Origin of the sequence: Okeania sp. SIO2F5 (genome assembly GCF_010692685.1) — a bacterium.
GTDB classification, from domain to species: domain Bacteria; phylum Cyanobacteriota; class Cyanobacteriia; order Cyanobacteriales; family Microcoleaceae; genus Okeania; species Okeania hirsuta.
Map to the genome: position 1 here is coordinate 1 of NZ_JAAHGU010000002.1, position 105,661 is coordinate 105,661.

General features: G+C 36.2%; 85 protein-coding genes and 3 pseudogenes. 59 read left to right on the plus strand and 29 right to left on the minus strand.

Annotated features, from left to right (window positions below; genetic code table 11):
• Positions 1-102: 102 nt before the first annotated feature.
• From F6K27_RS00590 to F6K27_RS00610, 5 genes are all read right to left on the minus strand, one after another.
• Complete coding sequence (locus F6K27_RS00590; RefSeq protein ID WP_287272783.1) at positions 103-711, minus strand: hypothetical protein; 609 nt, start codon at positions 709-711, stop codon at positions 103-105.
• Between the two features lie 38 nt (positions 712-749).
• Complete coding sequence (locus F6K27_RS00595; RefSeq protein WP_287272784.1) at positions 750-3,260, minus strand: neuraminidase-like domain-containing protein; 2,511 nt, start codon at positions 3,258-3,260, stop codon at positions 750-752.
• A gap of 13 nt (positions 3,261-3,273) precedes the next feature.
• The gene (locus F6K27_RS00600) at positions 3,274-3,732 is read right to left on the minus strand and encodes a hypothetical protein (RefSeq protein ID WP_287272785.1); all 459 of its coding nucleotides are present in this window, start codon (positions 3,730-3,732) and stop codon (positions 3,274-3,276) included.
• A complete protein-coding gene (locus F6K27_RS00605; protein ID WP_287272786.1) occupies positions 3,686-6,160 on the minus strand; it encodes a LamG-like jellyroll fold domain-containing protein in 2,475 nt (824 codons plus the stop codon). The genes F6K27_RS00600 and F6K27_RS00605 overlap by 47 nt, the downstream gene beginning before the upstream one ends.
• 72 nt (positions 6,161-6,232) lie before the next feature.
• Positions 6,233-6,706, minus strand: a complete 474-nt coding sequence (locus tag F6K27_RS00610; RefSeq protein WP_287272787.1) for a hypothetical protein — start codon at positions 6,704-6,706, stop codon at positions 6,233-6,235.
• Positions 6,707-7,002: 296 nt separating this feature from the next.
• Between F6K27_RS00610 and F6K27_RS00615 the strand changes: the two genes are divergently transcribed.
• The 3 genes from F6K27_RS00615 (at position 7,003) to F6K27_RS00625 (ending at position 11,425) form a co-directional block, all read left to right on the plus strand.
• The gene (locus F6K27_RS00615; protein WP_287272788.1) at positions 7,003-7,857 is read left to right on the plus strand and encodes a DUF547 domain-containing protein; all 855 of its coding nucleotides are present in this window, start codon (positions 7,003-7,005) and stop codon (positions 7,855-7,857) included.
• A 354-nt stretch (positions 7,858-8,211) separates the two neighbouring features.
• On the plus strand, positions 8,212-8,964 hold the full coding sequence (locus F6K27_RS00620) for a glycosyltransferase family 2 protein (protein WP_287272789.1): 753 nt from the start codon (positions 8,212-8,214) through the stop codon (positions 8,962-8,964).
• 700 nt (positions 8,965-9,664) lie between these two features.
• Entirely contained in the window at positions 9,665-11,425 is a 1,761-nt protein-coding gene (locus F6K27_RS00625) for a hypothetical protein (protein WP_287272790.1), read from the plus strand.
• Positions 11,426-11,650: 225 nt separating this feature from the next.
• On the opposite strand, the gene F6K27_RS00630 is transcribed toward F6K27_RS00625, so the two are convergent.
• Complete coding sequence (locus F6K27_RS00630) at positions 11,651-12,013, minus strand: phage holin family protein (protein WP_287272791.1); 363 nt, start codon at positions 12,011-12,013, stop codon at positions 11,651-11,653.
• Between the two features lie 95 nt (positions 12,014-12,108).
• On the opposite strand from F6K27_RS00630, the gene F6K27_RS00635 reads away from it, so the two are divergent.
• The 11 genes from F6K27_RS00635 to F6K27_RS33415 all read left to right on the plus strand — a co-directional run bounded on the left by F6K27_RS00635 (position 12,109) and on the right by F6K27_RS33415 (position 28,168).
• A complete protein-coding gene (locus F6K27_RS00635) occupies positions 12,109-12,600 on the plus strand; it encodes a pentapeptide repeat-containing protein (protein WP_287243819.1) in 492 nt (163 codons plus the stop codon).
• Between the two features lie 657 nt (positions 12,601-13,257).
• Positions 13,258-15,096, plus strand: a complete 1,839-nt coding sequence (locus tag F6K27_RS00640; protein ID WP_287272792.1) for an NAD(P)H-quinone oxidoreductase subunit F — start codon at positions 13,258-13,260, stop codon at positions 15,094-15,096.
• Between the two features lie 1,073 nt (positions 15,097-16,169).
• Positions 16,170-17,717, plus strand: a complete 1,548-nt coding sequence (locus F6K27_RS00645) for an NADH-quinone oxidoreductase subunit M (RefSeq protein WP_287272793.1) — start codon at positions 16,170-16,172, stop codon at positions 17,715-17,717.
• Positions 17,718-18,610: 893 nt separating this feature from the next.
• A complete protein-coding gene (locus F6K27_RS00650) occupies positions 18,611-19,894 on the plus strand; it encodes a CO2 hydration protein (protein WP_287272794.1) in 1,284 nt (427 codons plus the stop codon).
• 295 nt (positions 19,895-20,189) lie between these two features.
• Entirely contained in the window at positions 20,190-20,750 is a 561-nt protein-coding gene (locus F6K27_RS00655) for a hypothetical protein (protein WP_287272796.1), read from the plus strand.
• Between the two features lie 506 nt (positions 20,751-21,256).
• On the plus strand, positions 21,257-21,520 hold the full coding sequence (locus F6K27_RS00660; RefSeq protein WP_287272797.1) for a carbonic anhydrase: 264 nt from the start codon (positions 21,257-21,259) through the stop codon (positions 21,518-21,520).
• Positions 21,521-21,543: 23 nt separating this feature from the next.
• The gene (locus tag F6K27_RS00665; RefSeq protein WP_287272799.1) at positions 21,544-21,666 is read left to right on the plus strand and encodes a hypothetical protein; all 123 of its coding nucleotides are present in this window, start codon (positions 21,544-21,546) and stop codon (positions 21,664-21,666) included.
• A 2,301-nt stretch (positions 21,667-23,967) separates the two neighbouring features.
• The gene (locus tag F6K27_RS00670) at positions 23,968-24,171 is read left to right on the plus strand and encodes a hypothetical protein (RefSeq protein WP_124144884.1); all 204 of its coding nucleotides are present in this window, start codon (positions 23,968-23,970) and stop codon (positions 24,169-24,171) included.
• 953 nt (positions 24,172-25,124) lie between these two features.
• Positions 25,125-25,985 carry a Tab2/Atab2 family RNA-binding protein gene (locus F6K27_RS00675; RefSeq protein WP_124144885.1) on the plus strand — a complete coding sequence of 287 codons (861 nt, stop codon included), beginning with the start codon at positions 25,125-25,127 and terminating at the stop codon, positions 25,983-25,985.
• 80 nt (positions 25,986-26,065) lie between these two features.
• Positions 26,066-27,361 (plus strand): TldD/PmbA family protein, encoded by a 1,296-nt coding sequence (locus F6K27_RS00680; RefSeq protein ID WP_287272801.1) that lies wholly within the window; start codon positions 26,066-26,068, stop codon positions 27,359-27,361.
• Between the two features lie 609 nt (positions 27,362-27,970).
• Positions 27,971-28,168 carry a hypothetical protein gene (locus F6K27_RS33415; protein WP_353735908.1) on the plus strand — a complete coding sequence of 66 codons (198 nt, stop codon included), beginning with the start codon at positions 27,971-27,973 and terminating at the stop codon, positions 28,166-28,168.
• 1,197 nt (positions 28,169-29,365) lie between these two features.
• On the opposite strand, the gene F6K27_RS00685 is transcribed toward F6K27_RS33415, so the two are convergent.
• Positions 29,366-30,646 carry a CCA tRNA nucleotidyltransferase gene (locus F6K27_RS00685; RefSeq protein ID WP_287272803.1) on the minus strand — a complete coding sequence of 427 codons (1,281 nt, stop codon included), beginning with the start codon at positions 30,644-30,646 and terminating at the stop codon, positions 29,366-29,368.
• Between the two features lie 873 nt (positions 30,647-31,519).
• On the opposite strand from F6K27_RS00685, the gene F6K27_RS00690 reads away from it, so the two are divergent.
• The 4 genes from F6K27_RS00690 to F6K27_RS00705 all read left to right on the plus strand — a co-directional run bounded on the left by F6K27_RS00690 (position 31,520) and on the right by F6K27_RS00705 (position 35,814).
• A complete protein-coding gene (locus tag F6K27_RS00690) occupies positions 31,520-31,768 on the plus strand; it encodes a Ycf34 family protein (RefSeq protein ID WP_124144887.1) in 249 nt (82 codons plus the stop codon).
• 457 nt (positions 31,769-32,225) lie between these two features.
• Complete coding sequence (locus F6K27_RS00695; protein WP_287272804.1) at positions 32,226-33,974, plus strand: serine/threonine-protein kinase; 1,749 nt, start codon at positions 32,226-32,228, stop codon at positions 33,972-33,974.
• 561 nt (positions 33,975-34,535) lie between these two features.
• Entirely contained in the window at positions 34,536-35,231 is a 696-nt protein-coding gene (tsaB, locus tag F6K27_RS00700) for a tRNA (adenosine(37)-N6)-threonylcarbamoyltransferase complex dimerization subunit type 1 TsaB (RefSeq protein ID WP_287272805.1), read from the plus strand.
• 409 nt (positions 35,232-35,640) lie between these two features.
• The gene (locus F6K27_RS00705) at positions 35,641-35,814 is read left to right on the plus strand and encodes a hypothetical protein (protein WP_287272806.1); all 174 of its coding nucleotides are present in this window, start codon (positions 35,641-35,643) and stop codon (positions 35,812-35,814) included.
• Positions 35,815-36,431: 617 nt separating this feature from the next.
• Here the strand turns inward: F6K27_RS00705 and F6K27_RS00710 are convergent.
• Complete coding sequence (locus F6K27_RS00710) at positions 36,432-36,608, minus strand: hypothetical protein (RefSeq protein WP_287272807.1); 177 nt, start codon at positions 36,606-36,608, stop codon at positions 36,432-36,434.
• 75 nt (positions 36,609-36,683) lie between these two features.
• On the minus strand, positions 36,684-37,097 hold the full coding sequence (locus F6K27_RS00715; protein WP_124144894.1) for an MAPEG family protein: 414 nt from the start codon (positions 37,095-37,097) through the stop codon (positions 36,684-36,686).
• Positions 37,098-37,556: 459 nt separating this feature from the next.
• Between F6K27_RS00715 and F6K27_RS34260 the strand changes: the two genes are divergently transcribed.
• The 10 genes and pseudogenes from F6K27_RS34260 (at position 37,557) to F6K27_RS00760 (ending at position 47,635) form a co-directional block, all read left to right on the plus strand.
• Entirely contained in the window at positions 37,557-37,937 is a 381-nt protein-coding gene (locus F6K27_RS34260; RefSeq protein WP_375339646.1) for a hypothetical protein, read from the plus strand.
• Positions 37,938-38,145: 208 nt separating this feature from the next.
• A pseudogene (locus tag F6K27_RS33420) lies at positions 38,146-38,346 on the plus strand (transposase); the annotation flags it as partial.
• Positions 38,347-38,885: 539 nt separating this feature from the next.
• Positions 38,886-39,590 (plus strand): annotated as a pseudogene (locus F6K27_RS00725) (transposase); the annotation flags it as partial.
• 49 nt (positions 39,591-39,639) lie between these two features.
• Positions 39,640-40,185: a group II intron maturase-specific domain-containing protein gene (locus F6K27_RS00730; RefSeq protein WP_287272809.1), complete on the plus strand. Its 546-nt coding sequence runs from the start codon at positions 39,640-39,642 to the stop codon at positions 40,183-40,185.
• Positions 40,186-40,875: 690 nt separating this feature from the next.
• A complete protein-coding gene (locus F6K27_RS00735) occupies positions 40,876-41,163 on the plus strand; it encodes an HU family DNA-binding protein (RefSeq protein WP_094671573.1) in 288 nt (95 codons plus the stop codon).
• 12 nt (positions 41,164-41,175) lie between these two features.
• A complete protein-coding gene (gene cobD / locus F6K27_RS00740) occupies positions 41,176-42,237 on the plus strand; it encodes a threonine-phosphate decarboxylase CobD (RefSeq protein WP_287272810.1) in 1,062 nt (353 codons plus the stop codon).
• Positions 42,238-42,835: 598 nt separating this feature from the next.
• Positions 42,836-42,994, plus strand: a complete 159-nt coding sequence (locus tag F6K27_RS00745) for a hypothetical protein (RefSeq protein WP_287272812.1) — start codon at positions 42,836-42,838, stop codon at positions 42,992-42,994.
• Positions 42,995-42,996: 2 nt separating this feature from the next.
• Positions 42,997-44,439 carry an NAD(P)/FAD-dependent oxidoreductase gene (locus F6K27_RS00750; RefSeq protein ID WP_287272814.1) on the plus strand — a complete coding sequence of 481 codons (1,443 nt, stop codon included), beginning with the start codon at positions 42,997-42,999 and terminating at the stop codon, positions 44,437-44,439.
• Between the two features lie 976 nt (positions 44,440-45,415).
• Positions 45,416-45,853: a DoxX family protein gene (locus tag F6K27_RS00755; RefSeq protein ID WP_124143926.1), complete on the plus strand. Its 438-nt coding sequence runs from the start codon at positions 45,416-45,418 to the stop codon at positions 45,851-45,853.
• Between the two features lie 951 nt (positions 45,854-46,804).
• Complete coding sequence (locus F6K27_RS00760; RefSeq protein ID WP_287272815.1) at positions 46,805-47,635, plus strand: metallophosphoesterase; 831 nt, start codon at positions 46,805-46,807, stop codon at positions 47,633-47,635.
• A gap of 1,041 nt (positions 47,636-48,676) precedes the next feature.
• Here F6K27_RS00760 and F6K27_RS00765 read toward each other — a convergent pair.
• The 5 genes from F6K27_RS00765 to F6K27_RS00785 form a co-directional block, all read right to left on the minus strand.
• The gene (locus F6K27_RS00765) at positions 48,677-49,267 is read right to left on the minus strand and encodes a hypothetical protein (protein WP_287272816.1); all 591 of its coding nucleotides are present in this window, start codon (positions 49,265-49,267) and stop codon (positions 48,677-48,679) included.
• 144 nt (positions 49,268-49,411) lie between these two features.
• Positions 49,412-49,567 (minus strand): hypothetical protein, encoded by a 156-nt coding sequence (locus F6K27_RS00770; protein ID WP_287272817.1) that lies wholly within the window; start codon positions 49,565-49,567, stop codon positions 49,412-49,414.
• A 447-nt stretch (positions 49,568-50,014) separates the two neighbouring features.
• A complete protein-coding gene (locus tag F6K27_RS00775; protein WP_287272819.1) occupies positions 50,015-50,209 on the minus strand; it encodes a heavy-metal-associated domain-containing protein in 195 nt (64 codons plus the stop codon).
• A gap of 527 nt (positions 50,210-50,736) precedes the next feature.
• Positions 50,737-51,723 (minus strand): protein-methionine-sulfoxide reductase catalytic subunit MsrP, encoded by a 987-nt coding sequence (gene msrP, locus F6K27_RS00780; RefSeq protein WP_287272821.1) that lies wholly within the window; start codon positions 51,721-51,723, stop codon positions 50,737-50,739.
• 1,081 nt (positions 51,724-52,804) lie between these two features.
• Positions 52,805-52,993, minus strand: coding sequence for a hypothetical protein (locus F6K27_RS00785; RefSeq protein WP_287300822.1), 189 nt, complete (start codon positions 52,991-52,993; stop codon positions 52,805-52,807).
• Between the two features lie 239 nt (positions 52,994-53,232).
• On the opposite strand from F6K27_RS00785, the gene F6K27_RS00790 reads away from it, so the two are divergent.
• A complete protein-coding gene (locus F6K27_RS00790; RefSeq protein ID WP_287272823.1) occupies positions 53,233-55,302 on the plus strand; it encodes a serine/threonine-protein kinase in 2,070 nt (689 codons plus the stop codon).
• A gap of 467 nt (positions 55,303-55,769) precedes the next feature.
• Here F6K27_RS00790 and F6K27_RS00795 read toward each other — a convergent pair whose 3' ends face one another.
• From F6K27_RS00795 to F6K27_RS00820, 6 genes are all read right to left on the minus strand, one after another.
• The gene (locus F6K27_RS00795; RefSeq protein ID WP_287272825.1) at positions 55,770-55,976 is read right to left on the minus strand and encodes a hypothetical protein; all 207 of its coding nucleotides are present in this window, start codon (positions 55,974-55,976) and stop codon (positions 55,770-55,772) included.
• A 105-nt stretch (positions 55,977-56,081) separates the two neighbouring features.
• A complete protein-coding gene (locus F6K27_RS00800; protein WP_287272826.1) occupies positions 56,082-57,293 on the minus strand; it encodes a hypothetical protein in 1,212 nt (403 codons plus the stop codon).
• Between the two features lie 14 nt (positions 57,294-57,307).
• Entirely contained in the window at positions 57,308-57,541 is a 234-nt protein-coding gene (locus F6K27_RS00805) for a DUF1963 domain-containing protein (protein WP_353735909.1), read from the minus strand.
• The gene (locus F6K27_RS00810; RefSeq protein ID WP_287272827.1) at positions 57,514-58,137 is read right to left on the minus strand and encodes a DUF1963 domain-containing protein; all 624 of its coding nucleotides are present in this window, start codon (positions 58,135-58,137) and stop codon (positions 57,514-57,516) included. The genes F6K27_RS00805 and F6K27_RS00810 overlap by 28 nt, the downstream gene beginning before the upstream one ends.
• A gap of 48 nt (positions 58,138-58,185) precedes the next feature.
• On the minus strand, positions 58,186-58,944 hold the full coding sequence (locus tag F6K27_RS00815; RefSeq protein ID WP_287272829.1) for a DUF4336 domain-containing protein: 759 nt from the start codon (positions 58,942-58,944) through the stop codon (positions 58,186-58,188).
• Between the two features lie 325 nt (positions 58,945-59,269).
• Positions 59,270-60,070: a phycobilisome protein gene (locus tag F6K27_RS00820; RefSeq protein ID WP_287272831.1), complete on the minus strand. Its 801-nt coding sequence runs from the start codon at positions 60,068-60,070 to the stop codon at positions 59,270-59,272.
• 110 nt (positions 60,071-60,180) lie between these two features.
• Here F6K27_RS00820 and F6K27_RS00825 point away from each other — a divergent pair, with 110 nt between their 5' ends.
• The 4 genes from F6K27_RS00825 to F6K27_RS00840 all read left to right on the plus strand — a co-directional run bounded on the left by F6K27_RS00825 (position 60,181) and on the right by F6K27_RS00840 (position 62,756).
• The gene (locus tag F6K27_RS00825) at positions 60,181-60,840 is read left to right on the plus strand and encodes a HEAT repeat domain-containing protein (RefSeq protein ID WP_287272833.1); all 660 of its coding nucleotides are present in this window, start codon (positions 60,181-60,183) and stop codon (positions 60,838-60,840) included.
• A gap of 354 nt (positions 60,841-61,194) precedes the next feature.
• Positions 61,195-61,836 carry a Uma2 family endonuclease gene (locus F6K27_RS00830; RefSeq protein WP_287272835.1) on the plus strand — a complete coding sequence of 214 codons (642 nt, stop codon included), beginning with the start codon at positions 61,195-61,197 and terminating at the stop codon, positions 61,834-61,836.
• A 142-nt stretch (positions 61,837-61,978) separates the two neighbouring features.
• The gene (locus F6K27_RS00835; RefSeq protein ID WP_205127284.1) at positions 61,979-62,254 is read left to right on the plus strand and encodes a hypothetical protein; all 276 of its coding nucleotides are present in this window, start codon (positions 61,979-61,981) and stop codon (positions 62,252-62,254) included.
• A 196-nt stretch (positions 62,255-62,450) separates the two neighbouring features.
• Positions 62,451-62,756 (plus strand): hypothetical protein, encoded by a 306-nt coding sequence (locus tag F6K27_RS00840; protein ID WP_124143940.1) that lies wholly within the window; start codon positions 62,451-62,453, stop codon positions 62,754-62,756.
• 395 nt (positions 62,757-63,151) lie between these two features.
• Here F6K27_RS00840 and lysS read toward each other — a convergent pair whose 3' ends face one another.
• The 4 genes from lysS to F6K27_RS00860 form a co-directional block, all read right to left on the minus strand.
• The gene (gene lysS / locus F6K27_RS00845) at positions 63,152-64,720 is read right to left on the minus strand and encodes a lysine--tRNA ligase (RefSeq protein ID WP_287272837.1); all 1,569 of its coding nucleotides are present in this window, start codon (positions 64,718-64,720) and stop codon (positions 63,152-63,154) included.
• A gap of 814 nt (positions 64,721-65,534) precedes the next feature.
• Complete coding sequence (locus F6K27_RS00850; RefSeq protein WP_287272839.1) at positions 65,535-66,443, minus strand: ABC transporter permease; 909 nt, start codon at positions 66,441-66,443, stop codon at positions 65,535-65,537.
• A 387-nt stretch (positions 66,444-66,830) separates the two neighbouring features.
• Entirely contained in the window at positions 66,831-68,009 is a 1,179-nt protein-coding gene (locus F6K27_RS00855; protein ID WP_287272841.1) for an ABC transporter permease, read from the minus strand.
• Between the two features lie 152 nt (positions 68,010-68,161).
• Positions 68,162-70,654: a GUN4 domain-containing protein gene (locus F6K27_RS00860; RefSeq protein WP_287272843.1), complete on the minus strand. Its 2,493-nt coding sequence runs from the start codon at positions 70,652-70,654 to the stop codon at positions 68,162-68,164.
• A gap of 177 nt (positions 70,655-70,831) precedes the next feature.
• Between F6K27_RS00860 and F6K27_RS00865 the strand changes: the two genes are divergently transcribed.
• From F6K27_RS00865 to F6K27_RS00880, 4 genes and pseudogenes are all read left to right on the plus strand, one after another.
• Positions 70,832-71,179 (plus strand): nucleotidyltransferase family protein, encoded by a 348-nt coding sequence (locus tag F6K27_RS00865; protein ID WP_287272845.1) that lies wholly within the window; start codon positions 70,832-70,834, stop codon positions 71,177-71,179.
• Positions 71,180-71,204: 25 nt separating this feature from the next.
• Positions 71,205-71,519, plus strand: a pseudogene (locus tag F6K27_RS00870) (DUF86 domain-containing protein).
• 92 nt (positions 71,520-71,611) lie between these two features.
• A complete protein-coding gene (locus F6K27_RS00875; RefSeq protein WP_287272847.1) occupies positions 71,612-72,271 on the plus strand; it encodes an SDR family oxidoreductase in 660 nt (219 codons plus the stop codon).
• 55 nt (positions 72,272-72,326) lie between these two features.
• Entirely contained in the window at positions 72,327-72,455 is a 129-nt protein-coding gene (locus F6K27_RS00880) for a hypothetical protein (protein WP_287300824.1), read from the plus strand.
• Between the two features lie 223 nt (positions 72,456-72,678).
• On the opposite strand, the gene F6K27_RS00885 is transcribed toward F6K27_RS00880, so the two are convergent.
• Positions 72,679-73,248: a Uma2 family endonuclease gene (locus tag F6K27_RS00885; protein ID WP_287272848.1), complete on the minus strand. Its 570-nt coding sequence runs from the start codon at positions 73,246-73,248 to the stop codon at positions 72,679-72,681.
• A gap of 469 nt (positions 73,249-73,717) precedes the next feature.
• On the opposite strand from F6K27_RS00885, the gene F6K27_RS00890 reads away from it, so the two are divergent.
• From F6K27_RS00890 to F6K27_RS00905, 4 genes are all read left to right on the plus strand, one after another.
• Positions 73,718-74,377, plus strand: a complete 660-nt coding sequence (locus F6K27_RS00890; RefSeq protein WP_287272849.1) for an S-layer homology domain-containing protein — start codon at positions 73,718-73,720, stop codon at positions 74,375-74,377.
• Positions 74,346-74,525, plus strand: a complete 180-nt coding sequence (locus F6K27_RS00895) for a hypothetical protein (RefSeq protein ID WP_287272851.1) — start codon at positions 74,346-74,348, stop codon at positions 74,523-74,525. Before F6K27_RS00890 ends, F6K27_RS00895 begins: the two co-directional genes overlap by 32 nt.
• A 215-nt stretch (positions 74,526-74,740) precedes the next feature.
• Positions 74,741-75,121, plus strand: a complete 381-nt coding sequence (locus tag F6K27_RS00900) for a response regulator (RefSeq protein WP_124146389.1) — start codon at positions 74,741-74,743, stop codon at positions 75,119-75,121.
• Between the two features lie 349 nt (positions 75,122-75,470).
• The gene (locus F6K27_RS00905; protein ID WP_287272853.1) at positions 75,471-77,960 is read left to right on the plus strand and encodes a hypothetical protein; all 2,490 of its coding nucleotides are present in this window, start codon (positions 75,471-75,473) and stop codon (positions 77,958-77,960) included.
• Here the strand turns inward: F6K27_RS00905 and F6K27_RS00910 are convergent.
• The gene (locus F6K27_RS00910; protein ID WP_287242925.1) at positions 77,893-78,462 is read right to left on the minus strand and encodes a transcriptional repressor; all 570 of its coding nucleotides are present in this window, start codon (positions 78,460-78,462) and stop codon (positions 77,893-77,895) included. The two genes, F6K27_RS00905 and F6K27_RS00910, sit on opposite strands and share 68 nt — an antisense overlap.
• Before the next feature lie 1,424 nt (positions 78,463-79,886).
• On the opposite strand from F6K27_RS00910, the gene F6K27_RS00915 reads away from it, so the two are divergent.
• Both F6K27_RS00915 and F6K27_RS00920 read left to right on the plus strand, forming a co-directional pair.
• Positions 79,887-80,174: a DUF4212 domain-containing protein gene (locus F6K27_RS00915; RefSeq protein WP_124146386.1), complete on the plus strand. Its 288-nt coding sequence runs from the start codon at positions 79,887-79,889 to the stop codon at positions 80,172-80,174.
• Positions 80,175-81,866, plus strand: a complete 1,692-nt coding sequence (locus tag F6K27_RS00920; protein ID WP_287272855.1) for a sodium:solute symporter family protein — start codon at positions 80,175-80,177, stop codon at positions 81,864-81,866.
• A gap of 237 nt (positions 81,867-82,103) precedes the next feature.
• Here F6K27_RS00920 and F6K27_RS00925 read toward each other — a convergent pair whose 3' ends face one another.
• Complete coding sequence (locus F6K27_RS00925; protein WP_287272857.1) at positions 82,104-82,349, minus strand: hypothetical protein; 246 nt, start codon at positions 82,347-82,349, stop codon at positions 82,104-82,106.
• Between the two features lie 42 nt (positions 82,350-82,391).
• Between F6K27_RS00925 and F6K27_RS00930 the strand changes: the two genes are divergently transcribed.
• The 14 genes from F6K27_RS00930 (at position 82,392) to F6K27_RS00990 (ending at position 97,906) form a co-directional block, all read left to right on the plus strand.
• Complete coding sequence (locus tag F6K27_RS00930) at positions 82,392-83,981, plus strand: flavin monoamine oxidase family protein (RefSeq protein WP_287272858.1); 1,590 nt, start codon at positions 82,392-82,394, stop codon at positions 83,979-83,981.
• A 21-nt stretch (positions 83,982-84,002) separates the two neighbouring features.
• Positions 84,003-84,569, plus strand: a complete 567-nt coding sequence (locus tag F6K27_RS00935) for a RidA family protein (protein WP_287272859.1) — start codon at positions 84,003-84,005, stop codon at positions 84,567-84,569.
• A 312-nt stretch (positions 84,570-84,881) separates the two neighbouring features.
• Complete coding sequence (locus F6K27_RS00940) at positions 84,882-86,573, plus strand: sodium:solute symporter family protein (RefSeq protein ID WP_287272860.1); 1,692 nt, start codon at positions 84,882-84,884, stop codon at positions 86,571-86,573.
• A gap of 937 nt (positions 86,574-87,510) precedes the next feature.
• Positions 87,511-87,636, plus strand: a complete 126-nt coding sequence (locus F6K27_RS00945; RefSeq protein WP_287272878.1) for a hypothetical protein — start codon at positions 87,511-87,513, stop codon at positions 87,634-87,636.
• Between the two features lie 132 nt (positions 87,637-87,768).
• Positions 87,769-88,083, plus strand: a complete 315-nt coding sequence (locus F6K27_RS00950) for a type II toxin-antitoxin system Phd/YefM family antitoxin (protein ID WP_287272880.1) — start codon at positions 87,769-87,771, stop codon at positions 88,081-88,083.
• 168 nt (positions 88,084-88,251) lie between these two features.
• Positions 88,252-89,394, plus strand: coding sequence for a DUF3800 domain-containing protein (locus tag F6K27_RS00955; protein WP_287272881.1), 1,143 nt, complete (start codon positions 88,252-88,254; stop codon positions 89,392-89,394).
• Positions 89,395-89,747: 353 nt separating this feature from the next.
• Positions 89,748-90,089 (plus strand): hypothetical protein, encoded by a 342-nt coding sequence (locus tag F6K27_RS00960; RefSeq protein ID WP_287272883.1) that lies wholly within the window; start codon positions 89,748-89,750, stop codon positions 90,087-90,089.
• A 66-nt stretch (positions 90,090-90,155) separates the two neighbouring features.
• Positions 90,156-90,380 carry a DUF433 domain-containing protein gene (locus F6K27_RS00965; protein ID WP_287272885.1) on the plus strand — a complete coding sequence of 75 codons (225 nt, stop codon included), beginning with the start codon at positions 90,156-90,158 and terminating at the stop codon, positions 90,378-90,380.
• Between the two features lie 196 nt (positions 90,381-90,576).
• Positions 90,577-91,464, plus strand: coding sequence for a metal ABC transporter permease (locus F6K27_RS00970; RefSeq protein WP_287272887.1), 888 nt, complete (start codon positions 90,577-90,579; stop codon positions 91,462-91,464).
• 213 nt (positions 91,465-91,677) lie between these two features.
• Positions 91,678-93,228 carry an apolipoprotein N-acyltransferase gene (gene lnt / locus F6K27_RS00975; protein WP_287272888.1) on the plus strand — a complete coding sequence of 517 codons (1,551 nt, stop codon included), beginning with the start codon at positions 91,678-91,680 and terminating at the stop codon, positions 93,226-93,228.
• A gap of 393 nt (positions 93,229-93,621) precedes the next feature.
• On the plus strand, positions 93,622-93,981 hold the full coding sequence (locus F6K27_RS33425) for a hypothetical protein (protein ID WP_353735906.1): 360 nt from the start codon (positions 93,622-93,624) through the stop codon (positions 93,979-93,981).
• Positions 93,954-94,487 carry a hypothetical protein gene (locus F6K27_RS33430; protein WP_353735907.1) on the plus strand — a complete coding sequence of 178 codons (534 nt, stop codon included), beginning with the start codon at positions 93,954-93,956 and terminating at the stop codon, positions 94,485-94,487. The genes F6K27_RS33425 and F6K27_RS33430 overlap by 28 nt, the downstream gene beginning before the upstream one ends.
• Positions 94,488-94,835: 348 nt before the next feature.
• Positions 94,836-96,854, plus strand: a complete 2,019-nt coding sequence (locus tag F6K27_RS00985) for an ATP-binding protein (RefSeq protein ID WP_287272890.1) — start codon at positions 94,836-94,838, stop codon at positions 96,852-96,854.
• 299 nt (positions 96,855-97,153) lie between these two features.
• Entirely contained in the window at positions 97,154-97,906 is a 753-nt protein-coding gene (locus F6K27_RS00990) for a cobalt-precorrin-6A reductase (RefSeq protein ID WP_287272892.1), read from the plus strand.
• 277 nt (positions 97,907-98,183) lie between these two features.
• On the opposite strand, the gene F6K27_RS00995 is transcribed toward F6K27_RS00990, so the two are convergent.
• The gene (locus tag F6K27_RS00995) at positions 98,184-98,735 is read right to left on the minus strand and encodes a hypothetical protein (protein ID WP_287272894.1); all 552 of its coding nucleotides are present in this window, start codon (positions 98,733-98,735) and stop codon (positions 98,184-98,186) included.
• 273 nt (positions 98,736-99,008) lie between these two features.
• Positions 99,009-102,386, minus strand: coding sequence for an ExeM/NucH family extracellular endonuclease (locus F6K27_RS01000; protein ID WP_287272897.1), 3,378 nt, complete (start codon positions 102,384-102,386; stop codon positions 99,009-99,011).
• 1,129 nt (positions 102,387-103,515) lie between these two features.
• Between F6K27_RS01000 and F6K27_RS01005 the strand changes: the two genes are divergently transcribed.
• Together F6K27_RS01005 and F6K27_RS01010 are read left to right on the plus strand one after the other, a co-directional pair.
• Positions 103,516-104,565, plus strand: a complete 1,050-nt coding sequence (locus tag F6K27_RS01005) for a Fe(3+) ABC transporter substrate-binding protein (RefSeq protein WP_287272899.1) — start codon at positions 103,516-103,518, stop codon at positions 104,563-104,565.
• A 331-nt stretch (positions 104,566-104,896) separates the two neighbouring features.
• A complete protein-coding gene (locus F6K27_RS01010) occupies positions 104,897-105,508 on the plus strand; it encodes a hypothetical protein (protein WP_287272901.1) in 612 nt (203 codons plus the stop codon).
• Positions 105,509-105,661 lie beyond the last annotated feature (153 nt).

Consider the following 105,661-nt stretch of genomic DNA (forward strand, 5'->3'; position numbering starts at 1 on the left):
GCAAAAGCTTGGCCAAAAATTTTGTTTGCGCAGCATTCCGCAGGAAAAGAACCTTAGAAAATGCCACAGCCAAGGTCAATCTTTGTTTTGTGAGACTGCTGCTTAAGAGATTGGCGATCGCCTGATTATTGAAAAAAAAGATACCATCAGGGTTCTATAAGCATTTTTGGCAACAACATACCACATTTTTGCTTCTTGCAGGGTTTCTTGAGTCTCCTGACGATAAGAGTCATCTCCTTGAGAGAGTAAATTCTCTATGGAGTGACGAATAGTGGCGTGTTGATAATGAATGGTATTTCTGAGAGCTTCCTCATCGGGGTCAGTGATACTGGAAAAGCTATTTGTTGTCTGGTTACTGCTTAACGGACGCACTCCCCAAGGATTTCCTGTGCTAGAAGGGTCATAAATACAACGGAGCCAACGCTTGGCTTGGTCGTAGTTGCCATTTTCAGCATATTTAGAAGCCAGGAGTGCGGGAATGTGATAGAAGACTTCCCAGCCATAAAGCCCCATTGATCCATCGAAATCAAACTGGTTCTTCGGTTTCGGTTGTAGAATAGGACTGAATACCTGACCGCCTTCATCGTCTTGAGCTTGTTCGGCTTCAGCCACGAAGTTATCAACCCCAGTTTCACCATAGGATTGATGATCTAGAGAAAACAGAGGTAGGACTCCAGCAGGTAGTGGTAAGAGTTGAGGAACGTTACTCAATGCTGATGAAACAAGGTGAAAAATATGTGTAGAACCTTTTACTGTTGTGCTGTTAGTGACCAGATATGCCTCTTGTTTTCGAATTCCTGGTGATTCGAGGTATAGCAATGAGCGACAGTTTTTGTCACTTCACAATCAACTGGTGAGTCCGTAAATTTCTCAACAAGTAAATCATCCACTGCGTAAAAGCTACAATTGAATTTAATCTTGATCTGAATTTCGGTGATGTTCGATTCATCGTCTATTATATCTATGATCACAGGATTGGGTTTATCTACTTTATGATCTTCAATCTTGTCAGAGACAATGTGCTTTGTTGTATCTAACACTTCGGTGGTGTATTCTATGTTCCCATTGCAATAAACCTGATATGTTAGATCCCATACCCTACTGTCGGGTGTGAACGATGATACACCATTGAAGATTGTAAGTCGAGCCATTGGAATATCTATTGTTACCTGACTATTAGTAATGTCTGCTGAATAATTAATTGTCACAGGTGTCCGGTCACTACCATTATCAATGTTTAAGTAAAAGGAGCCAGACAAATGGTCATTTGCAACATATAGCTGGTTTGTTGAAGGTGAAACCACAATTTTGAATTCCGTAATCGAAATACTTGGAGTTCCATCGTACCCACTAATATCAGGAGTGGCAGGAATATCTTCATCCTCAGCAGTACTCACCATTGCTTCTGTTTGACTAATCTCAAACAAAAACGTCTCTAATGGATCTTCCCCATTTTTCAGAGTAAAATACAAGCTAATCTTATCCCCTTCAAAGTTAGCTTGGTAAATAGTCGGCTTGACATCTGCCTCAACAATCAGTGCCTCAAGTATCTCCTGGGACATAGAAGGTCTCAAAGGTTCTCCAAAACTACCATCCACTCCTTGCCTGAGATATCGAGGGAGCAGATGATATGTGGTCGTTTCTCCATCCTCACTACGCCGTTCCTCTAGCTCTATCCAAATGAGAAATAAGCGATTCCAGGCATAAGCGGGGTTAATCCCATATACTGTCTGATTAGTTGCAGGTAAATCAACCTTTTTCCATTCTCCCCACTGGACAGCTTGAGGGTTTCCTGTCTTCAACATCTCCACATCTAATCGCATCTGACGATAGTAGTAAGTCATTTCCGTCCAACCTGCTTTGGCCGTAAAGTAGTAGTTGACATGGTTACCTAAAGGACTGTATTCTCGTGTTTGACAAAACCCCGTCGGTATCAGCTCCGTGAGACGTTGCAGCTCCTGCATATAACTATACAGAGCTGTCTCAATCATGGTTTCATCTAGATGTCCCTGAGACAGATTTTGTTCAAATGTTTTAAATATCTCTGTTTTGTCGTAGCGTAGTTCGGGTTCGATGTAGTTACCTGGATGCAGTTTCAGTTTTTCATTAGCTTCCCAAACTCGATACTGTTGAGCTGTTTCCCATTCGTCCCTGAAAGCTGCTTTATCAACAAATGTGCCAGATTCTACTCCCTCTAGCATCCGATGAATATATAATTGCACACTAGAATTTGCTTCCACAATACGGCTCGTCGGTACAGCAGATGTAACATTCACATCCAGGAGTAGGTAACTATAGAGGTCTTCGGTGTCTTTAATCTTGTCTTTCAACTCATCATCTTGGGAGATGATATGAGAAAAGACTGCTGCTACTAAAGCATCACGGATTTTTTCATTGAGGGCATTTTCAGCATTTGTAGCTAAATTCTCATCACTGGCACGAGCTAGTCCCCCTAAGACTACTGCTGCTGCTGCTGGATGGTCTGTGCCATCATTGACTCCTTCTTCAGTGAGAGTGATTAATTCTGTGGCACTGATAGATAAGTCTTGACATAGTTTAACCTGTCTGAACAAAGCTTCTACCTGTTGTACAGTTTTGGTTTCCTGGTTAGAAGCATTGTCTCGCAACACTGCGATTTCTTCTTTGTCAAAGTCGAGCAGTACTGCCAATAATGCGTTAATCTGGTCATTAATCTCGTCATCGGTGATGTCTACTCCTCCCCAAAGGGTGAGAAAATAAGCTAACCACATTTCTTCAGTAGCTTCAGCGTTCTGAATTTGTTTGAACCGCTCTAAATAATAAACCTGCTGTAGATTTAATGGTAAGGTCATCCCTATGACTAACCATTGAGGGTAATCACAGAGCATTTGTACTGTGGCAGCAGAGAAGGATAATTTACTTGTGAGTTGGAGATGTCGTGCCAGATTATACAGCAGTTGCAACTGTTCCGATTCAGTTCCCGATAGCAGGGTGCTGAGAGTGTCATAGGTATTGGTTTCCATCCAACTCAATACAGGAGCTACAATTTCGGGGCGATCGCTTTCAGCTATTTTGATGACTTGCTCAAACAAAACTTGTTCTTGGTTATACTGGGTTTCAGCTAAGAAGTCTATCAGTTGGTTTTTGAGTTCTTCATTAGCATCAATGTCTACATTTTCAGCGGTGAGAATCTTTGTGACTGCTGTTGTTATTTGGTCTTTGGTAACAGAGAGGAATAAACCTGCTGCATCCAGGATATCTAGGCTTTGTAGCTGCTCCAACCAATCTTCAATTTCAATGGGGGGGGATTATTAACTCGTTTACTTTCCAATTGCGGTAAATAGCAAAGTCAGATTCGCTGTCGAGTAAATTGTCTTGGATGGCGTTGTTTAATTCATCCAGAAAATTGGTTACCTGTTGAGTTGTTTGTAGTACTGCTTCGCTTGGTGGTGTGAGTACCATTAATAAATCTGTTACGGATAATTCCGTACTCTCCATCCATTGAGATAACCAGACTAATTTGTCTAATGCTGACAAGACGCTGTTGGCTCCAGTTAATTCGCCTAAGGTGGTTAGTAAGTCTGGGTCTATTTTCTCAATTAATTTGATACCATTGAGAATATCCCAACCTAAAAGCCCAAAGATGGTAGCTAGGCGATACAGAAGAGCAAGGCTCCTTTGGTTAATCTTGGTGTATTCGTCGATTTTAACTAACTCCAAAACTACATCCCATTCCCGACGAGTGAGTTTCAATCCTCGTCGCAGGGTCTCCCAGGGTAATGCCACCCTCTTTGACATTTTCTAGGTCTGTGAGTTTAATTGAACTAGCTAGAATTTTTTCTGTGACAAAGGGAGCATCTTTGCCAAACAGTTGTCGCATCAGGGTGGGTTCTGTTTGTTCTCCTACTCGCACATAACAGTTAACTTCTTGCAGCATTCCCACAAACTGATCCACACTGAGATTGTATTGCTCCTGCCAATATAAATAATGGGCTAAGACCTTGAATCCTTTATCGGTTACTCTTCTGTTGTCGCTTGCATCTTTCACAGAACACAGCAATTGATCTAGCTGATGAAACTCTAATCCAGTACGCTTTTTGAGCCTGACTAGGTGATTCATCCCTGATAATTGGTTTGTGTGTATATTATCGTCGTCATCCCCTCTCATGCGCAGTCGCTCGTTTTCTTCTTCTAGGCTCAAGACTTCGTATGTACCCATATGGAATCTTGCCCCCCACTCATTCTGTGAGTAGGATTTCCCTGCCTCGTCTTTAACGGCGTAATCTCGAGACAGTTGACGGAATTCGTCGAAGGTGATATTGGTGGCTTCGATGAACGTGTCTACATATTGTAATTCTGGTTTTGTGAATACACCAAATATCTGTGTGAAGAGATTGTCGTTATCGCTTGTATTCTGCTGGAGTATTTCAATTTCTGATTCCACCAGGTCTAAGGCATCAGTGAGATGGGGAATCAGGGTGAAGTTTGTTTGTGTCAGTGCATAGTCATCTTCCTGAAAACGACGAGCTATGGCATTGACATTCATGCCCTGGATTTGAGCTAAACCAGTGCGTACTGTGGCTAGGTCTTTGTTGAATGGTAGTGCTAGGGGATGTAGTTGGGTTTTTAAGCAATCAAAAATGTAACCATCAAGGGTTTTGTCAATTACCCATTGGGGTTTATTACTACCGTAGAAAGAACCGTGACATCCTCTGGAGGTTCGATCATAGATTGTCTCCCCTGTCCCTTCATTCATTGGCCAATAATTCATTAAGCCGTCTTCGTTGCCTACCAAGGGACAATACATATTCTCTTGGATTTCCTCTCCGGAGCGAGCATAATTCCAGATCCCCATTTCCTTGATCATTCCTGGAAAATACTGTGTGTCATAGGTTCCTATTTTGAGATCTGCAGAGACACCACAAATGTAATCCCAAGTTATTTCATATACTTGGACTCCATCACGATAAATTTCTTGTTTTTTGTTCTCATTATTAAAGACAAAAGCGTAATGATGCCAATTAGTATATTCATATATATCAGGACATTTCTGAGTCCCATTGTCAAGCGCAAAAAAAAGTTTATCATCAAAAAATCCAGCTCTTACAAGAGCTCCACCGTTTTCAGAAAAAAGCATCATACGGGAGCTACTGTTTCCCTCTTCTACTTTAGCCCAACACTCTACAGTAAAACTTTGGTCATTGAATACCTTCATCTGATTGTCAGTGTTGGGAACTCTCACATAGCCGTCATTTCCTGGAAAGTACAGACAGGAACAAAGCATTGATAGCAGCACTTCATTAACCAATTCTAGAGTCGTAATCTCTTCATGTAAGTTATTTTCACTCAGCTCTAAGTTTTGTAGGTCTGGACGACGAGTATCCAAAGCCCATTTTTCTAATGAGGGAGTTATCTGCTCCCTAGGCAAATCATAGATATGTTTTAAATAAGCTGCCGCAGATTGACTCGACTGAATTGAACCTGGTTTAGCGTAGCGCACTGGTTCGCCGAAACCATCGGGCCCAGGATCTGTCACCCATTCTGGTTTATTATTGCCACTAAGAGTACCGTTATAGTTTCTGAAGGATTGGCGATCGTTGATTGTGTCTCCTGTCCCTTCATTCATTGGCCAATAATTCATTAAGCCTTCTTCATTGCCTATCAAGGGTTGGTACATATCTCTCTGGGTTTCCCCTTCGCTACGAGCATAATTCCAGACACGCATTTCACATATTAGCCCTCGAAAATAATGATTTGCACGGGTTCCTATCTTAAAAGCTCCTGTAGAATGATGATTATTATTTACCTCATATCTATCTACTCTGACTCCATCACGATACATTTCTCCTTTTTTCGTTTCGTCATTATAGAGATAAGCGTAATGATGCCAACCACTATACTCAAAGTCGTTATTTGTGGATGTATGTTCACCAGATAAATCCATCCGAAGTTTTCTGTAGTCAAGTCCACCAGAGAAAACATTAGGAGCGCTACTGCCGTGACCAAAAAATCGGACGTTTCCTTCGACGCTTCCTTCTACTTTAGCCCAACACTCCACAGTAAAACTACCAGATTGGAATATATTAATCTGACTGTCAGTGTTGGGAACTTCCACATAGCTGTCATCCCCTGTAAAGCGTAGAAAATTATTACTAGAAGCACTTTGGAACTCATTGGCCACTGCTTGGGGTAAGGCTGGCGCTGGATCTTTGGATACTATTACATCCCGGGTTACCTGTTGGACTAATTGCTCTCATTGCCTGGCCTTTCGATAAAAGGCAAAAGTGGGTAGATTTTCCCGACTTACTTCACCTGTTTGTTTGGCTTTGACCTTTTCTATCAGTTGAGTCAGAGAAGGACATTCTGCTACCTCAGCAACACTGTTAAAGCCATAACGGGCAAGTTCTTTGTTAAACCCGTCTTGTTTGTTTAATGCTGACTCTATTCTCTGACGCAGAGGACGTTTGCCATTACCATTAGTTTTAGGGGTTTCTTTCTGGGAAATGGATTTAGTCCTGTTATCATTGTCTGATGCCATTGTCAATACCTCTACAGTGAATATTTTTAGGGAACACCTGGCCTGAAATTTGTAGCCAATATTTATCCTAAGTAGGTAGGCGTGAATAAACATCACTATATAACGAAATGTTAAAGCAGTCAAAACCCTTGAGATTGCTTCCTTCCGCTCCGCTCCACTCGCTTCGGACGTACTTATAAATTTTTTCACCTACCTACTTAGATAGTCAAATATCATATTTAGGTACCCTTTGAATAATTAGAATAATTAGTATAAATCTCAATTTTTAAGTCAAAATTAAGCTAAATTTCACAAGTTACTCATGCGGTTAGTTTTTCATGGATATGTAATGAAATTGGGTGCATCTCAATTTTGAATAAAGCCAAAAAATTATCGCTTTTAGGCAACAGGCAACAGGCAACAGGCAACAGGGAATAGATAGGAAAAAAGTATTTTTGCAAATATGAAATGCACCCATGAAATTAATATCAATGGCAGAATAATTTATGAGATATCAAATTAAGAAGTTATTATTTTTCTTACCGCTACTTATATTTTTAGCTAGCTGTGGTGTTTTCAATAGTCCGACAAATCTAGGGGAAAACAATCAAGGTACACAAGAGTCTACTACTACTTCAGCTCAACCATTTAATTATCAAGATTACAACTCAATTTTAAAGGAATATGTCAATGCAGAAGGGTTAGTTGACTACGAAAGATTAAAGGAAAATCGGCAAAAACTTGATGAATTTAATGCTGCTATTGGAGCTGTAACGCCAAGCACTTATGGTTCTTGGACAGACGCAGAAAAAATCGCTTTTTTAGTTAATGCTTATAACTCTTTTACTTTAGAATCTATTATTGATAATTACCCTACTAAAAGTATTAGAAGAATCCCTGGTGTTTGGAAGATTAGGAAATTCGATGTTGCTGGAGAAAAAATGACATTAGACCATATTGAACATCAGGTTTTACGGAAAGAATTTAATGAACCAGGAATTCATGTTGCCTTAGTTTGTGCTGCAATAAGTTGCCCTCCTCTGAGACGAGAAGCTTTTACTGGCAATCAATTAGAACAACAACTAGATGACCAAGCTAACACGTTTCTCATCAATAATCAAGGCTTCCTAATTGACCGTGAAAATAATGCTGTTTATTTTTCTTCAATTTTTAAATGGTTCGGTGAAGATTATAAAAAAACTTATGGTCAAGAACCAACTATTGATGGCTTGAATGAAACAGAAACGGCAATCGTAAATTATGCTCATAAATATGTAAATCCTGACGATAAAAAGTATTTAAAACAGGGTGGTTATCAAGTTAAATATTCTGACTATGATTGGTCTTTAAATGTTCAATAATATCTAAGCTTTCAGCCGTCAGCTATTAGCTATCAGCTATTTTTTTAATGTAGTAGAAGTTATGGCAATTCCCATAGTTATGAGGTACATTTACGATTCCCCTAAATCCCCCTTATAAAGGGGAACTTTGAAGACTTCATAAATGTTCAATAATATCTAAGCTTTCAGCTGTCAGCTATTAGCTATCAGCTATTTTTTTAATGTAGTAGAAGTTATGGCAATTCCCAAAGTTATGAGGTACATTTACGAACCCCCTAAATCCCCCTTATAAAGGAGCTAAAACTGTACATTATAGATTAAATAACTGCTATAAACAAATGCTTGCTTCATTTTTTAGACAAAAAATTAAAACAAATGCTTTTAGAAAAAATATTCGTAATTATTCCTGTTTTGAATGAAGAAGATACCATCAACAATGTAATTAAATCATTACAATTTTACGGACTAAAAAATATCATAGTAGTTGATAATGGTAGCACCGATAAAAGTATAGAAAAAGCGAAAAAAGCAGGTGCAAAAGTCATCAAAGAACCTACAGCAGGTTATGGTAAAGCTTGTTGGCGTGGCATTGAAAATACACCTGTAGAATGTGATTGGATTTTATTTTGTGATGGAGATGGTAGTGATGATTTAAAGCAACTACCAAAATTTTTAACTGCTACTAATAAATACGATTTAATATTAGGCGATCGCCGTGCCACAAAAGCAGGTAGGTCTGCTATGACTCCGGTACAAAATTTTGGTAATAAATTAGCTACTTTTTTAATTGGTTTAGGGTGGGAATATTGGTATCAAGATTTAGGACCTTTACGCTTAATTCGGAAGTCTAGTTTAGAGAGAATTAGAATGCAAGACCGAGGTTTTGGTTGGACGGTAGAAATGCAAGCTAGAGCTGTAGAATGCGATTTAAAAATAACTGAAATTCCTGTTGGTTATCGTCGTCGTCAGGGTGGACGTTCAAAAATATCAGGTACTATAAAAGGTAGTTTTCAGGCTGGAACAATTATTCTGACAACTCTTGGTAAATTGTATTTAAAATATCTGTGGAAAAATCTAGAATTGCAGAATAATACTAACAAATTCTTGAGCAGGGGAGTGGGGGAGTAGGGAGTGGGGGAGAATTCAACAATTAATAATGAATAATTAATAATGAATAATTACCTCTCCTTGAAAATGGATAGGATTGACTAAAAGGAAAATTTTTTCTTTTTTCTCGTTTAAAGGAGAGGCATTAAACCTTAATTATTCGGTAAACATAAGACTAATTAACATAATCCTGGTTAATAATTATTAAATCAGAAGTCAGGAATTGAGAAATAGAACAGGGGAAAAAGGTAGAAATTTCCCCATATTCACCATCTCCCTATCGGCCTATATTTTAATACCAATTTGAAAAAAGAATGTTACAAATAGTTTCAAACTTTAGATGTCGAATAATTTGTTGAAATTACTGAACAATCAAAGTTTTGAGCTATAAAATCTTACTTTTGAATGCATGACTTTTGACTTTTGAATTCCGTTATTATTTTCTCCTGACTCATGAATTCAGCAATTCTGAGTCTTGATTTTTAATACTACACTTTGAAGTGCCGAATTGTAGATTATATATACTTGAGGCTATTTTATATCATGTCCGCTTAATAGCGTGATCAGAAACTTTCTTCTTCTGTTCCTTCTTTTTTCCTACTGACTCCTGACTTCCCCTCCCCTCCTGGGAGGGGTTAGGGGTGGGTTGGGAGGGGTTAGGGGTGGGTTGACTCCTGACTCCTCTGTCGTTATTTATAAGTATTCAACCGGACATGATATTATGACTCTATTTTCTGTAAGTTATACTAAGAAAAATCTGTCTTTATTACTAAGTTCATTTTTGATATTAGTAGGTACAATTTTCATAGTTCCCTACGGTAGTTTTCAGGAAGCTGGTATTGTCATAAAATTTTGGATTGGTATCAGCATAATGAGTTTAGGTTTTATAATTTCTTGGGCAATACCGTCAATTAATTTAGCTTGGTTTTGGAGTATAACTATTCTGACTAGACTAATACTAATTCTCATGGAACCAGGGGATGATATTTGGCGTTACTTGTGGGAAGGTTACATTCAAAATTTGGGTTTTAGTCCCTATGATTTAGCGCCAAATGCTTTAGAATTAATTCCCTATAGAACAGAGTGGTGGTCGTTAATGAATCATCCTGATACTTCTGCTATTTACCCACCTTTGATTCAATTAGGGTTTCGATTTTTAGCACTAATTAGTCCGTCAGTATTTGTCTTTAAGTTTGCTTTTATCTTGGCAGATTTAGGTATTTGTTGGTTATTAACTAGAAAATTTAGCCTGCAAAAAACTTTTATTTATGCTTGGAATCCTTTGATTATTTATTCCTTTGCTGGAGGTGGTCATTATGATAGTTGGTTTCTCTTACCATTAGTGGGAGCATGGTTAGTTTTTTTTGAAGAAGGAAGAAGCAAGGAGGAAGAAGGAAGAAGGAAAGACCGAAGTTGGAAAAAGTGGATGGGGACTCAAACTCCTGTTGAAGAAGGAAGAAGGAAATTGGAAGAAGGAAGAAGGAAATTGGAAGAAGGAAGTTGGAAAAAGTGGATGGGAACTCAAACTTCTGTTGAGGAAGGAAGAAGCAAGGAGGAAGAAGGAAGAAGGAAATTGGAAGAAGGAAGTTGGAAAAAGTGGATGGGAACTCAAACTGTAGACGACGGGGTATTTAACCCAAAAGAACAAGATAATTATCGTTGGTATTGGAGTGCTTTTTTGATTGGTATAAGTGTGGCAATAAAATGGGTTTCTTTACCAATTTTATCTTTTGTCGTTTGGCAGAAAATATTATGTTTTAGGGAACAGGGAACAGGGAACAGGGAAGAGAAAAGAATCAAAATTAATATGCTTCATAGCGCCGAAAAATCAGATAAACAGGAGCATAATTTTCATCGTAATTTGCAACTTTATGAAGTACATAAAACTAGGTTTTTGAGGTTTAAATTAGACGACAAAACATTAAGTTGCCTTCTCCATCAAGTGCAGGAAGCAGGTTTTTTATTATTAATTGGTTTATTACCAATGTGTGTTGCAGCTCTAAATTTTTGTCAACCTGGAAAATGTTCGCTCATTCCTACAAGTTCAAATTTTGTTGTTAATGGTCGTAGTGCTGAATTAATTCCTTATTTAGTTAGTTTTGTTTCGGAACAATCTACAAAATTTAACTGGATTTATGGAATTCCTCTTTGCTTAGGAGTAGGAATTTTAATCTGGAATTGTCGTAGATTTGTTGATTTTACTGAATGGTATTTTTTCTTATTATTAACTTTATCTCCTATTGTTCATGCTTGGTATTTTACTTGGTTTATTCCTTTTGCTGTAGCAACTAGAAATTTAGGGATAAGATGGGTGAGTTTATCAGGATTTATTTATTTTGTTTTGCCATACAGACAAACTTTAGGAGATAATAGTTGGGTTTTAAATCCAATGGAAAGATACTGGTTATGGTTGCCTCTAATAGTAGGATTTATTTGGAGTAAATGGAAAGATAAAAAAAATATAGTAGGGAATAGGGAATAGGTAAGCATTCAGCAATCAGCAATCAGCTTTCAGCTTTTTTTTACGAATTAAGTCAAACACCCATTCGTTTTTTGCTGTAGATATATTTAGACATATAACAGTAGAAGGAAAAGGAACGGAAAGATTGAGAAGCTCTAAAACTCCGACAACGTAATATTTTTCCTTCTTCCTCCTTCCTTCTTCTTCCTTCCTTCTTCCTTCTTCCTTCTTCCTTCTGATTACTGATTAAATATCTTGAGATTCTTCCTGTTTATTAACAAATCCGCCAATAAAACTAGAAACTAAAGATAATACAATTGCCCCCAAAACTGCAGGCCAAAAACCATCAACTTCTAAACCAGGAGTAAAATATCCTGCCAATGAAAGAGAAATTCCATTTACTACTAATAAAAACAACCCTAAAGTTAAAATTGTCAGAGGCAAAGTTAAAATTGTTAAAACTGGTTTCACAAACGCATTTACTAACCCCAAAACAATTGCTGCAACTGCTGCTGCCGGAATACTATCAACTCTCACACCAGGTACAACAAAAGCTGTAATTAAAAGTGATAAGGTTGCCATTAACCAAGTGATGAAAAAACTTGCCATACTTATTCTTTCAACCTCCTAAATCGCAATTAAAAATTATGTGGCCTAATTTAAGATAAACTAAGTTAGATAGTCTAATTAATAAACCATTTACTATGATTTTGCATCAAATTGCTACTTTTTTATTAACACTGAATTTGTTTTTGTGGCCAACCCTAGCTCAAGCTCAATATTACCCACCACCCCTCTCTTATAGCAATGCCCAACTTACCGGAAAAGATTTTTCTGGCCAAGTGTTGCAGTCCGCAGAATTTTCTAATGCGAATCTTCAACTAACTAATTTTACAGATGCCGATTTACGGGGAGCTATTTTTAGTTATTCGACATTAACTAAAGCAAATTTACATGGAGCGAATTTAACTTATGCTATGGCAGACTTAGTTGATTTTACTAATGCCGATCTAACTGATGGAGTGTTTGTGGAAACAATAATGTTAGGCTCGACTTTTGATGGTGTTGATATTACAGATGCAGACTTTACAGATGCTTTGTTGGATGGAGCGCAAATTAGAAAATTATGCCAACAAGCAACAGGTGTTAATTCCAAAACGGGGGTGGCAACTCGTTATTCCCTTGGTTGTAGATAGTAGGTACCATTAATTTTGCAAGCTTTTAATGTTGCTTGATAATTTTTAGAAAAACAATATTTAGGGTTTGCGTATGGAAAGTCTTTTTGCTGGGGTAGGAGACAGGAGACAGGAGACAGGAGAAATGGGAATTTAGAGGCAGTTAGGAGTAAGAATTGTCCCTGAACTTTTCTGCCCAACTATGCACCTAAAATACTAACTTTTTGAGGGTTTTAGACTGAAAACCAGAATAATTAATTATTAATTATTAATTATTAATAATTAATTATTCGGTAAACATTTCCTCCGGAATGCTGCGCAAACAGCTATTAGCTGTCAGCTATCAGCAACAAGACTCTCTCTTATGGGATAGTGTTTAAATTAATAACTGACTTTCAGGATAAGGGAGCCAACTTTTGTAGTAAGACAATTAATAAAGCTTTTCTTCTGAACTAAAAGTAATAGCTGATAGCTGATGGCTGACCGCTGAATATACATTGCTATAGTACAGTAGATAATTTCTAATGTATCAAATTAAGCTGTCATAATCTACACATAAACAATTCAAATTATTGGTAAAACAAAAATATTAATATATGTACCAAACTTAATATAAAATTAACTATTAATTAAATAAATTAGCAAGTTATTTATCAAAATCTCGCAAAAATAAAAATAATGCTATCAAATGACTTTCTAGAAACAGTTTGGTTAATACCTTGCTATGCTATCGTCGGTGCAGCTCTAGCCATACCCTGGTCTCCCGGAATTATTAAACGTACCGGGCCAAGACCAGCAGGTTATATCAATCTGATTATGACCTTTATCGCTTTCTTACATGGCTTAATCGCTCTATCTGTAGCTTGGAATCAACCAACTAAAGAATTATTAATACCTTGGCTAGATGTGGCAGGGCTAAATATCACCATTTCCCTAGAAATATCTACCCTCACTATTGGGGCGACTATATTAATTACTGGTCTCAATCTTCTGAGCCAAATTTACGCGATCGCTTACATGGAAATGGACTGGGGATGGGCACGTTTCTACTCCCTACTGGCATTATTTGAAGCTGGAATGTGTGCCTTAGTTTTGTGCAACTCTCTATTCTGGAGTTACATAATTCTAGAAATTCTCACTCTCGGTACATATCTATTAGTAGGGTTGTGGTTTAGTCAACCATTAGTAATTACTGGAGCAAGAGACGCCTTCCTGACAAAACGGGTGGGAGACTTATTTTTGCTGATGGGAGTAGTTGCTTTATTACCTTTAGCAGGAACTTGGAATTATACAGAGTTAGCTGAGTGGGCAAAAACTGCAAACATCGCTCCCACAACTGCTACCTTATTAAGTCTTACTTTAATTGCCGGACCTCTGGGTAAATGCGCTCAGTTTCCTCTACATCTGTGGTTAGATGAAGCAATGGAAGGACCAGTGCCAAGTACTATTTTACGAAATTCGGTGGTGGTAGCGGTCGGAGCGTGGGTGTTGATTAAACTGCAACCTGTTTTAGCTTTATCCCCTGTTGCTTCCACAGTAATGATTGGAGTGGGAGTGTTTACAGCGGTTTGTGCTTCTTTAATTGCTATTGCCCAAATCGATATTAAGCGATCACTTTCTTATTCGGTCAGCACTTACATGGGTTTGGTATTTATCGCTGTGGGAACTGGTCAAGATGAAACTGCTTTGATGCTTTTATTTACTTATGCTTGTGCGATGGCGTTGTTGGTAATGAGTACGGGTGGGGTAATTTTAAACTGTGTCAGTCAAGACTTGACTCAATATGGTGGTTTGTGGTCTCGTCGCCCCATTACGGGAATTTCTTATTTAGTGGGTGCTGCTGGTTTAGTCGCTTTGCCTCCCTTGGGTAGTTTCTGGGCACTGTTGCAAATGACAGATTATTTGTGGAGTAGTCAACCTTGGTTAGTAGGTGTGTTGTTGTTGGTGAATGGGTTCACTGCTTTTAGTATTATTCGGGAGTTTGGTTTGATTTTTTGTGGTAAACCTAAGCAAATGACCGAGCGATCGCCTGAAGGTTTATGGGCATTGGTTTTGCCGATGACGATTTTGGCTGGTTTGACGTTGCACGTTCCTCTGTTGTTGGCGCAATGGGAATTACTGCCGGATATTGCGATTATTAATAAAACTGTTGCTGGTTTATTATTGTTATCCAGTGTGCTTGGTTTTGGTATTGGTGGATTGATTTATCTAAACGATGGGTGGGAGAAACCAATTAAGTTTCCTTTACCAGCAATACAAGACTTTTTTGCCTACGATTTTTACACTGCAAAACTGTATAGAATTACTATTGTTTTTGTGGTGGGTTTAGTATCAAGAATTATTTCCTGGGTTGACCGCTATCTTGTGGATGGTGTAGTTAATTTTGTGGGTTTAGCGACTGTGTTTGGTGGTCAAGGTTTGAAATATAATGTTTCTGGTCAGTCTCAGTTTTATGTATTGACAATTTTGATTGGTATGACTCTATTATTAAGTTGGTTAGTGGTTGGTTTATTTTAGGGAGTAGGGAGTAGGGAGTAGGGAGTAGAAAAGAAGAAAAATAACTGTACCTTAGTAATACCATTTATCTGTAAAAATGCGCTTAATAATTATGACCAAAACCTGAATTTTACTAATAGCTTTTATCTTTTATTAAGCGCAACTTCATGGATAAATGGTATGACTTGAGAAAGGTTATATTGTGATTAATTATCTGTACATCATAGTCAAAAATAACTGTAATGCTTGCCTTGAATTTTTGAAATATTTAAGCCTGCCATAAAGCTGATTTAACAGCAGGTCAATTTACGGAAAAATCTCAATCATTCCCATGGATAATCTGTAGATTACACTTAGAAATTACCCGTTGGTTGTACTAGACTCAAATTTTGAGATGTTGAATCTAATCTGATTTAGTAGTTTTATTTTAGGAAAAATCTCAATCAATCATTTCCGGAAATCATCCGTAGATTACACTCAAAAATTATAGTTTTTGTCAGACTAAAATATTGAGATGTTGAATCTAAGTTAATTTAGTAGTGGATTGATTTGAGGAAAAATCTCAATCAATTATTTTTGTAAATCATCTGTAGATGACACTCAAAAATAGCGTTGCAAAAATGCGGGATGATTTTAATAGTTTTGTGTTTGGGGGCATCTTGCCCGTTCCTGATATTTTTGGGTAGGCAGGAACCCACCCCACTTACATAAATTTTGAGATGTTGAATTTAGCCTGATGATGGAACTGATTTATTAATAGGTTGATTGGAGGGAAAATCTCAATCAATTATTTCTGTAAATCATCTGTAGATAACACTCAAAAATAACTCTGGCGCTCGGCTAATATTTGGCAAATATTTAAGTAGATAATGAACCTGATTTAACAGTTACTTAGCGTAGCTCCTCCGGAGGAGACTAACTGATAACTGATAACTGAAATTACCCCTTAGTTGTACTAGTGCAGGATGGCGGAAATAACTGACCAGTTACAAAATCCTAAAACAATTACAAATAAAAAATGATTTACTTTTGACTTTTGACTTTTAACTTCCGCACAGACTAAAATTTAATTAACAGAAAAATAACAGAAAATTATGCTCAGTGTCTTAATTATCATCCCAATTTTAGGGGCAGCTTTAGTCGGATTTTTTCCCGGAAAAATTACCGATGAAAAATTACGAAAAATCACCTTAGCAATTGCCCTATCTCTAATAGTTTGGACTGTAGAAATTGCCCTTAAATTTAACCTAAATAATCCAGGGTTACAATTTCAAGAACATTTTACCTGGATTCCCCAATTAGGTTTAACCTATAATCTCGGTATAGATGGTTTATCCTTACCATTACTCGCCCTAAATTCCTTACTAACATTCATCGTAGTTTATGGATATGGCAATAATGTCGATCGCCCGCGATTATACTACCCCTTAATTTTGTTAGTAAATGCCGGAATAGCAGGTGCTTTTCTCTCCGCAAACCTATTATTATTCGTTCTCTTTTATGAACTAGAATTAATCCCCATCTATTTATTAATAGCAATTTGGGGTAGTAAAAAACGAGGTTATGCAGCAACCAAATTTCTCATCTATACAGCAGTATCCGGAATTCTGATATTAGCAGGATTTTTAGGAATAACTTGGTTAAGCAATTCTCCCAGTTTTGATTATGACCTAATCTCAACCCAAGGACTATCCCTAAAAACCCAACTCATTTTACTAACCATTCTCTTAGTAGGATTCGGCATTAAAATTCCATTAGTACCTTTACACACTTGGTTGCCAGATGCTTACGTTGAATCATCTCCCCCCGTCACAATTCTTCTAGGTGGCATATTAGCAAAATTAGGCACTTATGGACTATTGCGTTTTGGGTTAGGATTATTTCCCGAAACCTGGCAAATAGTCGCCCCTGGAATGGCGATAATTGGTACTTTTAGCGTCTTGTATGGAGCATTAGCAGCGATCGCTCAACAAGACATCAAACGGATGGTGGCCTACAGTTCAATTGGCCACATGGGTTATATTGTTGTTGCTGCTGCTGCCAATACACCTTTGAGTTTAGTGGGAGCTATTTCTCAAATGGTTGCTCACGGTTTAATTTTAGCGATTCTATTTCACCTGGTAGGTGTGGTAGAAAGCAAAGTTGGTACTCGCGAATTATCTGTGTTGAATGGTTTGATGAGTCCGGTGCGTGGTTTACCTTTTACGAGCGCTTTATTAATTATGGGTGGAATGGCAAGTGCAGGTATTCCAGGAATGGTAGGTTTTGCTGCTGAGTTTCTAGTATTTCAAGGTAGTTTTTCGGTGTTTCCTATTCCTACTCTGTTGTGTATTATTGCCAGTGGTTTAACTGCTGTTTATTTTGTGATTTTGTTAAACCGTACTTGTTTCGGCAAATTAGATAATGATACAGCTTATTATCCTAAAGTTATTTGGTCTGAACGTACCCCTGCTTTAGTATTAGCAGTAGTGATTTTCTTTTTAGGAATTCAACCTACTTGGTTAGTGCGTTGGAGTGAAGCAACTTCCAATTTTTTAGTCCCTAATTCTTCTATAGAAATTCAAAAGTCAAAAGTCAAAAGTCAAAAATTAGCTAGTTTGATAAATACAGCAGATGTTAATTTCCTGGAGTACAGAAATTAGGTTTTTTTGTCAGATATAAAAACTGTGTAAGAATATTTCTCAAAATTCCTACTAATATCAAGTTTGGATAATTATAATTGCAGTTGGTTGGGTTAAGCGCTAGCGCAACCCAACAACAATAATTATATTTGTTGGGTTTATCCTCCGAATAAGCTCCACTAACGCGGACTCAACCCAACCTACAAAGTGCTACAAAGTGCCAAATTTTTATGATTTCCATTTAAGCAAACATGATATAACACCTAATACCTACCACCTAAAACATCAAAAATTATGACACAAACAAAAACAAAACTTTTCCTATGAATTTGCCGAAATTAATTTCCCGTCTCGAAGTAGCTAAACCCAACAGATACAAGCTAAAACTTAATATGCGAATAATTATTTATAATACCGTAGGTTGGGTTAAGCGCTAGCGCAACCCAACAACAATAATTATATTTGTTGGGTTTATCCTCCGAATAAACTCCACTAATGCGGACTCAACCAAATCTACAAAGTGCTACAAAGTGCCAATTTTTTATGATTTTCATTGAAGCAAACATGATATAACACCTAACACCTAAAACCTCAAAAATTATGACACAAATAACAATAAAACTTCCCCCCTCTCAACATGAATTTGCCGAAATTAATTTCCCGTCTCGAAGTAGCTAAACCCAACAGATACAAGCTAAAACTTAATATGCGAATAATTATTTATAATACCGTAGGTTGGGTTAAGCGCTAGCGCAACCCAACAAATATAATTATTGTTGTTGGGTTTATCCTCAGGATAAGCTCCGCTAACGCGGACTCAACCAAATCTACAAAGTGCTACAAAGTGCCAATTTTTTATGATTTTCATTGAAGCAAACATGATATAACGCCTAACACCTAAAACCTCAAAAATTATGACACAAACAAAAACAAAACTTCCCCCCTCTCAACATGAATTTGCCGAAATTCTTCACCGCCTCGAAGCAGGTGGAGCAATGCTACCAGATACCCCAGAAAACCTAATGCAAATTATCGGTATTTATAAAGCTTATGCAGTACCAATGGATTTCTATTGGCGCGACTTACTTTATATTGCCGAACGAGTATTTTTAAACCCCTTACCCTTCTTTAAATACTTCCTGCCAAAAGAATATTTAGAACTTCATAACCACTATGCAGGTGATGATGCAGACTTGCGAGTTTGGCGCGGAGAAGCAACAGCTCATCCAGAACTTTTAGCATTTATTGAAAAGGGAGAAAGTGGCAAAAAATCAAAATTATTACATCATTTATGGCATGACAGAATTAATATGGAATTTGCAGAAGCTTGTATGCGGGCAATGTTTTGGCATCGGGAAATGGGAGGTAAATTTGACCCTTATTTAGATACTCCTGAATATAAGGCTGCAGCGGATAAAGCAATTAAAGCTTATTTTAAAGGAAATCCTGTAATGTTAGGTCTGTATAAACTATTCCCAGAAATGTTTATCGAACAGGTCAGACAACTTTCTTATTACAGTAACCTTGGTTTATTTTGGGAAGTAATGGCTGCTGTTTTTTTTGAAATGTTTGATTTATATAACGAAGGGAAATTAACCAGCGTTCCAGAAGCAATGAATTTCCTAGTAAATGGAATTTTTGCTGTAGCAGATCGCCCGATTTATCATCATGTTTATATTCGTGGTGAGTTACACGAAATTATTCCCAAATCTTGTGGTTTTACTTGGTTATTTGAAGCTGCTTTACCTTATGTAGAAGCTGTCTTTTATCGCACTGCACCCTTCCGTGGTACAAAGTCTTATAATGCTCAGGCAAAACAAGTACCAGAAAATCAAAAATACTTTCATTATGGCATTCTTTATGCAGATGTTTTTCCAGTAGGAAATGCTGGTATTCCTCCCACATTATTAATGCAGGATATGCTGCATTTTTTACCATCATTTTTAGTTGATTATTACAAACAAAATTGTCGGGGCGAAGATGATATGTTGATTCAGTTAGGAATTACTTTTCAACGGTCAATGTATTGTGTAACTTCCGCAGTTATTCAAGCATTAAGACAGGCAACATTACATCCTTTAGATGACCCAGACCTAGAACATTTAAAAGCAAATCGTGCATTTTTTGAAGCACAACTAGATAGGTTTAAGCGTCCAGAAGCTCGGTTGCGAGATATTCAGCGCCAAGATTATCGTTAATATAATTAGGGTTTGCGCTTCACTAGTCTTTTAGTAGGGGTAGGAGACAGGAGACAGGAGACAGGAGAAATGGGAATGAGTGAGGAGGTAGGAGCTAAGTTTTGTCCCAAGATTTTTCTGCCCAACTATGCGCCTAAAATGCGCTCCTTTTTGAGCGTTAAACCTTAAATTTCCTTGGCCAATTATCCAGAAATGATGAACAATTTCAGCAACTTTCTCAAGAAAATTATCTGTTTGTAGCCTTGTAGGCGGAAATAGGTTAACCTATTAACTCCTAGTCCTATAAAAGAAAAAGATGACCATGAAACCAAATTTCTTTGCACTTTTAATCGTATCTGCAGTAACCACAATGGCTGGTTGCACGAACCCTCAATCTACGCCAATAGTACAATCTGCACCATGCGAAAATCCTGTCACAGAAAACGATGTTCTAGCTGCACAGCAAAGCTGGGGCGAAGCCATTGTCGCCATTGGCAAGGCAGAAAATCCAGAAGCAGAAGCACAAAGTACTCTTGATAGGCTTTATGGTTATGATCTTGGTACGGTTTTGTTCAAACCAACACTGGCCAGTAATGAGCCATTCAGAGGTACAGAGAAAGAGGCTTTGTCTTATTTTGTCAGTGGGAGCATCAGCGAAGATAAAGGTTTTGCTCTTGCGCCCTATAACAATGTGCGCTTTGAGAATGAAGGAATTATTACCCACTGCGATACAGCTACCTCAATGGGTGAGTATTTTTTCACCAAAACAGACGGTAGCGAGATCAAGGTAGAATACACTTTTGGTTATGTTCGTGATGAAAACGGTGATCTGAAAATCAATCTGCACCATTCATCTCTGCCATATCAAGTGAAATAAGGGCGATCGGTAGTAACGGTCGATGGATGGGAATCCCGCGCAGAGCTTGTGTCGGGATGATATCAAGGGTAGAAAATTAACTCCAACTGCTTCGGCTGCTGATATTGCTTCACAAGCTTTCTGTCAATGTCAATTCCATGTAAGATTTTGATAGCATTTACTACTTCGGGATACTGTACCAAAACGGCGTAAATAGAAGGTTGGCATTATATACTGCAGCGAGTCAGAGAAAGGCTCTGAAACCCTTATGATTCCCTAATCCTTATGATTCCCTTCCGTTATTGTTTGAAATATAGCGCTGTGCGCAGGCAACAGGCAATATGCAACAGGCAACAGGAGGAATAAAAACCCGTTTGCGCAAGCATTCCGTAGGAATCACATAAGACTTTTAGCTATTGGACATCTCCTGTAATTTGTAAATATGCCAGCGCACATTGCTATAACTTTCAGATCATAAAAAAGTAAGATAGCTCTAACCCATATAAATCAATACTTTTAAGCTTTAATTGCCCCTAGTTGCACGAACCTTTGAACTACGCCTAGTTCGAGAAGCCGGAAATATTGTGACTCCAGAAGAAATTGGTATTATAGAATACGGTACTTTTGTATTAGATTCAAAAGTGTTAATGGTACTAGGGTATGAAAATTGTGGGGCAGTAAAAGCAACAATGGATGGTAAACCTGTTCCAGGTCAAATTGGCAGTATAATTTCTGCTATTAAACCTGCTGTAGAAATTGCTAAAGGTAGAGAAGAGATGGATATTCTGTAGAAAGTGCTGTTAAAGCTAATGTAATGGAGCAAATAAAAATTATCAATCTTTCTCCAGTGATTACCCAGTTAGTTCAGGAAAACAAATTAAAAACTTTAGGTGGTTATTACGATCTAGACGAAGGAAAAGTATATTTGATTAGTTAAAAGACATAGAAAAATCTGCATTACTTTCATTTGCCTGTGTTTTCTGTTTCTTAACAAAGTGAGAGTAATAAAATGTCCTGTCCTTAATTACTTTTTTTCAACATACATTTGTATAAAATGTTTGCTTTCTCAAATTCAAGAGAAGTAATGTTATACTCATAGTAATTCTGCAATATTATCGTTAATAATTTTGAAAAAGGATACTAAATCAGCATCGTTTTTTTAGTTGACCTGTATTTCCGATTTGATTATTTATGAGATGATAAATTTACTCTTTTTCCTCTCTCAGTTAGATATTTTTGAAGATGCTCCTCTGATGTGACCCAAGCCTTTAAGTTTGCATCCCAAAAAAACTTTATTTTATTCCTAATTCTCAGAGTATGAATCCTCTGAAAAGATACTCCTAGAAGTCTAGCTACATTAGTTTGAGTCAATTTATCTTTCATAGTTGATAGGTTATATCATGTTCGGATAATTACTTATAATAAAATTTTTGTTTGCAGTTGGGCTTGAGCCTCTACAATACTTACTATTATTGCTAGAGCAAAACTACAAGCCTCATTATAACTGTTCTACCGAACATGATATTAGTTTATATTGTGATGTTTTTGAATAAATCTAAAAGTTACATCTATAAATAATGACCTATTCAGGTATTGTAGATGTTCTAATATCATCATAAATAGTAAAAACCTATGCTTCAACAGAAGTATTACTGAACTTTAATGATTTTTATGTGTATTCAAAAATTATATCTATCCTAGAGAATTTACTCAGATACTACACTAAAATACCCAGTTAAGCTTTTTCTGTCATATTTTTTTGTCTGATTTTCTAGTTACTCATGCTAGTATCGGGACTTTGATATTTTTTAGGTTAAAAATAGCTTCAAACTCAACGGTAGCAAGGAAAATACGTTGCTCTAGCTAAAAATGGCTCAAAACTAGATAGGGCTTACTGATTAAATCTAAAAGCATTGACAGATAAAGGTTTTAGCATTTTTTAGTTAGAAAAAGTCCAAGCTTTTAGGTCGTAATGGTTCAAAAAATTAGCATTTTCGGCCAGAGTTGGGCAGAAAAATCAAGGGAAAATTCTTACTCCTACTTCCTCGCTCCCGACCCTTTTCTCCTGTCTCCTGTCTCCTGTCTCCTACCCTCACCCATAAGACTTTTGAGCGCAAACCCTAGATATATCAAGGAAGAGGCTATTTTGACGTTAAAGCATTATACAGCAAGGGTTTAAAACTATTTTTAAACCATTTTTTGCTAAAGTCCCGGTATTGAACTAATACCAATTCCTGCTTATGAAAGAAAATTATAATTTTTTCCTGCTCTCTTGAAGTAAAAAATAGTATATTTTGCTGCTTGAAATCTTTAATCAGAATAGAAGCTAATCCATGGTTTCAAAGAGTAGATATAGCAGAAGGAAGAAGAAATAAGGAAGGCTTTAGTTATCTAGGAGAGAAAAGAAGGAAAAATTTTCGTTGTCTGAACTTTAAGCTTTTGATATGTCCTAAGCTTTCCTGAGACTGCTATATTTCGGAAAAATACCTGTATTAAGTCGCAAACTACTGTCAGATGCCCAATAGTCTAATAATATTTGCTATACATCCTTCTTTCCTACTATCAATTAAGGTGTTCCTTTTATTCCATAGATATAAATCTAGATTTAGCATTCCTTGGTACGGTTGTGTAAAAATATCTGGCAAAAAGGGAATAGGCAGGGACTAGAGAAAAAGGCATAGGGAACTAGGGATAAGAGTTTCAGACTTTCGATATATTTTTGATTTTTTACAAACGATTTAGGATTGCTATTATAGTGTCAACTTTTGTGACATTTTTCTCTATCTTCACAAGTTCTTCATATTTATAGATTACCTTAATTGGCAAGGTTAGCAACTTGACCTAAAAGCTGAGATATAAATATCAAATTGGCATTTGGAGATAAGAGAAGTGCAATCAGTTTATATAATTCTATTAACTCTTTCTGCGAGTTCTGCATTAATTTATAAGCACACCTCTGAAGACATATCCATTGATTTTTCAGCTTTTAATAGTGCTTAGTTTATTTTGTTTTTACAAAGTTTACTCACTAGATAGCGAAGATATAAGTTAATTAAAAGAAGCTTATTTCAAGTTTTTTAACACAATTTTTATGGTTTTTGTAGCTGAACCTATCTATATAGATACAAGGCTTCAATAATTTAGTCTGATTTTAATTACCCTGATAAAATCATCAGTTATTTGTTAGGGGTTTGTTGTTAAATCTTGTCATATTTTTCAAATAAATTTGAGGTATATTATGCACACTTGTCCTTGTTGCTCTACAACATTACTACGCCATGCACGTCATAATACTATTTACTGGTATTGTCCACGATGTCGAGAAGAAATGCCTGACTTAGAATTAATGCTATTAACTCGTTCTCAAGTATTTCAGACTCGTGGAGACTGGTTAAGTTCTCGTAAACAAAACTCTAGAGTATTAATAAATGTCCCAGCATAGATTATTTCCATCCGCTGAAAAACCTTTTTTGTTTGTAAATACTATTAAGGAAAGGAGTCTTTTTGAGGCTTCTTATTTTTTTTAGTACGAAAATTGAAAATTGATATTTTAATTTTTAAAAAGAATATTATATGAATATAGATTAATACTTCCTACAGATGATTGATTAGGGAGATTGGGAGGTTGGGAGATTGGGAGATTGGGAGACTGGAAAATTGCATAATTACTTGTATTTCATGTAAAATTATTGTTTAACTATCTCGTCTTGCTCAACTTTTATTTCAGCTTTTGTGAAATAACTGTAGAATTATTTTTGATGTTTCATATTACAAATAATCAGGCGTTGTATAATTGCGGGATGATAATCACATTTGCACCCATCTGAAAATGTTGATAGATTAAAACAAATTTTTTGACACATATCAAAATCATCCCATGATGATGCAACGCCAATAATCAAATTAAAGTAATATCAATTTGGATAGCGGGACTTTGATATTTTTGACAGTGAAAATGGCTTAAAACTCAACCCTAGCAAGGAAAATACGTCAACAGGCTAAAAATGGCTCAAACTCTAGATATATCAAGAAATAGGCTATTTTGACGTTAAAGCATTACACAGCAAGGGTTTAAGGCGATTTTTAATTATTTTTTTGCTAAAGTCCCGATAGAACTCCGTTCCGCTGACGCGATGAACGACAAACTTTCTCCTCTTCTTCTGTTTACTCTTGACTTTACTTTGACTGACCGACGGCAACCCTACCTGATGACTCCCTCGTGATTTACAACTATTCAACCGGAGATAATATAAGAACATATTCTCCTGACTGCTGAATGCTGACTATTGACTGATAGAGGTCCCCTAAGTATTTGTAACAAACATTTATCATACCTGATATAATACCTTCCTGCCATAGCTTAGAATAACTGTACTATCAATTTAAGAGTAAGGCATGGGAACTATTTGGGAACTAGACTTTTACAGTCGTCCAATACTTGATGAAAGACAAAAAAAACTCTGGGAACTCTTAATATGCGAAAGTCCCCTAGATATTAATCATCCTACAGACTCTTTGTATCGTTACTCTGAGTTTACAAGTAACCAAGAGGTAAACTCAATTTGGCTACGGAGCGCCATTGAAAAAGCGATCGCTGATGCTCCAGAAGCACCTCAAAAAATTCGCTTTTTCCGTCGTCAAATGAACAATATGATTACCAAAGCTTGTGGAGAAATGGCCATTCCTGCGGTTCTAAGTCGTCGCACCTACGCACTCAACCAGTGGCTACAACAACGAATGGAAGAAGTTTATCCCACTTATTCTAGTTATCAAGCAGGAACAAATCCTTCAATTCAATACATGAGTCCCGCACCACAACCTCTACCAGATGCCTTAATTGGAGAAAAATGGGCATTTGTTAGTTTAGAAGCTGAGGCTTTTGCAGAAATGTCAGAGTGGGACATTGATTTTGAAGAAGCTTTTCCCCTGAGCATGATGGGTCTTGCACCCAATTTACAGATTCCAGGTTTAATTATTTATTCATCTAGGGCAAAACCTTTAGCCGCTTGGATGTCAGGATTAGAATTAGCTTTTGTCAAATTTAATTCAGGTCCCCCAGCTAGATTACTCCTGGAAACTGGAGGTAATGATTGTTGGATTTTAGCTAATCTGGCTAATTCATCAACTATTGAGGAAGCTAAAAGATTTTCCGAAGCAAAGTCGAAAGTCAAACAAGTTCATTTTCTGGCTGTACAGTCAAATCCAGAATCTGAATCGTTTGCTGGTTTTTGGTTGCTGCAAGAAATTAATATCTAGTTAAGTTTTGGGTACTGGACGTTGGTAAAATCCTACTAACAACTCTATTGTCCAAAATCATAAATCCCAAACAGAATTTTATGACCCAATTAGCAGAACAACTGCTAGAAGTAGCTGCCAAAGCAGGAGCTGAGGCAGCAGAGGTATTTCAAGCCCGATCGCACTGCCGGCCCGTATTTTTTGAAAGCAATCGACTCAAACAACTAGAAAGCACTCAGTCAGAGGGTATAGCGCTCCGACTTTGGCGAAATGGATGTCCAGGAATAGCTGTAGCTCATGGGCCAGTGGAACCTAAAGCTTTAGTAGAACTTGCCTTGTCTATAAGTAGTCTTAATCAACCAGAATATATTGAACTATCCTCGAAAGCGAAAAATCGATATTATCCTAACCAAGGAATATCTATATCAGTTGAACAACTTGTAACTTGGGGAAAAGAAGCGATCACATTAATTCGAGAAGTTTATCCAGATGTGATTTGTCATGGAGAATGGGACTGCGAAATTGAATCTACTCGTTTAGTTAATTCCCTAGGACTAGATTGTCATCATATAGATACCACCCTTAGTGGTTATTTAGAAACTGATTGGGTCAGAGGTGACGACTTATTAAATATATCTGATGGCCAAATTCAGCGTAATGGTCTTGACCCCAGGAAAGTAGCAAATAGAATCTTGCAACGATTAGATTGGGCACAAAAAAATGTTATACCTCCTAGAGGTAGAGTACCTATTCTATTTACGGCTAAAGCTGCAGATTTATTATGGGGTACTTTCTCTGCTGCTTTGAATGGCAAACAAGTTTTGGAAGGTGCTTCTCCTTGGAGCGATCGCTTAGGGGAAGTTGTGACTAACAAACATATTACTATTTCCCAAGAACCAGAGGAAGGACCGTTTAGTTGTCCTTTTGATGATGAGGGTACTCCTGCTCGTTCTATAGTATTTATTCAAAACGGCATTTTACAATTGTTTTATACAGACCGAACTACTGGCAGATTATTGGGGAGTGGGACTACTGGTAATGGGTTCCGACCAGATTTAGGTAGCTACCCTACACCAGAATTATTTAATTTTATAGTTAAGCCAGGAGAGCGATCGCTAAAGGAATCAACTACTATGTTGGATGATGCAATTATAGTAGACCAAATTCTGGGTGGCGGTGCTGGTATTTCTGGTGACTTTTCGATTAATGTTGAACTTGGCTATCGTGTGAGAAAAGGTGAAGTAGTTGGTAGAGTTAAGAATACAATGGTTGCTGGTAATGTCTATACAGCATTAAAGCAATTAGTCACATTGGGAAATGACGGCGAATGGAACGGTTCTTGTTATACTCCCCATGTAATTGTAGAAGGATTATCTACTATTAGCAGAATAGATTGAGTTACTTACGCAATCATTAATAATTATTATTAGCTCTTAATTTGATTTTGATAGTAATATCATATCCGCTTAGTTAGCGATCAAAAATTTTATCCTTTTCTATACTTTCCGATAGTTCTTGATCGAATAATTAAGGCTTAAATCCTGTTATTTTTTAGCATAAATAAATCAAAAAAATTATGTTCGCCAATCCTACCCGTTTTCAGAAGAGGTGATTATTAATTATTAATTGTTGAACTTCTTTCTCCCCTTAGTCACTTATAAGTGGAACTTTAACTTCTTCTCGGATTCGGTATTAATCCTTCTTTTGTTAAATAGAGGATAAATCAACAATTCCTGCATCCTATAATTTTTGTCTAGAAAACGATTTCCCCTTTTTGCCTCTAAAAAAATCTTTAACAAAAATCTTACATACTTTCTTTCCACAAAAGTTACAGAGGAAAGTTCTTTTTGATTATATGTGGGTTGAAAAATCTGATCTTGTATTAGAGCTTAATTATCCCAGATATTAATATATATTTACAAAGTAAAGATTTGATAAATTTTCTGCTTGACTCTTTAATTTTCTTCTAAATAGGCTTTACAATCCTGATCAAATAAAAAACATCTATATTATTCAAAAATGATGAAATAAATGGTTCAGATGAAAAAGAAACTCTTGAAGGTGGTGGCGGTAATGACACAATAGATGGCGGTCTTGGTGATGATGTCATTATTGGTGGCAAGGGAGATGACAAGATAAATGGAGGATGGATAGGTTCCGGTGACATTGGTAAAATTCAAAGACTTTGCTATTACTGTAGATGATTTAATCTCGCTTATTAACGAAGGCTAAATCTAAAACCAAGCAACCCATGAAAAAAGCAGTTAATCGAATGAGATTTCTAATTTTAAATCTCATAGATGAAATCCACCATAAAACAGCTTTATTCCTAGTTCAAAACTTTGAAGAGTAATACTAAATCTGGTTGTCAAAACCATTTTATCATCAAGGAAGATAATCTGGATAAATTGAATGGCCAAGAAAGCTTATCTAGCTCCGCATTTGAGTTCATTTGAACTCGGACAAAAGTACCTTAAAAGTCAAGATTCTGTAGAATCCAGAAGATGGCACTTATACCAATTTCATAAAATATTGCTACAGTGGTTTTCTCTGCTGGTCGGAATTTAGAGATTAATACTGTAACGACCTTTTTTGAATTTGGTATTACTTTGGGAACTCTCCTTAGGGTAGACTCTAATACCAATTTCATAAAATATTGCAAAGCGTGACGACACAGGGAACACTTAACTGGGAACAGGGAACAGAGAAAGAAAAACATAAATATTAAAGAGGAAAAAAGGTGGAAATTTGAGAATTTATGGAATTTATAATTTTTTCTTTTAGGAATAAATCACAAATTAAGATGTAACTGCCTTTGCGTGAATTTGGTATAAAAAATAGTGCGTTCGCGTTCGCGTTGCCGAGCAAATCGCTGTAGGAATCAATTATGATTATGCCAAAGAAATCCTGAATAGATATAATAAGTGAGGAGAAGAAGGGATAAAAATATCAAAAATCAGCATTTGAGACCGCGAGGGGGTAAGAAGTCATTGCGACCGGACATGAATTGCTACCGGACATGATATGACTACTGTCGTGATCGGTATAAAATCTTTTGAAGTAGGAGTCAGGAGTCAGGAGTTATATAAAATCTGGTAGCATTGGTGTAATTAGATTCATAGTGTGGGGAGGGTGGGGAGATCAAGAAAGATTTGGCAATGGTGCTCAGATGGAATATTTTTTTATACCGAATTAAGCAAATTTGAGATCAGGAGGCGAGAGAATCACAAAGATTTAGTAGTTATGACGATTCGAGCATTTTCAGGACTTACGCAACAGCACTAATTATACTGGATATATCTGGAATTATCACCAACTTATACGCTGTATATAGCGGTACTGCGTAAGTCCTGATTTTTTTGATGTCCAATCAAACTGATTTGAGATCATTTGTTTTTTTTTCAATATTTATTCCCTCTTCCTTCTTCCTTCTTAATTTGAATTAATTTTTCTGCTAATTTAATTGCTTCAACTTTAGTGGAAATTTTTCCCTCAGCTCGTGCTATTTTAATTTCTGTTAATAGTTGACCAATTATCGGACTTTTGGGTAATTTTAAGACTGTAATTAAATCATTTCCGTTCAATAAAGGAGTGGGGTGAGCAACTTGGTCTTCTGGATTAATATAACGTTTAACTAAACAATCAATTTCTGTTATGGATATTCCTTTTCCTACTCCTACAACTGCTAAAGCAGGAAAATTTTTTCCTATTTCTTGAAATAAGAAAAATTGTTGCCTCACAGACATCTGAGAAATTTCTATTTCTGACAGTTTAGCTAAACCTTTAATAACTGCAATTGTACTCCTAATTTCTGCATTGCTATACTTCAACCCCATCAATTCAACTTCTGCTTTTTCTGGATCGGAATTAACTAATATTGCTAACTTAGCGATCGCCAACAAAGAGGTTTTTACTGTATCGCGTACCCCTCTTGCTAACTCATCTTTTAACTGATACCAATTTTTTCCTAACTCCTCTGCTGCTATGTCTACTTGTTTTGCTATTTCCCAATTTTCTCCCGCAGTAGGAAAATAACTCGAAAGTAAACCATCTTTCCCAGCTTTTTCTATCCAAACCATGCCTTGGGGATGACTCAATAAATAACCTAATTCTGTCTGCACTCTTTCTGCTGCAACTTGGGTCAGCAAAGGTGCAAACTCTCGAATAACTGTTTGAGTTTCTGGTGAAATAACAAAATCTAACTGTGCTGCTTGACGATATGCGCGTAATAGTCGGAGAGGGTCATCTCTGAGATTAGCAGATTTTACCATTCTAATTATACCATCTTGCAAATCCTTCAGAGCATTAAATAAATCTATCACCTCATCATTAAAAGGATTATAAGCGATCGCATTTATTGTAAAATCTCGTCGCCATAAGTCTTCCTCCAGACTATTACCTTCTATTTCAGCAAAATCAACTGTAGTCCCTTGAAATACCACCCTAGCAATTTTTCGTTCGGCATCCAATACCACAAACCCCGCTTGATACTGCTTCGCAATACTTTTGGCAATGTTAACTGCTTGGTCGAGGATAATAAAATCTAAATCCAGATAATCACTTTTGCGCTTCAGCAAAGCATCTCGCACAGATCCACCGACCAAATAAACAGGTTGGGGCAGGATTTCTCGGTCAAATGGCCAATTTTCCGGAGATAAAGCAGACAGGGAATTGATCGACATTGCTAAAAAAATCAAGTGAACTTCTCTGTAATTAGGGCTTGCGTATGGAAAGTCTTTTTGCTGGGGTAGGAGACAACCCACCCCTCGCCCCTCCCCCTCCCAGGAGGGGAAGACAGCTATACTGGAGACAGGAGAAATAGGAATGAGCAAGGAGGTAGGAGTAAGAATTGTAAGAATGATTTTTCTACCCAACTATGCGCCTAAAATACTAACTTTTTGAGCCTTTTAGACTGAAAAATTTGCACTTTTTTCGACCCCAAAAAGGCACTTGTCTTTATATGTCAATGCTTTTAGATTAGATCGGTAAGCCCTAATTAGACTTTCTGAGTAGGAAATCAGCGCTACGCACAAGTCAGAAGTCAGAAGTAATCTCCGATCTGAAATCCGGTTATACAGTTATCGCACTTTCTACTTCCATTCAATGCAGATATAAAATACTGGAATATCTCCAGATAATTCCCACTCTCATCCTTCCTTTCTCCTGACTTATGACTCAGTCCTCCTGACTCCTGACTTCGAGAGAGATACGATAACTAATTACCCGGATTCTATATGACTGGGTTTGAGCATTTAGGAACGTCCTAAGCTCTGCTTCGACTGCTATAAAATTAATTTGGGCTAGAATATAAACTCATTAAATCATTAAAATAGAAAATTATACCATGTCCGGATGATTAAGTTTAATAAAAATGTTCTATTGAAGCGATCTTGAAGGAATATCTCAAGTTTCTGCTCTGTTTCCAGTATTCAATCTTGAATTTAGACCTACCACCTACCACCTACCACCTAAGAACTTTATTATCACTAATCAAACGGACACGATATTATTGCATCAATTAAGATGAGAGTTGAGGATTAACGAGGTACTTACAAATGTGTATTTGTGTTAACTGCCACTATGTAGATCGGTGTGTTACCTATCATGCTGTAGAAACTCAGCACGAACAACTTCATTTAACAGAAAATCCAGACTTTGACCCGGTTGAACCTACAATCAATGTTAACATTCGTCCTCAAAATAATGAAATTGAAATGGAGTGGGATGTTGTTGGTTGTGAAAGTTTTAAAGAAGAAATGGGCAAATGGGCAAAATTAAGACCAGGTGAACTCATCCCTACTTAAAGTAATTCTAATTCTTTATTTCCCCTTCTTTTTATAGATAGAGTGAGAGTAGGAAATAGTACAGAACAGGAGATTTTATGTTCGCTCAAATTATTTACTATTTATGAATATAGCGAAACTCCCAGACAACAGGCAATAGGGGGAATAAAAAGCTAATAATATTAGACTTTTAGCTATTGGGGAGTTCCTGCAATTTGTAAATGTACCAGCACACCCTGCTATAACTTTATCTCCCACTTCTTTAGGAAAAAGAAGAGTTATTAATTTGTTCTATTTTATAACTGAAAGAAAAATATAGCGTTTATTCCCTGTTTACCGAATTACTACTCTGTAGGGACGTTGCATGCAAAGTCCCTAGCTACTCCCTAAAAATTACGAATTTTGTACCTCATGCTTCTTGGGAATTAAAATATCATCAAATCAATAATAAAAATCTTTATTTATCTATTCTATTCTCATGAGTTATTGCTACTTTCCCACCTGCAAAAATCCACAAAATCCTACTAAGGCTGAATTTTGTCAGAGTTGCAACTCTCCATTATTACTAATTCCCCCAACAACTGGTGAAAATGAAAAAATAGAAACAAAGAAAATTATTTCTTCGCCAGATAATAATCTCAAAATAGCTAACCAGTCTCGCTACCGTATTCTTAAATTAATTGGGCAAGGTGGTTTTGGTAGAACTTTTTTAGCAGTAGATGAAAAAGATTCTATTCGACAAGTTTGTGTAATTAAACAGTTTTTTCCTCAGAATAAAAATTATTACCATTATGACCAAAATTCTCTTCAATCTTCAGAAACAATTTCTGGTAGTGAGTCTCTTCAAGTAAAGACAAAAACTAAAAAAGCTTCAGAATTATTTCAGCAAGAAGCACAACAGTTAAAAACTCTAGGTATTCATTCTCAGATACCCAAACTACTAACTTATTTTCAAAAGGATGGACAACAATATCTAGTTCAAGAATATATTGAAGGCAAAAATCTCGCCCAAGAATTGGCAGAAAAAGGTATCTTTACTGAAGCTAAAATTCGGGAATTGTTAAATGATTTATTGCCAGTATTACAGTTTGTGCATAAATCGAAAGTTATTCATCGAGATATTAAGCCAGAAAATATTATTCGTCGCACTACTGGTCAACTGGTTTTAGTAGATTTTGGTGCTGCTAAATTAGTAGAAAAAAAAGGTTTACCTCAAACTGGAACTATTATTGGTAGTGCTGCTTATACCGCTCCCGAACAACTTATGGGTAAAGCAGTTTTTGCTAGCGATCTTTATAGCTTGGGTGTTACTTGTATTCATCTTTTGACTCAAGTTTCACCTTTTGATTTGTTTGATAGTAGAAATAGTAATTGGGTATGGCGAGATTATTTAAAAATTCCTGTTAGTAAAGAACTCGGTCTAATTTTAGACAAGATGTTGGAAGGTGCAACAAATCGACGTTATCATTCTGCCACTGCTATTATTAGACATCTTAACCCTCAGTCTAATTATATGGAAAATGTTTATTTCTCTCCTTCTTCAGCAGTGCCGAAAAAGTTGACTGAGCAAGCAGAAATTAGACGGCAGTTACAGGAAGTTTTGGCTACTGAGTCGGTTAAAGTTCAGGTGAGTCGTGTCAAAAAAACTTTGACTGTTGTTATTAGTAGAAATCCAGGAAAAAAGGCTAATTATTCTCAAATTTTAAAGACTATTTCTGCGAAGTTAACTGATTTAAAATTGCAAAATATAGATAAAGTTAAATTACTAGGTAAGCTTCAGGGTAAGACTGTGCCAGAGTGGCAACAAATATTGAGAATGGATCGTAAAGCTAGGTGGAAAAATAAAATTTTGAGATTACAAAAAAATGAGCATTTTATAAAGATTTTGCAGTTAGGAACTCAGAATTTTTGGTGGGCTAGATTTAAGGAAAAAGAATTTTGGTTAGATGCTTTGATGTTTGCTTTTGCTTGGTTTATTTTTGGCTATCGGATAATTATTTGGCATCCGATAATGGCTGTTATAATTGCATCAGTTTTTATTACAGTTAAACATCTGGTTATAAAACAGAATAAATTGGCAACTAATAATTTATTTACTACTGTGGCAACAGTATTTTTAATCGTGGGTTTGTTAGGGGAATATTTTTGGATTTCTGATATTTTTGGGTTGCTTTTAGGTTGCTTATTTGTGGCTTTACCAATATTTTATGCTAGAGAGGAAATATAATTAGGGTTTGCTGAAAAAGTCTTATGAGTAAAAGTAGGAGGACCGAGTCAGGAGACAACCCACCCCTCGCCCCTCCCCCTCCCAGGAGGGGAAGACAGGAGAAATGGGAATTATAGAGGAGGTAGTCGGATATATTTGTCCCTTGATTTTTATGCCCTTATCTGCCCAAAATGCTAAATTTTTGAGCTTTTTTGACCAAAAAGTTGCACTTTTTTCCCTCCAAAAAGGCTAAAGCTTTTATAGATAAAGCCTTTGAGGATTAATCAGCAAACCCTAATTATTTAGTAGTTTTATCGATATATCCATATAGTTATTTATTGTAGATGCAGGGAATAGGAAACCGAGCTAATTTTGCGAAGTCAAAAGTCAGAAGTTATTTTGATACGTCGCCCTACCAACGACTCTCCTACCTGACTCCTACCGACACCAGAAGTATTTGTAGAAAATATTTATCACGTCTGATATAAAAGTTGATTTTAGCCAAAAATAAAATTAATCTTCCTTCTTGCTTCTTGCTTCTTCTTTCTTGCTTCTTGCTTCTTCCTTCTTCCTTCAATAACAATGACAAATACAGAGAAAAAATACGGTTTAGGAATTCATACAAGTAGTCCAGAATTAGGTTTAGCGATTACTGATTTTGCTGAAGATATTCGCTGGCAAACTTGGAATTTAGGGCGAGATTTATCTACTCATTTACATCAGAAATTGCAGGAGTTTTTATCACCTCAAACTTGGCAGGATTTAAGCTTCATTGCTGTTGCTAAAGGCCCAGGAAGTTTTACTGGTACTCGTATAGGTATAGTAACTGCCAGAACTTTAGCTCAACAGTTAAATATTCCGCTATTTGCAATTTCAACCTTAGCAGCAGTAGCTTGGTCATATAAAAATCAAGACCGGGATTTATCTCTACAAATGCCAGCTCAAAGAAATCAGTTATTCACAGCTATTTATCAACTTGAAGAAATGGGTATGAATTCTCTTTTAGAAGAGACACTAATGACTCCAGAAGTATGGGAAGAAACTTTGAAAAATTGGCAAAATTCCTATGAATTAATTAAGGTTGAAAATGCTTTAGGAAGTTCTGTTTTAAGTCTATTAGAATTAGCTCATTTAGAATGGCAAAAAGGAAAGCGATCGCATTGGTCTGCAGCATTACCTTTTTATGGACAACATCCCGTTATTGAGCGAGGGAGTATGGCAGCGGTTAGGGACGTTACATACAATGTCCTACAGAGAAGTAAACATCAGAATAATTAACAATAACTGGCGTACTAATTATCAAAAAAGTTATTTACTTAGGGTGTTAATTACTTAATAATTGAAGTGTCACTTAAGTTCAGCATTCTTTTTTTTCGCTTGGTATAAAATCAACTGTTTTAAATTTACTAATTCTGCTTTTTGATTCATCAATATATATACAAAAGTTTTCGAGTTGATAAAGTACGAAGTTTTATGCTTTTAGGGAAGAGCGGTGCGACCCCGCGTCGGTGACAGACGCATCTGGTAGCGCACCAAGAGAGGGAACATCGGATCTGGGAACAGGGAATGAATAAAAATTGTAGATTATTCTTAAAGTTTACCTTACTATCCTGAAATTTGCTGTAGTATTATGTCTGCTTAATTACAGCAAATTCCAAGTATATGAAGTACAGATATTAACAATTAAATGTTTGTAGTACGGGAATCTTGCCCGCTATGGGTGTACCTCACAAAGGTGGAATCTTTTGTATATTTGTATATCAAGTTGAATCGTAAACATGGGAAAATTAATGATGTTGAAGCTGAGTTAATAGGTATAGCACAAGGAAGAAGGAAGTTTGAAAAATCTTGCGTTGTCTGAATTTTAAGCTTTTGATATTTCCTAACCTTTGCTTCGACTTCCTATAATACTAAACCCGGTTTATAGAATATCCTTTTATGTAGATGGGGATATTAGGATGTAGGAAAAATTAGGAGAGGATTTAATCTTACATCCTATAAAGTATTTTTGAGAACCGGATTTGGTATAATTAAGGAGGAGAGAAAAAGTAAAATAAGAGACAGTAGAGTTTTTTGTTACTAATTTAAGCAGACATAATATTAGGATAAAATTTTTCAATTAGTTTGTCACCCTAAGAGCTGATTTATCAAGTAAATATTAAGAGGCTGAATTTCTGGCAATACAAGGGTTTTGGGAGTTATAGTCCAATAATGCCTAAATCCCTGAGAATTAGATGAAATCATAATTTAGAGCTAAGTTTACAAATCAGCTCTAAATTATGATTAGTATCTAATATCAAATATCAAAATTTTTGCTACATCTTATTGAGAGCAGGTAGTTGGTAGCAAAGAGTAGGAAGATAAGGAATAATCTATCTTTATTTCATTGCTAATAATTGCTAAAAACATTACTAGTCCTGACTTATTTCTGAATAACTGAAGTGTTCAAAAAATATATCATTATTTTTAGGAATTGCTCTAATACTCCTTACTGTTTTTCCTTATGCGCATCATTGATTTTTTGCTTTTTGTGATTTGACTAATTTTGGCCTCTCTTTCTGCTTTTGTATTTTGTTTCTCTTCCATTTTTTCTTGCCAATCATTTAGTTGGTTGAAAAGTTTTTGATTAATATTAAATACTTGTTTTTTAGACATTATTTTTACCTCATATATCTATGCAAAAAATCAAAATAGATAGAGACTATGTTAACCTCTATCTACTTATTATAGCTATGAAATAATTTTCCATAGGGGTAGTAAAATTCCTACTAAAGCACCTATCAATAAAGTTATAATAGCTAAAGAACTAATACCAAACCCTAAAGTTCGCTTCTCTGCAGCCTGATAATAACCCCAAGCAAATAAAATTCGCCCCACTACCCAAACTGTACCAATACCAGCACCCCATAGTGGGCTAATAAATATAGAAAATAGCCACAAAGACGGTAAAAATAAAATTATTTGTTCTACAGTATTTTGTTGTACTCTTAATACCCGTTCAAAATTTTGCTCTCCAGTCATTTGAGGAGGCATAATGTTGTATTTTGCTCTAGCTCTACCAACATTAATAGTCACAATAAAATACATGAATAAAGAGACAACTGTTATTAAACTAGGCCACAGAATTGCTTGTGTTTTTAGCATAGCGATCGCTTTTGAAAGATTATTTATTAAGGCAACTTTATTCACATAATAGTTTTGATGTTTATTTTTCACAAGTAGGCGATCGTTACCATTTTATCGAAACGTAGGGTTTTGTCCACTATAAAACCCCATCTATTTAGAGCGAAGATAGATGGACTCCCCAAGGTAAAAATAGGTGATTTCCTAACGAATGCTGACTCTTCCAGAGGAGCTTTCTTTCGGAATGCTCCGTAAACGCAAATCGCAAACTATCTTACCTATTTTAACAATTAATTTAACTCAAAACATACACAATTAAATATTTTTATACTATAGTTATAAGTATAAAGTTAATTAAAGTAGGTCAATATAAATGATAATCTATGAGTTCAAAGTTAAAGCTAAACCAGCACAATACAAAGCAATAAATGATGCATTCGTACATCTCAATTCATTCAAAATAAGTACTTAAGATATTGGATGGATCATGATAAAATAGGTAAGTACGATCTTAATAAATATTGCAAAGTATTAGCTAAAGAGTTTAAATTTGCTTCTGAACTCAATTCAATGGCCAGACAGTCGGCGGCGGAAAGGGTATGGTCTGCGATATCTAGATTTTACGATAACTGTAAAAAAAAGGTTAAAGATAAGAAAGCGGTGCGACCCCGCGACGACGGTAGTCGCAAGCGGTCGGAACCCAGAGAGGTCTACTCGCCATGGGAATGGCGACCAAGAGAGGTAAAGCGCACCAAGAAAGGTTTTTTAAACTTTGGAAAACAGACTCGGTCTATAGAACCCATTTGGTATCTTTTGAGGAAAAGGCATAAATTTGGCGTTGCACAGCGACGAATGATTTGAGATTTTTGATTGAATTGGATTGTGGATTAATCAATTGCTAGAATGATTAATTAATGGTTATTTTTAGTCAAAGTCTAAACTAATTTTTGGCAATATCATTCCAGAATGTGCAACCCCATAAATTTAAGTAGCTAGTTAAGTAGCGATCGCCAATGCTCATAACCAATAGCTAGGTAAATGCCAGTCTTCAAGTAGTTTAACAGACAAAGAATGGGTTCTGATTGAACCTGCAAAAAAAAAGAAAACTTGTCCTACAAAATGGAGCAAAAGACAAATATTGGACGGTGTACTCTATCAACTGAAGAATGGTTGTAATTGGTCTGATTTACCCCAGGATTTACCTCCTTATTCCATAGTATTTTGGCAGCTACATTCAGTGGAGAGAATCAGGGGTAATGGAGAAGATTAGAGATGTATTACATTCTCAACTGCCTCAACAGGTAAAAAAACCGCTCCGGGACAACTTTAATTATTACAGGACTTACGCAAAGCTCCGCTAACACTGAAAAATCAAGCGCGATGGTGTCAAGACAATTACCATAGTTAAAACAAAGGTAAAAAACGTCTATCAAATGAAAAATAGCCCTGAATTTTATTGTAGGCTTCTTCAGGTCTTGGAGCAGATAATCTGAGAGTAATTCATGTTTGACTTGAGCAATAGTTTTTCCTATTTTCACTGCTAATCTTTTGACAAAATTCCAGACTAACATTCCACAAGCAATACGATTTATTTGAATTTTTCTCAGACGACATTCACAGAAGCCGATACCTGTTAATTGCTTAATTTATCTGTGACATTCCTCAATTTTCCATCTCGTTTAATATTCAAATTATATATCATCTTTACTGCATTTGCTTAGGTCATTAGTAGCAATATATTCTGTTCTAAGGATTCTTTGATAATGTAAGCCATGAAACCATCCTCAACTTAGTTGGAACACATCCAGCGCTGGTTATGGCAATAACACAAGATTTATGAACCAACTTGAAGAAAAGGAATGAAAATATCTAGGAGGAATCGCCAAAAACCGTTTGCGTAGCATTCCGTAGGAAAAAATAGTAGTTAGACAAAAATCTCAATAAGAAACGGAAATTAGAATAGATGAAGCCCGCTAAAAGCATACCAGTAGAGAAATTTGAATCAGTTATCTTAAGTATAGAAAAACCAAAAAGAGTTTGGGTTACCACATTTAGAGGATCAACTTCACGCCTCACAGGAGAAATAACTTTTGCTATGGTTATGAATGCTAATTATCTAGAAAAGGCAACATAAATTGATTATTTTATTACCAATGTTGAGCCGTCAAAAGTGACATCTGAGTGGATAGTAAATACTTACTCAAACAGAAATTGGATAGAGGTTTTTGACCGAGAGGCGCTGATGATGGTTAGGATTAAAAGAGTATCAAGTTAGAGATAAATGGAGTTTAGAGCGTGATTTTATCCTGGTATTTTGTGCTTATACTTTTATTATTTGTCATCAGTTAACTGGGGGACTACAAAGGCAATGGGGAAATAAACCTTTGAAGACATTTACTGATGCAATGGTACGCTTTTCGTACAGCCATGTCTTTCCGTTTTTTTAACTGGTTAACTAACAACATTGACGTCTTTTTCTTTCACAAAGAGAGTTTGGGCTATATTTGGGCTTAAAAGTTGTGTAAGTCCCGTTAGCTCAGTCAAGCTACCCAAAAGACGTAAGTTGGGCATAATCAGATACGCAGATGACTTGATTGTGACAGCCAACAACAGAGAAACTTTGGAAAATATCCGAGAAACTTTGAAACAATGGCTATATGAAAGAGGGCTACAAATCAGCGATGAGAAAACAAGGATAGTTCACATCAGGGATGGATTTAACTTTCTAGGGTTCAATCTAGGTAAATATAACGGCAAACTACTGATTAAACCCCAGAAAGAAAAGGTACTAGAATTCTGTCAACAAATTGGTAGAACAATTAAATCATGTGGTTCATGGTCACAAGAAAATCTCATTACCAAGTTAAATCCCAAATTAACAGGTTTTGCTAACTACTATCAAGGGGCAGTAAGTAAAGAAACCTTTAACTATATAAACTACAGGGTATGGAAATACCTTTGGAAGTGGGCTAGACCTAGGCAGCTGACTTTAATTTTAAACGCTAGCAAGAATATAGAACGATGGTTTGAAGGAATATTTCCATCCGACTCTACCAAGTCAAACGGTAAGCTCTACCGGGATTGCCTGCGGAGTGGACAAAGCCTTTAATTGCCAAACTAAAGCCACGTTGAAACAAGAAGTTAACGCCAAAACTACCTATGTCCAGTTAAGTCTAGATTTGGGTGGTTTGGGGTCAGTTTAATAGAGCGGTGAAAAACTCAAACGTCTTAGTTTTAATTACTATCTCACAAAACCAGATTCCACTAATCAACCAATGGAAATTTTTGATCCTAGATGAGCAAATAGTTAGAGAAAAAACCTTAACTTTAGAGGGTGCTTCACAAAATAATATTTAACGCGCCACAAAGATCGGACAATCTATTGAAAAAAAGTCCTTTAATCAATCTAGAATAGTTTTTTTAGGCCCAAAATATAATTAAAAACTAAAGAAGTCTAGAAATCTATATAAATTAAAGGTTTCACCGCTCCATATCACCCAACCACAGATTAGAATAAACCAGTGAAAGCTAGATTGTATGGGGTTTTCAGCAAAAAAATCCTGATGTTATCCCAAAGACTCACGCTTATCATAGGCAAGAGGATATGGGAAAGCATTATCAGTCAAAGGGTCTGAGGTTTTGCTAGGTGAAGGAAAAGGTTAAAGTTAATCACAAAAAGCCTAATAATTGAAAACCTATTGATGGTATCCCAAGACCTTACTTACTTGAACTTTAGATTTACTTGCTGCAAACTAAACCCTGCTAGAATATTCTGTCCAAATTAAAAAGGAGTTTCTCAATGAACAAAGGCGAATTAGTTGACGAAATTGCAAAAAAAGCTGATGTCACTAAAAAGCAAGCTGATGCTGTACTCAGTGCAGCCCTAGAAGCTATTATGGAGGCTGTGGCCAGTGGAGATAAAGTGACCCTCGTGGGCTTTGGTTCATTTGAATCAAGAGAACGCAAAGCCAGGGAAGGTCGTAATCCCAAAACAGGTGACAAAATGGAAATACCTGAAACTACAGTGCCTGCTTTTTCTGCAGGTAAATCTTTCAAAGAGTTAGTTGCAGACAAAAACGGTAAATAACAATATCCAGCTTTGACTAAACCAGTACACGGAGGAAATTTAGCTTGGGCAGCCACAATAGCAGGTTGTCCAGTATCTGCTATTCTTGATTTTTCTGCCAGTATTAATCCTCTAGGGCCACCAGATTCGGCTATCCATGCCATTCAAACTCAGATTGGCAAACTCAGAGCTTACCCAGACCCTAGTTATCAGGAGTTAAAGAGAGCGCTGAGTATAGTACATCCTCCTCTGACTCCAGAGTGGGTTTTACCTGGCAATGGTGCGGCCGAATTATTAACTTGGGCTGCCCTAGATTTGTCAAAGCTGGAGAAAACTTATTTGGTAACGCCAGCTTTTGGTGATTATCGACGTGCCTTGCAAACTTTTACCGCTAATGTGGTTGAATGTCCCTTAATCGTCGGGCGATCGCAATTACCTCAGTTGGACATAGGAGCTGATACTAATAAAGGACTACTTCTCAATAATCCTCATAATCCTACGGGAATGTTGATCAAGCCTGAAGCAATTGTCCCTTATTTAGAAAAGTTCGGTTTGGTAGTGGTAGATGAAGCATTTATGGACTTCTTACCACCGCCTCAACTAGAAAGCTTAGTGCCATTGGTGACAGAATTTGAGAATTTGGTCATTTTACGTTCTTTGACTAAATTCTATAGTTTACCTGGACTACGCTTGGGTTATGCAATTTCTCATCCTGAACGCCTTCGGAGATGGCAACAGTGGCGAGACCCTTGGCCTGTAAATACTTTAGCTATTGCTGCGGCTCAAGCAGTTTTACAAGACCAAGCATTTCAACGGCTAACTTGGGATTGGTTGGCAGATGCTCGTCCCCAGTTATTCCAAGGGTTGGCGGAGTTACCGGGGTTACAACCATATCCCGGTGCAGCCAATTTTTTATTAGTTTATTCACAAAAGTCCGTTGACTGGTTACAGACAATATTACTGAAACAGTATAAAATTTTGATTAGAGATTGTTTAAGTTTTCCAGAGTTGGGCAACTGTTATTTTCGAGTTGCTGTCCGTACTAAAGAAGAGAATCAAATGTTACTTGATGCTTTAACAGAAATTTTTAAGTAAATTAGTGTGTGGTCTTAATCTTAATTACTTAGGAGTCAACCCACCCCTAACCCCTCCCAGGAGGGGAACAGGAGTCAGGAGTCAGCTATTAGCTATTAATTTTTGGGGAAGGTAAAAGCAACCTTTGAAATTGAAAAAGAATAAAAAGTTACTGCCAAAGTCCCAGGACTAAACCTGAGAAGTAATTATTCATTACCGAATAATTAATAATTAAATAATTAAATAATTAAACAATTCAGCTTTATTCGGCTCCCTTTTCAGGGAAAAAAATAAACTTTTTCCTTATTGGTAAATCCTCTTCCTTTTAGAGCTATCCATTTTGTGAAAAAATAGACAAGTTATGTGTGAGTGCTTGAGAGGCTTTTTCTTCAAAAATCATGTATTGGAAAGTAGATTTTTTTGAGAACTTAAGTAGTTTTGCCTAGCTAAATTGACTCTTTCTTCCTACCCCCCTACTCTCTACTCACCTTCTCCCCACAAGGTTTGCAGAAGTTGCTGATCAGGGATAGCTTTTAGAGAGAGGTAATTATCCATTATCCATTAATGAATAATTGCTGTTTGCGTAGCATCCCGCAGGGAAGCGCTGACTGCTGAAACGTTGAATGCTTACCTTAGGAGTCAGGAGTCAGGAGAGAAGAAAGGAGAAGAAACAGGAGTAGAAGGAGAAAGTTTTTTGGTCGCCAAAACGGAACGGAGTTCTATCGCGCTCTTATCCGGAAATGATATTATACCTCAAATCACCAACACCGAAAAATAAATATGCTTGACTACGATGTAGTAATCATAGGTGGGACAATAACAGGGATTTATGCAGCTATTACCGCAACAAAACTTCAAGGTCGTGTGGCACTGGTACAACCTTCTTTTTCAGATTTTAGCAGCACCCAAGGATTTCATCACAACAAAATTATTGGTCAAATAGGAAATTTTGTTGAGCAGATAGACCACAAACAACAGTTTGGTATTTATCAAGGTAATGATGATTCTGGTGATATTTGGGTTAAGTTTGAAGAAGCAAAAAAGTATGCTGACTATGTGGTTTCTAATCAATTATCAAAATATGAACCTGCAATTTTAGGAGCATTAGGGATAGATGTAATTTTTGGTGAGGGTAAGTTTGTCGATCGCCCTAATTTAGCTTTTGTGGTGAAAGGACGACATTTACGCTCTCGCACATATTTATTAGCTATAGCATCCCAACCTATAATACCACCCATTCCAGGATTAACAACTACCAAGTTTATTACTCCTCAAGAAATTAAACAACTCTCAAAACTGCCTCAAAGTTTGGTAGTTATTGGTGGAGACCCTAGTGGAGTAGAAATAGCGCAGAGTTTTTCTCGGTTAGGAAGTAAAGTTACTATGGTAGTGAAAAGTTCTCATATTTTAGGTAAGGAAGATTCGGAAGCAGCATTTTTAGTTCAAGCTCAGTTAGAAGCAGAAGGTATCAGAATTTTAACTAACACTGAAGTATCCCAAGCGAGAGAAATTGATGATAAAAAATGGATTTTAGTCGGAAATGAAGGTATAGAAACAGATGAAATTATATTAGCAGCAGGTAATAAACCAGAATTTGAAAGTTTGAATTTAGAAGCGGTAGGTGTGAGGTTTAATAATCATAATTTATTGTTAAATCAAAAGTTACAAACTACTAATTCTCGGATTTATGCTTGTGGAGATTTAGTAGGTGGTTATTCATTTTCTCACATTGCTAATTATGAGGCTAAAATTGCCTTGAAAAATATTCTTTATTTCCCGATTTTTAAGGTCGATTATCATGGTATTCCTTGGGCAATATTTTCAGAACCACAATTAGCAAGAGTTGGTTTAACCGAAGCTCAAGCTAGACGACGTTATGGAGAAAATATATTAGTTTGTCGGCAATATTTTAAAAGTATTGACCGGACTCAAATTTTAGATAAAACAACAGGATTTTGTAAATTTATTGGTCATCGCAATGGCAAAATTTTAGGTGTTTCTGTGGTAGGAATTGAAGCAAGTGAGATAGTTCATATTATGGCATTAGCTATTCGTCAAGAGATAAAAATGGAAGCGATCGCTGATTTACCTCATATTTGGCCTACTGTATCAGAAATTAATGCTCAAACAGCAGCAGCATGGTTAAGGCAGAAAAGAGAGGGTCATCAAATAGTTAAAGATTGGCTAGAAAATTTATTTCATTGGCGACGTTCTTTTTTTTAAAGGGTAAGGAAATCATAAGTCAAGAGTCAAAAGTCAGAACTCAGGAAAAAGAAGAAAGGAGTCGAGAGAGTGGGAATTATCTAGAAATATTCCGGCATTTTATGTCTGCTTTGAGTGGAAGTATAGAGTGTGACAATTGTATAACCGGATTTGATATAACTACCTTTTTTGAATTTGGTATGAGAAGTAAATTAGAAGGGAGAGAGATTTTTTTCAAAGATAAATTCAAAGTTAGGAATAATACAAAAGAGGCGATCGAACAATGAGGTAATTAGGGCTTGCTGATTAAATATAAAAGTATTTACAGATAAAGGTTTTAGCCTTTTTTTGTTCAAAAAAAGTGCCTGTTTTTCAGCTCTTCACGCTCAAAAAGGAGTGTATTTTAGGCGCATAGTTGGGCAGAAAAATCATTCTTACAATTCTTACTCCTACCTCCTCTAAGTACCCATTTATCCTGTCTCCTGTCTCCTGTATTCCCCTCCTGGGAGGGGTTAGGGGTGGGTTGTCTCCTACCCTCACCAATAAGACTTTTTCAGCAAACCCTAATTATTAATTATTAAGGGGTAATAGGAAATAGAGAATTGGGGGTATAAAAAACAAAAACTGAGGATTATATAGCAATCATAAATCATTTGTAAAAAATCTAATGATATATAAAAACTCTGAAAATTTTACCTCTATTCCTTGTTCCTTCTTAAGGGTTCTCTAAATTCAAAAATATTTTTACCCGCAACTGAAATAGGATTTCTATATCATATCCGTTTAATAGCGCGATAAAAAACTTCCTTCTTCTTCCCTCCTGACTCCTGACCCCTGACTCCATCGTTATTTATTAAGTATTCAACCGGACATGATATTAGCAAGAGAAAGTTTTTAGAACGCGAATTAAGCGGAGATAGTATTATGATAAATTTAGAGTTATATCTGAGAACCTAGTGCCAATATTTGTAGAGACAAATCTCACAGGAATGACAGAATGAATAACATTGAAACTCCAATTTTTCTCAAACGCAAAGATGTAACTTTAGCCTATACATTATTAAGAATAGTATTTGGAATCAACTTTTTTGTACATGGTCTAGTCCGAATTGGAAATATGGGAGGATTTATCCAATCAATGGTAGATAGATTTCAAGAACTAGCACCAAGTTTTGTGATTATACCATTTGCTGCTTTAACTACTCCTGTAGAATTAATTTCTGGGTTTCTAATGATAATTGGGCTGCAAACACGGAACGCAATTATTACAGGTTTTCTATTAATGATGCCGTTAATGTTTGGAGTTTGTTTATTACAACAGTGGGATATAGCATCTTCTCAACTTATTTATTGCCTAGTTTTTTTCATACTTTTAGCTGGTTGTAGTCTAAATACAATTTCTATCGATCGACTTATTCACAATAGAAATTCCTAAAAAAATAGAAATAAATAATCTGAGGAAAGAGAAGGTAAGGAGATTTTATAGAATGTTCCTAGAAGGGAAAAAAGGTTTGTTCATTTGCTATAAATGTCTAATATAGCAGAAGAAGGAAGGAGATTTTAGTTATCTAGGAGAGAAGGAAGAAGCGAAGGAAAAAAAATATTGCGTTGTTTGAGTTTTAAGCTTTTGATATGTTCTAAACTTTACTTCGACTACTATATTATTTGATTTAATTAGGGTTTGCTGAAAAAGTCTTATGGGTGAGGGTAGGAGGACCGAGTCAGGAGACAACCCACCCCTAACCCCTCCCAGGAGGGGAAGTCAGGAGAAATGGGAATTATAGAGGAGGTAGGAGGAAGAATAGTCCATTGATTTTTCTGCGCAACTATGCGCCTAAAATGCTAATTTTTTGAACCTAAGCGATCTAAAAGCTGGGACTTTTTTCAACTAAAAAATGCTAAAACCTTTATATGTCAATGCTTTTAGATTTAATCAGCAAACCCTAATTAAACCTAAAATTTTGCTAAAAAATCTCTATTTTTCTACCCCTAGACTTAGATAATTAATCTTGTCAAAATGCCATATTCTTAAACCTGCGAACCTATAGAAGCCATTTGGTATCTATTTAAGAAGTTACAAGTTCAATACCCATCTGGATTTTATGATTCTGGCAGTCATTTTTCATAATTTTTCGGTTTCCTGAACCCTTATAGTTGTTAGACTCCTAAAACGGCTTTCCTGAAGCCTTTGTATTTCAATAAAAGATACGCTTAGGGGTTCTATCAGCTGTTATGCATATAAACGACTTATTATTGTGTGCCTCGTTAAAGGTAAAACTCTTATTACTTCTAACTTTTGACTTGCTAATACGCATTTTAAATGCATATTAACTTATTCTGCTTTGCTATGCTATAAGCGCCTTAGTGTAGTAATAGTTTATGTACCATGCACAGGATATTGACAGGCCAATTGCAGGTAGATTACTTGACCCTGAAAATTACTGGGTTGCCTAATCATTTACAAGGGACAAAACTCGTACACTTGACCGACTTCCATTATGACGGACTGCGACTATCCGAACGGTTGCTTTCTGAAGCGATCGCTATTACCAATGAAGTCGAACCAGATTTAATTTTACTCACAGGTGACTTTATCACAGATGAACCTGCACCTATATATGATTTAGTGTTGCGATTGAAATATCTCGAAAGTCGTGCTGGTGTCTATGCTGTACTCGGTAACCACGATGAAGAATATCCAGGTGCCAGGGATAAAGTCATTGACGCTTTTACTCGTATTGACATTCCTATTGTGCTTAACCAAGTCGTCTTTCCCCTGGGTTCAGGTTTAGCTTTAGTAGGGTTAGAGGACTATTGGTCTAGTAACTTCAAACCAACTCCAGTAATGGAATCTATAGATGAAGCGGTTCCCAGAATCGTCTTATCCCACAATCCCGATACCGCTAAAGTATTACAAAAATGGCGTATTGACCTACAACTATCTGGTCATACTCATGGCGGTCAGATTAGGTTACCATTTATCGGACCTCTACCTCAATATCGGGAACCTGTTCGCAGACTCATACCTAAATTTTTACGACCTTTTGTACCATTCATGGATAAGTGTCACAGAATAGTTGAGTATTGGGAATGGTCTCAGGGGTTGCATCAAATTGGAAATAACTATTTATATGTGAACCGTGGTTTAGGAACTTATTTTCCAGGCAGATTATTTTGCCCGCCAGAAGTTACAGTAATTACATTGGAAACTAATTAGAGTATTTAATATGCTCTATTTTTTTTAGGATATTAATTTTGACTGACAAATTTGCCGAGATGGGTTTAATATTTATGTTTAAATCCACCTCAATTTTTTTTGTCGCATTGTTTTATATCATGTCCGTTTAATAGCATTCAGAAAAAACTTTCTTCTCCTCTTATACCAATTCTTAAAAGTAATGCTATATTTAAGCAACACTTCAGTTATTAAGTTATTAACACTAACTTTATCATTTATTGCTAATTAGGGCTTGCTGATTAAATCTAAAAACATTGACATATAAAGACAAGTGCCTTTTTTTTTGTCAAAAAAAGTGCGCCTGTTTCAGCTCTTCATGCTCAAAAAGTTAGTATTTTAGGGAAGAGCTGGGCAGAACAATCTTGAGACAATTCTTACTCCTACCTTCTCTAACTTCCCATTTCTCCTGTCTTCCCCTCCTGGGAGGGGTTAGGGGTGGGTTGTCTCCTGTCTCCTGTCTCCTACCCCTGCTAAAAGACTTTTTCAGCAAACCCTAATTAGCAGTCCAGTTAATGTTAATTATTCTTATGTTTACTTCTCCCTCACTTCCCTACTCCCCTACTCTACTACTCAATAAAATGTAGAAAAGTTTTTGAGAAATGGTATTATTTCTTCTTCCCTCTTCACTCCTGACTACTCCGTTGTTATTTATAAGTATTCAACTGGAAATGATATTATTCATCAGAAAATTCTAATAATTTATCTAAAAATTTTTGACCAAAAAATAAGGTCAATAGCCTCCCCTTTCAAGGGGATGAAAAAAAATCAAGTTCAATATTTCAAGCCTCTGACTTTAACTAGAGGTACTGATAAATGATAACTGATAACTGAAATGACCTGCTTTTTCTAAGCTTTCATCAAGAGAAAATATGAGAGTACCCAAGCACACTTTACTTTTAAGAACAAATTGATTTATGGGATGAATTAATTTGTGAGGATAAACCAAGACTGCTGAATAACAGTTTTTATAAGTTGCATAAGCTACTACTTGATTAATATCAATTGTAGATGGTTTGTCATCTAACTTATATTTAGTATCAAGAATATAAACAACTTTACCAGTAATCGATAAAAACGTTGGTTTGGATGACTACGCAGTTGTGAAAGTAGCTCAAATATCTCATGATAAAAAGGATATTTAATAACGTCATTTTTTTCTAAATTACTGGTTTTTGTCTGAATATATTTTTGTGCTATTTGTGCAACTATTTTTTGGATATTTATGGATGAACATTGCTGATTCAACCAAGATAATGATTGCTTTTTTTTGATATTTATATCATTGGATATTTCTTCATCAGTTTCATCTTGGTCATCTTCATCTAAATCAGACTCATAGTCATCTTGACTAAACTCTTTATATTCATCATCTTCTTCATTTACATAAATACTATGCCAAAGAGAATCAAACAGAATAGACTCACTTTTAAACCCAAATAGCAAAGCAGCAATTACTTCTTGATGACTCTCACTTGTCAAATATTTTATTTCTAAATCATCTATTACATCATCATCATTATCTTCACCCAAATTACTATTAGATTTAGAGTTGATTAAATTTCTAACTTTTGTAGACCAAAGTTCTAGTTCTGCTCCTGCATCTATCCACAAATACTCATCTTTATGCTAGTTATCTTGCCAAACTAAAGCCAAAAAATTAATGTATAACTTGACAATAACTAAGAAACGAATAATAACTTTACTGCGCTCCGTTTCAGTTGAATAGTTGGCTAATTCTAGCTTAATAAGTATTTTTCATGCTTGTCGAACCCATTCTAAACTATTTATTTCTAAATCTGACTTTTCCAATCCTGAAAATATAAATTTATCGGAATAAAATATCTCCTCAAATAAGGTTTCAAATGTACTTTCAGCAGAAATTTCTATATCGTTCCAAGTAAGAACATTCATCTTATTAATTTTTTCGATATTTTAAGTAAAATTAACTGCATTTTAGTTCTACTAATAGCAGCATCCATCTTACAATTGTAGAGCTACACCTCCCAATTCTATCCCCTATAAAAAATAACGAACAAAACAAGCGATCGCCAAGTATTTAGCAAAGCAATATCGCTCCACTTAACTCAAGATTTTCTTACTCGAATAACATGGTTAAATTACAAAGAAAAAGAAAGAGCATTGCTGAAAAATAAACTACACAACAAGTTTTCAAGTTCGACGACAACTGTGGCGAAATTAAATATAGCAGTCCCAGCAAAGGTTAAGACAGATAAAAAGCTTAAAACTCAGACAACGCAAGACTTTTCCTTCTTTGTTCTTCCTTCTGCTATAAAAAATCCTGGGAGTCTGTTCAAAAAAGTCCCCCAGGTTACCAGTTTGGTTATAACAAAATTTGTTCTATTCAACTGTATGGCCAGCAGCAACGATCGCCTGCTTAATGGACTCCTCAGATGCTTTGGTTTCCACAGTCACAATTTTTTGCCCCACATCCACTTGGACATCAGCTTCCGATTCTTGAGCTTTGATTGCTTTCGTAATAGTATCTGCACATCCACCACAAGCAATAGATGGAACTTTTAGTTGTATTGTCATATTAAAAATTAGTTTGGTTGTTACAAATTTTTAATAAGTATAGCGCGCAGCGCTAGGGAATAGGGAACAGTGGGAAAAGCTTTTCTCTCTCTCAAGTTCATAATCAATCTATGTTCTAACCAACTCGTTCCTTGCTATAGAGCTTCCAAATTCCAGATGAACAATAAAATTATATTTTTATCAACTATATTTTCATCTTTTCCCCTACAAAAAATTCTGCTATAGCGTTTCTCAAGTTACTGAGGTACAGTTGTTTTTCTTCTTTTCTATTACCTATTCCCTGCTATAGAGCTTCCAGATTTCAGATGAACAATAAAATTATATTTTTATCAACTATGTTTTCATCTTTTCTCCTACAAAAAATTATGCTATAGCGTTTCTCAAGTTACTGAGGTACAGTTGTTTTTCTTCTTTTACATTCCCTATTCCCTATTCCCTGCTATAGAGCTGCCAAATTTTATATGAGGGATAAAACTATATTTTTATCAACTAAACTTTCATCTTTTCCCCTACAAAAAATTCTGCTATTAACTATAAAGACTAGCAACATATTCTCCATAACCGTTATAGGGTAAAGTTGGAATTTTTTCCCAAGACCAACTCGCACCTTCACTTAATACTTTTTCAGTTGCTTGTGACCATCGAGGGTGAGGCACATTAGGATTAACATTTGCTTCAAAAGCATATTCATTTGGTACCAAAGTATTCCAAAATGTTGCTGGTCTTGACTCTATAAATTCAATTTTTACAATTGATTTTGCGCCTTTAAAACCGTACTTCCAAGGAATAACTTGCCTTAATGGCGCTCCATTCTGTTTAGGTAATGATTTACCATACATTCCTACAGCAAAAAAAGCTAATTCATTAGCCATTTCATCTATTCTTAAACCTTCTGTATAAGGCCAGGGATAACTATTAGCCCAAAAGCCAGGACCTTTAGTAATTTCTGCATCGTAAAAAGAGGTAAAACGAACATATTTAGCTTTTGATGTTGGTTCTACATCTGCCATTAATAATTTCATGGGAAAACCTAACCAAGGTATCACCATTGCCCATGCTTCAACACACCGAAATCGATATATTCTTTCTTCTAGAGGAAACTTTTTTTGTAGTTCATCTATGTCATAAATACGAGGATTTTTTACTAATCCTTTAACTTCAACTTTCCAATTTTCAGTGGGTAAAGCTTGAGCAGCTTGCCAAATAGATTTATTACCACCAAATTCATAGAAATTATTATATTTTGTGGCAAGAGCTTCGTCTGTTATAGGTCGGTCAACTTCAGAAAAGTTAGGATTAATTGTGAATTTACCAGTCATTGGTAATGTTACTGCTTCTGAAGTTAAAGATGTTTTGGAGTTTCGTCCACAACTGCTAAGAGTAGATAATGCAGTAGCACTTAAACCAACACCGATTAGACTTTTCATAAACCGACGACGGTTTAAATAAATAGTTTCTGGAGTTATTTTTGTTTCAGGAATTTCCCAAGATTTTTTTATCCGGATTAGAGCCATGGTTAATTGTTAGTTATTATGAGGTTTTAAGTTGAATACTGAAAATTGATGATTTTTTCATCCCTAGTTTATAATATATAGCAGGTTTGTTTAATTTGTAGACTTCCCCCTATGAAGTTTCACCAAAAATCTTTTGTTTGATTAAGTCTTCTAGAAATTAGTTTTTTGGATAAATAGCGTTTTTATCTGGGATGTGGAGACCAAAAGCTATGAAAAAGGTATGGAGGAAATATTTGAGGAGGGAAAACAGAATTAAATAGTAGCAAACACAAGGATATTGGGTAATTTATAGGCGCGCTTCTTTTTTCTTATAAAAAACCTCAATATATATTATATATATCAAATAAAAATACTAAATATCAATATTATATTGAGACTTAAAAATATTATTTTGGCATAAATAATGGGGAAATGACTGCAAAAATTATCAGAAAAATTTCAATTTTTGAAGTTTTTTTGAATTGACTAAACCGATAATATAGTTGCTAAAGCTAGCCAGTTTTTTGCCCATAGCACTTCTGTTATGGTTATCTAAAAAATCTCTGGGCATTTGAAACCAGTGAGTTTGATTTTAGCAGAATAAAAAATCACCAGATAATGGTCGTTAAAAGAAAAAATAATGATAATAATTTCAGAATTTATTATCATTATTTTAGTTTTTTCATAAATCCTGCATAGATTACTATAGCAATCTTATTTAGGTTGTAATATTTTGGTGCTAGTTAGGAGGACTGAGTCAGTAGACCTCCTTATAATTTACTCATATTTTCAGTTAAAATTAACTATTATAAAAATTTTCACAAACCTTTGCGCGGATTGCTATATAAGTAGAAATTGAGCAGAGATGAAGAATTTAATAGCAGTTAATTTAACTTAGTAAATAATCAACAATGTAAGCATTTCCTGCAGAATGCTGGGCAAACATTAGTCAGCTAGCCTCCTATGGTTGGAACTGCATACTTCAGCTATCAGCTATTAATTCATTGCCTTTATAGCAGAAATTAGTATTGAGAGATTTAAGGAGAATTCAAAGTATTGAAAAAAACTAACCTTGACTTTAGCAGTGTATATTCATTATTTATCATTTTCTTTGTGGGTTTAATACCCCACCGTCTACAGGGTGTTCACGCATTACTTGGGGGAGCGAATCCCCATGTAATTTTCCTCCTGTCTCCTGTCTCCTGTCTCCTGTCTCCTTCTTCAAGAAACAGCTAAAATTTGACTGCGAACTAGGTGAATACTTACCAACAATAAACATTATTAAAACCACACAAATATCTCCAACCTATCCACTCTTTGTCATTTATATTTATCGTAATAGACAACAAATCTGTATTTCAAAATTATCCGAGCAGAAAATAAAAAATTTAATTCAAACTATCTCTATAACTATTGAGTTGTACTTTATAACCATCACAACGCTTTACAGCCCATAACCAACATTTCATGTTTGTAGCTAAAATCTAAGAAATACTATCATAGAACAAATATGCTAATTGATTGCTGATTATGAATCCTCGCATCAATTCTCACAGCCAAAATCCAGAAGACCCTGACAACAACATTGTCAGTAAAAATGAGACAATAGGTGGATTATCCAATTGTCCACCAATACTCAAAGAACGCTACCAAGTCATCAAACCCTTAGGCGAAAGCGTCTGGAGCCATACATTTCTAGCCATTGACCAAGACAAACCTTCCAAACCGCCGTGTATCATTAAAGAGTTTGTCAGTCTAGACGATAGAAAAGACCTAGTTTTTCAGGGTCAAGAAGTTATTCCGACCTTTAGTTGCAACCCAGTACAACTAGACAAAATCGCTAAACATCCCCAGATTCCAGAACTATTAGCCTCTGTAGAACATGATGGCCACCGTTATCTGGTACAAGAGTATATTGAAGGTCGTAATTTGGCCACAGAACTCATAGAAGAAGGTGTCTTTAGTGAACATAAAATTTGGCAAATATTAAATCAATTGTTGCCAGTCTTGGAGTTTATCCACGACCATCACCTGATTCATGGAGATATTAAACCAGAAAATATTATTTGTCGGACAAAACCAGGAACAAACACTCAAGAATTTGTTTTAGTTGATTTTGGTGTCACTATTTCTGCTACTGGAGATTTATTATCAATAGGAAGTATTAGTGGTTCTGCTGAATATGCTGCCCCAGAACAAACAAAAGGGAAAGTCTACCCCAACAGTGACATTTATAGTTTGGGAGTAACTTGTCTCTACCTATTGACAATGGTTTCACCCTTTGAACTATTTGATATTAAAGCAGATAAGTGGGCGTGGCGAGACTATTTAAAACATCCCATTAGTCGCCATCTGGGTCGAATATTAGACAAAATGGTACAGCGAGACCATCGTCAACGCTATCAGTCTGTGGCAGAAGTTATTAAAGATATCAAATATGGACCAACACCAGTAGATGTTATCCTACAGAAACCACGGTGGACTGTAACTGCTTGGGGAGCAGCAGCGATCGCTCTATTATCTTTAGTTATTAGTACTCGCTTACCATCTCCTCAAACTCAGCCATTATCTTCATCCACTAATATTCCTAAGTTAGAACCAAGGTCTCCTCAACTAAAAGTAGATGATTTTGACTCTAGTATAAGTACCCTCCCTCCCATATCTCCATCTACGGGAATCATAGGCCGACTTTCTCCACTGCAAACTTTAGCGACTACTTCTGGCCCAGTTTGGTCAATCGCAGCTAGTCCTAATGGTCGTATTATTGCCAGTGGCAGTACGAATGGAAATATTCAACTGTTACATCTGCGTAGCGGTAAGAATCTGGGTAAATTATCAGGACATGATGGACCTGTGTGGTCTGTTGCTGTTAGTCCCGACGGTCGTACTCTAGTCAGTTCTAGTAGTGACAGTACGATTAAAATTTGGAATATCTACAGTCGTACTTTGAAAAATACATTGTATGGTCATCTTAAGGATGTGTTTTCTGTAGCTATTAGTCCAGATGGAAATACTATTGCTAGTGTGAGCAAAGATAAAACTATTAAATTGTGGGATTTGAATAGTGGTCTACTTTTATATACTCTTTATGGACATTTAGATGAGGTTCAGTCTGTTGCTTTTAGTAACGACGGTAAGACTCTAGCTAGTGGTAGTAATGATGGTACTGTGAAGCTATGGGATTGGCGTTATGGTAGATTATTACGCACACTCAGAGGACATGGTGGGCCTGTATGGTCTGTAGCTATTAGCCCAGATGGTAAGACTTTAGCTAGTGGTAGTTGGGATAATACGATTAAACTTTGGGATTTGGAGAGCAATAGTCCCCGACGAGTTGTTAGGCGTTCTCAACGTACTTTAATGGGTCATTCAGAGAAAGTACAGTCTCTGGAGTTTAGTCCTGATGGTAAGACTCTAGCTAGTGGAGATTTTGGCGGTACGATCAAACTCTGGAAAATTGATACAGGTGGTTTGGTAGGAACTCTGAAGGGACATTCGGCTTGGGTGAATTTGACTTTTGACCCTCGAGGCAAAACTTTGATTAGTGGTAGTTTTGATGACACTATTAAGGTGTGGCGCTTTTCTCCTTCCAGATTTTAATTTGTTTTAACCATAGTTATTGAGAGCGATCGCTATTTTTGTCAGTTTTTCTCTGTGGAAATTAAAGGCGATCGCTTACTATTAGACTTTTCCAGAAGTAAGAACTAAGGATCGAAGGTTTGAAAAATCTGGGGTTGCACATTATGGAATGATATTGCCAAAAATTGGTTTAGATTTTGACTAAAAATAACCATTAATTAATCATTCTAGCAATTGATTAATCCACAATCCAATTCAATCAAAAATATCAAATCATTCGTCACTGTGCAACGCCCTGTGCAACGCCGAAAAATCTGGGGTTGTCTGAATTTTAAGCTTGAGTAAGAAGTATGATATTTATAGCGCTGTGCGCAGGGAACAGGGAACAGGGAACAGGGAACAGGGGGAATAAATTGCCGATCATATAAGACTTCTAGCTCTTTTGCCCCTACTACAATTTGTAAATATACCAGCGCTCATTGCTATAGTTAGTCATCTGGAAATTGCCAACAAGAAATACGTTCAATCTCGGAACTTTTGCAGTTCGGACATATCCCTTCAAATGAGGAATCTACCCATTCATATTCACAGTTGTGACAATGACAAAATATATTATTAGTATTAGCTAACTCAATTTTTTTCTGCCAAGCTTGCAATAATGAAATATCTTCTTTTTTATTATTAGTTTCTGACATTTCTCTTGACGATATTTAAACTAACATATAGGATTACAGGATATTAATAGATAATATGATGTCTCCTTAATTAACTATCATAAAATATTGTGTATCGATTCCTTCTCAGTCTCCCGTTAAAGCACTACAAAAGTAGTAGGATAAACTTAAGCTATTCAAACCCAATTCATCTAAATCTTGATTGAGAATAATTGACGGTTTTTGAGCTATATCAATAATCAGTAACCTAGTAGATATATTCTTTATATTATTATTTTTACTGCCTTTAAGCACTATAAACAATAATTTATCCATAGGCATTATCTCAGCTTGATAGCAAATTTTCAATTCACCTAAATGAACTTGTCTATCGAAAACAATATGATTATTTTGAGTATTTATTAAACCCAAATAAAGTTGTTCTTGGCGCTCGTGAATAACTGCCCAGTTTGGAGGTAAAGAGGTTACTGTAATTAGTTTTGTTCCCTCAAATTCAGAGCTTCCAAAATTAAAGTCACTAATTGCCAGAGACTCTGAAGCCATAGAATTCAATTTAAATGGAAACGGAATTTGCGAGTCGGAAAAGTCTCCAGAACCTGTACTCCGGTTCATGGAAAAAGTAATAATATCTTCTCCCGAACCTGCTTGAGTTGCATAAGACTGAAGAATATACCACTGATTCAAACTTGGATTGAGCCATTGTCTTTTCAGGTGATGATTTGTTCCAAAAATCTTAAATGTGCTGATAATTTGCAGATGACTGGGATTAGAGACATCAACTCTAAGAATATAAATCGGCTCTACAACATTATCTAGTAAATAAGCAACTGAGCCATACACTAATATGTCATGGGTATTCTTCTTTCCTCTTCCTAACACACCTGGTAATTTCAAATCAATTTCATCCAGGATTTCCAAATCTCGATCTAAACTGACAAGCTTTCCTTCAGTACCGACAAAAATAGTTTCTCTATTAATTGCCATTGCAGCTATATCTACAAACTCACGCACCTTGACTTTTTCTAAACCCCGCGACAACTTGACAATTTTTGCTTGAGGAAAATTACCCCCTCCTTGTTGCCACATGAATGGTAGATAATTCGTCACAGTACCAACAATAATCTCATCTAATAAAACCTGAATAAAGTTAGAATTTATAGCGGGATGGGAATCTGACTCCCACAAATCAACTGTTACTTGTGGCTGATATTTTTGAGCTTCAGCACTATAGTTGAGTTGAATAAGTTGATTAGCTGCTCCGATAAGTATATTTGGCAGCGAGTAAGATGATGCTATTTTTTGGGATAGATCGATATTGGCAAAAAAGTCGTTCGTCATAAAAAATTTTCCTTTTACGCTAAAGCATACAGAACTTTGGAAAAGTCACATTTGGCTAAAGCAGAACTTTGAATATAGAAAAAAAGCGATCCATTTTCTACAAGTCTAATGCTCAAGAGCAATGTGTCAAAAGGTTCTTCTTCAGAATCATAATAACAACGGGGGTCGTCTGAAAGATGAAAACGATACCCTCCCATCTGAATATCGCAATTTGCTCCAGTTAATATCGACTCACAGCTTCGTCTAATTCCTCATATAAATCTTCCATCCCATCCTTAATCATTCCATTATCAATTAAATCAGAGAAAATACGGTCGTAAAAATCATAATCGTATTTGGAAATAGGTACATATCCTTTAGTCCATTGAATCGCCGAACACTTAACTGGATATGGTTCTAAAAAATCATTATCTTTTTCAGGCAAAAAATTAAAATCGGTGGTCAGATAGTCTTCGTTAAAGTCTGGTTTTCTAAAGTAGAGAATGCGATAACGGTTTTGCTCAAATACGTCTTCTGAATCTGGAAGACCATAGCGATCGGCATTAGTAATATAAAATTGCAAAATACCTCTTTCCGGGAAACCTTCCAGATGGGGTATTTCAGCAAAATTAATTTGTGCTAGTAAGTGCAGATATTCTCCCTCTGGTGTTTTGGGATAGTCAAATCCTTTGGGTAAATAAGGAAAACTCCCTCGACTTTTCTGCCTACCGGGAAACTTACTTTGCCACCAGGTGAGATTTTCATCTGGGATTAGAGCGAGTTCCAGATAAGGCTTAATTGTTGCTTCTATGAGAAAGCGATAAGGTTCTAAAATAGGTGGAAGTTGTTTATTTATGTTGTACATTTTTATCTTCTACCAATCTATTTTTATTATCGATCGACCGGAGAAATTTTATCCCTGTCCTAACCAAGCAAAAGCTCGATTTAATTCAGCAGTACCATTTTTTTCATACCATTTTCCGTGGGATAAAATAATTTTTTGAGGCTCCCATTTTAACATCTGCTTGAAACAGTCACGAGCTTGATTTTTTCGCCCCCAAAATGTTACTCGCAAATCCAGTGGTGTTTTACCATTTGGAGCTGCACAACCAATCAACTTTATGAGAAAACCAAATTTTTTACTAACTTTATTCAGCTCAAAATTTTCAATCAAATCTGTCAGAATAAGGGTAGAACTTTGGCGATGAAAAAAAACTACTTCATCCATAAATCTACTACCTCGAAAAATTAATTGAGCAATTTCTTCTGACCATTCAACGGGCGCTTCATCTGCTAAAAAAGTATGAAAAGTCACCTCAATTTTCTGTTGTGCTGCTCGTTCTAAAACTCCTGGTGATGCCCATGCAGTAGCTTCTGGATAAGCCTTTGCCCAATTATGAATGTAAGTATAATGAATTTTGTTAGGTGAAATTAAGTGACGCACTAAACCTAATTTATCAATTTCTGCTTTTAATTTTGGGGTTAATTCTATGGGAGAATGACACCATAATTCACCATTTTTTAGTCGCACAATTGTCATGCGTGTAGGAAATGGAATCCTGGTTCCATACATTGCCATTGTGACAATTCCTCCATCAACAATCCAAATATTTTCATCTACTATTTTAGGAATATTAATTGGTTCATATAAATCGATAATATTTTGACTCATGGGAAAACTTTTTTTTTAGTTTTATGCTTGAGAAGGAAGAAGTAAGAAGTAAGAAGTAAGAAGCAAGAAGCAAGAAGCAAGAAGCAAGAAGGAAAAATATTGCTCTGAGTTTTAAGCTTTATTTAGTGCATCGAATTTTACTTGTAAATTTTACTTGTAGTAGACTGACACAGCTAAAACTGTGCAATAGATTGTTATTTCTAGGTGTCTTTATCTCCCCTACTCCCCTACTCCCCTACTCCCTAATGCAAAAAATTAGGTGTGTCAGTCCACTACTGGAATTTCTTCCCTCCTGACTCCTGACTCCTGACTCCTGACTCCTTCTTCAACAAGTAGAAAACTGCTGTAATTTACTAACTAAATGGTCAAAATAAGGAGCTAATTCTGCTTGTTTTTCCTCAGAAAATCTTTTTAAGCTAGCCGTTTTAATTGCTTCTAAACCTAACACCATTGCTGATAGTGGTACAAGCAATTCTTGATAAAGTAAATTCATATAATGCAGACCTTCAGCACTGGTAAAATCTGTCCGATCGCCAGCAATTCCATAAGTAATACAACGTAAAAAATGCCAGAAGTCTCGCCAACAAGCTTCGGCTCGTGCTGGTGGATATAAATCGCCTCCTTCTGCTGTAATATTCGGATATTTTGCTAATACTTTTTCCCTAGCTTCATCAACTATTTCTGCTGCACAATCTCGAAGTAAACTAGCAGCTTCAAGAGAAAAAGTTGGTATTTTTTCAGATTTTTTGAGTACCTGTAAATCATCATCTGTTAAATAACGACCTTCATCATCAGCCATTTGAAATAGTTGAATTACTTCTGTTGGTAAAACCTCTTCCCAAGTTTTAAAACTAACTATTCTCGCTTTAGGAATTAATTGTTTGGCAGCTTCAGTTAAAGGTGTAGGTTGTTGTAAACGCAGCTCTTTCAGGGTTTTATCAATAAAGGACAATTCTGGATGTTGTTCCAACTTGGCCATTACCTTGGCTTTAGGCATCTTAACTTTTTTCGCTGTTTCTATAGTGTCATTGACAATACGCTCTTTCAATTGCTCTAAACCTGTGATTACTTCTTCTATTTCTTGAACTTTTGGTGTTGAAGTATTGGCTTCTATAGTTTCAGACATAATGACTTTCTCATCAATTTTTGTATTTTTCTGAAATTTATCATCCCAGATTTAGGGATTAGTTGCTAGTATTTGTAAAGAAACGTAAATAAAATTAAGGAAGCCTTAACATGGAAATGAAGCAAATTCAGTTATACTTAAATAGCTCTGATTCTCAAGAGAGACTCAAAGCACTGACCGAGTTGAGAAATTATGAAAGCGAAATAGCAATTCCTTTGCTCATAACTAGACAGCGCGACCCAGAATTTATAGTACGTTCATTTGTAGCAATGGGATTGGGCAATAAACGCAGTCCAGAATCATTTAAAATCTTACTGGAAATGATGAAAAATGACCAAGACTACAATGTGCGAGCTGAAGCTGCAAACTCCCTATCTAAGTTTGGAGAAGAGTCAATTCCTCATTTACTGGAAACATTCCGTCAAGACGATAATTGGTTAGTGCGTCGGAGTATTCTTGCTCCTCTTACAGAAATGCCATTTCCTGAAGCACTCTATGAAGTATGTATTTGTGCGATCGCAGGTGAAGATTTGACTGTCAAGGAAGCTGCCATTCATGCTTTAGGTGCTTTGGTGGGAACAATTAAAGAAACTGAAGCTTTACAAAAACTTTTAGATTTTGTCAGTGCCAAATCTTGGATGACCCGGTTACGAGTTGTTCAGGCGTTAAGGAAATTTGAAAACCCTCAAGCAAAAGCAGCTTTAAGTTATTTGAGCAAAGATGAAGATCATAGGGTAGTAGCTGCAACTTTGGAGAGTTTCCTTAATTAAGACTCTCACTACACTCAAGGGAGTAGGGATTAGGGAGTAGGGAGTAGGGGCGAACGGCCCGATAGATGGTGTATGCAACGTCCGTAGGTCTTAAGGAACAAGGGGCAAGACGTTATATAGCAGTGCGCGCTGGTATATTTACAAATTGCAGGAGGTGCCCAATAGCTAAAAGTCTTATATGATTCCTACGGAATGCTTGCGCAAACGGCTTTTTATTCCCCTCCTGGGAGGGGTTAGGGGTGGGTTGCCTATTGCCTGTTGCCTGTTACCTGCGCGCAGCGCTATAAAATCTTATTTGAGAATGTACTGGAGAATTAAATCAACATCTTGATTTGGGTTAAAAAAGGAGTTTCTATGAGTACCATCAAAACAAATCTGCCAACAAATACATGGGCGATCGCTACCTGGGATGAATTCATCGAAATGGCAAATAATCCTGCTTATAAAAAAGCTAAATGCTATTACCACAACGAGCAAATCAGAATTGAAACTATGCCAATAGGACCTGACCACTCCAGAAATAATGCAATTATTCTATTTGCAATTAATCTTTTTTGCACTATCAAAGGTCTTGCTTTCAATAGTTTAGATAACTGTAGCTATAGGATGACAGGTATCAGAGAGTGTCAACCAGATATATCTTATTATATTGGGAAACGAGCAGACTTGGCTCCAAAAGGAACAGCCATTACTAACCTCGACACTACGCCACCGCCAGATTTAGTTATAGAAGTTGCTGACTCTACTTTAGCTGATGATATTGGTCAGAAAAGGTTACTTTACGAGGAAATACAAGTAGCAGAATACTGGGTGGTAGATGTACAAAAAGCACAAATTATTGCTTTTGCGATTATTGGTAATAATGGTAGCAGGCGTATTCGGGAGTCGGCAGTTTTACCAGGGTTAAGTATTGATATATTGGAAACTGCTTTAAGTCGCAGTCGCACGGAAGACCAAGCACAGATAGGGGGTTGGTTATTAGGGGAGTTTCAGTAATTTTCAAAAGTAATATAGCGCTACGCAAGTAGGGCACGGATTAATAATAATATTGCTGTTACTTTATTAAGTTAGTAGTATTATTTTTAAATAAAGATTATTAGAAATTCATGCTTAATGGCAAAAACACCTATTGATTTATATGGATAACGTCCGCAGTAAAGATATTGCTACTTACGTTATTGATAAAGAAATTTGGGTTAATAGCAGTTTTGAAGGTGGTATCTCCACATTTGCAGTTCCCAGAGGCGGTAAAAACTGGTGGAAATTAGAACGAGATACCGAGATTCCTTCAGCACTAACGCTGATTAATGATTACAATAATCACTGGTTATGGACTCCAAGTTATACTATGCCATTAGAAAAATATAAAGCAGTTCTTAGAGAAATAGGAACATATTTTAAAAAGATAACCTAAGCTATAAAAAGGTAGTAATGATTATTTTAGTAGGCTAACATTTTACCCAATTAGTAAACGAAGGAAATTTAACTATGAAATTATATCATGTCCGGTTGAATAATTAGACTTTGCTGGAAGGAAGGCAGGAGGCAGGAGGCAGAAGGTTTTATCCTATTGTCACCTTAATTTTATACACGCTCCGATGCTACCGGACATGATTTTATCTTATAAAGCAACACAATTTATTGTTGAGGCAATTGAATATCAAATAGCAGCTTATCAAAAACGTTTGGAGGAAATTGAAAATATAGATGAGGATGAGGCATCAGATATTGGCAATGATTGTGGTTTTTTGGAGGCACTTCGTAATGATTTACTAGAGACTTTGGAGGAAGGAAAGTTGCCTCAAGGGATGGGAAATGTTGAGTCGGAGTTGGAGAGTTTATCTTGGCAAGAATTAGTGAAATTTACTAAGGAATTATCTATTAACGATCGCTTGTTGTTAGTGGGATGTAATTAATAAGTCTATTCGAGAGGAAATTAGTAGCGCTAAGGCAGTTACTTCTTCTGTTTAAAGTCAAGGCGATCGCCTCTTAGGGATGAGAATGAGCGATCGCTGAGTTATTATGGTTCTAGCAATTGCCGAGCAGAATGGCGAATATGAAGAACGTAAACAATTTGTTCTGAAACTGTTCTACATTTTTTCTCAGAGATATCTACAGCACTTTGCGACTCTATGAGGTACACCCATAGCGGGCAAGATGCCCGCACCACAATGTTTTCACCATTTACCCGAAATATGCTGTAATATCATGTCCGGATAAGAGCGTGGTAAAAAAACTTTCTCCTTTCTCCTTTTTCCTTTTTCTTCTTTCTTCCCTCCTGACTCCTGACTCCTGACTCCTGACTCCTTCTTCAATCCTTCAAAGTCGATCGCATAGTCGGGAACATAATGGCATCCCGAATACTTTGAGTATTGGTCAATAACATCACGACACGGTCAACTCCAATACCCATTCCACCACAACTAGGCATCCCCAAGGATAACGCCTGAATAAAGTCTTCATCCATTGGATGCGCTTCATCATCTCCTGCATCTCTCTGGGCAATTTGTTCCTCAAAACGTTGGCGTTGGTCTTGAGGGTCGTTTAACTCGGAGAAACCATTGGAATATTCTGTACCGTGAATAAATAACTCGAATCTTTCGACAAAACCTGGTTTGCTATGATGTCTTTTTGCTAACGGACTGACTTCAACTGGAAAATCAATTACAAAAGTAGGTTGAATTAAAGTTGATTCTACTTTTTGGTCGAAAACAGCATATAAAAGATAACCTAAACTTTGTGTTTCTAACTTGGATAATTTGAGGTTTAATTTTTCTGCCGCTTTAATAGCTTCTGGCAATTCTAAGTTATCAAAATCTAGTCCTGTTTCATCCTTAACTGCTTCTACCATTGTTTTAACTTGCCAATGTTTACCAGTGAAATTAGGATATTTTTGACTATGGTCATATTGACGCTCTAAATTAATAATTTGTCCTTGATATTCTATCTCTTTTATATCTCCTAAAACATTGTTCATACAATAACAAATAACATCTTCTACCAAGCCCAAAATTTCAAAATAATCTGCATAAGCTTGATAAACTTCTAGGGAAGTAAATTCAGGATTATGGGTACTATCTATTCCTTCATTTCTAAATACTCTGCCTAATTCAAAAACCCGTTCAAAACCACCACAAATTGCTCGTTTTAAAAATAATTCTGTAGCAATTCGCAGATATAAATCAACATCTAAAGCATTATGATGAGTGGTAAAAGGTCGAGCAGCAGCACCTCCATAAATTGCTTGTAAAACTGGTGTTTCTATTTCATAAAATCCAGCATCCCAAAGATATGTACGAATACTTTGTAAAATTTTACTCCGCATTCTAAAACGCTGTAAAGATTCGGCATTTCCAGCTAAATCCATTTCTCGATGACGACGACAAATTTCCGGGTCATTTACACCATAATAAGAGTCAGGAAATGGAATAATAGCTTTAGAAATAAGATCGAGTTTATTTACCTGAATTGATAACTCACCTCGGTTAGTTCGACAACCTATTCCTTCGGCACTAATAAAGTCTCCCACATCGAGGAGTTTTTGTATTTGTTTAAAGCTTAAACCAGGGTCTCCCTTAACTAATTTTTTCTCAATTTTAAGTTGAATTTTTCCACTTTCATCTGTTAGTTTAATAAAACCAATACTACCACTATCGCGCTTAGAAGTAATACGACCGCAAACTTTTAATAATTTTTCATTAGGGTCTGCTTCCCCTGGTTCTAATTCCTTTGCTGGTGGGGAAAATAGGTCTATAACTTGTTGAGCAGTGTGCGATCGCTCTACTGCTTTACTAGGATAGGGGTCTATTCCCAGGGAGCGTAATTCATCAACTCTTTGTGAACGAACTTCTGCTTCGTTCCTGGTTTCGTTTTTAGCCATTGGTAATTGTATTCTATATTTGGTTAATGAGGTTAGTATAATACCATAGTTTTTCTGTTTCTAGGATGTTATAAAGATTAAATTATTCCAAAGTTATTTGGAGGTTAAAAGTTTGGGATTGAAGAAGGAAGAAGGAAGAAGGAAGAAGGAAGAAATAAAAGTAAGCATTTTCTCCGGAATGCTGCGCAAACAGCCGTCAGCTATCAGCTACTACTTTTAGTTTACTATCAAAGCGTTATTAATTGTCTTACTATAAAAGTAGGCTCCCTTGACCTTAAAGTATATTTGAATTTAAACACTGTCCTATATAAGAAAGTCTTGTTGCTGATAGCTGAATGCTTACAAATAAAAAGGAAAAAGTGGATGGGGATAATCAACAACCTGCTACTTCGTGTCTGATAACCCCAACTAATTAACTAATTGTAAATATCCTGTAGACGGCGAGGTCTTCAAGCAAAGATAAAAATGATGTTATTGAAGGTTATTTTGGTTTTCAATAATATTTTAAATAGACAAAAATTTAATGGCAAATAATTTTTTTTTATATATCAATATTTTAATTTATGTAGTGATAAAAGTTTAAGTTTTGAGGTTTTTATAGTTTCAATACTTTCGTAGTGACAGCCATATTTTCTAGACTTATTTATAATACTGCTTCACGCATCTTATATGAAATACAAAAAAATCGTGCTACTTACCGAATAATTAAGGTTTCAAGCCTCTCCTTTAAAGGATAAATAATAAATTAATTTTCCTGTTCGTCAATCAATTCCGTATCCGTATATCCGTGCCATAATCCGTGTGAGCCACTCCCCTACTGACGCTTTCCCAAAGCAGCAGGAGGGGTAGATTTACCTGCTAAACCAATTAAAGCTAATAGAGCAATAACATAAGGCAACATCTCTAAAAATTGATACGGAATATTCAGATTAAAAGCTTGAACTCTTAACTGCAAAGCTTCTGTTGCGCCAAATAATAAACAAGCTAAAACTGTATTAACGGGATGCCATCTACCGAATATTATGGCTGCCAAAGCAATAAAACCTTTTCCACTACTCATACCTTCGGTGAAAAATTTCACATGAACTAATGCTAAATAAACTCCTCCTAAACTTGCCAAACAACCACTAAAACCTACGCTTAAATAACGCACTAAACTAACAGATATTCCTGCTGTTGCTGCTGCTTGAGGATATTCACCAACTGCTCTTAATGCTAAACCCCAACTGGTATTAAAAATGATGTAAGTAGAAACCAGAATTAACAATAAAAGTAAATAAAATAATAAGTCTTGATTGAAAAATATTCCTAAAATAGGCAAATCTTTTAATCCCAAAAATTTGATAGTTTCAATACCTGGTAGAGCAATTGTGCCACTGTCAAATAATACCCTAGCTCCATAAGCAGTTAATCCCGATACTGCTAAATTTATTGCCAAACCTGAAACTAATTGATTGACTTTTAAACTGACACAAAGATAGGCATGAATTAAGCCTAAAATTCCCCCGGCAAAAATTGCTACTAAAGTTCCTATCCAGACATTTTCTGTGGAAATAGAAACAGCCGCACTGATAAAAGCACCTGTTAATAACATTCCTTCTAAAGCAATGTTTAGAATGCCGGAACGTTCGGAAAATATTCCACCTAAAGCAGCAAAAGCTAGAGGAACAGAAAGTCGAATTGTGGCAGATAAATAATCAGAGAAAAAATTGATATTTGTCATTTTAGTCCAGTAGGGTGCGTTAGACCACTAAAATTTAGACTGTGGGTGGCATTTAACAACCCGTCGTAACGCACCATTTGAGTTGTGTCCACTACAGCAACACCCAAACAATTATAACTTTTTGTTGGGGGTTGCACATTATGGAATGATATTACCAAAAATTAGTTTAGACTTTAACTAAAAAAAACTATTAATTAGTCATTCTAGCAATTATCAAATCCAAAATCCTGTTCATCAAAAATATAAAATCATTCGTCACTGTGCAACGCCTTTTGTTGGGTTTCCTTTGTCAACCCAACCTACAAAATGCTTAAATTGTTACTTAATTCATTCTGACTCCTGACTCCTGTCTCCTGACTCCTTTTTTAAACTTAATTGTTACTTAATTCATTCTGACTCCTGACTCCTGTCTTCTGACTCCTTTTTCAAACTTATTGCTAAAAACAACATTGTCAAACCTTGAATAGCATAAACAATAGTTATCGACACCCCCGCACTCCGCTGCATCACATTTGCTCCACTCCTGAGAACACCAAAAAATAGGGATGTTAAAATTACTGCTAGGGGGTTGCCCCGACTTAATAATGCAATGGCGATCGCGTCGAAACCATAACCAGGAGAAAAATTTTCAAACAACCGATATTTTGCTCCTAATACTTCTGCGCTTCCTGCTAAACCTGCTAAACCACCGGATAAACCCATGACTGCGAGAATAGTCCGGTTGACAGAAATTCCGGCGTAACGAGCAGCAGTAGGGTTTTGTCCGACAGCATCTACTTGATAACCGAAAGCTGTAAATGACAACACGACGGCTAAAATTATGGCAATAACTAACCCCAATAAAATTCCAGCGTGAGCTTGAGTTTTAGGCAAAATTATCGGTAAACGCGCTGACTCGGCAATGAGAGGAGTGTACGGACTAGGAGCGTCGGGGGCGATAAGAGGTTCGTTTACCATGTAATTGACAAAATTTTGAGCGATGTAATTTAGGAGTAGGGTAGTCAGCACTTCATTTAAACCACGGGCGACTTTGAGATAACCAGCGATCGCTCCCCAAATTGCTCCGAGCAGAAAACCTCCTGTCAATGCTAGGGGTAAATGTATCCATATTGGGAAGTTAGGCAAATATAGTCCGACGACAACACTACCTAAAGCACCCATATAAATTTGCCCTTCCCCACCGAGATTAAATAAACCTGCTCGTAATGCTATTAATATTCCTAAACTTGCTAGCAATAGTGGGGTGGTTTTGCTGAGGGTATCGCTGAAACCGAAGTAGGTTGTAAGAGATTCTTGGAATAGGGCGGTATAGGCAGTTATGGGGTTGGTTTTTGCTAAGAGCATTAGAGCTGCTCCTGTTAATAAAGCGGCGAATACTGCAAATATTGGGAGTAGAATTGACTTGATAATTTTCGGCATTAGTTCGTAGTAGGGCTTCAGCCCGTTTTTTGTAGCAGTAGTAGATCGTAGCTTGGGTTTTGCTCCGCAACATATTTGCGCTAGCATTCCGGAACGGAAAAAGCGACAGCGCAACCCAACAGAAAACTTACCGACTTCCTGTGCCATTATGACTGTAACACCAGTGTTAATTTTTGTTGGGTTTCCTCCGTCAACCCAACCTACACAATAATTATCGGAAGTAATAACTCTTCACTGAAAAAGGTGATAACTGATAACTGATCGCTGAAACGGCGGCTGAAGCGCTTATATGTTAAAGCCTACAAGTCTCTGCGCGAGAGAAGAATACTCCTCCCTCCCCGCCACACCTCTAAGCCCCCAAGGTAAGGTAGGTGTCCCAAAGGTGTAGAAATATCTCCCCGATCATCTAAATAAATTTTATAGAAATTCACCCCACCCCTCTGCCGCCATCCTACCTGTATTACAAAATTATTCCACACTTGTGTATTGTAGTTTCTCGTACCACCCAAATTCTGATAAATTTCCTTTTGCACAGAAAAGCCAAGCTTACCATTACTATATTTTACCCAAAGCTTGTCTATTATGTAGAGGTCTATACAGGGGAATTTCTCTACACTTTCTATGTCCAAGGATTCTTGTTTATCTCGCCCTGCAACTTGTAACATAACTAGATAAGTTTCCTCATCTGCCTCTTTCCACTTTTCAGCAGCTAGGAACTCACGCAGTTTAAAATATTTAGAAGGTAAACTTTGTTGTGGTGAAATTTCCAATAGTTTTTTAATCGAACCATTTTCAAAAATATACTTTTTGCCAGATTTTTGCTGATCATCCAATATCATTTCAGAGCAAAGTAATTGTTTAATTTTCGGATAATTTTTCAGCCAATAATTTGCATTTCCTGTTTCCTGATTATTGAGTGTAGATTCAGAACTAATTATAATGGAATTAGTTGATGGAATAGATTTATCAACAGCATTTTTTTCTAACTCAGTAAGTAGTTGATTATTATTCTTTAGTTCCAAAATAAGACGGGGATATCTGAGGGTAATAGCAGTAAATTTACAAATTTGTTCTATGGTTATTGTTTCTGTTTCAGCAAAAGTAACTCCAATAGAATAATAGGCAATATGAATCCTGAGTCTCAATACATTAATATATTGTTTTAAACAACGGGGATTATAATCAAAAAAAGGAGCAACCATCTCTATAACTTGAGGAAGACTTTCTTTGCCTAAATCTTTTTCAATAATTGGGAAAATAGGTAAATCTGGAGATGTAGCCTCAGCCTCTTGAAATTCTAAATTCTGTTCTGAAATAGAAGATTCTTCTGCTTCTGTTTTTTCCGCTTCTTTTTCTTCTGGTGAAAATATTATATCAACTTTTCCTATGAATGCTTGGAGTAGATATTTTGCATCATTAAATCTTTGAGGAAAATCAAATACTTTAAGAATTAAATTATGAGAAATTCCAAAAAAATGTTTTTCAGGAGAAGCTTTGATTTCTGCCTCCATTTCTGATATTTTTTTAACAAAACTATTTAACTTCCTTTGAGAAGGTACAGGAACAGAGAATGATAATTGCACAAACTTTTCCAAAAAACTAAAACCATAATCAACCTTTTTCCTCAACTTATGAATTTCATTTTCCTCTACTTGATTTTCGGCGATCGCTGAAGCTAGAAAAGGAATAACATTTCTTTGTTTAAAACTTATAGCTGCTGCTACCTTTTCTCGATCCATACCCAAAATAAAAATTATCTTTGGGTCATTAGAAATCATCATATTTAGAGCTTGTAATAAATCTGCAGATTTATCCAAACCACAACGGTCAATATCATCAATAAAAACATAAATCTTCTCATTTTCACCCACATAAGCATTAACAATTTTAGAAAAATCCTCGTGAAACTTTTCAATAAAAGCTACTTGTTTATCATAATCAGGATGCTCAAGATATTGAGTCAAATCCATTTTCTGGTCGCCAATTAAATCTTTCAATATTGCTAAAAGTTTTCCGACTCCAGCAAACCCAGCACCATAACCTCCCAATTGTAACCAGAAACTTAAAAATTGATTATTTTCATCTTCTTTATTATCAGTTTTTTCCTCGCCTTCTTTATCTTCCTCTTCTGACTTTGAATCTGTTTTAACAATATCTGCAAATCTTTCATAAAAAGGAAAAATTCCCGCTACCTTATCTCGAAAAAATACAACAATTGGAATAGAAAAAATAATAGTTGCCATCAACCATATTATTACCAAAGTCTGGAGAAATTTCACTGGTTTATTTTTCCAGTCAAGACGATTACCGATTAGATTTAAGTAACTCCAAAAGTTATATAAAATATCAGATAAATTACGATTTTTCGACAATTGTTCTAAAAAAGATAGAGCAAAAGTCGCCCAAAGTGATTCAGATTTTTCATGTCGCCAAGCATTAAACCAAACAGTTTGAGTTTCTTGTTTGAATTTTAATCTGAAAAGTTCATAGATATCTGATACATCGCTGAAAATAATCCGGTCTTTTTTAATTTTCTGCCAAACTTTTTTTAAATCTTCCTTATCTAATTCTTTAGACTTCTTTTTAACCTCAGTTTCAAGTTGTTTCATAAAAGAAGACTTACCGCTACCCCATTCACCTTCGATAGAAATAGTTAGTGGCGGTTTAGTATCTTTATGAGTTAAAAATTCAGCCATTGCTATAACATAAGGAGTAAAACCAAGTTCATCATTTGTCGTAGGTTGGTCACCCACGGTAATAATTTGCTTTGAGTTTTCCGTAGAATCTGGCATAATTTTAAAAGTCAATAATTAAGGAATTGTAATACCAAATTTCATCAACTTAGGCTACACTACTTATCTTACTGAAACGTGAAATAATTTCCGGAAATTACTGTAGTATCAAAGTTTTGAGCCTATAAAATCTTACTTTTGGCTTTTGACTTTTAACTTATGTGAAACTGTGTAATTATGATACTTAGAGAACAAAAAAAAGTTGATTTGAAAGTTATTCTCACAGAACGTCTAAAAATTTCCTACTCAGAAATTGCTGAATTTTGCCAACGCTGGAATATTACTGAATTAGCTTTATTTGGCTCAGTATTGCGAGAAGATTTTCACCCTAATAGTGATATTCATATTTTAGTAGTTTATGATTCTTCTTGTCAGTTAACATTGTCAAAATTATTAGATATGCAAGAGGAATTAGAAACAAAGTTTGGACGTGCAGTTGATTTAGTAGAAAAAGCTATGATTAAAAATCCCTATCGTTTAGCTAATATTTTAAACACTTATCAAGTAATTTATGCAAAACAATGATAGAGATATTGCTTCAGTTTGGGATATGGTACAGGCAATTCGTCGAATTCAAGAGTTTACTACTGATATAAATTACAGTGAGTATTTACAGAGCATTTTGATACAAAGTGCAGTAGAGCGTCAATTTGAAATTTTGGGTGAAGCTGCACGTCGAATATCTTTAGAATTTCAACAATTACACCCTCAGATAAATTAGCGCAGTCTTATTGGTTTAAGAAATATTATTGCTCATCACTACGATGAGGTAATATCAGAAATTTTGTGGGGAGTTATTGCATCAGATATTCCTCTTTTATTAGAGCAATTAGAGGTTTTATTGCCTCCTCTTTCTAATGAATGAAAATGTTGGGTTTCGCTCCCTCAAAAATTGTGTTACTTATATGATATAATCAACCAGCAAAATTATCAGCAATTAAGGAAAAAAAGTCGATTATGGCAACTTATTTAATCACAGGAACTAATCGTGGTATTGGGCAAGAATTATGTAAACAAGTTCATAGTAAAGGTGACAAAGTAATTGCTGTTTGTCGTCAATCTAATCAAGAATTAGAAAATCTAGGAGTGCGTTTAGAAACTGGGGTAGATATTACTTCTGAAAAAGATGTTGCTAACTTAGTTAATCGTCTAAAAGGGATAAAATTAGATGTACTAATTAATAATGCTGGAATAGTCGAAAGAAATTCTCTAGATGATTTAGATTTTGATAGTATTCGCAAACAATTTGAAGTGAATGCTATAGGAACTTTACGCCTAACTCATGCTTTATTACCCTTGATGGAATCAGGCTCAAAAATTGCTATTATTACCAGTAGAATGGGTTCAATTGATGATAATACTTCCGGTGGTACTTATGGTTATCGAATGTCAAAGGTTGCAGTTAGTATGGCAGGTAAATCTTTATCTGTCGATCTAAAACCACAGGGAATTGCTGTAGCAATTTTACATCCTGGTTTAATTAGCACTAGAATGACGAATTTCACAGGAATATCTCCCGCAGAAGCAGCAGAAAATTTGTTAGCTAGAATTGACGAATTAAACTTAGAAAATACAGGTACTTTTTGGCACGCAAAGGGTGAAGTATTGCCTTGGTAGTATAGCGCTGTGCGCAGGCAACAGGCAACAGGCAACAGGCAACAGGGGGAATAAATTGCCATTGAAGAAGGAGACAGGAGACAGGAGACAGGAGACAGGAGGAAAATTACATGGGGATTCGCTCCCCCAAGTAATTTTGAACACCCCCGTTGACGGTGGGGTATTAAACCCACAAAGAAAATGATAATATAAGACTTTTAGCTATTGGGCACTTCCTGCAATTTGTAAATATACCAGCGCACAGTACTATAATACTATAACCCTACGCACAAGTCAGAAGTCAGAAGTTAGAACTCAGAAGTAATCCCTGACTAACTTTGAGGATTTATAGATGTCTTCCTTGTTTCTGTTGTAGATAACTAAATTCCTTTTTCCTTCTTTCTTCTTTCTTCTTCCTTCTTCCTTCTTCACTCAAATTCTACATTTTCATAGATATCTGACAAAGAGATTTGAAATTCCACTGAACTTAAAGATAAAATAGCTCCATCACCTTCATATTCTGATAACCACCATTTGCCATCCTCAGTTTTGCTAAACTGTTCGACATAATATCTGTATTGGTCGATGAGAATATATTCCCGCAAACTATTTACTCTCCGATAATACTCAAATTTTTGCCCCCGGTCGTAGCTTTCTGTCGATCGCGATAATACTTCAATAATTATCTGAGGATTAGTAATAGTATCTCGCCTACCTTCAGCATAAATAACTGGAGTAGAAATTACCATTACATCTGGATAGGTGTAGATATTTTTTGTTGGTATTGACAAGCGTAGATCGCTCATAAAAGTTTCATAAGGTTGCCCTTTAATGCCATACTTTAATGTTGCGTAAAAGTTACCAAAAATTCGATTGTGATTTACAGTTCCTCCAGTCATAGGTATTATTTTTCCATCACGATATTCACTTCTAAATTCAGCAGTTTTTTCCTGCTCTAGATACTCTTCGACAGAATAGTAAATTTGAGTTGCTTGCATTTAATTTTATCCTATTCAACTATCATAATACTAACAGTTGATTTCTTAAATTTGAAGTAAAAAGGAAGAATGAAAAATATTACGTTGTCTGAGTTTTAAGCATTTATTAGAAGTCAGAACTCAGGAGATAAATGAGATTCAAATCCCATCCTATTTATAGTCCAGTAGGATGTGTTTTGCTGTCGCATAACTCCGTTAACGCTCCGCGACATGTTTGCGGAGCATGACTATAAGAAAAAGCAGTAGCGTAACTGAGTAAAACCCTATATCTATTGTCATTGCGTAACTCTTATTATTATTATTATTATGTTTGCTTCTCCCTGTACGGACGTTGCATGGAACGTCCGTAACCACTCCCCCTCCTGGGAGGGGTTAAGGGTGGGTTCCCCGCTTAAGAAAATTCTGTCGATCGCTGGATTTAGTATTACAATGAATATATCAACAAAAACTATGTGATTAAAATTATATTATGCAAAAATTTGTTAGTCTATTTTCCCTCATAGCATTATTACAATTACCAATAATTGTTCAAGCTCAAGAAGAAATAGTAGACCCCATAGAAAGAGTAGTTTCTGCAGGATTAATGACCAAAGATGCAGCCGGAAAATTTAATCGCAATGAAATTATTAGTAGAGCCGAATTAGCGTCAATTTTAGTCAAAACATTTGATTTAGAAAAACGTGAATCTTCCCAGAAACAAAATGTTGAATTAAAAGATGTTTCTTCAGATTATTGGGCTTATAATGATATTCAAATTGTCCTCAAAAATGCTGTAATGAGTGGCTATCGTGAGGGAATGTTTTTTCCAAATTATAAAATTAATCGGGCAGAAGCATTTGCGATTTTTGCTCAAGCTTATGGTGTTTTTCAGTTTCCTGAAGAAAATACTAAAAAGCTATTAAATAATTACCCAGATTCAGATAAAATCCCGAGTTGGGCAACAAAATCAATAGCAACAGCATTGTATGAAGGTTTTGTGAATACTGAACCAGGTACAAACAACATAAATCCTTTAGAACCGATGACTCGTGGGGATATGGTTTATGCTTTAAATGCCTATTTAGACCGTCAACAACGTCCTGCATCTCTTCCCTGGAATGATGATTTGGTTCCAGGTGCAACCAGGTAATATTCAGAAGGAAGAAGGAAGAAGGAAGAAGAAAGAAGAAAGAAGAAAGAAGGGAATGGGGATAGTCTTCGACACACCATTTCGTGTCTATAAACCCCAACTAATTGTCAACACCGCCAGTGAAGGCAGGGTATTAAACTCAAAATAAAAAGATAAAAAAAGTGGATATAAACAAGGTGAAATTTAAGTATCAATTCCAAATTGAAAAAATTACAAATTATGGCAGTAACAATTATTTACTCCTTGAGCAAATATTGAAACTTATAACCAACTTCCCAAACTGTTTTTATCTACTCAAAATTATATGTAGTTTCAAAGCACTATTACAAGTTCAATAATGTCAAATTAAATATATTTTATCCGATGGCAAAAAAACGAATTTTACTAATAGATGACGAAGAAGATATTAGAGAAGTAGCCCAACTTAGCCTAGAAATAGTAGGTGGTTGGCAAGTAATTACAGGTAGCTCAGGTAGTGAAGCTGTTGCTAAAGCAGAAGTAGAACAGCCAGATGCTATTCTCTTAGATGTAATGATGCCTGAAATAGATGGATTTTCTACTCTTAAACAACTACGAGCTAATCAGGCCACTCAGCAAATTCCAGTAATTTTCCTGACAGCGAAAGTTTGTTCAGAAGATCGCCATCAATTTTTGCAGTTGGGAATAAATGGAGTAATTAATAAGCCTTTTGATCCTATGTCTCTGGCAACTGAAGTAGAGACAATTTTGGGTTGGGTTCCATAGTAGTAAACCATTTCTCAAAAACTGTTCTACATTTTCTTGAGTGGGGAGTAGGGTAGTAGTGGAGAATTAAACATGAGAATCATTAACATTAACTGGGCTGCTAATTAGCAAAAAAATTATCATACCTGTATTAATTACATAATAACTGAAGTTTTATCGAAAAATAGTATTAATGAGTGGGAATTGGTTTAATTACTTTAAATTGACTACTGACTACTGACTACTGACTACTGACTACTTCTTCAAGTTCAAAAAACTCTAAACATTAGTGTCTAAAATTACGCAGAAAAAAAAATTTGATATAAACTAAAGTAATATATTATGCAAAGTCACTCTGTAGACTTAATATATGTCAAACTGGGAATTTTTGCTACAGAAAGAAGGCGATAGAACCTGGCTACCTCTAGAATCATCCGATGTGGAGATTCTAGAAGGTCGTTATCGGATTGTGGCTCATACCCATATAGCCAATACAGAAGTCCAAATTCAGATTATTCACGATTCTCTCGAAGAAGTTCCACCCTTAAGGCGAGTTCAGAAACGTTCTAGTCTTACCCACTCTCAAGGTCTAATCTCTATTATCCCTTTTACCCGCCTCAAACCTGGTAAATGGGAATTTCGTTGTCAAAGTAAACCAACTACATCATCTGTCAAAGCAAAACAACATATTGTCCATTTAGAAGTATTGCCCACTGATTATGATGATTCAGATTTCTCACAAACACTAGATGTTCAGAGTCAGGAACTATATCCATTAGTAGATTCAGAAACTCAGGAAAATGAGTTGATTGCTAATGAAAATATATCTGTTTTTTCTAGTCAAATAAGCTCCATAGATCATCCAGAAGAAAATACAGAAAAAAAAGACTTTGAATTAACAACTAAATCAGATGACATAGAATTATTGGATGCTCAGATTGAAGAGAAAAATTCCACTAATTTACTAGATGATGAGGAAGAAGATTCAAGTATTCAAGCTCAAAACCAACTCGAAGAACAAAGTCATCCATCAGACATTAAAGATACAGAGGAAAAATTAAAAGAACTAACTGAAACTCTCAGACATAATTCATCAATACTTGGGCAAGTTGAGCAACAACAAGCAATAGAACAAGCAATAGAATTAGAGGCAAATCAACAGGCAGATACCAACATCACTAATCAGACTAACTCTACTATAAATTATCCTTTACAACTAACCTTAAACCAAGCATCTTATACTGCTCAACCAGGAGAAGCTTTAATTATATCTGGTCAAATAATCTTAGATAATCAAGCTCAAAATATTCAATCTACAGAAGGTTTAAATCACCTTATATCCCAGAATACTTTAACAAAAAATGATTCCTCCATTCCAGAAAATAATACTCCAATAGTTAATGGTAATTTAAAAATTTGTCTGCGTAATCCTCAAACTTCAGAAATTTTAATTGATATACAACAAGCTCTACCAGAACAAGTTACACCTATTATATTTGCTTGTACAGTCAATGTTCCAGAAAATATTAAAACTCGTTTAATATTAGGGCAAATTATCCTCACAAATAATACAGCTACTTTAGCTAATACATCTTTTACAATTACAGCCCCACTACAGAATTGGTTAACAGCAATTGATGATAATTTTACTGAAGATGACTATCAGGAAATGGCTGCAAAAATAACTCAGGCAGCAAGAAAATCAGAGCAAAAATCTCCTTCTTTTCAGGAGTTAGTAGAAAAAATTAATCAAGTTAAACCCCAGAAGGAATCTGATATAGAACAACCCTTACCACCACAGATATATCAACCTGTTGAAGGAGAGGAAGATTCTGGAACACTAGAGTTACCAACCTTTGGAAACCCACCACCGGAAACAATGGCCAAAGATAAGACTCTGATTAATGAGTTGCTGGCCAAGTCAAATGCTCCTCAAGATTCAGATGAATTAGATGATGTCTGGGAAGATTCAAATAAACTTTCAGAGCGGACAAGTTTACAAGCAGAAGAAATAGAAGAGTCAGAGTCGGAGTCGGAGTCGAAAACTACTGAGGAAGAGGAAGTTTATTCTATAAATCAGCAAAACCTTGTTCCCTTTCCGACAAAATTTGCTCCTAGAAAAGAGGCATTTAAGGCTTTGAATTTAGAGGATAGATTTTTTTCTCGGCTGAATTCTTTGGTTAATGATTCTGAGTTGTCCCAATGGATGAAAGCTTCTTCTTTATCTCCAACTGAAGAATTAGAGAATATATCAGAAGATCAACATAAAACTGGAACAGATAAGTTGCAAGATAGTGACTCTATAAATACGATAGTTGATGATGAAGAACTTGCCAGTGACAATTCTGATGAAATTAATTGGGAAGCACAAGAGTTTGTTGTTGAAGATGAACAAATAGAGCAGCAAGAAAAGCAATGGAATGATGGTTTAGCAAATGTTTCTCAGTCGGAAGATGAATCAATTTCTAGACAACCTTATATTTTACCAGACGATCAACCAGTGCCAGTGCCTCATTTAGAAGTACTGGCTAAAGATGTAATTGCTGGAAAAGATGTAAAAGTTAGAGTACAATTACCGGAGGGTTTGCCTGGTATTTATGTTAAGATTTGGGTTTACGACCGCCAAGCTCAAACAATAGTTGCAGGACCACGTTGGTTAACTGACTTTATTCCTAATGGCATGGGGCAAGTAGAGGTAATTACAGAACTGTATATTGCTTATGGTTGTTTAGAAATAAAAATTGAAGCGATCGCAGCCGAAGTACAAACTAACCGCGAAAGTCATAGAGTAGTTATTGAACATTTGGTAGTTCCTCCTCCTCCTCCAATTTTGCCTTTTGATGATTTGAACCTGAGTTAGACATGATTTCTAAGTTAGTTCTGGGGCAAGACCAACTTGTAGGTACTAAGGCAGGCCAACCTTTGCGTAAAGCTTCTATACAGACAGCATGAACTGTTAATTGGCAGTCTAACATTTCGACCCCTTCTTTTTCAGCTTGTTTCTGGCTAATTTTCGTTATAGAATCATCGTTAAATTCAAAAGTTTTATGGCATTGAAGACAGACTATATGATGATGTTTACGATGGTTAGGGGAGTTAATCTCATAATGTTTGTGTCCTTCAGCTAATTCTAGTTCCCGCAAAATACCTACTTTTGTCAAGAGATGTAGGGTTCGGTAGACAGTAGAAAGGCTAATTTTTTCCTGTTGATATAACAACAGATTATATATTTCTTCTGCATTTAAGTGTTTACCTTGAGGTAAGTGTTGAAACATTTGTAAAATAGTCTCCCTTTGGGGAGTCAAACGCCAACCTCTTTGATTTAGTTCAGACTTAAGTGAATCATGCTGATAGAATACCATTTTTATGATTGCCCAGATTTGCTTCTGAATAAATGCATTACTACATATTAGAAAATATATACTTATTGAGAGATTTTTGCAAGAGTTAATTGGCCTCAAGGCTGACACCGTTTCATGGAAGTCAGAAGTCAGAAGTCAGAAGTTAGATTCGATCAGCTAAAAACTTTGACAAGACAATAGCTTTAAGCAATTATTTGATATTTAAAGAAGCGAAACTATTTGTAACATCAGGTGTAATATCATGTTCAGTTGAATACTTATAAATAACTTAGCGAGGAGTCAGGAGTCAGGAGTCAGGAGTCAGGAGGGAAGAAAGGAGAAAAATCAAGATAATTTCAGTATTTCAAGATAATTTCAGTATTTATTTGGTACTGTCAGTTCTGAAATTTTATTTATAACTGACCCGTCCGAACATGATATAAAATCAACCATTATTTCAGAAATAGACATCTCCAAAAATAAAAAATAAAATCAATTATCGTACAGAAATCATTAATTATTTCCCCCTCCATACCTATTCCCTATTCCCTATTGTCTCTTTTCTGGAGATGTCTAATGAGACTTGATATTAGCTGAGAGCTAAATGGAGTGTAGTTGCCAAATTCAAAGACAAAAAAATTTCTACTACTACCTTTTCATATTATGTCTGCTTAATTAATTATAAAAAAATCCTAAAAGCTATACATCCGTAGATTATTTAATTATTTATTAACAACTAAATATGATTTTTCGTATTTCATATTACTTCTGCTGTAATATTATGTCCGGTTGATTACTTATAAATAAAATCAGGGAGGAGTCAGGAGTCAGGAGGGAATAAAGAAGCAAGAAATAAGAGGAGGAAAAGGAGAAAGTTTTTTTGCTCGCTAATTATCCGGACATAATATAAGTTCTCAGCACAATTGTTTATAAAATGTCTAAATAATTAGAGAATAATAAAGTAACTATAAAAGTGCAGAAAAATACAAAAACTGAGGGGGTGCATCTAACTATTTGCCAAAATACTTTTTTCCTATATATTCTCTATTTCCTGTTGCCAGATAAGCTGTTGCCTAAAAGCGATAATTTTTTGGCTTTATTCAAAATTGAGATGCACCCAACTAAGGGCTAATTGTTAATTTTTATATGACACTTCCAACGAGTACTAAATAATGCTTTAATAACATACTTGGGATTAATCTAACTTGCCTAGTTTATAGAAAAAAGGCCATGTTTAGAGAGTGAATGTACAAGCAAAGATTAAGAAAGCGTATTGGCTTAATATTCGGTATATTAGGTGGGTTACGGTGGCACCATTTTAGCTGTGTCACGCCACTATGCCTAGATTTAATATTCCTTTTACAAACAGTCTCTTAGAGCTAATTAATCAGATTTTGTCCCGAAAATTCGATCAAAATATCCATAATCAATCAACAACTTAAAAAATGAATGAAGAAAAACGTCAAGCATACTGGCGTGCCAACAAAGCATTAATCAGAAACTTGCTAATAGTTTGGGCTTTAGTGTCAATTGTTTTTAGCATTTTATTAGTCCAACCCTTAAATGCAATTCAATTCTTTGGTGTCCCCTTGGGTTTTTGGATGGCACAACAAGGTTCAATTTATGTCTTTGTCATCTTAATTTTTACTTACGCCATTCAAATGGATAAACTCGATAAAAAATACAACATGGACAAACTCGATCGACAATCTAATACTGACAGGAGAGACTAAATGACTGTAGAAGTCTGGACATTTATACTCGTTATTATTTCCTTCATGGGTTATCTGTACATTGGATGGCGATCGCGAGTTAAAGATAGTAAAGGTTTTTTTGTCGCCGATCAAGGTGTACCTGCTATTGCTAATGGTGCTGCGACTGGTGCTGACTGGATGTCTGCTGCCTCATTTATTTCAATGGCAGGGTTAATTTCTTTCTTGGGTTATGACGGTTCGATCTATCTGATGGGATGGACTGGCGGTTTTGTACTATTAGCACTGCTACTCGCTCCATATCTGCGGAAGTTCGGCAAATATACAGTACCTGATTTTGTGGGCGATCGCTACTACTCAAATGTTGCCCGTATCGTTGCGGTTATCGCTGCTATCTTTGTCTCCATGACTTATGTTGCTGGGCAAATGCGCGGTGTCGGTATTGTTTTCAGTCGCTTTTTGCAAGTTGATATTGGTACTGGCGTTGTCATTGGTATGATTATTGTTGCCTTTTTTGCCATCTTAGGTGGAATGAAAGGCATCACTTGGACTCAAGTCGCCCAATATTCTGTACTCATTGTTGCTTATCTGATTCCAGCTATTGCTATTGCGACAGTTATTACAGGTATTCCCATTCCTCAATTTGCTTTTACTTTCAGCGATATTGTCGAAAAACTAAATCAGGTTCAGGTAGACTTGGGTTTCCAAGAATACAGCGCTGCTTTTACCAACAAAAGTATGCTTGATGTTTTGTTTATCACTATTGCGCTGATGGTTGGAACTGCTGGTTTACCTCACGTTATTGTCCGTTTCTACACAGTGCCGAATGTAAGAGCAGCTCGATATTCTGCTGGTTGGGCATTATTGTTTATTGCTATCTTGTATACAACCGCTCCTGCTTTAGCTACTTTTGCCCGATATAACTTAATTGAGAGTTTACACAACAAAACTTTGGAGGAAGTGCAACAGTTAGACTGGGCAACAAAGTGGAAAAATACGGGTTTATTAGAATTTACCGATAAAAATAATGATGGTAGCTTCCAACTAACCCCAGATCTAGAGACTAATGAAATTAGGATCGACAGGGATATCATTGTTTTGTCTACTCCAGAAGTAGCTAAACTTGCTCCTTGGGTAATTGCGTTAGTGGCAGCAGGAGGGTTAGCTGCTGCTTTGTCTACAGCATCGGGTTTGTTGTTGGTAATTTCTAGCTCTATTGCACATGACGTTTATTATCGAATGATCGATCCAGGAGCATCCGAGTCGCGACGGTTAATGGTAGGGCGGATCATGGTAGGGTTTTCTATTGCCATTGCTGGTTACTTTGGAGTTAATCCACCAGGGTTTGTTGCTCAGGTAGTAGCTTTTGCTTTCGGTTTAGCTGCTGCAAGTTTTTTCCCAGTAATTATTTTAGGTGTGTTTGATAAACGGACTAACCGGGAAGGAGCGATCGCTGGTATGGTAGTGGGTTTATTATTTACTACTATCTATATTATCGGTGTCAAATTTGCCGGAATGCCTACATGGTTTTTCGGCGTTTCTGCTGAAGGTATTGGCACTGTGGGAATGGTGCTGAATTTTATTGTGACTTTGGTTGTGTCTCGGATGACACCTCCGCCACCATTGGAAATACAAGAAATGGTAGAAGATTTGCGATCGCCTCTAGCTGTACCTGTTCCCATTAGCGATATTGGAGAGGAAGAGTTGGATTAATTTGTGGGCGTTGTATAGTTACGGGATGATCATACATAATGCTTTGCATACAGCAGTTTTCATTTTAGTAGAACACAGCAGGGGCAATTCGTAGTCCCTACAAAGGTTGTGTTTTTGACTGTATAATACCAAATCCGGTGTAGTAAGGAGATATTCACAAAATTCAAAATCTTTGGGTGATCAGGATTTGGATATTTAGCTGACTACCCTATAAGAACCGGATTTGGTATAATTCATCTACCTGAAAACCGCTATAAGCAGAAACTTTTGATAGATCAGAAAAAAATTTTTGGCACAGATCAAAATCATATCATGTCCGTTTATATCGTTTGTGTAAACCCAAGGGTGAATATCTACAGGAAATGATGGTTTTTTCTTGCGAGGGTAGCCTTCTTCCCTCTTTCTTCTTCCTTCTTCCTTCTTCCTTCTTCCTTCTTCCTTACCTTTGCTATACAAGACCGATGCTACCGGACATGATATCATCCGATAATTTACAACATAAAATCTGATTAGCGGAATCAATTAATGAAACGACGGACACTATTTAATTTATTAAGTCGAGCTGGTGGAACGACTGCCGTTCTGATCGCTCTCCATGCCATGGGTTGGAGATTAACCCATGCTCAAACAACTAATCGACCAAGACTAGGAGGCGAAACAGGTGCTGGAATTAAAGTCATCATTTTGGGAGCGGGAATTGCAGGTATGACCGCTGCCTACGAGTTGACAAAAGCTGGATATGAATGTATTTTGTTAGAAGCTCGAAATCGTACAGGTGGTCGCTGTTGGACTTTGCGCCATAACGATGTAATCAATGAGATTCATCAGCAAAGTCAACGCTCAGAGAAATGCCCATTTGATAATGACAATTCTCTCTATTTAAACGCAGGACCAGCTCGTATACCTTACCACCACAAAAATATTTTGAGTTATTGTAAAGAGTTTGGAGTGCCACTAGAGGTAATCGTTAATGAAAATCGGGCAGCCTACTTCCAGGACGATCAAGCTTTCGGTGGTTCTCCTGTTAACAACCGACGGGTTTTGAATGACAGCAGAGGTTACATTGCTGAGTTACTAACTAAAGCTATTGGTATTAATGGGTTAGATCGGGATGTATCTCTCGAAGAACAAGAGCGTCTGTTAGAGTTTGTTAAACGATTTGGTGATTTAAATTCAAAGGGGGAATATGTGGGTTCTAGTAGAGCTGGATATGAAATTCCCCCTGGTGCTGGAATAAACACTGGTAGAAAACATGAGCCTTTGCCATTATCTGAATTATTAAATTCTCGGTTCTGGGAATACAAAATGCATTTCGGTGAAAGTTATCTACAAGCTGCCACCATGTTGCAACCAGTGGGTGGAATGGATGCTATAGCTAAAGCTTTTGAGCAGAGGGTGGGTAGACTTATTCGCTATAAGGCTGAAGTTACTGAAATTAAGCAGAATTCTGATGGGGTGCAGGTGATATATCGCGATCGCAAAAGCAATCAATATCAGTCTGTTGATGGTAAATTCGCAATTTGTACCATCCCCCTATCGGTACTAACAAATATTAAAGCTGATTTTTCAAAGGAACATCAAGCTGCGATTACAGTAGGAGCATCTTCCTATAACCGGGCAGTTAAAGTAGGATTTCAAAGCAAGCGTCGATTTTGGGAAGAAGACTACAATATCTACGGTGGTATTTCCTGGACAGAGGCTGACATTATTCAAATGTGGTATCCCTCAACCGGTTTTCATAATCCTCAAGGTATTATTGTTGGTGCTTACATCTGGAGTAATGATATTTCAAAACGCTGGGAAGCTATGACATTTAATCAAAGATTATCCCTAGCTATTTCACAAGGGGAAAAGATTCACCCAGGGTATAATCAGGAAGTATCCGTAGCAAATGGCTGCACCGTAGCTTGGGGAAAAGTCCCCTATAGCCAGGGTGCTTGGATCAGTTGGGAGCAAGATAGCAGGAAAAAGGCATATCAAGTTCTGAATGAACCTGAAGGAAATGTATATTTTGCCGGAGACTATATGAGTTATTTAAGCGGATGGCAGGAAGGGGCTATTTTGTCAGCTCATAAAATTGTTAATGATATTACTACTAGAGTACAAAATTCTTAATTTATAGGAGAAAGAGTGAAAATGAAAAAAAATAGAATCTTATCAGCACTAAATCGCTTTGCCATTAGCCTGATTAGATATAAAGCTATGATGATTATTGCTTTTTTAGGTCTGATTTTATCTCTACTAACTTTGCATAGCACTCAAGCTGCAGATGATGTAATTATTCGACACCCCATTCCTGGTTCTAGTTTTCCTATTGCCCGAGCTGTAGAAATTCCTCCTAGCGTTCAACAGGTTTACCTAAGTGGTCAAGTTCCTCCCGTTGTGGACGATACAGTCGATAAAAGGACGATAACCGCCTTCGGAGATACTAAAACTCAAACTGTTGGAGTTCTCAAACGCATCCAGAGTACCTTAGAGGACTTAGACTTGACTCTAGGGGATGTGGTGAAAATGCAGGTTTTTTTGGTTGGCGACCCGGAAATGGATGATCGCCTTGATTTTAAAGGGTTTATGGAGGGATACACACAATTTTTTGGCACTCAGGATCAGCCTCGATTACCAGCTCGCTCTGTTATGCAGGTTGCCGGGTTAGCTAATCCTGGTTGGTTAGTAGAAATTGAAGTTACAGCAGTACGACTATAAAATCAGCAAATCTTGAACAGGATCAGACCTAATTTCCGATCAGATACATTCGCTATAATTATCTAAAAATTGTTTATAGAAACCATTTGGTATCTCCGCAAAGGTGAGTTTTTTTGGCAAAGGAGTCAGAAGTTAGGAGATTGAGAAATAAAATAATCAAACTCAAGACTGCATTCGCTGAATAATACCAATAGACCTTTTGCGTGGACTCGTGATGGTATTGATGATATTAGACTATGTACGGATGTTTTTCTCTAATGCTAACTGTAACCCTCTGTTGCCTGTTCCCTACTCTAATATATGAAAAACTCAATGAATACAGAAACTTGGACATTTATTTTCGTAACAATTTCGTTAATGCTTTACCTTTACATTGGATGGCGATCGCGAGTCCAAGATAGTGAAGGCTTTTTCGTCGCCGATAGAGGTGTACCTGCTATTGCTAATGGTGCTGCCACAGCAGCGGACTTTATGTCTGCAGTTTCATTTATTTCTATAGCAGGAGCAGTGTCAATTTTAGGTTATGATGGTTCTTATTATGTAATGGCAGCAACAGGAGGTTATATACTCTTGGGATTGCTGCTTGCTCCATATCTACGAAAGTTTGGTAAATATACTTTGCCCGACTTTATAGGCGATCGCTACTACTCTAATATTGCTCGCATCGTTGCGGTTATTGCTGCCCTTATTATATCTATAACTTTTGTTGTCGGTCAAATGCGAGGTGTAGGTATTGTCTTCAGTCGGTTTTTGCAAGTCCCTATTGAAGTTGGTGTCGTCATCGGTATGGTTATAGTTGCCTTCTTCGCCATCTTAGGAGGAATGAAAGGCATTACTTGGACTCAAGTTGCTCAATATTTTATACTTATTGTTGCTTACTTGATACCAGCTATTGTCATTAGTAATATTCTGACAAATATTCCGATTCCACAATTCGCTTTTACCTTTGGAGATATTGTAGAAAAACTGAATCAAGTTCAGGTTGACTTAGGTTTTCCAGAATATACTGCTGCCTTCAGTCAAAAAACTATGCTAGATGTTCTATTCATCACTATTTCCGGTATGGTGGGTCTTGCTAGTTTACCCCACGTTATTGTTCGTTTCTATACTGTACCTAACGTGACAGCAGCCAGATATTCTGTAGGTTGGGCATTATTATTTATTGCCATTTTTTCTACAACTGTTCCTGCTTTAGCTGCTTCTGCGCGATACAACTTAATTGATACTTTACACAACAAAACTGTGGCGGAAGTGCAACAGTTAGACTGGGCGACAAAGTGGGAAAATACAGGTTTATTAGAATTTACCGATAAAAATAACGACAGTCGTTTACAGTTGACTCCAGATACAAAGACTAATGAAATTATTCTCGATCCGGATATTATCACTCTCTCTACTCCAGAAGTTGCAAAACTGCCACCTTGGATAATTGCATTAGTCGCAGCAGGAGGATTAGCGGCTGCTTTGTCTACTGCATCAGGTTTGTTATTAGTGATTTCTAGTGCAATTGCTCACGATGTTTATTACCGCCTAATTAACCCAGAAGCATCAGAATCGCAAAGATTAATGTTAGGCAGAATAATGGTAGTATTAGCGATCGCTTTTTCTGGTTATTTCGGTATTAACCCCCCTGGTTTTGTGATTGAGATAGCAACTTTGGGAGTTGGTATCGCTGCTGCGACTTTTTTTCCAGCAATTATTTTGGGAGTGTTTGATAAACGCACTAACCGGGAAGGAGCAATAAGTGGTATGATAGTTGGTTTAGTGTTTACAACTATCTATATTGTTGGTGTAAGATTCTACGCAATGCCGACATGGTTTTTGGGGTTATCCGATCAGGGTATCGGTACAATAGGAATGTTATTGAATTTTATTGTGACTTTGCTAGTATCTCGGATGACAACTCCTCCACCATTGGAGATACAAGAGATGGTAGGAGATTTGCGATCGCCTTTAGCTGCACCTGCTCCAATTAGAGATATTGGGGAGGAAGAGTTGGATTAATATTCTTTTGGGATCATGGTTATCAGTTAAACTGTATTCTATGGATGAGATGAGTTAAACTGTATTCTATGGATGAGATGACGGAAATGCAAGCTAGAGATGGCATAAAGACCGATCAGCAGTAATATCATGTCCAGATGATTAAGTATAATAAAAATGTTTTCCTCTCAATGTTGAAGAAATATCCCAAATTTCCACTCCTATCAAGTCTTCCCTCTTAAATTTACACCTACCACCTACCACTTAAAAACTGTATTATCACTAATTAAACGGACATGATATAAGTCAAGCAATAGTAATATTTTGACTCGGGAAAATTTTAACATCACCATAACCCCTAGAGTAAATTAGAACTCTGGGGGTTATGATGATTAATTGGTAGTGCAGAGTGCAAAGTGTGGGATAGGTAATATCAAATCCGGTTAAACAGCCATAGAATGGTTAAGTTAGGAGTCCTCAGGAGTCAACCCACCCCTAACCCCTCCCCTCCTGGGAGGGGAACGACCGAGTCAGGAGGAGAAAGAATTACAAAGATGAGGGTATAGCAATGAGCGCTGGCATTTTTACATGTTACATAGATATTTGCAATGTAATATAAAAGTAACTGTATGAGCTGTATTTTTCATAAATTAGGCGATCGCTAAACCTTAAAGTTTTAAGGATGTCTGTAATGGTATTGATAATTTACAGTTTATAGCTTGAAATTGTTTACAGAGGGAAGATTTGGGGAGAGATAATACAAAAAATTCAACACTCCTTCAACTGAATTTTCCTCAAAATTAATGCGCGAAAAGACTTGACTACCATAATTATATAGATCTCAAATGGGTTCTATAGAAAAGTTGGGGGTGTGCGGGAAGATGTCCTACACTTTGATATTGCAGTCAAAAAAGATTATTGAGCGATCGTTTTTGTAGAAATTCTGAGGTTTTTTATCATGCTAAATGTAACTATTGATGAAATTCAAAGCGATCTACTGAAATATTTGCGTTTAGTTGAAGAGGGGGAAACTGTGGCTTTGTTGCATGAAAGTAGCGTTCTTAACATCCATTCCGTAGCTTAATCGCTCTGTTTCGCGATCTATTGTCCAATAGTTATTGTTCTGCTGAGAAAGCGATCGCTCTGTTTCGCGACTATTGATGTTCTATTTACTATTGTCCAATAGTTAGGGGCGGGCATTAAATGCTCAAAGCTTTTGCCTGCAAAGGTTTCAGTTTTTTTTATTTCCCATACTGATGTTCTATTTATCTATTGTCCAATAGTTACAGCAGTTTCAGCGCGTTATTGTTGTAGATATGCACAAGCAAGTGCGACAGCTATATACTTTCATGCAACAAAGCCGGAAACTGTTGTAATTATTCGATCTGAGCAAGCGATCGCTGAGATTATACCTATTGCCAATAACAAGAAATTACGACCATTTGGTTTGTGTGCAGGTGAGTTTACTGTTCCGGATGATTTCGATGCTTCTTTAACAGAAGATATGCTAGATGCATTCGAGGGGAAATGAGAATGAAGAAAACTTGTATTGTGCTTATGGGAGTAATGTTAGTCTATTTTCGGAGTCTTTAGCAAAAGTTGCTTAATTGTTCCATAATTTTTTTTATCTGATTCTGGTTTTAGTTGGTAGTAGGAAAAGCTAATAACTGAAATTTTCGATGAGGTTAAGAGGCGGTCAATGGTAAATTTTGATGTAAGTGAGATAAGAAGTATAACAAAGATGCTTGGACCAACAGCAGACTTTGACAGTTCTTTTACTTTTTATTATGACGAAACAAATAATATTAGAAAATTCTATGTGAGGGAATTCGACTTTAATGAATCTTTTAATTCAAATTTTGTTTTAGGTGGTTTAGTTTACGAAGGAAGCCAACCTGATATTAAACCTTTATTTGATAGGCTTAACCTACAAAATAATATTAAAGATGTAAAATTTAAGCATATTTCTCAGGGAAAGAAAGAATTTCTTGACTGCTTGAAGTCTGAAAAACTGAATGTATTTTTGAAATACCTTTTGTCGGACAATGATTTATACATCCATTATTCAAGTTTAAATATTCTTTACTGGTCTATTGTCGATATTGTGGATTCTGCAATTGCTGTTAGTTCAGAAGTTACAAAGCAGTTTGGTTTATATTACCATAATTTTCTAAAAAACGACTTATATAAGCTCGCAAAACTCGAAATTGAGTCTTTTCAAGAATTGTTTTATAATTTTGATTATCCTAATATTAAAAAGGAATCAGTTTCAGAATTCATTGAAGAACTAACTTCAATATTTGACGAATATATTGATACGCCAGAATTCCATTTGGGATTGGAGTCCCTCAGGCAAATACTCAAAGAGGCAAATAAAAAGGATTCACTTCCATTTATAATGGACGAAGAAGATCGTGTTTTGATAAATAATTTTTTGGAATTTTATCTAAGACCTATATATTTGTTCAATAATTCAAATCATATTTTTGATAATGAGGCAACTATTTCAGAAATGCTAGTTAACTACAAAATAATTGATGAAGGCAAAGAAATAAAAAACTATGCCTTTGTTGATTCGCAAGGTGATTTATTTGTTCAGGCTTCAGATGTTTTTGTTGGTTTGATGGGTAAATTTACTAATTATATAAATACCAATTCTAGGGATAAAATAATAAGCGATTTTGATTCATTATCGGAGAAGCAATCAAACAATATTGATTCTTTAATAAACTTGCTTGATAAATCTCACAACAAGAATATTGGTTTTTTGCATTGGATAGATAGTTATGAAGAACAAACAAAAATAAATTTGATATGTGAAATTAGAAGAAACCACGCATAATAATTTGACTGGAGCAGATCGGCAAAGTTAGCCTATGCTTTAGCAAAGGTTACTTGCAAAAACTCACTTTAACCGTTATCTCAATCAACAATACTTGTTTCAGTTAATGGGCGATCGCTTAAAGTAATTTCCACTTGTTACAATTTTTCTCTAAATATCCTATTTGAAAGTTTATTTTATGTAAATCAAACTACATTTTTTTCTGCTGCCTGAAGAAGTGAAAAATCATTCCTCTTTTCTAGCCTTTATTTATTGACAATCATCTGCATTGTCAAATACAATAAATGTGTTATTTAGTCTCGTTAACTTAGTTTTTTTCTCAAAAGTAATAGTAATAGGGAAATAATAATCAGATGAAGCGTCTTATTGACTACGTTAAAGCAATTGAGGGCGAAGCCAGTCCTTATGAGATTGTGAACAGCGACTCTCAATCAGAAACGAAACTCGATCCTACAGGTAGCACTATTGAGATAACTCGGCGAGTTCACCATTTTAGTGATGGAGTATCTGTTGAATATGAACGTGAATACGATGATGGCGCACCTTACCCTGGTTGTAAAGAGTTTTGGTATACCTACAAAGTAGTTAATTCTAATGGGTTTGAATTTGAGGGGGAGATGACTAAGCTCTTTCAAAGTCATTCAGAGATTCAAAATTGGTTGAAATGTAATGGAGAATCAGCTAATTCCAATTAAAGGCTAGGAAGTGCAGTATCCAATACATCTATAGCAAGATTAAAATTCATTCTGGAGTCAAGCTATATGTCAGAATTGCTGAAAAGAATTACGATTAATCCTAAACAGTGCGGTGGCCACCCTTGCATCCGAGGTATGAGAATTAGGGTATCGGATGTACTGGATCTGTTTGCGGCTGGACTGAGTGCGGAGCAAATCTTAGCAGAAATGCCCGATCTAGAAGCCAACGATCTGCAAGCAGCACTTCTATATGCCTCCCGTAAACTTAATCATCCCGTGCTAGTCGTATGATAATTTGGGTAGATGTACATTTGTCGCCTGCCATTGCCACTAGGTGATTAGCAACTTATGTTCGCTGTTATCTAAACAAACAATACTCGTTTCACCTAAAAGCGATCGCTTAAAGTAATTTCCACTTGTAACAATTTTTCTATTATGCAATAAAATCAAAATAATCAAACAGACAAAATAGGAAAAATTGACACTAATGTTAGAAACATTACTAGAGCCATTACAATATAGTTTTATGCAGCGATCGCTCCTCGTAGCAATAATAGTTGGAATTATTTGTGCAGTAGTCGGTAGTTATTTAATGGTACAAAGATTAGCTCTGTTAGGAGATGCCATTAGTCACTCAGTATTGCCGGGATTAGCTGTTGCTTTTTTAGTAGGAGCAAATATTTTTATTGGAGCATTTATTGCCGGAGTAATTAGTACTATTTTAATTAATTTAATTAGGACGCGATCGCCAATCAAAGAAGATGCAGCAATGGGGATAGTTTTTTCTGCCTTCTTTGCACTAGGAATTATATTAATTACGATTATTCAAAAAGATAATAAAATTGACCTAAATCATTTTTTATTTGGTAATATTCTAGGCGTAACTATTGGAGATGTGCGGGATACATTAATTATTGCTGTGATTATTTTATTAGTAGTAGTATTGTTGTATAAAGAACTATTATTTTACACATTTGACCCCCTCGGCGCTCAAGCAGTAGGTTTACCTGTAAATTTATTAAATCTGGGGCTAATGATGTTAATTGGTTTGACAATTGTAGCCAGTCTTAAAGCAGTGGGAGTAGTGTTAGTTTTGTCTTTATTAATTACACCAGCAGCCACAGCTTATCTATTAGTTAAAAGATTGTATCAAGTAATGATTTGGGGGGTAGGAATAGGGGTTTTATCGAGTATTAGTGGAATGTATATTAGCTACTTCTATAATTTACCATCAGGCCCAGCAATTGTATTAGTATCATTTGGGTTATTTATATTAGCTTTTTTGTTCAGTCCTACTCAAGGAATTTTAACTTATCCAACATCAATTTCTAGTCAACCCTCTATTTGGCGGGAGTTGAAAAATTTAATTAAGTAAATTTGATTTCTCCTATAGCAAGGAACGAGTTGGTTAGGACATAGATTAATGATGAACTTTAGACACAGAAATACTTTTCCCACGATTGCCTCTCTAAGTCCGCTACTAGGTGCGTCTGTCGGCGACACGGGGTCGCACCGCTTTTGCCTGTTCCCTGCTATAACTACTGACTACTAAAAACATCTTAAGTATTTGTAGCAAACATTTATAAAAATGATATTATTCATAACATTTATTAGTGGCATTTTTATGGGAATGACTACAGCACCAGTAAACGCATGGTTTCTCGGATGGGTAGCTCTAGCTCCTCTGTGGGTGTTAGTAATTCAACAAGAAAAATACTTTGATAAATTTTTATTAGGTTTAGTTTGGGGAGTAGGTTATCACGGTGTAGCTTTATTTTGGATAACCGGAATTCATCCCATGACTTGGTTAGGAGTTCCTTGGTTAGCTAGTTTAGCGATCGCTATATTTTGTTGGATTTTTATCACCCTTTGGGGAGCAATTTTAGTTGCTATTTGGGCTTATTTATTTGGGGTTTTAACTCCTACATCTTTCTCAGGGAAAATATTCTCATTTGCCAGAGTTTTATTAGGTATAACTTTATGGTGTTGTTTAGAGAAAATCTGGAGTTTAGGAAGTCTTTGGTGGACTTCTTTATCTTTGACTCAGAGCTATCATAATTTAGTAATTTTACACCTTAGTCAATTATCAGGACCAATTACAGTTACAGCCGCTATTATTACAGTAAATGCTTTAATTGGGGAAGGCTTCATCAAAGCAAAATTGCAGGAAAAAAAAGTTGATTTTCGTTTCTCCCTTTCTCCTTCTTTCTTCTTACTTCCCGTCACAACTTTTCTATTTTTCCACATAGTAGGATTTAGTCTATATAATATTCCTTTAAATCCCGATTCAACCACAGCATTAAGAGTAGGAATTATTCAAGGAAATATTCCTAATGAAATTAAGTTCAATTCTACAGGTTGGTATCGTGCGGTGGAAGGTTATACAACAGGATATAAAAAATTAGCAGACCAAAGCGTTGATGCTGTATTAACACCAGAAACAGCTTTACCTTTTTTGTGGACAAATCAAAATAATCGTAGATTCCTTTCTTTTTATCAAGCAATTTTAGACAAAGAAGTAGTAGCTTGGGTCGGTGGTTATGGCAAACAAGATAATAATCTGACTAACAGTTTATTTACTATAGATAATACAGGAGAAATTTTTAGTCGTTATGACAAGATTAAATTAGTACCTCTAGGAGAATTTATTCCTTTCAATGAAGTCTTAGGAAAACTAATAGATAGACTCTCGCCTTTAGACGCTCATTTAGTACCTGGAAAAACAGACCAAATATTTGAGACACCCTTTGGCAAAGCAATAGTTGGAATTTGTTATGACTCAGCTTTTTCCCAAGTATTTCAAAGACAAACCGCAGCAGGGGGAGAATTTATTTTAACAGCAGCTAATAATGCTCATTATAGTTCTACAATGCCAGCTCAACATCATGCTCAAGATGTAATGCGGGCGATCGAAACTGATAGATGGGCGGTACGAGCAACTAATACAGGTTATTCTGGAATTGTAGACCCTCACGGTAGAACAATTTGGCTATCTGGAATTAATACTTATGAAACTTATTCAACCACAATTTATCGGCGAAATACCCAAACTTTATATGTGAAATTGGGTGATTGGTTAACACCAATATTAGTGATGGGGGTAATTTTAATAAAAATAATTATCTGGTCAAAAATATAACAGAAGTAAGAAGGAAGAACATTTAGTTATCTAGAAGAACATTTAGTTATCTAGAAGAGAAGGAGGAAGGTTGATTATTGATATTCCGTTGTTTTAGATATTCTATAAGTCAAGAGCAGTAATGGGAGTTGCTATAAAACAATAATTAATCAAAACAAATGAATAAAAAATTGTGGATATATATATTTTAACAAGTAGGTATTGATGCTTTAGCAGCAGGTAAACCACCTGATATTTTTTTCTCTAAAAAAGCAGAACATACTTTAATTCCCCAATGGGCATCAGAAGGAAAATTAGTAGATGTTTCAGATGTAATTAAACCGATAAAAAATTTATACAGCGATACTGCTTTGAAATCTGCTTATTTGTACAATATATTATGCTGTACCAATAATGCAGGAAACTGTCCATATTCACTACTGGCATGATTTAATTCGTGATGCTGGTCTAGGTAAAGAAATACCAAAACAATGGAATGATTTTTGGCAATTTTGGCAGAATGCACAAAAAGTTTTGCCTCAACAAAATGACAGTAATATTTATGCTTTGGGTTTGCCCATGTCTATCGATGCTTCAGATAGTTATGTTATATTTGAACAAATTTTGGAGGCCAACAATTTACAAATAGTAGATAAACAGGGCAAATTACAAGTAGATAAACCAGCTATAAGACAAAAAATAATTGAAATTTTAGATTGGTACACTAGCTTTATAAAAATGGATATGTGCCACCTAATGCAGTTAATTGGCTAAATTCTGATAATCATACTAATTTCCTCAATCGCGAGACTTTAATGACAATTAATTCAACTATGTCAATTCCTGTATATCAAAAAGAAGACGAAGAAATTTACTTGAATCAAATGAGAAATATAGAATTTCCAAATAATCCTAATGGAGACAAACCTAGATATTTAATATCTATTAAACAACCTATAATTTTTACATCTTCTGCTCATCCTAAGTTAGCGAAAGATTTTTTATCATATCTAATACAACCAAATAATTTAGGACTTTACATTAAAGGTAGTAAAGGTTGCTATTTTCCGATTATGCCTCAACTATGGGAAGAACAATTTTGGCACGATCAAAAAGACCCTCATTTTTCCGCAGCATCTCAACAGTTTGCTGAAGGTCAAACTCACTTATTTGATAATTTTGTAAACCATGTTTATTCTCAAGTACATATAGAAAATATTTGGAGTAAGGCGATGCAGCAAATTCTAATGGAAATTTGCGATTTTACAGCTTCTACTTAGGTTCTGTATGTAGTCTTACCAACAGCTGCCCTAACTAATACCATTTCTCAAAAACTTTTCTACATTTTCTTGAGTAGAGGAGTAGGGTAGTAGGGGAGTGGAGGAGAAGTAAACATAAGAATAATTAAAATTAACTTGACTCAAATTAACAAAAAAAATATTTTACCTGTGTTAATTACTTAATGAATGAAGTGTTACCTAAGCATAGCATTACTTTTAGGAATTGGTATAACTACTTCTTTCAAAAGAGAAAAATTTTAGATGAAAAAATGAGGATCTAGAATCATGTATTTCTGGAAAAAAAGCCTCCTAATTCAGATTGTAGGTTCTTTTTTAATATTGTCGCTAATGACAATATCAATTGTCGGATATACAACCTTTAGTCAAGCAAGAGCATCTTTAAAAGAATCAGTATTTGAACGCCTTAGCTTTGCTGCCAAACTTAAAGAAAATGAACTTAATCGTTGGATTTTAGACCAATGTAAAAATATCTTAGCGATTGCCGAATTACCAGAAATTAATCACCAAGCAAAAATCTTACTAACAACCAAAAAATCTACATCAGAATATAAATATGCTCAAACCTCACTGCAAACTTCTTTAACATCTTTTACCACTAATATTGACAGTTTACAAGAAATTTTTATCTTAACCAGAGATGGTAGAATTTTAGTTTCTAGTAATCCTAATAAAATCGGCAAATATCAACCTCTAGTACAATATAGCGAAGTCACAAAACCTCTCACAGATAACTTAATATCAAATTTTTACCTCTCTGTTGAAATAGGTCAACCAATGATTAATTTTGCTACTCCTATTCTAAGTAAAAATGGTAAACAATTAGGAATGTTAGCTACCAATCTTAACTTGGAAAGAATTGATAGTATTATTCGCAAACAATCAGAGTTAGGAGAGACTGTTGAAACCTATTTAGTGGGGAATATTGGTAGTAGTTTATCAAAGAGACATGCATTAGTTTCAGCCACAAAATTTGGTTCTGAAGAATTTCCTGATGGTATTGAAAGTGATGCTATTAATGCTGCTATGAATGGTAATAATGGCAAAGGGTTATATCAAAATTACAAAAGTGTGCCAGTAATTGGTGTTTATCGGTGGCTAAAAGAACACAATTTAGCATTACTAGCAGAAATACATCAAACAGAAGCATTTGCACCTGCTCGTTATCTAGCTACTTCAATTCTATTAGTAGGTTTGATATTAGCTTTAGTAATGGCAGTAGTTATGTTGTTATTAGGCCATCAAATTGTACGACCAATTTTAGCGATCGCTCAGACAGCTAAATTAGTAAGTGCAGGGGATCTAACCCAGAAAGTACCAGTAATAACTAAAAATGAAATTGGTTTCCTTGCCCAAACTTTTAATCAAATGATTCAACAGTTAAAAAATTCATATCAACAATTATCTGATTACAGTCATGTTTTAGAAACTAAAGTTGAGGAAAGAACCCAAGAATTAACAGAAAAAAATGCCGCTCTAGAACAAACTCTTCAAAAATTAAAAGAAACTCAAGCTCAATTAATTCAGAATGAAAAAATGGTTAGTTTAGGTCAGTTAGTTGCCGGAGTTGCCCATGAAATAAATAACCCTGTTAACTTTATTTACGGCAATATTAAACCTGCTAAAAATTATGCTGAAAATTTACTAGATTTACTCAAGCTTTATCATCAATATTATCCAGAACCAGGAGATGAAATTACAGACAAACAAGAGATAATAGACCTGGAATTTATCCAAGAAGACTTTCCTGATTTGCTTATTTCCATGGAAGAAGGTTCTAAAAGGATTAAAGAAATAGTTTTATCCCTCCGAAAATTTTCCCGTCACGATGAATCTCAGCAAAAACAAGTTGATATTCACAAAGGTATTGATAGTACCTTACTAATTTTGCAAAGTCGCCTCAAGCCCAAAATCGGATTTCCCAAAATTAACATTATTAAAGAATATAGTGATTTGCCATTAGTCAGATGTTTGGCAGGTCAACTTAATCAAGTTTTTATGAATATAATAGCTAATGCTATTGATGCTTTAGAAATGTCTTGGGAAAAATCAAATTCTCTATTTTGTAATATTCAACCCTATATTAAAATTCAGACTAAATTTATAAATAAATATTGGATTGCTATCCATATTACTGATAATGGAATGGGAATGCCAGAAGAAGTGAAAAACCGAATATTTGACCCGTTTTATACAACGAAACCTGTGGGTAAAGGTACGGGGTTAGGGTTATCTTTAAGTTATCAAATTATAGTTGAAAAACACCAGGGAAAATTTTACTGTAATTCCGTAGTCGGTCAGGGTACAGAATTTGTGATTGAATTGCCAGTTGTTGATTTTAGGGAGTAGGGAGTAGAAAAGAAGAAAAACAATTGTACCTCAGTAATATCATGTCCGGATAATTAGTGATAAAAAAACTTTCTCCTTCTCCTCCTCTTTGTTCTTCTTTATCATTTTCTTTGTGGGTTTAATACCCCACCGTCTACACGGTGTTCAAAATTCCCAGGGATGAAATCCCCATGTAATTTTCCTCCTGTCTCCTGTCTCCTGTCTCCTGTCTCCTTCTTTATTTCCTCCTGACTCCTGACTCCTAACTCCTAAGAAATATCCTAGCTATTTGTAGCAAAAACTTATCAATTTGGTATAACATGACAAAACAAAAACGAGTGCTGATTTTGGGAGGCACTGGAAATGGATGGAAACTGGCAGCTTTAGCTACTACAATACCGGGGTTAGAGGTAATAAATTCTCTGGCAGGTCGTACTCGTCAACCTTCGATCAAATTTACCCATACGCGAATAGGGAGTTTTGGTGGTGTGCCAGGGTTAACAGAATATCTACAGGCACAACAAATAGATTTGCTAATTGATGCAACTCATCCTTTTGCAGTACAAATTTCTTGGAATGCAGCGATCGCAACTTCAGAATTGAATATTCCTCATTTGATGCTCATCTCCCCACCATGGGAAAAAACAGAAGGCGATCGCTGGGTGGAAGTTGAAAATAACCAAACTGTTATCGAAATTTTACCAAAATTAGCCCAACGAGTATTTCTGAGCATCGGTCGTCAAGAGTTAGCAAGTTATGCTCATCTCCAAAACCTCTGGTTTTTAATGCGGACTATAGATCCACCTCAACTGAATACCTTACTACCCCTGGGAAAACTATTGACTAAGCGTGGACCTTTTTCCTTATTAGAAGAGCGGTCGCTTTTACAAAAATATAAGATTGAGGCGATCGTCAGTAAAAATAGTGGTGGCAATGCTACCTATGCTAAAATTATTGCAGCGCGGGAATTAGGTATTCCTGTGGTAATGATCCAACGCCCTCCTCTTCCTGATGGAAAACAAGTAACTGATGTAGAAAGTGCAGTTTCTTGGCTCAGAATTTATAGTGATTGAGTCTTTTCTGCTCCATCAAACTAATACAAAACGTCATTTTTTGACATCTTCTAAAACTAGAATAGGGATGCTCCATCGAACACCCCTAAATTCTTGTTTATTAGACATAGGCGTGAAAAAGATATAGACTTTTTGTAAAAGTAGGGAATAGGGAACAGGGAAGATGTTTTTAGGAAAAAAACACAGAAAATGATTTTTTGAGTTATTACACTCTAGTTTATAGCAAATAAAGGGCAAGTTTATTTTCACCAGATGTCTATTAGATACTTTGAAAAAATTATGCTGCATCTTTTGATGATGATGTTTTTCTATTTTTCAAAACACCACTACAACCAGCAGTACCTAAAGCTAATAAACTGAAAACAGCAGTTGGTTCAGGTGTAGATACTGGGGTATCTGGACGTAAATTGTATGCAATGTCTCCTGCACCTGCTCCTTGTCCAGGAATATTGTATGCAAAGAAAGCTTCACTAAGGTCAAAGAAATCTGCTATAAAAGAGAATTCAGCATCTGTCTCAAAATTCAATCCCAGAAAGTCACCGTCAAGAAATACAACTTTAGGAAAACCATCAGTTTCAGTGTAGTTAACATCCAGAAAATCGAAACTGAGTTCTGATACAGATAAAAATTCTTCACCTATTCCTGTTAATGCAGAATCATCAAATTCAAAAAATCCAGAGTATGTTTCACCTGCTAAAGAACCATCTAAATTATTAACTTCAAAATCATAAGTAATTGAAGCAGCATTAACAGGATTAGTATTAATTACAGCGAGGCCAAGAACTACACTTGTAGCAACGAAAGATAACTTTTGAAAGATGTTATTCATGGTTTTATTTAGTAAAATAATGTTTGTTGGTTTCGTAGATTTAAAAGTTGTTAAACACCCTATAACTTCTAGAATATGGTGGAAAAATTGCTTATTTTTTTACTAATGTACAAGACTTTACTAGCAATGACAATAGTGATAATACTGATGTCTGAAAGAAAATTAATATGCAGTAATTGAGTGAAATAACTTAAACTTTGAGTTTTTTCCATAGTCTGAAGATTCAGAGAAAGAGCGATCGCCAGGGAAAGCGATCGCTAAAATCTCAATCAATTAAAAAATGAAATTGTCTGGATTATTCAATTCCGCAGAATTAACACCTTGCACTAACAAGAAGGAGCGAGCGCTACCATCACCAGCAGCACCATCAGGATCGATAGTCAAGATAGTATTTCCACGACGAGAACGGAAACCAACATAACCATCAGCAATGGGATCTACTCCAACAAAACCAAAACCATCTAATACTCCAGCTAGGTCAATTTTATCGCTACCTACTTCAAAGTCAGTAATGATATCTCTTGCATCTACAATGCTAGTGTAAACGAATGTATCGTCACCACCGCCACCAGTAAGAACATCTCGATTTCGGAAACCAGTAATAGTATCATCGCCATCGGTTCCAATCAAATTATCCCGACGCCGAGTACCCTCAATTACTTCTCCAGGAGTGGAGCTTTCCAAATTCAAACCAACTATTATGGGGTCGTGGTCGGAATTGCGGAATGGATCTTGACCGTTGAACAGACTTGGATCGCGTCCGAAATCAAGATTATAATCAAGAGCATCAGGTTCGTCAGCATTAACGTGCCATTGTGTAGTACCTGTTACCTGAGATAACAGTGACTGATTAGCTAAAGCATAGTCCAGATAGCCAAATTGACCATCAAATACGAAGGAGTAAGCGTCACTGCCAACAAATTCCTCGATTAGGTCTGTGTAACCTTCTGCTTCCAGGGATGTAATTGGGTCTTCCTGAGCATATGCATTGAGGTCGCCGACAATCAAAAAGTCACTATCTCCACTACCAGTGGGGTCAGTCTCTAACCAAGCATTTAGAGCTTGAGAAGCTCGTAAACGAGTACCATTGAAGTTACCCTGGCCGTCACCCGCATCTGCATCGTCACCAGTTCCTGTACCGCCTTTAGATTTAAAGTGGTTAACAGATACAGTCAAGCGTTCGCCTGTAGCTAGTTCTTCAAAAGTGACAGCAAGAGGAGCACGGTTAGTATCCTCTCCATCAAATACTGTGCCACCTAAACCAAGAGCAGGCAGATCCGAATCTGTGAGAACTTCCACTGTTGTTCCAGGAGCAACTTGAACGCTGTCGGTTTTGTAAATTGCACCAACAGAAATTGCATCACTTGTATCCACAAAAGGAACGCCTGGATCGACGTAAGCATAAGTACCTGCACCAACTATATTGTTAAGCTCATCAACCAATGTCTCAATGGCAAACTGACCGTCACCGTTTTGGTCTGAACCAAATTCGTTCTCTAACTCCACCAAACCAACAATATCTGCGTCAATATCTTCCAGAGTTGTCACCAACTTCTCAACTTGACGGTCAAACTCATCTTGGTTATCAGCACCACGAGGGGAAAGACTATTAGGACCGCTACCAGGATTACCATCTTCGTCTAGAGTCGTGAAGAAATTAAGAACATTAATGCTAGCAACTGTCAAATCTCCACCAACATCTTCAGGTGTTTCTGGACGAGGGTTAGTTGCTTGGAAATCTATGGGGTTAACAGGTTGAACTCGGTAGTCGCCAAAGCCAAAACTGAGAACACCAGAGAGATTATCAACAGTATCGCCACCCCGCAGAGTATTGGTAGAACTGAGAGGGTTGCCACCACGGCCATGAATAATTGTACTAGGGTTCTGAACAGTTTGACCATCATCAAGAACAATGCGTCGTTTAGAGATCTCTTCTTGATAAGCAGCAAAACCTGCAACGTCTGGAGCATTGAAGTCAGTAAATTGTTCCAGGCGACCATCAGTTCCTGGTTCATTGCTTGCCCCATCAGAGGATAGGACGATTTCACCGAAGCGGTCTAAGTTGAAATATTCTGTGACAAATAGGGTATCGGGAATTGTTATTCCCATTCCCTCAAAAGCTTCTAGATCGTCAACTGTAGTCACAGGGAAGTTTACAGTAGCAGGAGTTGGTAAAGTATCTGTACCTTGAATGGAAAAAGATACATCGGTTAGCTGAGTCAAACCAAAGAATTCATCTACTGTTCCTGTAACCTGAACAACGTCTCCAATATTTACGTCTACCGCAGGAGAGTCACCATCAAAGATAAAAAGACCTTCAGAGGTTAAAGGATCTGCGTCTGCGTCACTATCTTCTTCTTGAACAAAGAAACCGTTCAAATCTCCATTTGTTCCGCTAGCACCATCCTGGTAGTCTCCCACAACAACAGCTTCAATAGTTACTGTTTGACCCTCTAGTGGACTGGATGTACCACTACCTTGAATCTCACTGATGAGTTTAGTTTCACCAGTACCGCCACCATTATCGCTGGTTCCAGCAGTGGGAGTATTGTCTGAACCAAGGGAGAAGTCACCGAAAACCCAGTCCCCTATTGTATCGGTATCTACTCCGTCTGCTACACGACGCACACCCGCAGGTAAGAAGGAACCATCCGGACCTAATACTGGAGCATTAAAGAAGAATGAATCTGTAGTACCGCCGTCAGTTACACCAACGGTATCTATAACCACTTCGCTACCAGACACACTGCTTCCTGCCAAACTGCTGGTTTCTACCAGAGCAATGGTGTAGCTGCTGTTTTCAACAAAGTTAGAACTAATTTCCTGATTAGGCGTTACACCATAAACACTGTTCTCAAGAATTTGAGTGTTACCAATGAGGAAAAAGCCGTTATCGCCGATAACATCCTCAGCGCCAAGATCGACCCGCTTGTCAATATTACCATTGCTTGAACCAGCATCACTTTCCACCACGATAATACTCAGACCATCAAGAGATGTTCCAGCTTGACCAAACAACTCAATGAATTCGACATCAGTACCTGTTGTGCTGCCCAAGACCTCGTTGATGACTAGGTTGGAGCCACCACTGCTACCACTAACTGTGAAAGGGTTTGTTGGCATTATTTGTCTGGTGCTATTGCTGCCAGACCAATTAGAGTTATCGCTAATGGCATCTAATAATTCGGCTTGTGTACCAGAAGTAATGCCTGTATAAATAGCGTTATCAATTTCGTCTAAAGCTACTGCTGTTTCACCATTAACTAAACCTGTGGGTAGGGCAGATGTATTGGGACTCGTAGAGTCAGACTGCCATACTCCGGGGTTGCCTTGACTGTTGAGGCCATAAATAAAGGTAGGGTTGCTACTATCTCCTTGATAAGCAATAATTTGGTCGCCATCGACTGAGAATGCAATACTACTGACAGTAGGATTAATTATTGTTCCGGCAGTAATATCTGTGGGTGCTGTCCAAGTAAAAGTGCCTTCATTAGCTCTGAAACTACCAGCAGCTTGCCAACCGTTATCAGTAAAATTAATTTCTGTACCTGCACCAATATCTACTAATGGTGTAAAGGCAAATTCATCTGGGTTATCAAAGTTAAAGCCAATAATGGCTATATCTCCTGATGATAGTGTAGTTGCAGCCATTTTTATTTCCTAATTAATTCGACGATCAGTTAATGTATTTGACTAATTAGTATTGGTTTGATAATTCTTTGTGATTTATTCTCATATGTGAGTCATATTACACACAAAATCAAGATATTATCGGCGAGCTGATGCTCAACTTCTTAGTGATTTGTAAGTTACTTAATTAATCTAAACAAATGTCATCCAATCTTGGGTTAAGTCTAAGTTAAGAACTAGATATCTTTGTAGAAACTTTATATTACCTAACAGTTTTGTGAAGATTGTGTAAAGTCAGTCTAGACAAGGGAATTACGTCGATGCCTTAAAAATGACTAGAACCCGTGCTTATTCAGGATTTATGCATTTTTGACGTTAAAGCCTCTGCCCATCTATATTTGAGCCTATTTTTTGACTTTATTTTGTGTAAGTCCCAATAATAATATTATGTCTGGTTGAATACTTATAAATAAGGGAGTAGGGAGTAGGGATAACAGGGATATTTGCCCTCTGTAAGAAAATAGGTTTTTTCATCACTAATTATCCGGACTTGATATTATTCCTAAACGTTAATAGAAAATGCTGATATTGGCAGAGAAACAGGTGGTATCTATAATGTCAATTTACCTCCATTTTCTGAGATACTGACGCAACGCTGTGCGAACCCACTAACTAATACAAGGGTTTTGCGCTGCTTTAGCCGATCTTTAAGTATTATTACTGAATTCGGCTGGCTGAAACCAACAGGGTGTCAACTTCTTCAGCAAGCCCTAAGTTTTCAATAATGTCTATTAAAATCAGACACTTGTCATCAAATCAGGCTGCTTTCTATAAAATTTCTCAGTATAGAAAAAGAAATTAATAACTACTTGACAAATATGTTTAATTATGAGATAAAAAAAATTTGTGAGTAAAACTTAAATAGTGTCTGGAAACAATTTATACGTTGTCAAAGTCACTACTTATTATAGATAAAATCAGGTCAAATGATCGCAAGTTTTCAAAGGTAGAGTCTAATTTTCTATAAATTAATCCTGATAAAGGATAAAAATTATCAAGAATAAATTGTAATATCATTAAAATTAATCAGCGAAAATTAAGTGATTAGCGATACCTAATTTATCGATCAAAAACGAGGAGAAAATGGAAAATGAAAATTACTAGACGTATATTTTTAGCAACAGGCACAGCAATGGCAAGTGTGGCGATCGCCGAACTTGGTAAAAGTAATCAAGGATTAGCCCAAAGTGGCGCGATAAATCTCTATTCTTCTCGCCATTACGACACTGACCAAGCTCTCTACGACAGTTTCACCAAAAAAACTGGCCTCAAAGTTAATCTAATAGAAGGCAAAGGAGATGAGTTAATCGAACGTATCAAAAGCGAAGGTGCTAACAGTCCTGCAGATGTTTTTATTACAGTAGATGCAGGTCGTCTGGGACGAGCTGAAGAAGCAGGCATTTTGCAGCCCATTTCTTCATCTACTCTCAACAGTAAAATTCCAGCCAACCTCCGCAGTCCGGAAAACCTATGGTTTGGTTTCTCCAAACGGGCACGGGTAATAGTTTATAACAAAGATAAAATTAAACCATCTGAGCTATCAACTTATGAAGACTTAGCCACAGATAAATGGAAAGGCAAAATTCTGATTCGTTCCTCCAATAACATTTATAATCAATCCTTAATAGCATCTTTAATTGAAATTCATGGAATGTCAGACACAGAAAATTGGGCAAAAGACTTTGTTAGCAACTTTGCCAGACCTCCAGAAGGAAATGATACTGCTCAAATAAAAGGTGTTGCTGCAGGTATCGGTGATATTGGTATTGCTAATAGTTACTATGTAGGCCGTTTAGCAAAATCTGACAAAGCAGAAGACAAAGCAGTTGTTCAGAAAATAGGAATGTTTTTCCCTAACCAAAATGGCCGCGGTACTCACATTAATATTAGTGGTGGTGGCGTAGTTAAAACTGCCCCAAATAAAGAAGGTGCAATTAAGTTTCTCGAACATTTGGCCAGCCCAGAAGCTCAAAAAATCTTCTCTGAGGGTAACAATGAATATCCTGTAGTTGAAGGTGTACCTGTTCCTAGCGTGTTGACAACCTATGGTAACTTCAAGAGCGATGCTGTAAATGTTGCTGTTTATGGCAAGTTGAATGCTGAAGCGATTAAATTAATGGATCGTGTGGGCTGGAAATAGTAACGATAATATCATCAAGACTTACGCACGAAGCACGAAAAAGTAGCGTTTGAGATTGCTTTCCGTCCCGGAATGCTCCGCAAACCCTGTGGGTTGCAATGACGGAAGTACGTTTTACTGCGTAAGTCCTAGATTATATCAAATCTGGTAGCATTGGTATAGTTAGATAGTTAATTAGGAGTCAGGAGTAAACCCACCCCTAACCCCTCCCAGGAGGGGAAGTCAGGACTCAGAAGGGAAGAGAATTTAGAAAGATTTGTTAATGGGTGAAGATGAAAAATTTTTTTATACCGAATTAAACGGATTGGATATTATTTAATGGAGAAAAACAATGACTCGTCAGCCATTACTTGATCCTAATCGTTCTTATACTTTCAGCAATTATTTTGAGTTGGGATTTACGGTAGATGATTTGGTTGCTGAATTTGGCTATTCATTTGAGCGAAAATTTCTCACTTTACCACAATATCCTGATGAATTAGACCGAATCACTGATTTAAAAGAGCGTATTGAGGAAATATTACCTTATGTAGATTTAGAGAATGAGGCTACCCGTAGGGAAATGCTCATTGCGCCCATGATCTCAGCTTTAATTCATTATTCCCACGCTAAGTTAAGAATAGAATATTCCATTCAAGTTGATCACAGATTGCAAGGAAAATTAGATTACTTGTTACGTTCGACAACGAATTTGATTGTTATTGAAGCTAAACAAGCGGATATTAATCGAGGTTTTACTCAATTAGCGACGGAAATGATTGCCCTCGACCGATGGATCGACTCTCCACAAACTGAAATTTTAGGGGCTGTAACTACTGGTAATGTTTGGCAGTTTGGTGTTTTAGATCGTCAAGCAAAATTTATCTGTGAAGGAATCAATCTTTACCGTGTTACTGAGGAATTGGAGGTCATAATCAGGATTTTATTAGCTAGACTTGTTTGAATGGATGGGTTTTTGGGATTTTCAGGACTTATAGCAATGAGCGCTGGCATCTTTACATATTACATAAATATTGATAATGTAACATAAAAGTAACTGTATGAGCTGTATTTTTCATAAATTAGGCGATCGCTAAAGGTTAAAGTTTTAAGGATG

Excerpts from the sequence above, each read along its gene's own strand:
- F6K27_RS00615 (WP_287272788.1), top strand. The coding sequence starts at position 7,003 with ATGAGATATCAAATTAAGAAGTTATTATTTTTCTTACCGCTACTTATA.
- F6K27_RS00620 (WP_287272789.1), top strand. The coding sequence starts at position 8,212 with ATGCTTTTAGAAAAAATATTCGTAATTATTCCTGTTTTGAATGAAGAA.
- F6K27_RS00625 (WP_287272790.1), top strand. The coding sequence starts at position 9,665 with ATGACTCTATTTTCTGTAAGTTATACTAAGAAAAATCTGTCTTTATTA.
- F6K27_RS00630 (WP_287272791.1), bottom strand. The coding sequence starts at position 12,013 with ATGGCAAGTTTTTTCATCACTTGGTTAATGGCAACCTTATCACTTTTA.
- F6K27_RS00635 (WP_287243819.1), top strand. The coding sequence starts at position 12,109 with ATGATTTTGCATCAAATTGCTACTTTTTTATTAACACTGAATTTGTTT.
- F6K27_RS00640 (WP_287272792.1), top strand. The coding sequence starts at position 13,258 with ATGCTATCAAATGACTTTCTAGAAACAGTTTGGTTAATACCTTGCTAT.
- F6K27_RS00645 (WP_287272793.1), top strand. The coding sequence starts at position 16,170 with ATGCTCAGTGTCTTAATTATCATCCCAATTTTAGGGGCAGCTTTAGTC.
- F6K27_RS00650 (WP_287272794.1), top strand. The coding sequence starts at position 18,611 with ATGACACAAACAAAAACAAAACTTCCCCCCTCTCAACATGAATTTGCC.
- F6K27_RS00655 (WP_287272796.1), top strand. The coding sequence starts at position 20,190 with ATGACCATGAAACCAAATTTCTTTGCACTTTTAATCGTATCTGCAGTA.
- F6K27_RS00665 (WP_287272799.1), top strand. The coding sequence starts at position 21,544 with ATGGAGCAAATAAAAATTATCAATCTTTCTCCAGTGATTACCCAGTTA.
- F6K27_RS00670 (WP_124144884.1), top strand. The coding sequence starts at position 23,968 with ATGCACACTTGTCCTTGTTGCTCTACAACATTACTACGCCATGCACGT.
- F6K27_RS00675 (WP_124144885.1), top strand. The coding sequence starts at position 25,125 with ATGGGAACTATTTGGGAACTAGACTTTTACAGTCGTCCAATACTTGAT.
- F6K27_RS00680 (WP_287272801.1), top strand. The coding sequence starts at position 26,066 with ATGACCCAATTAGCAGAACAACTGCTAGAAGTAGCTGCCAAAGCAGGA.
- F6K27_RS00685 (WP_287272803.1), bottom strand. The coding sequence starts at position 30,646 with ATGTCGATCAATTCCCTGTCTGCTTTATCTCCGGAAAATTGGCCATTT.
- F6K27_RS00690 (WP_124144887.1), top strand. The coding sequence starts at position 31,520 with ATGTGTATTTGTGTTAACTGCCACTATGTAGATCGGTGTGTTACCTAT.
- F6K27_RS00695 (WP_287272804.1), top strand. The coding sequence starts at position 32,226 with ATGAGTTATTGCTACTTTCCCACCTGCAAAAATCCACAAAATCCTACT.
- tsaB (WP_287272805.1), top strand. The coding sequence starts at position 34,536 with ATGACAAATACAGAGAAAAAATACGGTTTAGGAATTCATACAAGTAGT.
- F6K27_RS00705 (WP_287272806.1), top strand. The coding sequence starts at position 35,641 with ATGTTTGTAGTACGGGAATCTTGCCCGCTATGGGTGTACCTCACAAAG.
- F6K27_RS00710 (WP_287272807.1), bottom strand. The coding sequence starts at position 36,608 with ATGTCTAAAAAACAAGTATTTAATATTAATCAAAAACTTTTCAACCAA.
- F6K27_RS00715 (WP_124144894.1), bottom strand. The coding sequence starts at position 37,097 with ATGCTAAAAACACAAGCAATTCTGTGGCCTAGTTTAATAACAGTTGTC.
- F6K27_RS34260 (WP_375339646.1), top strand. The coding sequence starts at position 37,557 with ATGGATCATGATAAAATAGGTAAGTACGATCTTAATAAATATTGCAAA.
- F6K27_RS00735 (WP_094671573.1), top strand. The coding sequence starts at position 40,876 with ATGAACAAAGGCGAATTAGTTGACGAAATTGCAAAAAAAGCTGATGTC.
- F6K27_RS00750 (WP_287272814.1), top strand. The coding sequence starts at position 42,997 with ATGCTTGACTACGATGTAGTAATCATAGGTGGGACAATAACAGGGATT.
- F6K27_RS00755 (WP_124143926.1), top strand. The coding sequence starts at position 45,416 with ATGAATAACATTGAAACTCCAATTTTTCTCAAACGCAAAGATGTAACT.
- F6K27_RS00760 (WP_287272815.1), top strand. The coding sequence starts at position 46,805 with ATGCACAGGATATTGACAGGCCAATTGCAGGTAGATTACTTGACCCTG.
- F6K27_RS00770 (WP_287272817.1), bottom strand. The coding sequence starts at position 49,567 with ATGAATGTTCTTACTTGGAACGATATAGAAATTTCTGCTGAAAGTACA.
- F6K27_RS00775 (WP_287272819.1), bottom strand. The coding sequence starts at position 50,209 with ATGACAATACAACTAAAAGTTCCATCTATTGCTTGTGGTGGATGTGCA.
- msrP (WP_287272821.1), bottom strand. The coding sequence starts at position 51,723 with ATGGCTCTAATCCGGATAAAAAAATCTTGGGAAATTCCTGAAACAAAA.
- F6K27_RS00790 (WP_287272823.1), top strand. The coding sequence starts at position 53,233 with ATGAATCCTCGCATCAATTCTCACAGCCAAAATCCAGAAGACCCTGAC.
- F6K27_RS00795 (WP_287272825.1), bottom strand. The coding sequence starts at position 55,976 with ATGTCAGAAACTAATAATAAAAAAGAAGATATTTCATTATTGCAAGCT.
- F6K27_RS00800 (WP_287272826.1), bottom strand. The coding sequence starts at position 57,293 with ATGACGAACGACTTTTTTGCCAATATCGATCTATCCCAAAAAATAGCA.
- F6K27_RS00810 (WP_287272827.1), bottom strand. The coding sequence starts at position 58,137 with ATGTACAACATAAATAAACAACTTCCACCTATTTTAGAACCTTATCGC.
- F6K27_RS00815 (WP_287272829.1), bottom strand. The coding sequence starts at position 58,944 with ATGAGTCAAAATATTATCGATTTATATGAACCAATTAATATTCCTAAA.
- F6K27_RS00820 (WP_287272831.1), bottom strand. The coding sequence starts at position 60,070 with ATGTCTGAAACTATAGAAGCCAATACTTCAACACCAAAAGTTCAAGAA.
- F6K27_RS00825 (WP_287272833.1), top strand. The coding sequence starts at position 60,181 with ATGGAAATGAAGCAAATTCAGTTATACTTAAATAGCTCTGATTCTCAA.
- F6K27_RS00830 (WP_287272835.1), top strand. The coding sequence starts at position 61,195 with ATGAGTACCATCAAAACAAATCTGCCAACAAATACATGGGCGATCGCT.
- F6K27_RS00835 (WP_205127284.1), top strand. The coding sequence starts at position 61,979 with ATGGATAACGTCCGCAGTAAAGATATTGCTACTTACGTTATTGATAAA.
- F6K27_RS00840 (WP_124143940.1), top strand. The coding sequence starts at position 62,451 with ATGATTTTATCTTATAAAGCAACACAATTTATTGTTGAGGCAATTGAA.
- lysS (WP_287272837.1), bottom strand. The coding sequence starts at position 64,720 with ATGGCTAAAAACGAAACCAGGAACGAAGCAGAAGTTCGTTCACAAAGA.
- F6K27_RS00850 (WP_287272839.1), bottom strand. The coding sequence starts at position 66,443 with ATGACAAATATCAATTTTTTCTCTGATTATTTATCTGCCACAATTCGA.
- F6K27_RS00855 (WP_287272841.1), bottom strand. The coding sequence starts at position 68,009 with ATGGCACAGGAAGTCGGTAAGTTTTCTGTTGGGTTGCGCTGTCGCTTT.
- F6K27_RS00860 (WP_287272843.1), bottom strand. The coding sequence starts at position 70,654 with ATGCCAGATTCTACGGAAAACTCAAAGCAAATTATTACCGTGGGTGAC.
- F6K27_RS00865 (WP_287272845.1), top strand. The coding sequence starts at position 70,832 with ATGATACTTAGAGAACAAAAAAAAGTTGATTTGAAAGTTATTCTCACA.
- F6K27_RS00875 (WP_287272847.1), top strand. The coding sequence starts at position 71,612 with ATGGCAACTTATTTAATCACAGGAACTAATCGTGGTATTGGGCAAGAA.
- F6K27_RS00885 (WP_287272848.1), bottom strand. The coding sequence starts at position 73,248 with ATGCAAGCAACTCAAATTTACTATTCTGTCGAAGAGTATCTAGAGCAG.
- F6K27_RS00890 (WP_287272849.1), top strand. The coding sequence starts at position 73,718 with ATGCAAAAATTTGTTAGTCTATTTTCCCTCATAGCATTATTACAATTA.
- F6K27_RS00895 (WP_287272851.1), top strand. The coding sequence starts at position 74,346 with ATGATGATTTGGTTCCAGGTGCAACCAGGTAATATTCAGAAGGAAGAA.
- F6K27_RS00900 (WP_124146389.1), top strand. The coding sequence starts at position 74,741 with ATGGCAAAAAAACGAATTTTACTAATAGATGACGAAGAAGATATTAGA.
- F6K27_RS00905 (WP_287272853.1), top strand. The coding sequence starts at position 75,471 with ATGTCAAACTGGGAATTTTTGCTACAGAAAGAAGGCGATAGAACCTGG.
- F6K27_RS00910 (WP_287242925.1), bottom strand. The coding sequence starts at position 78,462 with ATGGTATTCTATCAGCATGATTCACTTAAGTCTGAACTAAATCAAAGA.
- F6K27_RS00915 (WP_124146386.1), top strand. The coding sequence starts at position 79,887 with ATGAATGAAGAAAAACGTCAAGCATACTGGCGTGCCAACAAAGCATTA.
- F6K27_RS00920 (WP_287272855.1), top strand. The coding sequence starts at position 80,175 with ATGACTGTAGAAGTCTGGACATTTATACTCGTTATTATTTCCTTCATG.
- F6K27_RS00925 (WP_287272857.1), bottom strand. The coding sequence starts at position 82,349 with ATGATATCATGTCCGGTAGCATCGGTCTTGTATAGCAAAGGTAAGGAA.
- F6K27_RS00930 (WP_287272858.1), top strand. The coding sequence starts at position 82,392 with ATGAAACGACGGACACTATTTAATTTATTAAGTCGAGCTGGTGGAACG.
- F6K27_RS00935 (WP_287272859.1), top strand. The coding sequence starts at position 84,003 with ATGAAAAAAAATAGAATCTTATCAGCACTAAATCGCTTTGCCATTAGC.
- F6K27_RS00940 (WP_287272860.1), top strand. The coding sequence starts at position 84,882 with ATGAATACAGAAACTTGGACATTTATTTTCGTAACAATTTCGTTAATG.
- F6K27_RS00945 (WP_287272878.1), top strand. The coding sequence starts at position 87,511 with ATGCTAAATGTAACTATTGATGAAATTCAAAGCGATCTACTGAAATAT.
- F6K27_RS00955 (WP_287272881.1), top strand. The coding sequence starts at position 88,252 with ATGGTAAATTTTGATGTAAGTGAGATAAGAAGTATAACAAAGATGCTT.
- F6K27_RS00960 (WP_287272883.1), top strand. The coding sequence starts at position 89,748 with ATGAAGCGTCTTATTGACTACGTTAAAGCAATTGAGGGCGAAGCCAGT.
- F6K27_RS00965 (WP_287272885.1), top strand. The coding sequence starts at position 90,156 with ATGTCAGAATTGCTGAAAAGAATTACGATTAATCCTAAACAGTGCGGT.
- F6K27_RS00970 (WP_287272887.1), top strand. The coding sequence starts at position 90,577 with ATGTTAGAAACATTACTAGAGCCATTACAATATAGTTTTATGCAGCGA.
- lnt (WP_287272888.1), top strand. The coding sequence starts at position 91,678 with ATGATATTATTCATAACATTTATTAGTGGCATTTTTATGGGAATGACT.
- F6K27_RS33425 (WP_353735906.1), top strand. The coding sequence starts at position 93,622 with ATGCAGGAAACTGTCCATATTCACTACTGGCATGATTTAATTCGTGAT.
- F6K27_RS00985 (WP_287272890.1), top strand. The coding sequence starts at position 94,836 with ATGACAATATCAATTGTCGGATATACAACCTTTAGTCAAGCAAGAGCA.
- F6K27_RS00990 (WP_287272892.1), top strand. The coding sequence starts at position 97,154 with ATGACAAAACAAAAACGAGTGCTGATTTTGGGAGGCACTGGAAATGGA.
- F6K27_RS00995 (WP_287272894.1), bottom strand. The coding sequence starts at position 98,735 with ATGAATAACATCTTTCAAAAGTTATCTTTCGTTGCTACAAGTGTAGTT.
- F6K27_RS01000 (WP_287272897.1), bottom strand. The coding sequence starts at position 102,386 with ATGGCTGCAACTACACTATCATCAGGAGATATAGCCATTATTGGCTTT.
- F6K27_RS01005 (WP_287272899.1), top strand. The coding sequence starts at position 103,516 with ATGAAAATTACTAGACGTATATTTTTAGCAACAGGCACAGCAATGGCA.
- F6K27_RS01010 (WP_287272901.1), top strand. The coding sequence starts at position 104,897 with ATGACTCGTCAGCCATTACTTGATCCTAATCGTTCTTATACTTTCAGC.